This is a genomic window from Streptomyces sp. NPDC008150, from assembly GCF_042956945.1.
In the GTDB taxonomy this organism is placed as follows: domain Bacteria; phylum Actinomycetota; class Actinomycetes; order Streptomycetales; family Streptomycetaceae; genus Streptomyces.
Window position 1 is genome coordinate 1 of the sequence record NZ_JBIBHJ010000004.1, and the last position, 115,071, is coordinate 115,071.

A 115,071-nucleotide genomic window follows, 5' to 3' on the forward strand; every position below is an offset into this window, starting at 1 on the left:
CTTCCCTTCGGTGTTTCCGACTCTATCAGATCTTTTCGATCCGATTTCCTCGGTGCTTTCCAGGTTCTCGCTTTCGCGTTTCCCTTTCCGGCGGTTCCGACTTTATCAGAGGTTTTGGGGCGGCCTTACCGGCCATCCGTATTTCTGATTGATCGGGATGCGCTCTCCGGATTCGATGATCCGGGAGCCGATAGATTTTCACCTTCGCCGGTACGGGATGTCGTCCCGCTTCCAGGCAACTGTTCTAACCTACCTCCCCGCATGGCCCGTGTCAACGGTTCCTGCGGGGGCGATGAGGAGATTAGCAGCTTCGCGGGGTGCCACGCACATCAGGCCGCCGTGGGCACCGCGGCGCTGCGCTCGAACTCCTCGACGTCGCCGGTGTCGCCCGCCCGGACCGCCCTGCCGCCGAGGGCGAACACGTAGGTGAGGAAGCCGAGTTCGGCCAGGACACCGATGCCGATGCGCGCCCAGGTGGGCAGGCCCGAGGGGGTCACGAAGCCCTCGATGCAGCCGGAGACGAAGAGGACCAGGGCGAGGCCGATGGCCATGCCGACCGCGGCCCGTCCCTCCTCGGCGAGTGCCGCGCGCCTGGTGCGGGGGCCCGGGTCGATCACCGTCCAGCCGAGGCGGAGCCCCGTGCCCGCGGCCACGAAGACCGCGGTCAGTTCGAGCAGGCCGTGCGGGAGGACCAGCCCCAGGAAGGTGTCCAGACGCCCCGCCGACGACATGAGGCCGGCGCCGACGCCGAGGTTCAGCATGTTCTCGAAGAGGATCCACAGGACCGGGAGCCCCAGGAAGACGCCGAGAACCAGGCACATCGCCGCGGCCTCCGCGTTGTTCGTCCACACCTGCGCGGCGAAGGCGGCCGCCTGGTGGCTGGAGTAGTAGGTCTCGTACTCGCCGCCGGGGCGCGTGAGTTGACGCAGTTCGCTCTGGGCGCCGATGGCTGCCTGGACCTCGGGGTGGGTGCCTATCCACCAGCCGAGGAGCACCGAGACGGCCGTGGAGACGAGTGCCGTGGGCACCCACCAGCGGCGGGCGCGGTAGACGGCGGCGGGAAAGCCCTGGGTGAGGAAGCGGACCACGTCGCGCCACGAGGCCCGGCGGGTGCCGGCGACGGTGCTGCGGGCGCGTGCCACGAGTTGGCTGAGGCGGCCGGTGAGCTGGGGGTCCGGGGCGCTGGACCGGATCACCGAGAGGTGCGTGGCGGTGCGCTGGTAGAGCGCCACCAGCTCGTCGGCCTCCACGCCCGTGAGACGGCGCCTGCGGCGGAGCAGGGCGTCCAGACGGTCCCATTCGGCGCGGTGGGCGGAGACGAAGACGTCCAGGTCCATCGGGTCTGCCTGCTCCCTCGGCTGCTCGTCGGCGGCACTTCGCCCGCTGATCGTTGAGGTCAGCTTGTCGTACTGCGGCGCGATGCGTGCTCAGCTTGGCAGACTGGCCGTCCACGGGGCGGGCGCAGGGGAAGGGCGGCGGGCGTGAGCGGGCTGGTTACGGGTGAGGCGGTGGCGCTGGAGTTGCTTCCGGCGCGGTTGCCCAGCAGGGCGTTGGCGGTGCTGCTGGACCTGGTCGTGACGGTGTTCGCGTACCTGTTGGTGACGCTGCTGCTGGTGCTGTCGACGAGTTCGCTCGACGAGGCTGCGCAGGCGGCACTGGCGGTCGCCGCGTTCCTCTTGGTGCTCGTCGGCGGGCCGATCGCGGTGGAGACGCTCAGCCACGGGCGTTCGCTCGGGAAGCTGGCCTGCGGACTGCGAGTGGTGCGGGACGACGGGGGGCCGATCCGGTTCCGGCACGCGCTGGTGCGCGGGGCGATCGGGGTGGTCGAGATCGTGATGACGTTCGGGGTCGTCGCCTGCATCGCGTCGCTCGTGTCGGCCCGCGGGCGGCGGCTCGGTGACGTGTTCGCCGGCACGCTGGTCGTGCGGGAGCGGATTCCCGTGCCGCACAACGCCTTCGTGCCGCCTCCGCCGCCGTGGCTCGCGGGGCGGTTCGCGGAGCTCGACCTGTCGGCCGTGCCGGACGGGCTGTGGCTCGCGGTACGTCAGTACCTGACGCGCATGGGGCAGCTCGACCCGCAGGTCGGCCAGGGCATGGCGCAGCGGCTCGCGGCCGATGTCGCGGCGCGTACCGGGGCACCCGCCCCCCACGGGATTCCGCCCGCGGCCTACCTGGCGGCCGTGCTCCAGGAACGGCAGGCGCGAGAGGTGCGGCGGGCCCGGGGTGCGGTTGCGGGATTCGCCCCCGGTGGGGCGGTCCCGTACGGGGTGCCGGGGGCCGGGTTCGGTGCGCCGCCGCCCTCGGCCGGGTCCGCGCGGCCCAAGGTCGCGGGGCCCGCTCCTGCCGTGCCGCCCGCCGCTCCCGTCGAGGCGTGGGACGCGCCGACCCCGGCCGCGGACGGGGAGAACCGGCCGCGCACCGGGTTCGCGCCGCCCGCCTGACGAGGGCCGGGCCGCTTCCGTGCCGCGCGCCGTGGGCGCTCACGCGAAGACGGACGGCGGTGACTCCAGGTCCTCCAGCTCGATCCCCGGGGCCGCGAGGACCACGTCCCCGGCCAGGTGCACGGTGTGCACCTCACCGGTGTCCAGGGCCGTGACCCGGTATTCGTCCACGGGCAGGGGGCCGCTGTCGGTGGCGTGTGCTTCTGTCTTCACCAGGGCCCAGGACTGGTCCACGGTGATCGGCGCGAGCACCGGACCGGTCAGGGCGACGAGGCGGACGCGGGTCGCGGACCCGGAGGGGGTGAGGCGCAGCAGCCGTGCGGTGGCGACGAGGAACGCGGGGGACGTACCGGTGAAGGCGTGGGCCGGAGTGTTGCCCTCGGCCGCCTCGGTGCCGGAGGGGTCGGTGCGGACCCAGGTGACGCCGTCGAGGGCGGCACCGCGCACCTGCCAGCCCCCGGCGAGGAGTTCGAGGCGGAGCGGGCGGCCCAGTTCGTCGAGGGTCAGGTCGACCGAGCCGCTGTCGTCGCCCGCGGGAGTGGTCAGGCGGGAGACATAGCGCCAGCCGGACGGGCCGGGGGCGCACTGGAAGTGTTCGTCGGCGAGGGGGGTGTGGTCGTGCGGGTCGTGGAGCGAATAGCGGCCGCGGGGCATGAGGGTCCTGGGGCTTGACGGGGTGATCGCCGGGCGGTTCGCCGGGCGGTCCTCGTCCGACGGGGGCGCGTGCGGAAAGCGGCAGGCCCCCGGCACGGGGGTGCGGGGGCCTGCCGTCTGCGACCGGTCGCGGTGAGCGCGCCGGTACGGGCGCGCGCTCACCGCTCGTTCGCCGGCGTACCGCACGGGTGCGGCACGCCGGCGGTGACTCAGTAGCGGTAGTGGTCGGACTTGTACGGGCCCTCGACCTCGACGCCGATGTACGACGCCTGCTCCGGGCGCAGCGTCGTCAGCTTGACGCCGAGGGCGTCGAGGTGGAGGCGGGCGACCTTCTCGTCGAGGTGCTTGGGCAGCACGTAGACGCCGATCGGGTACTCGTCGGGCTTGGTGAACAGCTCGATCTGGGCCAGGGTCTGGTCCGCGAACGAGTTGGACATGACGAACGAGGGGTGGCCGGTGGCGTTGCCCAGGTTCAGCAGGCGGCCCTCGGACAGCACGATGATGACCTTGCCGTCGGGGAACTTCCAGGTGTGGACCTGGGGCTTGACCTCGTCCTTGACGATGCCGGGGATCTTCGCGAGGCCGGCCATGTCGATCTCGTTGTCGAAGTGGCCGATGTTGCCCACGATGGCCTGGTGCTTCATCTTGGCCATGTCGGCGGCCATGATGATGTCCTTGTTGCCGGTCGTGGTGACGAAGATGTCGGCCTTGTCGACGACCTCGTCGAGCGTGGTGACCTGGTAGCCGTCCATGGCCGCCTGGAGCGCGCAGATCGGGTCGATCTCGGTGATGATCACGCGGGCGCCCTGGCCGCGCAGCGACTCCGCGCAGCCCTTGCCGACGTCGCCGTAGCCGCAGACGACGGCGGTCTTGCCGCCGATGAGGGTGTCCGTGGCGCGGTTGATGCCGTCGACCAGGGAGTGGCGGCAGCCGTACTTGTTGTCGAACTTCGACTTGGTCACCGCGTCGTTCACGTTGATCGCGGGGAACAGCAGGTCGCCGTCGCGCTGCATCTCGTAAAGGCGGTGGACGCCGGTCGTGGTCTCCTCGGTCACGCCGCGGATCTCCGAGGCGAGCTGGGTCCACTTCTGCGAGCCGTCGGTGATGGTGCGGTTCAGCAGTTCGAGGATGACGCGGTGCTCGTCCGACTCGGCGGTGTCGACCGAGGGGACCTTGCCGTCCTTCTCGTACTCGACGCCCTTGTGGACGAGGAGGGTGGCGTCACCACCGTCGTCGAGGATCATGTTCGGGCCGCCGGTGGGGGTGTTCGGCCAGGTCAGCGCCTGCTCCGTGCACCACCAGTACTCCTCCAGCGTCTCGCCCTTCCAGGCGAAGACGGGGACGCCCTGCGGGTTGTCGGGGGTGCCGTTCGGGCCGACGGCGATCGCGGCGGCGGCGTGGTCCTGCGTGGAGAAGATGTTGCAGGACGCCCAGCGGACCTCGGCGCCGAGGGCGACCAGGGTCTCGATGAGCACGGCGGTCTGCACGGTCATGTGCAGGGAGCCGGTGACGCGGGCGCCGGCCAGCGGCTGCGCGGCGGCGTACTCCTTGCGGATCGACATCAGGCCGGGCATCTCGTGCTCGGCCAGCGTGATCTCCTTGCGGCCGAAGTCGGCCAGGGAGAGATCGGCGACCTTGAAGTCCTGTCGGTTGTCGACAGTCGTCATTACGGGCTGCTCCTCGGGTTGCGGATCGAGGTCGTTCGGGCTGGTCTGCGCGGCGGCGGGCAGGTCGGTGCCCGGTGGGGCACGAAGAGGGCACACGGATGCCCGGGGCGCACGCAGCGCAGTCCGTCGGAGGCCCTCTCTCCCTCGGCCGGTCCGCTGGGGACCGCCCGACCGCCATCAGCAGCGACGTCTGGCTCCGAACCAAGCTACACCGGAGGACCCGGCGGCCCCCAGTCCGCGTCCGTCCTGGGCGCGGACCGGGCGCCCGTGCGCCGGGGTCCCGGCGTGCGGCCGGCGGCCCGCCGCGGCGGCTCAGTGCCCGGGGGTCTCCAGCGGCGGGCCGCCCGGGGTGGCGTCGCGGTCGGCGCCGCGGGCGGCCTCGGTGTCGCTGTAGATGTCGGGTTCGAGGTAGATCACGCGGGCGATCGGCACGGCGGCGCGGATGCGGGCCTCGGCGGCGTTGATGGCGTCGGCGACCTTGGCGGCGCTGTCGTCGTGCCGCACGCCGATCTTGGCGGCGACCAGCAGTTCCTCGGGGCCCAGGTGCAGGGTGCGCATGTGGATGACGCGGGTGACGGCCTCGTCGTCGACCAGCGCGGCCGTGATCCGGTCGAGCTGGTCGGGACCGGCGGACTCGCCGAGCAGGAGCGACTTCGTCTCCGCGGCGAGGACGAGGGCGATGGCGACGAGCAGGACACCGATGCAGACGGTGCCGATGCCGTCCCAGACGCCGTCGCCGGTGATCAGGGCGATGCCGACGCCCGCGAGGGCGAGGACGAGACCGATCAGGGCGCCGAAGTCCTCGAGGAGCACGACGGGCAGTTCGGGCGCCTTCGCGCGGCGGATGAACTGCGCCCAGGACAGCCCGCCGCGCTGGCCGCCGGCCTCCTTGATGGCCGTGCGGAAGGAGAAGCCCTCGGCGAGGATCGCGAAGACCAGGACGCCGACCGGCCAGTACCAGTGCTCCACGGCGTGGGGGTGCTGGATCTTCTCGTAGCCCTCGTAGATGGCGAACATGCCGCCGACGGAGAACAGCACGATGGAGACGAGGAAGGCGTAGATGTAGCGCTCGCGGCCGTAGCCGAACGGGTGCTCGGGGGTCGCGTCGCGCTGGGCCCGCTTGCCGCCGATCAGCAGCAGGAACTGGTTGCCCGAGTCCGCGAGCGAGTGCACGCCCTCCGCGAGCATCGACGAGGAGCCGCTGAACGCGAACGCCACGAACTTCGATACCGCGATAGCGAGGTTGGCGCCGAGTGCCGCCACGATCGCCTTGGTGCCGCCTGACGCGCTCATCTGGTCGCGTTGTCCCTTCGTACGCCCATCGAGGGCCCTCCGTGCGCCGCCGGGCGCCGTGCCGGTTGGCACGCAGGCACCGCGACGGCGGTCTTTGCCCGCCCTTTGCCGGTGGGCCATTGTTGCAGCACGCCCGGACGACGGTGCGTCAGGTCTCCGTTGCGGTCCTCGCGCTCAGGCGACGACCGTGGCGCGGAAGACCGTTCCCGCGCCGGACACCCGGGCCGTCTCGCCCGCCGGCACGAAGACGGAACGGCCCGGCGTCAGCTCCTCCTGCCCCACGAGAACCGTTCCAGCCGTGCACAGCAGGATCTGCGGCGCGGGGCGGGTCAGGTCGTGGGCGGCGCCGCCGCCGGACACCACGTAGCGGGAGAGGCGGAACTCGTCGATGGGTGCCTCGTACAGCTCCTCGCCGTCGGCGGATGCCTCCGGGCGCAGCACGCCGGGCTCGCTCGGCTCGAAGCGCACGACGCGCAGGAGTTCGGGCACGTCCACGTGCTTAGGGGTCAGGCCGCAGCGCAGGACGTTGTCGGAGGTGGCCATGATCTCGACGCCGAGTCCGTCGAGGTAGGCGTGCGGGACGCCGGCGCCGAGGAACAGCGCCTCCCCGGGCTGGAGCCGGACGTGGTTGAGGAGCATCGCGGCGATGACACCCGGGTCGCCGGGGTAGTGGCGGGCGATGTCGGCGTACGGGGTGTACTCACCGCCGAGGCGCTCGCAGGCGGCGGCGGTCTCGGCGACCGTCGCGGCCATCTCCGCGCGGTCGGCGCTCAGTACGGCGGTCAGGACCTCGCGCAGGGCGGCGTCCGCCGGGTGCGCGCGCAGCACGTCGGCGTAGGGCGCGAGGGCGGCCACGCCGAGCCCGTCGAGGAGTCCGGCGGTGCGCAGCGGGTCGCGGAAGCCGCACAGGCCGTCGAACTCGGTGAGCGCGCAGATCATCTCGGGCTTGTGGTTGGCGTCCCGGTAGTTGCGGTCCGGGGCGTCCAGCGGCACCCCGCGGCGCTCCTCGTCGGCGTAGCCCTCGCGGGCCTGGTCCAGGTCGGGGTGGACCTGGAGGGAGAGGGGCGCGGCGGCGGCGAGGAGCTTGAGCAGGAAGGGCAGCCGGGGGCCGAACTTCTCGACGGTCGCCTCGCCGAGTTCGCCCTTCGGGTCGGCGTCGATCACCTCGACGAGGGTGCCGCGGCCGGTGCGGGACGGGGCGCCGGGGTGGGCTCCCATCCACATCTCGGCCTGCGGTTCGCCGGTCGGTTCGGCGCCGGTCAGCGTGGGGATCGCGGTGACCGATCCCCACGCGTAGGGGCGCACCGTGTTGTCGAGGACGTCCATGCTGTCGTGCTGCTCCTTCGGATGGTCCGCCGGGTGCGGACGGGCGGCGGGTGCCGTGCGCCCGGCCGTCGGGCCCGGACGGGCCGGACCGGGCGCGGCCGGACGGGTGTCCGGCATGGTCAGGCCGTCGAGGCGACCGCCAGGTAGACGGCGGCGAAGTCCGTGACGGCGATCAGGTCCGCGAGGGTCTCCAGGTCGCCGCCGGCCTCGGGTTCCAGCTCGCTGACGGGGGTCTCGTGGCCGAGGGCCAGGTCGCGGGCGGCCGGGGCCGCGGTGAGGCCGCCGAGCGGGCGGTCGCGCAGCAGCACCACGCGGGCGTGCAGGGCGGCCGGTTCGTCGACGCGGTCGCGGAAGAAGTCCTCGGGGTCGGAGGCCGCCGCGAGCGAGCCGGCGAGCAGGGCCTCGTGCGCGGTGAGCGCCTCCGGCAGTTCGGCGACCAGCGCGGGACGTCCGGCGAGGTCGGCCAGGGCCGCGGCGAACCGGCGGCCGGCCGGCCCGGCGGAGACGCCCTCGGTCCAGATCACCGGCAGCGCGTCGGCCAGCTCCACGGCGAGGGTCTTGGCCGGGTTGCCGTACGTGACGACGGCGGGGCCGCAGCGTCCGGCGACGTGGTCGAGGCGGTCGGCGACCTTCTCGACGGCCTCCGGCGGCGCGGCCACCAGCCCGATCCGGTCGAGCAGCACCAGCAGCGGGGTGAGCAGCGCCCACAGCGCGCCCGGCGCGGAAGCGGTCGGCGGCAGGTCCTGTTCGTACGCGGCGGTCGCCATCGGTACGCACAGGCCGCGGGAGCCGTCGAGGGCGTCCGCGAGCGGGGTGCGGGCGGGCGCCACGGCGACGACGGTGCAGCCGCGCCGGTACGCCTGCTCGGCGAGCAGCGACAGGCCCGGCTCGGTGCCGTCGGGGGTGGCGATGAGGAGCAGGTCCACGGAACCGGCCCAGCCCGGCAGTTCCCAGCGCAGGGCGCCGGGTGCCGGGGCGACGCCGGCGGGTGCGAGGCGGACGACGGGGCTGGTGGCGCCCGCGAGCGTGCCGAGCAGGTCGGCGGTGTGCGCGGCGGCGGCGCCGGGCCCCGCGATGAGCACGGCGCGCGGGCGGCCGTCCGGCTTGAGGTCGCCCAGGCCCGCCTCGGCGGCGTACCGGGCGGCCGTGCGGACGCGGGCGCCCGCCTCGGCGGCGCCGCGGAGCAGTCCCCGGCGGTCGGCCGCGGTCAGCGCCTCGGGGGTGTCGAGCAGCGATTCGTCGAGCATGGGGCGGCAGCCTCCGGGGTCGCGCCGGCCGGTCGGGTCAGGCGGGGCGGCGGGCCTCGTCGATGAGCAGGACGGGGATGCCGTCGCGGACCGGGTAGGCCAGACCGCAGTCCTGGCCGGTGCAGACCAGCTCGGTCGCGTCGTCCTTGACGTCCTCCTCGAGGGGGGCGTGGCAGGCCGGGCAGGCGAGGATCTCCAGGAGGCCGGCGTCGAGCGGCATGGGGTGTCCCTTCGGGGCGGTGCGCGGCTCGTGCCGAGCCTGGGTGTCGGTGGGGCGGCCGGTCCGCCGTCCACGGGGGACGGAGATCGGCCCGGTCAGCGTACCGCCGTACGGGAACGGGGTGACGGGGTCGGGTGGCCCCGGGGCGGCGGCGGCTTCCCGGGGCCGCGGCCGGACGTGCCGCGGGGCGGCCGGTCCGAGGACCGGCCGCCCCGCGTGCGCCGCGTCGGCGCGCCGTCAGCCCTTGATGATCGCCAGGACCTCGTCGCGCACCTTCGCCACGGTCGCCTCGTCCCGTGCCTCGGCGTTCAGGCGCAGCAGCGGCTCGGTGTTGGAGGGGCGGACGTTGAACCACCAGTCGGCGGCGGTGACGGTGAGGCCGTCGAGCTCGTCGAGCTCCACGCCCTCGCGGCCCTCGTAGGCGCTCTTGAGGGCGGCGAGGCGGCCGGCCTGGTCGTCGACCGTGGAGTTGATCTCGCCGGAGCTGGGATACCGGTCGTACTGCGCGACCAGCTCGGACAGCGTGCCGTCCTGACCGCCGAGGGCGGCGAGGACGTGCAGGGCGGCGAGCATGCCCGTGTCGGCGTTCCAGAAGTCCTTGAAGTAGTAGTGCGCCGAGTGCTCGCCGCCGAAGATCGCGCCGGTCCGCGCCATCTCGCCCTTGATGAACGAGTGGCCGACGCGGGTGCGCACCGGGGTGCCGCCGTTCTCCCGCACGACCTCCGGGACGGACCACGACGTGATCAGGTTGTGGATGACGGTGCCGTGCCCGTCGTTCTTCGCCAGTTCGCGCGAGGCCACCAGGGCGGCGACCGCCGACGGGGAGACCGGGTCGCCGTTCTCGTCGACGACGAAGCAGCGGTCGGCGTCGCCGTCGAAGGCGATGCCGATGTCGGCGCCCTCGTCGCGCACGCGCTGCTGGAGGTCCACGATGTTGGCGGGGTCGAGGGGGTTGGCCTCGTGGTTGGGGAAGGTGCCGTCCAGCTCGAAGTACATCGGGACGACGTCGAGGGGCAGGCCCGCGAGGACGGTGGGGACGGTGTGACCGCCCATGCCGTTGCCCGCGTCGACGACGACCTTCAGGTGCCGGATCGACGTCAGGTCGACGAGGGAGCGCAGGTGGGCCGCGTAGTCCTCCAGCGTGTCGCGCTGGGTGATCGTGCCCGTCGTGGCGGCGGGCTCCGGGGCGCCGGAGTCGCTCCACCGCTCGACGAGCTCGCGGATCTCCGCGAGGCCGGTGTCCTGGCCGACCGGGGCGGCGCCGGGCCGGCACATCTTGATGCCGTTGTACTTCGCCGGGTTGTGCGAGGCGGTGAACATCGCGCCCGCGAGGTTCAGCGCACCGGAGGCGTAGTAGAGCTGGTCGGTCGAGCAGAGCCCGATCTCCGTCACGTCGGCGCCCTGTGCCGCCGCGCCGCGCGCGAAGGCCCGCGACAGGCCCGGCGACGAGGGGCGCATGTCGTGCCCGGTCACGATCGCGGGAGCGCCGGTCACCCGGACGAAGGCGGCGCCGAAAAGTTCGGCGAGCGTCTCGTCCCACTGGTCCGGAACCACCCCGCGCACGTCGTACGCCTTCACGAGCTGTGACAGATCAGCGGCCACGGCCAACCTTCCTGAGCGTCCTGTCGGTCACGTCAAAACTACCCGCACCCGCCGGTCGCGCGCCGTGCGGGCGGTCCGTGGGGACCTGGCGTGCCGTGGTCCGTGTGCCCCGGCGGACGCGGGGGAACCGCCCGGCGGGGCACGGGCGCGGGGCGACCGGCGGCCGGGGTGGCGGGGAGTGGTTCGGTGAACGCGCCTGCCGCATCGTCAACAGGCGGGCGCGGAGCGTCAGTTGTCGGGCGAGCGGAGCACCCGGAGGTGGCCGCGGCGGGCGACCTCCATGGGGTCGGCACCGCGGGCGCCGCCCGCGGGCCGCTCCGGCGGGCGGGCCGCCTCGCGCACGGCGTTGGCGAGCGCTTCGAGATCGTCGCCGCTGGGGCGGGCGGGCGCCGAACCGTCGAGCAGCCGGACGACCTCCCAGCCTCGCGGGGCGGTGAGGCGCTCGGAGTGCTCGGCGCACAGGTCGTAGCAGTGGGGTTCGGCGTAGGTGGCGAGCGGGCCGAGGACCGCGGTCGAGTCGGCGTAGACGTACGTCAGCGTCGCTACGGCGGGACGGCCGCAAGCGGTGCGCGAACAGCGACGTACAGGGCTCACGACGTTGGACGGTACCGCACTCTTGAACGGGCCGCGACGACTCTCCCCCGGCCCACCTGCCCGTGTCGTCCTCCGAAGGGCCCCTCGGCTCCCCGCGGGCACACACCACCGACCTGCACGAACGTCATATTCCGGGCGCGCGGACGGCGTTGCGCCGGGTGACCGGTCGTCACAAACCGCAGCAAAAGCACGCTTACGGCAGTGCCGGCCGACCGGAGCCCGTCGGACCGGGCCGGCCGCGTTTCCACCGGGAAACGCAGTCGCGCGACACGCCGGGGCGGCGGTCCGGGCGCCCGTCCGGGGCCGGACCGCCGGCGTCGCGCGAAAAGGGCGGCACGGGGCGTACGGGGACTACTCTGCAGCGGTGATGGAGAACCCCGTACCGCCCCCCGCAGCAGACCCGGGGCCCCGCCGCCGCGACCGGCACGGCCGGGGCATGCGCGGGCCGATCGCCCCGCCCCAGGTGCCGCTCGCGGCAAGCCGGTCCGAGGCGTTCGCCGATCTGGTGCAGGACTCCGTGGAGCGGCTGGAGCGGCGCTGGCCGCAGCTCGCCGACGTCGACTTCCTCGTCCTCGAAGTGCCCCGTACGGACGTGCCCGGCCAGGCCTGGAACGACGAGGCGGTGCCGCTGGGCGGTGCCGTGCCGGCCGCGGACGGGAAGGCGGCCCAGGTGATCGTGTACCGGCGCCCGGTGGAGATCCGCACCAAGGCGCGCGACGAGCGGGCGGTGCTCGTGCACGAGGTGGTCGTCGAGCAGGTCGCCGAGCTGCTGGGACTGACCCCGGAGACCGTCGACCCGCGCTACGGCGAGGACTGACGCGGCCGCCGTGGCCCCTCCCGCGCCGGTGCGGGACGGGTCGCGGCGGCCGCGCGGGACGCCTACTTCTGGAGCACCGACAGGTCCTCGTCCGCCTCGGGCACCGCGACGGTCCCCCGGTCGTCGGGGAGCGTCTGGATCGTGAAGCCCGGCACGCCGCCCTCCGTCGCCGCCAGTGTGCGCGCCGCGTACACCTTGCCGCCGGAGACCGTCTCGACCGTGAGCGCGTAGGTGCCCTTCAGGCCGCTCGGGACCGGCGGCGCGACGTCCTGCGTGGTGCCGGCCCTGACGCTGTACGTCTTCGACACGGCCGTGCCGCCGCCGCTGCCGGCCGACGCGGTGACCCGGACCCGGGCGGCGGCGTCGGGCGCGGTGAGCGACAGGGTGGAGCCCTTGGAGCTGTTGTCGGCGGCGGTGGCGCGGGCGCCGACCTCCGCCGTCGCCGGGATGAACGCCGTCTCCTTCTGGTCGCCCTTGCCGCGCGTCACGCGCAGGGCGGCCACCACCGGCGCCGACTGTCCGGTGGGCGTCAGCAGCAGCGAGCCGGCCTCGCCGCGGGTGACGTCGCCGAGGTCGACGGCGGTGGTCATGCCCGCCTTGACGTGCAGCGTCTCGTGTCCGGCTGGCGTGATGGCACCCGACGCGGAGGCCAGGCGCACCTTCAGGTCGGCGTCGGCGTCACCGTTCGTGAACGCGACCAGCCGCACCGAGGTGGCGTCCTTCGGGATGCCCGGCATGACCAGGCTGCCCGCGGGGTCGGCGGCGGCCTGGAGCCAGTCGCCGCCCAGGTTGTCGTCGACGTCCTGCACGGCGGCGCCGACGCGGCCGCTGCGGACGGTGACGTGCACCGTGAGGTCGGTCTGCTTCTCGTCGGTGAGCGTCGACAGCAGGATCGGCTCGCTGGAGTGCCCGGGGACCGTGATGCCCTCCCCCACCGCCGACTTGACGGTGCCGTCCTTGCCGTAGAGGTCGATGTCGACGACGGCCGCCGAGTCGTCCGGGTTGGTCAGGTGGACGTAGTCCGTGCGGTCGGCGGAGGTGCTCGCGCCGGGGAACCAGAACTCGGTGTCCGGCGCGGTGCACGCGACGCCCTGGAGCCCGCGGCCGTCACCGGCCGCGATCTCGGTGGTCTCCTGCACGGTCCAGCCGGGCGCGAACTTGCCGTCGGCGGTGCCGACCAGGGCCGGGGTGTCCGCACCGGAGGCGTCGCCGACCGCGGGCGTGCCGGGTGCCTTCGGCGTGACGACGGGCTTGGACCCCTTCTTCGCGTCCTTCTTGCCCGTGGTCGCGTCGTCGGTCTCGGTGGTCGCCGACGCGAGCGTCGCCGTGCCGCTGCCCGCGGTGCCGTCCGTGACCGGCGTGTACGACGTGTACGACGTCTCCGCGAGGTCGGAGATGCTCGGCGAGGGGCACAGCAGGCTGGAGCGCTCCACCGGGAGCCGGGCCGCCGTCGCCGCGGTGTCCGCGCCGGAGGCGGCGGGCGTGGTGAGCGTGGCGAACCCGGTGACCGCGGCGAGCGCGGCCGTGCCGGCGAACAGGGACAGGGTCGTGCGCTTCACTGCTGGCTCCCGTCGGGGCGCTCACTGCCGGTGCCGTGGTGGGGCTGCCGCGCCGGGTCGTAGGGCGCGTCGTAACCGGGCTGCCCCTGCTGGTGGTTCGGGTCGTAGGCGCCCTGCTGGTGCTGCTGGTCGGGGTCGTACGGCGCCTCGTAGCCGGGCCGGTTCGGGTCGCCGTAGCCGTAGGGGTCGTACTGGCCGCCCTGGTACGGGTCCGCCCCGTAGCCCGGGTCGTAGCCGCCCGGCGGGTACTGCTGCTGGTCGGCTGTGTACTGCTGGGCCTGCTGCGCCTGCTGGTAGTCGTGCCCGGCGGTGTCCTGGTACTGGTCGCCGTAGCCGTACTCGGCGTTCGCGTACTCGGGGGCCTCCCAGTCGGCGTAGGACTGCTGGTGCGGGACGGCGGGCGCGGCGTCCGGGGCGTGCCCGTCCGCGTCCGGGGCGTCCCGCGGCCCGTAGCCGTCCTGGTCCTCGTACCCGTCGTACCCGTCGTGGCGGCCGGGGCCGTCCGGGTCGTCGGTGCCGTCGGACTCCGCGTCCGCCTCCGCCTGGGCGCGCAGCCGGCGCGCGCGCCGGCCCTCGCCCTCGACGGGCTCGGCGGACACGGTCTCCTCCTCCGGCAGGTCGTCGTCGACGACCCGGCGGCGGCCGGGCAGCGCCATGACGACGAGGACCAGCGCGAGGGCGCCCTGCGCCCACAGCCAGGCGGTGTGGCCGATCGGGTCGTCGAAGGCGACGTCCAGCCGGCCGCCGGAGGCGGGGAGTTCGAAGCCCTGCGCCCAGCCGTCGACCGTGGTGCGGGTCAGCGGCTTTCCGTCCAGGGTGGCCGTCCAGCCCGGGTCCGCCGAGTCCGCGAGGCGCAGGACGCGGCCCTCCGCGCCGGCCGGGACGGTGGTGTGGATGTCGACCGGTCCGGCCGCGACGGCCTGCGGGTCGCCCTTGGGCGGCACCACGGTGGCGCGCGAGACCTGCTGGTCGACGCGCCAGAGGGCGTTGCCGTTCTGCTCGCTGAGCCGGCTCAGGCCGGGGGTGGCGTCCAGGACGCGGCTGACGTCGTGCGGAGCGCCCTTGTGTACGAGGACGTAGCGCACGGCGAACCCGCCGAGCTGGTCGGCCTGGTCGGCACCGGAGCCGGCGACGAGGTTGGCGACGACCTTGTCGAGCTTCGCGTTCTCCCCGTCGGAGGCGGCGGCCTCCGCGTCGCCGAGGCGGGCGCCGGAGCCGCGCACCAGGGTGTAGCCGACGCGGGCGGTGGTGTCGGTGTCGAGGACGAGGGTGCGAGCCTGGTCGCGGGTGCCGCTCTCCTCGGCGACGAACGCGGGCACCTGCACCGGGTCGCGCCGTTCCAGCGGTCCGTCGGCACCGGCGGCCATCCAGCCCAGGGCGGCGACCAGCGGCCCCGCGAACGAGGCGAGGGCGATCAGCGCGGCGACCGGCTGGCGCCAGCCGAAGCTCTGCTCGGCCACCCGGAAGCGGGCCCCGTCGGCGCCGAGCAGGGCGGCCGACAGCAGGGCGAGTCCGTACACGAGGGTGGCGGGACCGGCCCACGTGGAGCGGTTGGACAGCACCGCGAAGACGAGACCGACCAGGGCGACCGCCCAGGCCGTGCCGACGGCGGCGCGGCGCTCGGAGCGCAGCAGGGCCGCGAGGGCGGCCAGCACGACGCCGAACAGCAGCACGCCGCTGAGCGTCCCGGTGCCGCCGGGGCTCATGCCGAGCAGGTCGACGGCGGACGCCGAGCCGGAGCCGTACTTCAGGCCGGCCTCCTCGAAGAAGCCGAACGGCAGCAGCGTCAGCGACCAGGGGGCGAGCACCAGGAGCGGGGTGCCGAGCTGGGCGAGCAGCCGCAGCCCCTGCGCCCGCAGCCCCGCGCGACGGCGCACGACGAGGAGCGCGAGGCCGAGGACGAGGGCGATCGGCCACACGATGGGCGTGAACGCGGTGGTGACCGTCAGAAGCAGGGCGTACGCCCATGTGGCACGCCAACTGCCGCGTGCGCCGCTGGAGTTGGCGAGGCCCGAGGAGGCGATCGCGGCGCGGGCGATGAGCGGGAGCAGGGCGGCGAGGACGGCGGTGCCGATCCGCCCGCCCGCCAGCGCGCCCGTGGCGGCCGGCAGGAAGGCGTAGGCGACGGCGGCCCAGGCGCGCAGCAGCCGCGACTCGACGAGCGGCCGGGACGCGAAGTAGGCGGTGAAGCCGGCCAGCGGCACCGAGCAGACCAGCAGCACCATGACGGCGAGGCCGGTCGAGCCGAACAGCGCGGACGACAGCATCGCGACGATCGCGAGGTACGGGGGCGCGGAGGCGGTGCCGCCCGCGCCGACCGCGTGCCAGGAGTCGAGGTAGCGCGACCACAGGGCGCCGGAGGTGCCGGGGGCGGGCAGCAGCGCGCCGCCGGAGAGGGCGCCGCTGCCGAGCAGGTCGCGGCACGCGATCAGCGAGACGAACAGCAGGACCAGGAACAGCACCGGGCCGGGCTTGCGCGCGACGCGCTTGAGGCGGGCGAACTGCTCGATCTCCAGGAAGTCGGCGTCGTCGCCGCCGGGTCCGGACTCCAGGGCGCTGCCGTGCCGTCCGGCCGCGGCGGCCTCGGGGTCGGAGCCGCCGAACAGGTTGCCCGCGGCCTGCTCCAGGGTGGCCCGCACGGTCGCGCCGGGCGGCGGGAACAGCGGGCGCATTTCGGTCTTGTCGAGCTGGGACCGGCCTCTCCGGCGCCGTCCGGCGAGGATGCGGCCGGGCCGCAGCAGGGTGCCGACGAGTCCGCGGATCTCGTCCACGGCCTGTCCGGGCACCTTGCCGACGAGGTACGCGACGGTGCGCAGCAGGGTGCCGACCACCAGGCGCAGCAGCACCCAGGGCAGCACGGCGGTACGGGAGTTGACGAGGAGGGTGTAGACCGCGCCGGCCTTGTCGACCTTGTGCGGGGAGGCGGTGGTGCGGCCCACGCAGTCGACGTCGCGGCGTTCGCGGGAGGACGCCTCGGCGTGCCGGACGACGGCGTCGGGCGCGACGAGGACGCGGTGTCCGGCGCCGTGCGCGCGCCAGCACAGGTCGACGTCGTCGCGCATCAGCGGCAGCCGGCGGTCGAAGCCGCCCAACTCCTCGAAGACGTCGCGCCGTACGAGCATGCCCGCGGTGGACACGGACAGGACGGGGCGCACCTGGTCGTGCTGGCCCTGGTCCTGTTCGCGGCGGTCGAGGCCCGTCCAGCGGCGCCCGGAGTGGGCGATGGTGACGCCGACCTCCAGGAGCTGACGGCGGTCGTACCAGCCGCGCAGCTTCGGTCCGACGACGGCGACCTCACGGCCCAGCTCCGCCTCGTTGTCGACGACGCGCAGCAGTTGGGCCAGGGCGTCGGGCTCGGGGGCGCAGTCGTCGTGCAGCAGCCACAGCCACTGCACGGGCTCCCCGTACGGCAGTTCAGGCATGTCGTACGCGTCGTCGCGCCAGGTCCGGGTGACCGGGTCCCAGCCGCTGGGCCGCTTCAGGTACGGCAGTTCGTCGGGGGTCAGGACGGGCGCGGTGCGCTCGGCCTCCTCGACGGCCTGCCCGAACCCGGTACGGCGGGCCAGGTGCAGGACGCGCTCGGCGCCGAGCGCGTCGGTGACCAACTGTGCGGAGGCGTCCGCGCTGCCGGTGTCGGCGGCCATGACGTACTGCGCGGGACGCTCCTGGCCGAGCAGCCCGGCGAGGGCGTCGGGCAACCAGCGGGCGCCGTCGTGGGTGACGAGCACCGCCGTCACCACGTGGCGCGGCGACTCCGGCGGACGGCTCGGATCGAACTCCGCCGTGGCAGCGACGTCTTGATGGGCTGTCGTGTGGCTGTGCACGGACATCGAGGTACGGGCCCCGGTTCGGTGGACTGCGGTGGACGCGCGTGCCCCGAGGGGGCGGTGCGTCTCGGACGAGCAGCCACACTATCGGCTGGGCAGCACGGCGGCCCGCCGCCTGTGGACAACCCACGCGCGACGGGCCGTTCGTGCCGTATTGCCCCGGGTGCGGCACCCCCGCGGCCCGTCCGGCGGTCGTTCCGGAGGTGCCGCGCGGTGCGGCGGGCCGGGCCCGCTGCGGTCCGCCTCAGATGGCGGCCTTCTTCAGGCGGCGGCGCTCACGCTCGGACAGACCGCCCCAGATTCCGAAGCGTTCGTCGTTGGCGAGGGCGTACTCCAGGCATTCGGAACGGACTTCGCAGGCGAGGCAGACCTTCTTGGCCTCGCGGGTGGAACCGCCCTTCTCGGGAAAGAAGGACTCGGGGTCGGTCTGGGCGCACAGCGCGCGCTCCTGCCAGCCGAGTTCCTCGTCCGCGTCGTCGACCAGCAGTTGCTGCACCAGCTCGGTCATGTGCGCCCCTCGTCTGTCTTTTCGCGTCCCCGTGATGTAGCCGTTACCGAATGTCGGCTGAACGACACGAGTGAAATTACAAGTGTGCTGATCCGGGCGAGTCAAGCCGAGATCTGCTATTGGGCCCCTTATTCACTCTGCGGAACCAAGGGCCTGCGGAAAGTGTTCAAATCGGCATAAACCTTGACAGCCGAGTGTGGCTCCGCGGGCCTCCGCCCCGTGCGGAACCTGTGCGGGTTCACGCGAGGAAGGACGTCCCGGAACTCGGTCTCGTTCCGGAACGCGCGCCGAAAGCGAAACGGATCACAGTCGGATCACGGAATCGCCGGGTGGCGCGCGCCCCCGGTGTGCGCCATGTGTCCCGGTCAACACATGAGCAAACCTTTCGCCGAGGAGATGAACCGGATGAGGTGAACCGGGTCCCACATTTCGGGCGTCGAGTTGACAGTCGAGGTGTGAGCCGGTGTCCTTGTGGGCATGCTCGCGAACTTGGCCATCACCTCGACCCGCACCGCCGGGTCCCTCGGTGCTGCCCGTGCTCGCTGTAGCTGTTGCTGTTGCGGCTGTTGAGCCACCGCGCTCCGGCCGACTCCGGGTCCACCGCGACCCGGGCTGTTCCCTCCGCCCCACCCAGGGCACCTTCCGCGCTCGCGACCCGGGCCGATCGACGCGACCCCCAGCCAGCCCCCATCCGGCAAGGAACCCCCGCACTCCGATGAACAGCGACAGCGATCTCCAGATCGCCGGCGACATCCTCGAAGTCCCCCACCTCCTCCAGCCCCCGCGCGAACACCCGGCCACCGTGGCCGAGTTCGCCGGCCTCGCACGCTCCATCGCCGCCGACCGCTCCCAGTGGGAGCACCTCGTGCGCTACGACGCCACCAGCCGCTGGTACCACCGGCTGAGCACCGGCCCCGGCTACGAGGTGTGGCTGCTGTCCTGGGTCCCCGGGCAGGGCAGCGGGCGCCACGACCACGGCCCGTCCTCCGGTGTGCTGACCGTCCTCGACGGCACCCTGACCGAGCGCACGTCGCGCGGTACGCGCGCGCTGGCGCCGGGCGCCCAGCGGGTGTTCGCCCCCGGCTACGCGCACGCCGTGGAGAACGACACCCTGGAGCCCGCCGTCAGCCTGCACGTCTACTTCCCGGGACTCACCGAGATGCCGATGCACTCCGCCCGGTGCGCCGCGGCCGCGCCCGGCACGACGGCGGACGCACCGGGCGCCGTGCCCGCCTGACCGCCCTCCCGGAGAGGTCCCGCCGCACGTCCGCGCGAGCGCGGCGGGCCCCGGCACCGCCTGCCGGACCGTCGTGCGGGCCTGCCAGACTGGGCCCATGCGCATTGTGGTTCTGGCTGGCGGCATCGGTGGGGCGCGGTTCCTGCGCGGGCTGAAGGAGGCCGCGCCGGACGCGGACATCACGGTCGTCGGCAACACCGGGGACGACATCCATCTGTTCGGGCTGAAGGTCTGTCCGGACCTGGACACCGTGATGTACACGCTCGGCGGCGGCATCAACGAGGAGCAGGGCTGGGGGCGGGCGGACGAGACCTTCCACCTCAAGGAGGAGCTCGGCGCGTACGGCGTGGGCCCCGACTGGTTCGGGCTCGGAGACCGGGACTTCGCGACCCACATCGTGCGGACGCAGATGATGGGCGCCGGTTACCCGCTCAGCGCGGTGACCGAGGCGCTGTGCGACCGCTGGCGGCCGGGAGTGCGGCTGCTGCCCATGACCGACGACCGCGTCGAGACGCACGTGGCCGTCGACATCGACGGCGAGCGCAAGGCGATCCACTTCCAGGAGTACTGGGTACGGCTGCGCGCGTCCGTGCCGGCCGAGGCCGTCGTGCCGGTCGGCGCGGAGCAGTCGAAGCCGGCGCCCGGCGTCCTGGAGGCGATCGGCGCGGCGGACGTCATCCTGTTCCCGCCGTCGAACCCGGTGGTGTCGGTCGGCACGATCCTGGCGGTGCCCGGCATCCGCGAGGCGATCGCCGCCGCGGGCGTCCCCGTGGTGGGCCTCTCCCCGATCGTCGGGGACGCGCCCGTGCGCGGGATGGCCGACAAGGTGCTGGCCGCGGTCGGCGTCGAGTCCACGGCCGCCGCGGTCGCCGAGCACTACGGCCCGGGGCTGCTGGACGGCTGGCTCGTCGACACCGTCGACGCGGGTTCCGTGGCGCGGGTCGAGGCGGCGGGCGTCCGCTGCCGGGCCGTGCCGCTGATGATGACCGACCTCGAAGCCACCGCGCGGATGGCGCGCGAGGCGCTGGCGCTGGCCGAGGAGGTGCGGGCGGCTTGAACGGGGACCGGGGACAGGGCGCGGGCCCGGCGGACGGCACGCCCGCCTACCGGGCGTGGGCGCCCGGCGGGCTGCCCGAGGTGCGGAGCGGCGACGACCTCGCCAAGCTGATCGCCGCCGCCGAACCGGCGCTCGCCGACGGTGACGTCCTCCTCGTCACCTCGAAGATCGTGTCCAAGGCGGAGGGCCGGATCGTCGAGGCCGTCGACCGGGAGGCCGCCATCGACGCCGAGACGGTGCGGGTGGTGGCGCGGCGCGGCGCGCTCAGGATCGTCGAGAACCGGCAGGGCCTGGTCATGGCCGCCGCCGGGGTCGACGCCTCCAACACCCCCGCCGGGACGGTGCTGCTGCTGCCCGAGGATCCGGACGCGTCCGCGCGGGCGGTGCGGGACGGGCTGCGGGACCTGCTCGGCGTGGACGTCGGCGTCGTCGTCACCGACACGTTCGGGCGGCCCTGGCGCGCGGGTCTCACGGACGTCGCGATCGGCGCCGCCGGGGTCCGCGTCCTGGACGACCTGCGCGGCGGCACCGACGCATACGGCAACCCGCTCGCCGCGACCGTCGTGGCCACCGCCGACGAACTGGCCGCCGCGGGCGACCTGGTGAAGGGCAAGGCGGCCGGGCGGCCGGTCGCCGTCGTGCGCGGGCTGCCACACGTGGTGGACCCGGAGCACCCCGGCGGCGCCCGCGCCCTGGTGCGCGAGGCGCGCGACGACATGTTCCGGCTCGGCACCTCGGAGGCCGTGCGGGAGGCGCTGTCCCTGCGGCGCACCGTGCGGGAGTTCACCGACGAGCCGGTCGACCCGGGTTCGGTACGGCGCGCGGTGGCCGCGGCGGTGACCGCGCCCGCCCCGCACCACACCACACCGTGGCGGTTCGTGCTCCTGGAGTCCGCGGCGGCGCGCACCCGGCTGCTCGACGCGATGCGGGACGCCTGGATCGCGGACCTGCGGCGCGACGGCAAGAGCGAGGAGTCGGTGGCCAAGCGGGTGCGCCGCGGGGACGTGCTGCGCAACGCGCCCTACCTGGTGGTGCCGTGCCTGGTCATGGACGGCTCGCACACCTACGGCGACGCCCGGCGCGACGCCGCCGAGCGGGAGATGTTCGTGGTCGCGGCGGGCGCGGGCGTGCAGAACCTGCTGGTCGCGCTGGCCGGCGAGCGGCTCGGCTCGGCGTGGGTGTCGTCCACGATGTTCTGCCGGGACGTGGTGCGCGCGACGCTGGACCTGCCGGAGCACTGGGACCCGATGGGGGCGGTCGCGGTCGGCCACCCGGCGGGCCCCGCGCGGCCCCGGCCGGAGCGGGACGCGGAGGCGTTCGTCGAGGTGCGCTGACGGGGCGGGCCCCGGGACGGGATCCGAGCGCCTACCCTCGTAGGCACGCCCGTCCCTTCCGTCCGTCTTCTCCCGTACCTCCGCTTCCGCTCCCCCGCACCCCAGGACTCTCCCGTGGCAGGACGCTTCGCTCCCCGGCCCCCGCGCGCGAACCCGCGCGACGGGCGGCCCGGCGCGGTGCCCGCGCACGGTGTCCCGGCCGTCCCGGCGCAGTCCACGGGACCCGCGCGGGTACGGACCTACGCGCCGGACGGCCCCCTCGACCTGGGCCTGGTCCTGGGGCCGCTGCGGCGCGGGCCCGGCGACCCGACGTTCCGCGCGCTGCCCGACGGGTCGGTGTGGCGCACCGCCCGCACGCCCGCCGGGCCGGGCACGCTGCGGGTCGCGGCGCACGGCGGCGCGGTGCGCGGGCAGGCGTGGGGGCCGGGCGCGGAGTGGCTGCTCGACCGGCTGCCGCGGCTGCTCGGCGCCGACGACGACCCGTCCCTGTTCGTGCCCCGGCACCGCCTGGTGGCGCTCGCCCGGCACCGGCGCCCGGGGCTGCGCCTGGTGAACACGGGCCTGGTGCTGGAGTCGCTGATCCCGTCGGTGCTGGAGCAGAAGGTCACGGCGGACGAGGCGTACCGGGCGTGGCGGCGGCTGGTGACGAGGTTCGGCGAGCCCGCCCCGGGACCGGCCCCCGAGCGGATGGCCGTGCTGCCCGCCCCGCGGACCTGGGCGCTGATCCCGTCGTGGGAGTGGCACCGGGCGGGCGTGGACGACAAGCGGGCCTCGACGATCCTGCGTGCGGTGCGGGTCGCCGCGCGGCTGGAGGAGGCGACGGCGATGGACCCCGAGCGGGCGCGGGCCCGGCTCGAAGTGGTGCCCGGCGTCGGACCGTGGACGTCGGCGGAGACCGTGCAGCGCAGTCACGGCGCCCCGGACGCGGTGACTGTCGGGGACCTGCACCTGCCGGGCATCGTCGGCTGGTCCCTGGCGGGCGACCGGGACGCCGACGACGCCGCCATGCTGGAACTGCTGGAGCCCTACGCGGGCCAGCGCCACCGCGCGGTCCGACTGATCCTCCTCGGCGGCGGCGCACCGCCCCGCCGGGCACCGAAGATGCCGAAGAGCGACATCGGCCGGTGGTGAGGGGCGGGTCGCGGGGGCAGGTTCCACGTCCCTCGCGATCACGCGGAACGGCGCACGCGGGACGGCACACGGGGGTCGCGGATCCGCCGGTCGTGCCCGGTCCGCCAACTACCCGGCGTCGCCGACCGGTTGACGGCCCGGTCGCACCCGCCGGAGCCGCGCGAGGCGGCGGCACGGGCCGGTGGCGGAACCGCGCCCCCCAACGCCCCCACTCCGCACGCCGGTTGGGACGGCCCGGCCGGTGTCCGACGCCCACGGCGGTCGCACGCACCGGACGGGGCGGAGGGGACGGGCGGACCGCTTCTCCTCAACCACCGCGCACCGCAGGTACGTTGACGCGGGCCACCCGGCCGCCCGCCGGCGCCGGGTGCGGCCCGCCACCGCCGAGCCGCTCAGCCAACTCCGGCGCACAGCAGGGCCATTGGGCACACACTCCGCACCACCGCCCGCCGGACACCGCGCGTTCGGGCGGAGCCGTCAGCCGTCAGCCGTCACTCGTCCGACGAGAACCGCACCGCCCCCGCCGGGATGCGCGCGTCGCACCACACCCGTACGCCCTCGCGGAGTTCGTTGTCGGCGCCGACCACCGCACCGTCGCCGATCACCGTTCCGGTCAGCACGGAGCGTTCGCCGACGCGGGCGCGGGCGCCGATCAGGGAGTCGGTGATGACGGCGCCCGGTTCGATGACCGCGCCGGGCAGGATCGTGCTGCCGAAGACCCGCGCGCCCTCCGCGACGAACGCCCCCTCGCCCACCACCGTGCCGCCGGTCAGCTTCGCGTCGGCCGCCACCGTCGCCGTGGGCAGCACCAGCCGGTCGCCGCACCGCCCCGGGACCGCGGGCGAGGGTGCCCGGCCCAGCACCAGGTCGGCGCTGCCGCGCACGAACGCGGCGGGGGTGCCGAGGTCGAGCCAGTACGTGGAGTCCACCAGGCCCTGGAGGTGGGCGCCGGCCGCCAGCAGTTCGGGGAAGGTCTCGCGCTCGACGGAGACCGGGCGCCCCGCCGGGATGGTGTCGATCACGGATCTGCGGAAGACGTACGCGCCCGCGTTGATCTGGTCGGTGACGATCTCCTCGGGCGACTGCGGCTTCTCCAGGAACGCGGTGACGCGTCCGGTGGGGTCGGTGGGGACCAGTCCGTACGCGCGCGGGTCGGTGACCCGCGTCAGGTGCAGGGAGATGTCCGCGCCGGAGGTGTCGTGCGTGCGCACCAGGGCGCCGATGTCCAGGCCGGTCAGGATGTCCCCGTTGAAGACGAGGACCGGCTCCTCCGGGCCCGAGTGCAGGTGGGCCGCCGCGTTGCGGATGGCGCCGCCGGTGCCGAGGGGTTCCTCCTCGGTGACGTACTCCAGGTGGAGGCCGAGCGCGGAGCCGTCGCCGAAGTACGGCTCGAAGACCTCGGCGAGGTACGAGGTGGCGAGCACGATGTGCTCGACGCCCGCCGCGCGCGCCCGTGCGAGCTGGTGCGTGAGGAACGGCACGCCGGCCGCCCGGACCATGGGCTTGGGGGTGTGCACCGTGAGCGGTCGCAGCCGGGTGCCTTTGCCGCCGACCAGGAGGATCGCTTCTGTCACCTGTCGTCTCTGCTTCCTGCCGGGACCGGCCGAACTGCTATTCGGCCGGCCAGTGTATGCAGACCGTTCTCCAGCGCCCTCGACGACCGTGCGGTGTCCCTGCCGTGTCCCGCCCATGCCCCCGACGGTGACCGTGATCCCGGGCCGGCGGCCCCGTTCAGCGCCCCTGGTAGTACGCGGCGGTGGAACGGGCGGTTCCGAGCTTGCCGTAGAGCTGCCGCCCGGGGCACTCCGTGAGGAAGCCGTCCCGGTGGCCGGAGATCACGTTCAGTCGCACATTCTTGCCTTTTCGGTAGAGATTGCCACCGCCCGACCGCAGATATGTTTTGCCCTTCGGATTGCCCCCGTACAGGCCGATCTTCCAGGCGACCAAACGGGCGATCGCGCGGACCGCCGCGGCGGGCGGCTTGCTGTTGCCGAAGGTGCCGAGCACGGCGATCCCGGTGCTGTTGGAGTTGAAGCCGAGGGTGTGGGCACCCATGACGGGCTTGGTCACACCGCCGGCCCGGCCCTCGTAGATCGTGCCGCACTTGTCGACGACGAAGTTGTAGCCGATGTCCCGCCAGCCCATGCTCTTCACGTGGTAGCTGTAAATACTGCGGATGACTGACGGGGCCTGGGAGCAGCGGTACGTGTTGCCCGTGGCGGTGTGGTGCACGAAGGCCGCCTTGACCGTCTTCGTGTAACCGAACTTCTTCTCCCGCAGCTTCTCGTTCGCCCCCCAGCCGCGCCGTGTGACGATGCGCGGGCGCGGCCCGATGTGCGGCTTCACCCGCTGCTCGTCGGTCAGTTGGCCGGCCCGCACGGTCAGCAGTTCCGCTTCGGTGGCCGCCCGGTCGAGGGCGCCGATCTCGGTGGCGCCCAGCGCGGCGACGTCGGAGTTGGCGGCCGAGGCGGCGCTCGTCGCGGCGTCCAGGGCTCCGGCGGGCAGCGCACCGGTGTCCGGGGCACCGGCGGGCGGCGCCTCCACGGGCGTCCCGTCGGCCCGGTCGCCCGGGGCGGTCCGCGGGACGGACGGGTCGCGGCCGGGGTCGACGAGTGCGAGGCGCAGGCCGGTCGGGAGGGTGACGGTCCCGTCGGCCGCCGTACGGGGCCGGGCGCCGTCGCCGTGCTCGCCGTCCGCGGCCGCCTCGTCGGCGCCGGCCGCGCGGACACGCACCTCGACGCCGTCCGAGTCGCCCACCCACAGCGGGGCGGTGGCGCCCCGGACACGGGCCGACCCGCCCTCGGCGGTGCCGGGGTCGGCGCCGTGCTCGGAGTTGTGCGTCTCCAGGTCCTGCCAGCCGGACCAGGCACCGCTCGCGGCGGTACGGGTGCGGACCTGGACCCGGCCGAGGAGTTCCGTGCGGGGGCTGTCCCAGACGACACCGAGGAGGGAGAAGTGGCGTACGTCCCGTGCGGGCAGGCCCTGTTCGGGGGCGGTGCCGAGGACCCTGTCACGGGTGAGCGGGACGAGGGGAACCGACCGGGTGCCCGGCTCCGCGGCCTGCTCGGCGGTCGTGGCCGCTCCCGCGACGGGGCCCCGCCCGGAGGCGGTCGCCGCGGCGGCGGGCAGGGTCGTCGGAAGGGCGAGTGCGGCCGCGCTCGCGACAACGATCGAGGTAGCAAGAAATCCACGCATGTCAACGATCTTGGACATAGTCACATAAATATGTCCATCGGGGAACTGACGGGCCGTCGGCCCCCGTTCCCCCGAACCGGTGGCCCCGCCGCGCCGGGCGCGCCCCGGCCCCCGCGTACGCTTGCGCGGGTGAACGCCACCGACCGCACCCCTGCCGACCTGCTGGGTTCCGCGCTCGCCGCGGACCCCGGCCGCCCCCTGGTGACCTTCTACGACGACGCCACGGGCGAACGTGTCGAACTGTCCGTCGCCACCTTCGCCAATTGGGTGGCCAAGACCGCCAACCTGCTCCAGGGCGAGCTGTCCGCCGAGCCCGGCGACCGTGTCGCGCTGCTGCTGCCCGCGCACTGGCAGACGGCGGTGTGGCTGCTCGCCTGTTCCTCGGTGGGGGTGATCGCGGACGTCGGCGGCGACCCCGGCGCGGCGGACCTGGTGGTGAGCGGTCCGGACACCCTGGACGCCGCCCGCGCCTGTACCGGCGAACGTGTCGCGCTCGCGCTGCGGCCGCTCGGCGGCCGGTTCCCCACCGCGCCGGACGGCTTCGCCGACTACGCGGTGGAGGTGCCCGGCCAGGGCGACCGCTTCGCGCCGTTCGCGCCCGTCGATCCGACGGAACCCGCGCTGGTGGTGGCCGGCGCCCGGTACACGGGCGCCGAGGTGGTCGAACGCGCGCTCGCCGACGCGCCCGGCCTGGACCTGACGGGCCCCGGCTCCCGGCTGCTGTCCGGTCTCCCGTACGACACGTGGGAGGGGCTGAGCGCCGGGTTGTACGCGCCGCTGGCGACCGGCGGCTCCGTGGTGCTGTGCCGCCACCCCGAGCAACTGCCGGCCGAGGCACTGGCGAAGCGCATCGAGACGGAACGGGTCACGGCGACGGCCCGCTGACCTGACGGGGCCTGCCGCCGCGCGCATGCCCGCGGCAGGCCCGACCCCGCCCGCGCACAGGCGAGTTCGGGCACCCCCGGCCCACGCCGGCCCGCCCGCCGGTCCCACCGCGGCCCCCGGCCGACGCCACCGCGCCGAGGGCCGCCCCGGCGCTCAGGGCCGAGGCGCCTCCCGGGGACCGCCCGCCCCGGTCGGCGGGGTCCTCGTCATCCGTCCAACCCCCGTGGCGCCGGCCTCAGTTCAGCCGATCGAGTCCCGCCCACGGTCCGCCCCGACCGGTGAGGCCGACGCCCCCACCCGGCGCCGCGACAGCCGGGCACCCAACCACCGGGCCACCGGCGGCCGTTCATTGCCGTGACGTCCGGCCCGCAGCCCACCCGGCACCACGGCGGAACGACACCCAACCCCCGTACCCCCGAAGCCCGTTCGGCCGATCGCGACCCGGCCGTACCCGGCCCCGGCACCGCACCTCCCCGTCGCAGCCGAACTCCGGCGCGGTCCACCGGAGTTCGGAGTCCCGGCACCCCGGTGCCCCGCGCCCGCCGAGCAGAGGCCGACCGCCGGCGCCCCGGAGCCCGTCGCGCGCACCGGCGGCGGCGAGGGCGCCCCTCGCCCCTTCCCGTCGCCCTCACCCGTTCGGCCCAGCTCAGGGCACCCCGCCCCGTGTGTTCGGGCCATGGTCGTAGGACAGCACGAGGACGTTCGTCGCCAGGAGGGGTGGAACCAGACGTGACCGACACCGCAGGCACGCCCTCCGGAGCGGCGGACGGGGACGGCGACGGTCCCGCGGCCGTGGGTCCCGGGCTGGGCGCGTCGGCCTCCGGGCGCGGCCTCGCGCGGCGGCGCAGGCGGCGCTGGGTGCGGTGGACGTCCCTGGGGGTCGCCGTGGTGGTGCTCGGCGCGGCCGGGGCGGGCTGGGCGGTCTACGAGCACCTGAGCGGGAACATCACCCCGGACGAGGCCGCCGCGAGGGAACTCGCGCGCTACGAGAAGGAACGGCCCACCACTCTGGTCAAGGGCGCGCAGAACATCCTGCTGATCGGTTCGGACTCCCGCTCCGGCGCCGGGAACCGGAAGTACGGGCGGGACTCGGGCACCGAGCGCTCGGACACCACGATCCTGCTGCACCTGTCGGCGGACCGGCGCACCGCGACCGCCGTCTCGCTGCCCCGCGACCTGATGGTGAACGTGCCCCGCTGCCTGCGGCCCGACGGCACGCGCACCGGGCCGACGTTCGCGATGTTCAACTCCGCGTTCGAGGTGGGCGGTTCGGCCTGCACGATCCGTACGGTCGAGAAGCTGACGGACGTGCGGATCGACCACCACGTGGTGGTCGACTTCCGCGGGTTCAAGCAGATGGTCGACGCCGTGGACGGCGTGCGGATCTGCCTGCGCGAGCCGATCCACGACAAGGCCGCCAAGCTGCGGCTGCCCGCCGGCCGGGTCACCCTCGACGGGGAGCAGGCGCTCGGGTACGTGCGGGCCCGCAAGACGCTCGGCGACGGCAGCGACACCGAACGGATGGACCGCCAGCAGCAGTTCCTCGGCGCGCTCGTCAACAAGGTGCGCGGCAACGACGTGCTGCTCAACCCGGCGAAGCTCTACCCGGTGCTGGACGCGGCCACCTCGTCGCTGACGACCGACCCGGGTCTGGCGAGTCTGCGCGGCCTGTACGACCTGGTACGCGGGCTGCGGCACATCCCCACGAACGGGGTGCGGTTCCTGACCGTGCCCCGCGAGGCGTACGTCTACGACGCCAACCGCGACCAGCTCGTGCAGCCCGAGGCGCGGAAGCTGTTCGGGCGACTGCGCGCGGACCGGCCGGTCGTGGTCGTCGACGCGTCGGAGCACGACGGGCGGGGCGGCCCGGGGAACGAGCACCCGTACGGGGGCGGCGCGGGCTCCGCGTACGGGCAGCCGTTCGACGCGGATGCCTCTCCGGCGCCCACGTTCCGCGGCAATACGGCCGCCCAGGACGCCTGTAAGTAAAGCAATCCCCAAGGCACCGAACCTTCGTCCACGGTAATGCGGCGGATTGCCCCGGTGTGCGGACGTGGAATTTGTCACCGGGCGTCGCCCGCTGCCGAACTGGGCGGATAGTGTGAGCGATCCGGTGCATCAGGCCGCAAGGTCAGTCCCGCGGCCGTGCACTGTGTGACCGAGACCCGAGCGCCTCTTGAGGGGGAAGGCGCCGCGTGGCCCCGACGGAGGACTCAGACAACCGTGGACGCGCAAGGCCGTGGCCGGGCGGACAACATCGACCCGGCGGACCAGTGGGTGCTCAACCCGAGCACCGGCGAATACGAACTGCGACTGGCTCCTTCCGCTCCGCGGTCGCCGGTCCCCGGGCCGCGCAGAGCGGCGCCCGGCGCACACGGCGACGCGGTCGACGACCGCGCCCCGGGGCGAGGCCGTACGCAGGTGCCGGGACGCGAGCGCCGTGACACCACCACCCCGGGCGGCGACGTGCCGGGTCCCCGCAGACGCCGCGGCGCGCCCGAGGAGCCGCCGCCGGGAAGGCGGGGCCGCAGACCCGTCAAGAAGAAGTCGCGCGCCAAGAAGATCGTGCTGTGGACCGGCGGTTCGATGGCGTTCGTCGTGCTGGTGACGGCGGGCGGCGGCTACCTCTACCTGAAGCACCTCAACGACAACATCACGTCCGTCTCCGACGACGGCGCGAGCACCGGTGGCTTCAGCAAGGACAAGGCCATCAACATCCTGGTGATCGGCACGGACAAGCGCACCGGCTCCGGCAACGAGGGCTACGGCGACTCCGGCAGCGTCGGCCACGCGGACACCACGATCCTGCTGCACGTCTCCAAGGACCGTTCCAACGCGACCGCGTTGAGCATCCCGCGCGACCTGATCACGGACGTGCCGGACTGCCCGACCGAGCAGGCCGACGGCTCGTCGAAGGTGATCCCGGGCGCGGACGGCGTCCGGTTCAACACCAGCCTCGGGCAGGACGGCCGCACGCCGAGCTGCACCATGCGCACCGTGACCGAGCTGACCGGGGTGACCCCGGACGACTTCATGGTGGCCGACTTCAACGCGGTCAAGACCCTGACCACGGCGGTCGGCGGTGTCGATGTGTGCCTCGGCAAGGACATCGACGACGCGGACTCGCACCTGAAGCTGAAGAAGGGCATGCAGCACATCCAGGGCGAGACGGCCCTCGCGTTCGTGCGCACCCGCCACTCGGTGGGCTTCGGCGGCGACTTGAGCCGCATCCAGCTCCAACAGCAGTTCCTCAGCGCCCTGATGCGCAAGCTGAAGTCCAACTCCACGCTCACCAGCCCAACCAAGATGGTCAAGCTGGCCGAGGCGGGGACCAAGGCCCTGACCGTCGACGACAAGATCGACAGCATCGGGAAGCTGAAGGACCTCGGCATGGAGCTGGGCAAGCTCAACGTCAAGAACCTGACGTTCACCACGGTCCCGGTGGTGGACAACCCGGCCGAGAAGACCCCGGTGACGGTCGTGCTCAACCAGACGACCGCTCCCCAGGTCTTCCAGATGATCCAGGACGACGTCTCGTTCTCGGAGGTCGCGAAGAAGAAGGCGGCGGCGAAGGACGCCGCGGCGGACCGGCTCAAGGGCACCAAGTCGGCGGCGTCCGACGTGCGGGTGCGGCTCCTCAACGGCGGCGCCCCCGGCGGTTCCGCCTCGGAGACCCTCACCTGGCTCCAGAACGACAAGGGCGTGCTCAAGTCGGAGAACGCCGGCAACGCGGACGCGCCGCTGAGCAAGACCACCCTGGAGTACGCGCCCGACCAGGCCGACCAGGCCCGCGAACTGGCCTCCCTCATGGGCCTGTCCGGATCGGCGCTGAAGCCCGGCAAGAGTGTGATCAACTCCCAGGGGCTTCCCGCGATGACGCTGACCCTCGGCAAGGACTTCAAGGGCGCCGGCGTCTCGCTCACCACCCCGACAAAGGCGCCGGAAGGGGTGCAGAAGTCCACGGCCGACAAGGTCGAGTGCGCCAAGTGAGCATCCCTTCGGGCCCGTCGTGCGTCAAACAGACGTATTGACGGGCCCGTTGCGGGCAACAGGGGGCGCAGGGGTGGGAGGGACCGGTAGTGACACACAGCGGTGTTCAGGGGGAGGTACCCGCCGTCGAGGGCACGATGCCCCTGGCGCGGCAGGGCCGGAGCGGAGCGTCCGGTGACAGCCGCGGCGGGACGTCGGACGGCGGGCGGCGGGCGGGCGGACGCGGCGGACGCGGCGGCAAGGACGACGGAAGGGGTCCGCGCAGGCGCATGCCCACGGACCCGCGACGGCGCAGACGCCGTGTGCTGCGCTGGTCGGCGACCGTCCTGGCGGTGCTGATACTTGGGACCGCCGGCGCGGGCTACCTCTACTACCAGCGGCTGAACGGCGATCTCCGCAAGGACGACCTCAACATCGGCGACTCGAAGGACCGGGCCGCCAAGCCCAAGGCCAACGCGGCGGGACAGACCCCGCTGAACATCCTGCTGATCGGCTCCGACGCCCGGGACTCCAAGGAGAACCAGGACCTCGGCGGCGCGAAGGACACGTACAACACCGCTCCGCGCGCGGACGTGCAGATGCTGCTGCACGTGTCGGCGGACCGCACCAACATGTCGGTGGTGAGCATGCCGCGCGACACCCTCCTCGACATCCCGAAGTGCACCGACCCGGACACCGGCACGGAGTACGCGGCGAAGACCTACACGATCGCCAACGACTCACTGGGCCGCGGCGGTCCGGGCTGCACGGTGGCCACGTGGGAGAAGCTCACCGACATCCACATCGACCACTTCATCATGGTCGACTTCGCCGGTGTGGTGTCGATGGCGGACGCCATCGGCGGCGTCCCGGTGTGCGTGGACAAGAACATCTACTCCCACACCTCCCAGGGCCACGGCTCCGGCCTGAAGCTGAAGGCGGGCACCACCTCGGTCAAGGGCAAGCAGGCCCTCCAGTGGCTGCGCACCCGCTACGGCTTCGAGGACGACACCGACATCGCCCGCACCAAGGCGCAGCACCAGTACATGAACTCGATGGTGCGCCAGCTGCGCGCCAACGCGACGCTCAGCAACCCCAACAGGCTGCGCCAGCTCGCCGAGACGGCCGTGAAGGCACTGACCGTCGACAAGGGCCTCGGCTCGCCGAAGAAGCTCTACGACCTCAGCCTCGACCTGAAGAAGGTCCCCACCTCGCGCATCTCGATGACGACGATGCCGTGGGAGTACGCGCCCGACGGCAACCGCGTGGTGCCGAAGCCGGAGGACGCCGCGAAGCTGTTCCGGCTGGTGCGCCAGGACATCGCGCTGGACGGCAAGGACAAGAAGAAGGCCGCCTCGGACAAGCCGGCCGACCCGGCCGCCGCGGACGACGAGATCGCGGTGCGGGTCGTCAACGGCACCCTTACGGAGGCGAAGGGCGCCGTCCAGGGCCGGGCGGCGGCGGTCGCCGGCCTGCTCACCGGCAAGGGCTTCACCAAGGCCGTCGCGGACACCTCCCCCGCCGTCAGCGAGGACACCACGGTGGTCCGCTACCCGAGCGCGGACCTGGAGGGCGACGCCCGCGCGGTCGCGAAGGCGCTGGGCATCGGGACGGACGCGGTGAAGAAGTCGGCGGACGTCTCCGGGGTCACCCTGGTCGTGGGCGCCGACTGGCGCGACGGCACGAAGTACACCGCCGCGGACGAGGACGACACGACACCGGACTCGGCGGACCTGCTCAACGGCGCGAAGAAGGCCTGCATGCAGGTCGACCCGGCCTACACCTGGTAGCCCGCGACGACGCCGACGCGATGCGGGCCGCCCTCAACAGGGCGGCCCGCACGGGGTGTTTGGACATTCCGGGACGGACTGACGGCCCGTCAGTTCTTCAGAGCGCCGCGGCGCCCGTGTTCGCGTCCGTGCCCGGGTCGCTCGACAGCACCGCCGGCCGGCGGGACGCGATGACGCGGCGGGCCAGGGACTTGGGGCTGGTCAGGAAGCCCCATCCCCAGCACATGTGCATGGTGGCGAGGGCGACCGGGACGCGCAGCCGGGCCTTCGGGCCCAGGCCCTTGCCGGCCGGCAGCGAGCCGAGCACGATCGCGGCGAGGTAGCCGGCGGGGACGACGAACGCCCACGGCGTCAGCGCGGCGCCCACCACGATTCCCGCGGCGATCGCGACGACCGCGGCCGGCGGGGCCAGGTAGCGCAGGTTGATCGAGCCGGCGTGGTAGCGGGCCACCACGTGACGCCAACGCCCGTAGTCCTTGTACTGCTTGGCCAGCGCGCGCACGCTCGGGCGCGGCCGGTAGGACACCCGCAGATCGGGCGAGAACCAGATCAGGCCGCCCGCCTCGCGGATGCGGAAGTTCAGCTCCCAGTCCTGGGCGCGGATGAACTCGACGTTGTAGCCGCCCTGTTGCTCCAGCGCCTCGCGCCGGAACACCCCGAGGTACACGGTGTCCGCCGGGCCGGCCTCGCCGCCGGTGTGGAACGAGGCGTTGCCCACGCCGATCTTCGACGTCATCGCGGCGGCGACCGCGCGCTCCCAGTCGTTCTCGCCCTCGGCGTGCATGATGCCGCCGACGTTCTGCGCGCCGGTCTCCGCGAGGAGCCGCACGGCGGTCGCGATGTAGTTCGGCGAGAGGATGCCGTGCCCGTCGACGCGGACGACGACCGGATGGCGCGAGGCCCCGATCGCCGCGTTCAGCGCGGCGGGTGTGCGGCCGGTGGGATTCGGCACGGTGTGGACGCGCGGGTCCTCCCGGACGAGCTCGGCGGCGATCTCGTCCGTACGGTCCGTGGACGGACCCAGGGCGATCACGACCTCCGTCTCGCCGGCGTACTCCTGCGCGAGGATCGCTTGGACGGCTCCGCGCAGATGCCGTTCCTCGTTGAGGACGGGCATGATCACAGAAACGGCGGGGAGCTGCACGTCGGGATTGGCGTTCATCGGTGCTCACGTTACCGCGAACGGGGGACACCGGTGCGCGGCGCGGGGTCGGCGTACCGGGCAGCAGATCGTATGGGCCTACCGTGCTCACGGTCCCCACGTACGGCCCTCGCGGAGGTGTCCTGCCCATGCCCACCCCACCGCCCCGGTCCTCCCCCTCGCGGCCCCCGCGCCGCCCCCGGCCGGCCGGCGCACGCCCGGCCGCGGCCCGCGCGCCCCGTCCGGCGGCACGGCCGAGGAGACCGCGCTGGGTGATGCGGGCGGCGACGACCCTGTCCGTGGCGGTGCTCGCCTCGGCCGGGATCGGGCACTCGGTCATGACCAGCCTCGACGCGAAGATCGCCCGGGTCGACCCGTTCAAGGACATGAAGAACCGGCCCCGCGCGGGCCACGGCATGAACGTCCTGCTCGTCGGGACCGACGGCCGCGACAAGATCACCCCGGCCGAGCGGCAGCGGTACCGGCTGGGCGGCGCCCCCTGCCACTGCACGGACACGATCATGATCGTGCACATCTCGCAGGACCGCGGCCGGGCGAGCGTGGTCAGCCTCCCGCGCGACTCGTACGCGGAGCTGCCCGCCCACGTCGACGAGAACACCGGCCGCCGGCACGAGCCGCACCCGGTGAAGATCAACGCGGCGTACGCGGAGGGCGGCCCGCAGCTCACGGTGCGTACCGTCGAGAACATGACCCACGTGAAGATCGACCACTACATGGAGGTCGACTTCACCAGCTTCATGCGCACCGTGGACGTGCTGGGCGGGGTGCGCATCTGCACGGCCGCGCCGATGAAGGACTCGTACACCGGGCTCGACCTGCCGGCCGGCTCCCACCGGCTCTCCGGCGGGCAGGCGCTCCAGTACGTACGGTCGCGGCACGTCGACGGGGCGTCCGACCTCGGGCGGATGAAGCGCCAGCAGCGGTTCCTGGCGGCGCTGATCGAGCGGGCCACCTCCTCCGGCGTGCTGCTGAACCCCCTGCGCTTTCGCGACGTGACGCGGGCCGTGCTCGGCTCGGTGCGCGCGGACAAGGGGTTCGGCACCGACGAACTGCTCGAACTGGGGCGGGCGATGCGGAACTTCTCGCCGTCCTCCTCGGAGTTCACCACCGTGCCGATCGGGCAGATGGGCTTCGCCGTCAAGGGCATCGGATCGACCCTGAAGTGGGACGCGGCCAAGTCGGCGAAGCTGTTCCAGAAGCTGCGCGACGACAGACCGCTCGCCGTGCGCCACGCGCGCTCCACCGCCGTGACCGTCGCGGTGCCGCCGGAGCAGATCCGGGTCCAGGTGGAGAACGGCACGCCCCTCTCCGGCCTCGGCACCCGGGTGGACGCCCAGCTCGCGGCCACCGGGTTCCTCACGTCGGCCCGGCCGCTCGCCGCGAGCGACCGGGCGGTGCGGCGCACGGTCGTCGCGTACGACCCGCGCTGGGACCGTTCCGCGCGGTCGCTCGCGGCGGCCCTGCCGGGCAGCGAACTGCGCGCGGTGCCCGGACAGGGGCCGGTCCTGAAGGTGATCGCCGGGACGGACTTCAAGAAGGTCCGCAAGGTGCGGGCGGAGGAGTCCGAGACCGGGGTGATGACGGGCGACGAGGCCGTCTGCGCCCGTACCTGAGCCGGACGGCCCGCGGGTCGTCGCCCCCGTCAGTCCAGGTGCCCCTCGGCCGCGCGGCGCTCGCGAAGTTCCATGATCGCGCGGCGCCGGGCGAGGCGGTGCGTGCGGCGGATCTGCGCCTCCTGGTTGCGGCGCTTGTCCTGCTCCGTCTCGGGCAGCACCGGCGGTACGACACGGGGCTTGCCGTCGGCGTCGACGGCGGCGAACACCAGGTACGCGGAGCCGACCTGGGTGGGCGGGGCCGACTCGTTCCAGCGTTCGGCCAGCACCCGCACGCCGACCTCCATCGAGGTCCGGCCGGTCCAGTTGACCTGTGCCTTCACATGGACGAGGTCGCCGACGCGGACCGGTTCGAGGAAGGCCATCTCGTCCATGGACGCGGTGACGGCGGGGCCGCCGGAGTGCCGGCCGGCGACGGCGCCGGCCGCGTCGTCGACGAGCTTCATGATCACGCCGCCGTGCACGGAGCCGAGGAGATTGGTGTCCGCGTTGGTCATGATGTGGCTGAGGGTGGTCCGGGAGGCCGAGACCGGCTTGCCCTCGGGCTCGGCATGGGCCTGATCGGCCTGATCTGTCATGACGTCCACCTTATGCGCCGCTGACACGCCGCCTCTTTTTGTGTCAGCTTCGCAACAGCACAGCCCCTATTTCACGGCGACCCTTGTACCGGGCACAGCCGGGCACTGCACACTGGGCCACATGAACGATTGGCCCGATGGATGGTCCGACGACGGCCGCGGCGGCCGGTACGGGCGCGGCAGCTCCAGTGCCGACCCCGAGGGTGCCCGCGTCATGCCGCAGGTGGGCCGCGGCCCCGGCGCGCGTCCGGGCCAGGCGCCGCCGCCGCAGTACGGCGGCGGTGTCCCGCAGCAGCCCTCGTACGTGGACGGCCAGGGCCACGGCGGCCAGGACCCGTACGGGGACGGCGCCGGGTACGACAGCGGCTACAACACGGGCCAGGTCTACGGCGGCGGCCACCAGGGCGGCGGCCCGCCCGGGTACGGCGACGGCACCGCGGCCCGGCCGCGGCCGAACTGGCGGCGGCGCGTCAAGTGGACCGTGATCACGCTGGTGACCGTGCTGGTCGTCACGTCCGTGGCCACGTACTTCTGGGCCGACTCCAAGCTGAACCGCGAGGTCGACCTGTCGAAGGTGATCGACCGCCCCGACGCGGGCGACGGCACCAACTACCTGATCGTCGGCTCCGACAGCCGGGCCGGGCTGACCGCCGCGCAGAAGAAGGCGCTGCACACCGGTTCCGCCGAGGGCAAGCGCACCGACTCGATGATGATCCTGCACGTCGGCGGCAACGGCGACTCGCTCATCTCGCTGCCGCGCGACTCCGACGTGGAGATCCCCTCGTACAAGGGCTCCACGTCCGGCAAGACCTACCCGGACACCGGCCGGCACACCAAGCTGAACGCCGCGTACGCGGAGGACGGCCCGACGCTGCTGGTGCGGACCGTCGAGTACAACACCGGTCTGCACATCGACCACTACGTGGAGATCGGCTTCAACGGCTTCGCGAGCATCGTGGACGCGGTCGGCGGCGTCACCATCGACATCGACAAGGGGTTCAAGGACTCGTACTCGGGCGCGAACTTCAAGGCGGGCAAGCAGACGCTGAACGGCGAGGAGGCCCTCGCCTTCGTCCGTACCCGGCACGCGTTCGCCGCGAGCGACCTGGAGCGCACGAAGAACCAGCAGAAGTTCCTCGCCGCGCTGGCCCACCAGGTGGCCACCCCGTCGACCGTCCTGAACCCGTTCAAGCTCTACCCGACGCTGGGCGCGGGCCTGGACAGCCTGATCGTCGACAAGGACATGGGCCTGTACGACCTGGCCAGGATGTTCTGGGCGATGAAGGGCGTCAACAGCGGCGACGGCGTCTCGATGAACATGCCGATCTCGGGCAACGCCGCCGACGGCAACCTCCAGTGGGACACCGCGAAGGTGAAGACCCTGGTGAACGAGCTGAACCACGACCAGAAGATCACGGTCTCGGGAAGCTGACCCCGGCGCCCCGCACCACCTCACGGCACGGCAGCACCGCAGCACCGCAACGAGGACGGCCCCCGGCGACACGTCGCCGGGGGCCGTCCTCGTAAGCGGGAGAGTGCCAGTACTCCCGCCCGGTCCTGCGGGGGCTACGGGAGGTTGCGGGCCATGACGATCCGCTGGACCTGGTTGGTGCCCTCGTAGATCTGCGTGATCTTCGCGTCGCGCATCATGCGCTCCACCGGGTAGTCGCGCGTGTAGCCGTAGCCGCCGAGGAGCTGGACGGCGTCGACGGTGACCTCCATGGCGACGTCGGAGGCGAAGCACTTGGCGGCGGCGCCCTGGAAGGTGAGGTCTCCCTCTCCGCCCCCGGCGGCGACGCGCTCGGACTTGGCCGCCGCCGCGTAGGTGAGCTGGCGGGCGGCCTCGATCTTCATCGCCATGTCGGCCAGCATGAACTGCACGCCCTGGAAGTCGCCGATCGGCTTACCGAACTGCTTGCGCTCCTGCACGTAGCCCTTCGCGTAGTCCAGGGCGCCCTGCGCGATGCCGAGGGCCTGGGCCGCGATGGTGATGCGGGTGTGGTCCAGGGTCTTCATCGCGGTGGCGAAGCCGGTGCCCTCGGCGCCGATCATCCGGTCGGCCGGGATGCGGACGTTGTCGAAGTAGACCTCGCGGGTCGGCGAGCCCTTGATGCCGAGCTTCTTCTCGGGGGCGCCGAAGGAGACGCCCTCGTCCGACTTCTCGACGACGAACGCCGAGATGCCCTTGGAGCGCTTGGTGGGGTCGGTGACGGCCATCACCGTGTAGTACTCGGAGACGCCCGCGTTGGTGATCCAGCGCTTCACGCCGTTGAGGACCCAGAAGTCGCCGTCGCGGACCGCCTTCGTCTTCATGCCGGCCGCGTCGGAGCCCGCGTCCGGCTCGGAGAGGCAGTACGAGAACATCGCGTCGCCCTTGGCCAGCGGGCCCAGGTACTTCTTCTTCAGCTCCTCGGAGCCGGAGAGGATGACGGGCAGCGAGCCCAGCTTGTTCACCGCCGGGATCAGGGACGACGACGCGCAGACCCGCGCCACCTCCTCGATCACGATGACCGTGGCGAGCGCGTCGGCACCGCTGCCGCCGTACGCCTCGGGGACGTGCACGGCCGCCAGGTCGTTCGCGACCAGCGCGTCGAGCGCCTCCTGCGGGAAGCGCGCCTCCTCGTCCACGGCGGCGGCGTGCGGCGCGATCTTCGCCTCGGCCAGCGCGCGGACCGCGTCACGGAGCATGTCGTGCTCCTCCGACGGGCGGTACAGGTCGAAATCAGCCGATCCGGCCAAGGTCTCTCACGCTCCAATGACACTGTGCTGCTGGCTGCTGCTGCTAACTACCGTTAAGTAACCTGAATTTTAGGGGTCCCGCGCGCACGGCGGATACGTGAGCTTGGCGACAGCGGGGAAATGCCCGCCGATTGCCGTGTCCACGCCCCCGATATGCTCGGCCCGCGCACCGCACGATGTACACCCCCGGCACGTCAGGAGCATCCATGGCCCTCAAGATCACCGTGATCGGCATCGGCTATCTCGGCGCCACGCACGCGGCGGCCATGGCCGAGCTCGGCTTCGAGGTGCTGGCCCTGGACGTCGTGCCCGAGAAGATCGAGATGAGCCGGCGCGGCGAGGCCCCGATGTACGAGCCGGGCCTGGAGGACCTGCTGCGCCGGCACGCCGAGGGCATCGAGGGCTCCACCGGGCGGCTGCGCTTCACCATGGACTGGGCCGAGGCGGCGGCACACGGCGACGTCCACTTCGTCTGCGTGAACACCCCGCAGAAGCACGGCGAGTACGCGTGCGACATGTCGTACGTCGACTCCGCGATCAGCTCCCTTGCCCCGCACCTGACCGGGCCCGCGCTCGTCGTCGGCAAGTCGACCGTGCCGGTCGGCTCCGCGGACCGCCTGGCCCGGCTCGTCGCCGAGCTCTCGCCCGCGGGCGACGCCGTCGAGCTGGCCTGGAACCCCGAGTTCCTGCGGGAGGGCTTCGCCGTCGACGACACGCTGCACCCCGACCGGATCGTGGTCGGCGTGCGCAGCGAGCGGGCGGAGCACCTGCTGCGCGAGGTGTACGCGACGCCGATCGCCGAGGGCACGCCCTTCGTGGCCACCGACTTCCCGACCGCCGAGCTGGTGAAGACCGCCGCGAACTCCTTCCTCGCCACCAAGATCTCGTTCATCAACGCGATGGCGGAGGTCTGCGAGGCGGCCGACGGCGACGTGGCGAAGCTGGCCGAGGCCATCGGCTACGACGACCGCATCGGCGCCAAGTTCCTGCGGGCCGGCATCGGCTTCGGCGGTGGCTGCCTGCCCAAGGACATCCGCGCGTTCATGGCCCGCGCGGGCGAGCTGGGCGCGGACCAGGCGCTGACGTTCCTGCGCGAGATCGACTCGATCAACATGCGCCAGCGCGGCCAGATGGTGGCGCTGACGCGCGAGGCGCTCGGCGGCGGCTCGTTCCTGGGCAAGCGGGTCGCCGTGCTCGGCGCCACCTTCAAGCCCGACTCGGACGACGTGCGCGACTCCCCCGCCCTCAACGTGGCCGGCCAGATACACCTCCAGGGCGGCCAGGTCACCGTGTACGACCCCAAGGGCATGGAGAACGCCCGCAGGGTCTTCCCGACGCTGGGCTACGCCCCGACCGCCCTGGACGCCGTGCGCGGCGCCGACGTCGTGCTGCACCTGACCGAGTGGCGCGAGTTCCGCGAGCTGGACCCGGCGGTGCTCGGCGAGGTCGCGACGACCCGGCTGGTCCTCGACGGACGCAACGCGCTCGACCCGGCGATCTGGCGCAAGGCGGGTTGGACGTACCGGGCGATGGGCCGCCCGACGGCCTGAGAAACACCCCCGGCTCGGGGACGGCCCGGCCTGAGACACACCCCCGGCCCGGGGACGGCCCGGGGCGCCTCCCGCCCCGGTCACGGCGACCGAGACGACGCAGGGGCCCGGCCGACGCGTCCACCGCCCGTCCCGGGCGGCACGGGTGCGGCACGGGCCGCCGTGCCGGCGGGGCCGCACGCGGGACCACGCCGACTCGTCCGTACGCGTGTGACCGCGCCCCGCCTGCGCCGCAGGCCCTGCGGCCTGAGACACACCCCCGGCTCGGGCCGCCGGGGGCACGGAGACGGTGGCGGACCCCGCCCGGCAGGGCGACCGCAGCGGCGGGGCCCGGGGCGTCTCCGCCCCGGTCACGGCGACCGAGACGGCGCAGGGGGCCCGGCCGACGCGTCCACCGCCCGTCCCGGGCGGCACGGGCCGCCGTGCCGGCGGGGCCGCACGCGGGACCGCGCCGACTCGTCCGTACGCGGGAGACCGCGCCCCGCCCGCGCCGCAGGCCCTGCGGGCCGAGCCGCGACCGCTCAAGGCGCCTCCGCCGCCGGGCCGGACGGCCAGCGCAACTGCCGGGCGACTCCAAGACAGGGCCCACCGCCCGACCAGCCCCGACGCGCGACCCCGCCTGGCGGTCCGGCGCGGCCCCGGTCGTAGCGGCGGGCCCGGGGCTGTGGCGGACGCCGGGCGTGGGTGTGACCCGGTGCGGCAACCGCGGGGTCGACGTGTTCGCCCCGGTGTCGCCGGGCATGAGTCGTGTCGTCGTACCCTGCCGCTGCGGATCTCCGTCCCGGCCCGGGGCGGCCGCCCGGTACCCACGCCCGAGAGGTTCTCCATGGCACCCGTCGCACGTCTGCGTTCCGTCGTCCTCGACTGTCCCGATCCGCGCGCCCTCGCGGACTTCTACGCCCAGGTCGGCGGCGGTACCCCCGAGCCCGAGGACGACGACTGGGTGGCGCTGCGGCTGGCCGGGGGCACCCGGCTGGCGTTCCAGCGGGCGGCCGGGTACCAGCCGCCGCAGTGGCCGAATGCCGACCACGACTCGCAGCAGCTCCACCTGGACTTCGACGCGGGGAGCACGTGGGCGGACATGGACGCGGCGCACGAGCGGGTGCTCGCGCTGGGCGCCGTCGTCCTCGACGCCGGCGACCCGGCGAAGCAGGACTTCCGGGTGTACGCCGACCCGGCGGGCCACCCGTTCTGCCTGTGCCGCATCGACGAGGGCTGACACCCGGCGCGGCGGCGCGCGGCGACGGGGCTACCCCTCGCCCCGCGCCGCCTCGATCACCTCGTCCAGCGTGTCCCGCGAGCGGAGCAGGTCGGCGATCGTCCGGTCGATGCGCTCGCGCTCGGCGGTGAGGTCCGAGACCAGCTTCGGGGTGGCGCGCCCGGACGGGCCGCCGTCCTCGTCCCGCATGCAGGGCAGCAACTGCGCGATCTTGCTGCTGCACAGGCCCGCCGCGTACAACTCCTGGATGCGGACGACCCGTTCGACGGCGGCGTCCGGGTAGTCGCGGTGGCCGCCCGGGGTGCGGTCGGCGGCCAGCAGGCCCTGGGTCTCGTAGTAGCGCAGCGACCGTTCGCTCACGCCGGTGCGCCGGGCCAGTTCGCCGATACGCATGGGTTGTCCGCCTCCCGTTCCTCAACCCCGTTGCCGCAACGGGGACTTGAACCTGACATCAGTGTCAACTTCTACCGTGCGTCCATGACGCAGACAACAGGTTCCGCGCGAGTGCGGACGCACCCCGTCCCCGCCGACGCCTTCGCGCCCGCCCGGCTCGGCCCCGTGGACCTCCCCAACCGGTTCCTGATGGCGCCGCTGACCCGCAACCGCGCCGCCGCCGACGGCACCCCCGGCGCGCTGATGGCGGAGTACTACGCCCAGCGCGCGGGCGCCGGCCTGATCATCGGCGAGGCGGCGACACCCAGCGCCGTCGGGCAGACCTACCCGGACATCGCCGCGATCCACCGGCCGGAGCACGTCGCCGGCTGGCGGGGCGTCACCGGGGCGGTGCGCGCGGCGGGCGGGCGGATGTTCCTCCAGCTCCAGCACGGCGGCCGGGTGGGGCATCCGGCGACCAGCGGTCTGACGCCGGTGGCGCCGTCCCCGGTCGCCCTGCCCGAGACGATCTTCACGCCCGGCGGGCACCGGCCGTCCGTCGTCCCGCGGGAGATGACGGCCGCCGACATCCGCACCACCGTCGAGGACTTCGCGCAGGCGGCCCGCAACGCGCGCGCCGCCGGGTTCGAGGGAGTGGAGGTGCACGCGGCGAACGGGCACCTGCTGCACCAGTTCCTGGCCGCCAACACCAACCTCCGTACCGACGGCTGGGGCGGTCCGCCCGCCGCGCGCGTGCGGTTCGCGGCGGAGGTCACCGAGGCGGTGGCCGCGGCGATCGGCCCGGAGCGCACGGGGCTGCGGATCTCCCCCGGTTCGACCGTCAACGGGGCCGACGAGCAGGGGCAGACGCGGGAGATCTACGAGGCGCTCACCGCGCGCCTGGCGGGACTGGGGCTCGCCTACCTGCACATCGTGCGCGCGGAGCCGGAGACGGAACTGTTCCGGCGGCTGCGGGCGGCCTGGCCGGGCACGCTGGTCGCCAATCCGCTGCTCGGGGAGATCACCACGGCGGCCGTCGGCGACGCCACCGCGCGCGTCCTGGCGGCGGGCGCCGACCTGGTGGCCCTCGGGCGGCCGTTCCTCGCCAACCCCGACCTGGTCCCCCGGCTGCGCGCGGGGGCACCGCTGAACCCGATGCGGGAGCGCTACTTCATGTACGTGGGCGGGGCCGACGGCTACACCGACTATCCGGCCCTGGACGGCACGGCCGCGGCGTGAACGACCCGGGGGCACGCGCGTGCGGGGGCGCCGCGGGGGAGCGCCCGGGTACGCGCGTACCGGGCGCCGGGCCCCCGCCCGGGACCGGACCGGCGGCTCCGGGCCGCCGGCCGTCCTCGCCGTCCTCGGCGGTCCTCAGCCGTCCAGCGACGCGAGCGTCGCGTTCGACGGGCCCCGGCTCGCCTTCACGTCGCGGGCCACGTCCTCCGCCGCGCCCAGCACGCGTACCGCGTTCTGCCAGGTCAGCTTGGCGAGGTCGGTGCGGGACCAGCCGCGGTCGAGCAGTTCCGCGATCAGGTTCGGGTAGCCGGAGACGTCGCGCAGGCCCTCGGGGGTGAAGGCCGTGCCGTCGTAGTCGCCGCCGATGCCGAGGTGGTCGACGCCCGCGACCTCGCGCATGTGGTCGAGGTGGTCGGCGACCGTGGAGACGGTGGCGACGGGGCGCGGGTTGTTCTCCTCGAAGGCGCGGTGCACCTGCATCGCCTCGGCGGTGGTGTCGAGGTGGTGGAAGCCCCGCGTGCGCATGTTGTCGTCGGCGGCGGCCGTCCAGTCCACGGCTGCCTGGAGGACGAACTTCGGCACGAACGTCACCATCGCCATGCCGCCGTTGACGGGCAGCCGCTCCAGGACGTCGTCCGGGATGTTGCGGGGGTGGTCGCAGACCGCGCGCGCGGACGAGTGCGAGAAGATCACCGGCGCGACGGAGGTGTCGAGCGCGTCCCGCATGGTCGTCGCCGCCACGTGCGAGAGGTCGACGAGCATGCCCTCGCGGTTCATCTCGCGCACGACCTCGCGGCCGAACGCGGAGAGACCGCCGACGGACGGCTCGTCCGTGGCGGAGTCGGCCCACGCGACGTTGTCGTTGTGGGTGAGCGTCATGTAGCGCACGCCCAGCGCGTACAGCGCGCGCAGGGTGGCCAGCGAGTCGGCGATGGAGTGGCCGCCCTCGGCGCCCATCAGGGAGGCGATGCGGCCCTCGGCGCGGGCGGCCTCCATGTCGGCGGCGGTCAGCGCGGCCCGCAGGTCCTTGGGGTAGCGGGCGAGCAACTGCCGTACGCAGTCGATCTGTTCGAGGGTGGCCGGGACCGCGTCGGGCAGGTCCGAGCGCACGTACACCGACCAGTACTGCGCGCCGACGCCGCCCTCGCGCAGCCGCGGCAGGTCGGTGTGCAGGTGCGCGTGCTGGTCGGCGGCGATGTCGCGGGCGTCGAGGTCGTAGCGGACCTGTTCGCGCAGTGCCCACGGCAGGTCGTTGTGGCCGTCGACGACGGGGAACTCGCGCAGCAGTTCACGGGCCCGGTCGAGCGATGCGGGCGATGTCATGGCGGTCACTTCCCGAAGCCGAAGCCGGAGCCGGAGCCCGACGCCACCTTGGACCGCAGCCGGCGGCCCTTCTCGGTGGCCTGGTCGTTCAGCTCCTGCTGGAACGCGGTCATCCTCTCCTGGAGTTCCGCGTCGTGCGCGGCGAGGATGCGGACCGCGAGCAGCCCGGCGTTGCGGGCGCCGGCGACGGAGACCGTGGCGACGGGCACACCGGCCGGCATCTGCACGATCGACAGCAGGGAGTCCATGCCGTCCAGGTACTTCAGCGGCACGGGCACGCCGATCACCGGCAGCGGCGTGACAGAGGCGAGCATGCCGGGCAGGTGGGCGGCGCCCCCGGCCCCGGCGACGATCGCCTTCAGACCGCGCCCGGCGGCCTCCTCGCCGTACGCGATCATCTCGTGGGGCATGCGGTGCGCGGAGACGACGTCGACCTCGAAGGCGACACCGAACTCGTCGAGGGCCTTCGCGGCGCCCTCCATGACGGGCCAGTCGGAGTCGGAGCCCATCACGATGCCAACTGCGGGTGCGGTCATTCCGTGATCGTCCCTCGGAGGTAGCCGGCGGCGTGACGGGCGCGCTCCAGCACGTCGTCGAGGTCGTCGCCGTAGGTGTTGACGTGGCCGACCTTGCGGCCGGGCTTCACGTCCTTGCCGTACATGTGGATCTTCAGCTTCGGGTCGCGCGCCATGCAGTGCAGGTACGCGGAGTACATGTCCGGGAAGTCGCCGCCGAGGACGTTGGCCATGACCGTCCAGCGGGCGCGGGGGCGCGGGTCGCCGAGCGGCAGGTCCAGGACGGCCCGCACGTGGTTGGCGAACTGCGAGGTGATCGCGCCGTCCTGGGTCCAGTGGCCGGAGTTGTGCGGACGCATCGCCAGTTCGTTGACGAGGATGCGGCCGTCGCGGGTCTCGAACAGCTCGACCGCGAGGTGTCCGACGACGCCGAGCTCACCGGCGATGCTCAGGGCCAGCCGCTCGGCGGCCAGCGCGAGGTCCTCGTCGAGGCCGGGCGCGGGGGCGATCACGGTGTCGCAGACGCCGTCGACCTGCTGGGACTCCACCACCGGGTAGGCGACGGCCTGCCCGTGCGGGGAGCGCACGACGTTCGCCGCCAGCTCGCGCACGAAGTCGACCTTCTCCTCCGCGAGGACGGGCACGCCCGCGCGGAACGGCTCGGCCGCCTCGGCCTCGGAGCGCACGACCCACACGCCCTTGCCGTCGTAGCCGCCGCGCACCGTCTTGAGGACGACGGGGAAGCCGTCACCGCCGTCCACCGCGCCCTCGGCCGCGAACGCGGCGACGTCCGCCGGGTCCGCCACCAGCCGGTGCCGCGGGCAGGGGACGCCGATCGCGGTGAGCCTGGCCCGCATGACGCCCTTGTCCTGGGCGTGCACGAGCGCGTCGGGTCCGGGGCGCACGGGGATGCCGTCCGCCTCCAGGACCCGCAGGTGCTCGGTGGGGACCTGCTCGTGATCGAAGGTGATCACGTCGCAGCCCTTCGCGAAGGCGCGCAGGGTGTCGAGGTCGCGGTAGTCGCCGACGACGACGTCGCCCACCACCTGCGCCGCGGAGTCCTGCGGAGTGTCACTGAGGAGCTTGAACCTGATGCCGAGCGGGATGCCTGCCTCGTGGGTCATACGAGCGAGCTGGCCACCGCCGACCATGCCGACTACCGGGAACGTCACGCCACCAGGGTATCCGGCGCGCCACGGTGGCCCGATCCGGTGCCTCGGCGGACCGCCGCGGCGGTACCGGAACCGGTCGCGGCACCCGCTCCGGCGACCGTTTCGATGCCTCTTGCCGTTCTTTTCCCCGCCTCTTACCGATGCGCCGCGCACTGGTCGCGCCGACCGGGGGCAGGAGCGGAAGAGGGGTGGTTAGCATGGCTGGGTCGACCGCGCACGGCGTCGGCGAGGACCGCATCCGACAGACGGGGGCCCGCACCACCATGGGAGATGGTTCCGCAGGGCTCCGTCCGTCCCCGCCGCCCGCGGGCGGCCCGGTACGGCGGCGCCTGGACCGGCTGGTCCGCGAGGTCGTCAAGTTCGGCGCGGTGGGCGGGGCGGGGCTGCTGGTCAACCTCGTCGTGTTCAACCTGGTACGGCACGCGACGGGCCTCCAGGTGGTCCGCGCGAGCGTCGTGGCGACGGTCGTGGCGATCGTCTTCAACTACGTCGGCTTCCGCTACTTCGCCTACCGCGACGCCGACAAGGGCGGTCGCACCCGCGAACTGACCCTGTTCCTGCTGTTCAGCCTCGTCGGCCTGGTGATCGAGAACGGCTTCCTGTACGCGGCCACGTACTGGTTCGGCTGGGACAGCCCGCTGCAGAGCAACGTGTTCAAGTTCCTCGGGATCGGCATCGCGACCCTGTTCCGCTTCTGGTCGTACCGCACCTGGGTGTTCCGGGCGCTTCCCGCGCGGGAGGCGGTGACCGGCGCCGCGCCGTTCCTGGAGGCGGAGCCGGCGCACCCGCGCCCCGCGTCCCGGGTGGGCTGACCCCCCGGGCCCGTCCGGCCGTTCAGCGGACCGTGCGGCCCTCGTCCTCGTCGTCCACGGGCGGCCGCTTCACGGGCGGCGTGCGGGACAGGAACAGGCCGAAGACCGGCGGATGGACCTGGAGCATCTCCAGGCGTCCCCCGTCGGCCTCCGCGAGGTCGCGGGCGACGGCGAGGCCGATGCCGGTGGAGTTGCGGCCGCTGATCGCCCGCTCGAAGATCCGCGCCCCCAGCTCGGCGGGCACCCCGGGCCCCTCGTCCGTGACCTCGACGACGGACTGGTTGCCGGTGGTGCGGGTGCGCAGCGCGACCGTGCCGCCGCCGTGCATCAGGGAGTTCTCGATCAGCGCGGCCAGCACCTGCGCGACGGCGCCCGGCGTGCCGACCGCCTGGAGGTGCCGCTTGCCGGAGCTGACGATCGCGCGGCCCGAACTGCGGTACGCGGGGCGCCACTCGGCGAGCTGCTGCTGGATGACCTCGTCGAGGTCGAAGGTGACGGCCGAACCGGTGCGCGGGTCGCGGGAGTTGGTCAGCAGCCGCTCGACGACGTCGGTGAGCCGTTCCACCTGCGTCAGGGCGATCGTCGCCTCGTCCTTCACCGTGTCCGGATCGTCGGTGAGGGTGATCTCCTCGAGTCGCATGGACAGCGCGGTGAGCGGGGTGCGCAGCTGGTGCGAGGCGTCGGCGGCGAGCCGGCGCTCGGCGGTGAGCATGCGGGCGATGCGTTCGGCGGAGGCGTCCAGCACGTCGGCGACCCGGTCCAGCTCGGGCACCCCGTAGCGCTTGTGCCGGGGCCGCGGGTCGCCCGAGCCGAGGCGCTCGGCGGTCTCCGCGAGGTCGGTCAGCGGGGAGGACAGCCGGTTGGCCTGGCGGATCGCGAGGGCGACGGCGGCGATCACGGCGAGCAGCGCGACCGCCCCGATGATCAGCAGGGTGCGGCCGACCTCGCGGGTGACGGAGGAGCGGGGTTCCTCGACGGTGACCGTCTCGCCCCGCTCACCGGTGGCGGTGGAGCGGATGACCTCGCCGTCGGGCGGTGTGCCGACGCCCACGGCGGGCCGGCCCGGGACGCGGATCACGGCGTACCGCTCGTCGGTGACCTGGGCCCGCAGCGCCTCGGCGTCGACGGTCTCGTCGCCGAGCAGTCTGCTGTCGACGATGCTGGCGAGCCGCAGCGCCTCGGAGTCGACGCGTTCCTGGGCGCTGTTGCTGATGGTCCGGGTCTCGACGATGACCAGGGAGACGCCGAAGACGGCGATCACGACGAGCACCACGGCGAGCGTGGACTGGATCAGTCGGCGGCGCATGTCCTCTTACCCACAGGAGCGCCCGCGGCTCGCACGGGCACTCGGCCAGGAACCCCGCGGGGCTCAGCTCTCCCGTACGGGAGGGGGCGGACCCGTGCGGACCCGCCCCTCCCCGCCGGGCTCAGCTCTTCTCGAAGCGGAAGCCCACGCCGCGCACGGTCGCGATGTAGCGGGGGTTGGCCGCGTCGTCGCCGAGCTTCTTGCGCAGCCAGGAGATGTGCATGTCCAGGGTCTTGGTCGACGACCACCACGTGGTGTCCCAGACCTCGCGCATGAGCTGGTCGCGGGTGACGACCCGGCCGGCGTCGCGCACGAGGACCCGCAGCAGGTCGAACTCCTTGGCGGTGAGCTGGAGTTCCTCGTCGCCCATCCAGGCGCGGTGCGACTCGACGTCGATGCGGACGCCGTGCGTGGCCGGCTGCTGCTGGGGCTCGGTGGCGCCGCGCCGCAGCAGGGCCCGTACGCGCGCGAGGAGTTCGGCGAGACGGAAGGGCTTGGTGACGTAGTCGTCGGCGCCCGCGTCGAGGCCGACCACGGTGTCCACCTCGTCGGCCCGCGCGGTCAGGATGAGGATGGGGATGGTGTGCCCGTCGGCACGCAGCCGCCGGGCGACCTCCAGGCCGTCCATGCCGGGCAGACCCAGGTCCAGTACGACCAGGTCGACACCGCCCTGCATTCCGGCGTCGAGCGCGGTGGGTCCGTCCTCACGCACCTCGACCTCGTAGCCTTCCCGGCGCAGTGCGCGGGCCAGCGGCTCCGAGATGGACGCGTCGTCCTCGGCGAGCAGTACACGGGTCATGGGGTGATGGTAGTCCGCCCCGGACGGGCCCCGAGGTGTGATCACCGTCGGCAGTTCTTACCTTGCGGCGCGTGTCCGCCCCGCGGGCGGAGTGCGCGCGCACCGGCCGCCCCGCGCCCGGCCCGGGGCCCCCGCCGCGGCCGGGAATTCGCGATCGCGACCACTTTGGTACGGACCAGGGGGTGCGGGATGTCATCCTGGTGAGCACCTTCGACGGGCCCCCGGCGGTTCCCTCCGCACCTGTGAACCATGTCTCAAGTCCTTCCATATCGGGGCGTCTCGTGTCGTAAGGTGTGGGAACGCCTGTAGCACCCAAGGACCCTTGGCGGCAGTCGACGCCGAGGGCCTCTTCGTGTGCGGGAGCCGGTCCCCATAACCGGCTCCGCAATGCAACGACCTGTGGCCGGGCCCCGCGCGCATCGAAGCGCCGCGGGGCGTGGATCCCGGCGGTCGCCGTCCTCGCCCCGTCCCCCCGGGGCGCACTCCCCTGGCGTGGGGTGGACTGCCCCGCCGGTGCCGGCTCCCCCCACCGGGCGCGCACCCGTCTGCGCGGCGCGTCCCGACCAGCAAGGAACGACCATGGCGACCAGCCTGACGAAGGAAGCGGTCACCCCGGGCTCCCCGGGCACCGGCAAGACCTTCTTCGGCCACCCCCGCGGCCTGGCCACCCTCTTCATGACCGAGATGTGGGAGCGCTTCTCCTACTACGGCATGAGGGCGCTGCTTCCCCTGTACCTGGTGGCGCCGGAGGGCCTGCACCTCAACGCGGCCACCGCGACGGCGATCTACTCGGTCTACCTGTCGCTCGTGTACCTGCTCGCCATGCCGGGCGGCTGGTTCGCCGACCGCGTGCTCGGCCCCCGCAAGACGGTGGCCGTGGCCTCCGGCATCATCATGCTCGGCCACCTGACGCTGGCACTGCCGAGCTCCGGCACGTTCTACGCGGGCCTCGGCCTGGTCGCGATAGGTTCCGGCCTGCTGAAGGCCAACATCTCGACGATGGTCGGCCACCTCTACGACGGCCCGGACGACCCGCGCCGCGACGGCGGCTTCACGCTGTTCTACGTCGGCATCAACCTGGGCGCGTTCATAGCGCCCCTGGTGATCGGCACGGTCGGCGAGAACGTCAACTGGCACCTGGGCTTCATGCTCGCCGCCGCCGGCATGGCGATCGGCCTGGTCCAGTTCCTGTTCGGCACGCGGCACCTGAGCCCGCGCTCGAACGACGTGCCCATGCCGCTGTCCTCGCGGGAGAAGTCGGCCACGCTGCGCAAGTCCGCGATGTGGGCCCTGGTCGCGCTGGTCTTCTACGCGATCGTCGGCTTCTCGGGCACCTACACGCTCAACTGGTTGCTGGTCCCGATCACCCTGCTCGGCCTGATCATCCCGGTCATGGTCATCGTGCGCATAAAGCGCGACAGGGAGCTGGACCGCGAGGACCAGTCGAAGATGAGCGCCTACATCTGGTTCTTCGTGGCCGCGGCCGTCTTCTGGATGATCTACGACCAGGGCGGCTCGACCATGTCGATCTTCGCCGAGGAGTCGGCGAAGAACACCGTCTTCGGCTGGGACTTCCCGGTCTCCTGGTACCAGTCGGTCAACCCCGTCATGATCATGGCGCTCGCCCCGGTGTTCGCCTGGCTGTGGCTGGCGCTCGCCCGGCGCGGCAAGGAGCCGAGCACGGCCGTGAAGTTCGCGATGGGCCTGGTGCTCGTGGGCGCCTCGTTCTTCCTGTTCCTCGCCCCCCTGGCGATCGCCGGCGGCGGTCACAAGGCGGCGGCGATGTGGCTGGTCGCGATCTACTTCGTGCAGACCGTGGGTGAGCTGACGCTCTCGCCGGTCGGCCTGTCGGTCACCACCAAGATGGCGCCCGCGAAGTACGCCTCGCAGATGATGGGCATCTGGTTCCTGGCCGTCACCGCGGGCGACGCGACCACCGGTTTGCTGTCGCTGGCGGGCGTCGACCTGAACACCAGGGGCATCGTCACGCTGGAGGCGGTCCTCGCCGTCATCGCCGGCGTCGCGGTGTGGATGTACCGCAAGAAGGTCAAGGTCCTCATGGGCGACGTGCGCTGACGCACCGCGCCGGCACCCGGCGACAGCAACGGCCGGAGGGCCACCACCCGTACGACGGGCGGTGGCCCTCCGGCCGTTCCCCGTGGCCGACGGCCACGCGGCGGGACGGCCGGCGACCGGTGCGGACGCGCCTGTACGGGCGCGTGAGGGAGCGCGGGAGGCCGAGACCGGGTGACGTGCGCGAAGGCTCCGGAAGGACGGGAGACGCGGCCACGGGGCCGCCCCCGGGCACGCGAAAGGTCCGGGCGTGGAACGGCCCGGACCTTCAGGCGTCGTACGGGAGGCGGGGTGCCGTCGGCTACGCCGGTGCGCCCAGTTCCGCCCAGACGGTCTTGCCCGCGACGCCGGGGGTGCGGACGACCCCCCAGTCGAGGCACAGCCGCTGCACGATGAACATGCCGTGGCCGCCGGGGCGCCCGGCGCGGTGCGGGGTGCGCGGGGCGGGCTGGCCGGCGCCCCGGTCGGCGACCTCGACGCGGATCACCTTGTTGTCGCAGGAGATCAGCAGCTCGTCGGGGCCCTCGGCGTGCAGGCACGCGTTGGTGACGAGTTCGGAGACGACGAGCAGGACGTCCTCGGCGGCGGCGCGGCGGTCGGCGGTCTCGGCGGGCAGCCAGCCCCAGGCGTACAGGGCCTGCCGGCTGAAGTCGCGCGCCAGCGGCACGACGCCGCTCTCGCCCTCGAAGCTCAGTCTGCGTACCTGACGGCCGGTGGAGGAAGCGGCCGTACCCGCCTCGGACGGGCCGGCCGCGGGCTCGGATGCCTCGGACGCACCTGCGCCGCTCGGCTCCGGGCCACGGTCGCCCGGCGAGTAAGGCCGGGTGGTGCTCATCAGCGCTTCACCTCACCGATTCGCCGTTTCACAGTCAAAAGTCACTACAGGGGTACTGGGGCGGCGGGCCGCCCGGGTCGTCGGGGCCGCCGCGGCGGACGACTCGCACAGCTTGTCTCCTGCCCGAGCGAACCGGGGGAACACCCTCTGGTTCGGCACGAATGGCGGGACTCCCGGAAAACGCCGGTCGGGGACCGTCGCGCGGGGTGCACGCACCGCCCGCGCGGGCGAGGGGTCAGCCGTTCTCGTCGGCAAGGGCGTCCTCAAGGGTCTCGTGGACGGTGAAGACCGCCTCGGCCCCGGTGATCTCGAAGACCCGGGCCACCACGGGCAGCATGCCCGCCAGGTGGACCGCGCCTCCGGCGGCCTCCGCCTTCAGGCGCGCGCCGAGAAGGACGTTGAGCCCCGTGGAGTCGCAGAACTCCAGCCGGGAGCAGTCCACGACAAGGCGCTTGCGCCCCTTGGCGAGGCATTCGTCGAGCGGCTCTCGCAACAGGTCGGCGGTGTGGTGATCCAGCTCACCCGCCGGTGTGACGACGGCGGTGGAACCCTCTTGCCGTACCTCCACCAGAAGCCGGCCCGACTGTGCGCTGCCGACTGTCCCGCGGTCCATGCCGACTCTCTCTCCCGACGTCGTGGCTGCTGACTGACGCCCTCGAACCCTACGCCTTCCCTCCACGCTTCAACACCCGAACAACCGTACAGAAACGGACATTTGGGCACAGAAGGAACTTGCGGTGGGCTCAGGAAAGCAGGTAGGGCTAGTAAGGACACGTACTCGACACGGCCGGCTTTGGAGGCGCCGCACACCGCAGTGCACGAATTGGCTTCGGCAGCCATATGCCGAGAACGATGGAGGACATCATGTCACCCCGGCTCGACGCATCGCATACCCAGAGGGCGACGTCGACACCCCCTCCGGAACATCTGGATCCCATCGCACAGCACGACGTACGTCCCGAACAGGACGACGTCCTCGCCGGACTTCCGGACATTCCGCCGTACGACGAGGTGGGCGCGGTCGACGCGCGTGCCCTCTCCAAGACCCTCTTCGAGCGTCTCGAGTCGCTGGCCGAAGGCACCTACGAGTACTCGTACGTGCGCAACACGCTCGTCGAACTGAACCTGGCGCTGGTCAAGTTCGCCGCCTCCCGGTTCCGCTCCCGCAGCGAGCCGATGGAGGACATCATCCAGGTCGGCACCATCGGCCTGATCAAGGCGATCGACCGCTTCGAGCTCAGCCGCGGCGTCGAGTTCCCCACTTTCGCGATGCCCACCATCATCGGTGAGATCAAGCGCTTCTTCCGCGACACCTCCTGGTCCGTGCGCGTGCCGCGCCGCCTCCAGGAACTCCGGCTCGAACTGGCCAAGGCCGGCGACGAGCTGGCCCAGCAGCTCGACCGCGCCCCCACGGTGGCCGAGCTGGCCGCACGCCTCGGCATCACGAACGAGGAGGTCGTCGAGGGCATGGCGGCCTCGAACGCGTACACCGCGTCGTCGCTGGACGCCCAGCCCGAGGAGGACGACTCCGAGGGCGCGCTCGCCGACCGCATCGGCTACGAGGACCACGGGCTCGAAGGCATCGAGTACGTCGAGTCGCTGAAGCCGCTGATCGCGGGGCTCCCGTCCCGCGAGCGCACCATCCTGTCGCTGCGCTTCGTCGCCAACATGACACAGTCGGAGATAGGCGAGGAGCTCGGCATCTCGCAGATGCACGTGTCGCGGCTGCTGTCCCGGACGCTGGTGCGGCTGCGCAGGGGCCTGACCGTGGTGGAGTGACGGACGCCGCCCGGTCCCGACGGCCCGGACGGACGCCCCGGCACGAGGCGCGCGAAGGCGCCCGGCTGCCGGGGCATTTCCGTGTCCGGGCCCGCCGCGGGGCGCCCCCGCGCGTCAGACCACGCGCGTGCCGCGCCGCCACACGCCCGCGACCAGCGGCACGCCCGGCCGGTAGGCCAGGTGGACGTGGCTCGGCGCGTCCAGCAGCGTCAGGTCCGCGAGGGCGCCCGGAGCCAGCCGTCCCACGTCCTCGCGCCGCAGCGCCGCCGCCCCGCCCGCGGTGGCCGCCCACACCGCCTCGTCGGGCGTCATCCCCATGTCCCGCACCGCGAGGGCGACGCAGAACGGCATCGACGAGGTGTAGGACGAGCCCGGGTTGCAGTCGGTGGACAGGGCGACCGTCGCGCCCGCGTCCAGCAGCCGCCGCGCGTCGGGCCACCGCGCCCGGGTCGAGAACTCCGCGCCGGGCAACAGGGTCGCCACCGTACGGCTGTTGGCGAGGGCGTCGACGTCCTCGTCCGTGAGGTGGGTGCAGTGGTCGGCACTCGCCGCGTCCAGTTCCACGGCCAGCCGCACACCCGGGCCGTACGTCAACTGGTTGGCGTGCACGCGCAGTTGGAGCCCCCTGGCGCGGCCGGCGGTGAGCACGGCGCGTGCCTGGTCGCCGTCGAAGGCGCCCTTCTCGCAGAACACGTCGATCCAACGGGCGTACGGGGCACAGGAGTCGAGCATCTCGCCGGTGACGAGGGCGACGTAGCCGGCCGGGTCGTCGGCGAACTCCGGGGCGACGACGTGCGCGCCGAGATAGGTCACCTCGTCGGTGTGGGCCGCCGCGACGCGCAGGGCGCGGGTCTCGTCCGCGACGGTCAGGCCGTAGCCGGACTTCGTCTCCATGGTGGTGGTGCCCTGGCGCAGCGCCTCCGCGAGGTGCCGGGCCACGTTCGCGGACAGTTCCTCGTCGGTCGCGGCGCGGGTGGCGGCGACCGTGGTGCGGATGCCGCCGGCGCTGTAGGCGCGGCCCGACATCCGGGCGTTGAACTCCTCGGTGCGGTCGCCCGCGAAGACCAGGTGGGAGTGCGAGTCGACGAAACCGGGGAGCACGGTCCGGCCGCCCGCGTCGACCCGGTGGTCGGCGGCGGGCGCCTCGCCCGACGCGCCGGTCCACACGACGCGTTCGCCGTCCACGACGACGGCCGCGTCCCGGACCAGTCCGAGGGGTGAACCGTCGCCGAGGGAGGGGTCGTTGGTGACGAGTGTGGCGATGTTCGTGATGACGGTGCTGCTCATGGCGTCCTCGTGGGCAGGGATGGCGGCGGATCGGGCGGGCGCGGGCGCGGTCAGCCGCGCAGGGCGGCCACCGCGTCCGCGAGGGCGGCGGGCACGTCCGGGACCAGGGTGTGCGCCCCGTCCCGCACAATGTGCCGCCCGCCCACGACCGTGTGCCGGACGTCGGCGGCCGTCGCCGCGAACACGGCGGTCTCGGCGCCGAGCCGGGGCACCGGGCCCGCGGTCCTGACCGAGTCCAGCGCGACGGTCGTGAGGTCGGCGAGGGCGCCCTCCTCCAGGGTGCCCGCGTCGTCCCAGCCGAGCGCGGCGTGGCCGTCGGCGGTGGCGGCGCGCAGCAGCGCGGCGGCCGTCCAGTGGCCGCGGGTGCGGGTACGCAGGCGCTCGTTCAGTTCCAGCGCCCGTGCCTCCTCCAGCAGGTCGACGACGGCGTGGCTGTCCGAGCCGAGGCTGAGCGGGGAACCGGCCCGCTGGAGGGCGACGGCCGGTCCGATGCCGTCGGCGAGGTCGCGCTCGGTGGTGGGGCACATGCAGGTGCCGGTGCCGGTGGAGCCGAGCAGCGCGATGTCGTCGTCGGTGAGGTGCGTGTTGTGCACGCCGGTGGTGCGCGGACCGAGGACGCCGTGGTCGGCGAGGAGCCGGGCGGGGGTGCGGCCGTGGGCGGCGAGGCAGGCCTCGTTCTCGGCGGTCTGCTCCGACAGGTGCACGTGCAGCGGCGCCCGGCGTTCCCGCGCCCAGGCGGCGACGGTCCCCAACTGGTCGGCGGGCACCGCCCGTACGGAGTGCACGGCCGCGCCGATCCGCGCGTGGTCCCGTTCCTTGAGGAGGGCGGCGCGTTCCGCCCAGGCCTCGGCGGTGGTGTCGCAGAAGCGGAGCTGGTGCTTGTCGGGCCGGTGCCCGAAGCCGGAGGAGAGATAGGCGGTGTCGAGGAGGGTGATCCGGATGCCGGCCTCCGCGGCGGCGGCGATCAGCGCCTCGCCCATCGCGTTGGGCTCGTCGTAGGGGACCCCGCCGGGCGCGTGGTGCACGTAGTGGAACTCGCCGACGGCGGTGATCCCGGCGAGCGCCATCTCCGCGTACACCGCGCGGGCCAGCGCGTGGTAGCTGTCGGGGGTCAGCCGGTCGGCGACGGAGTACATGGTCTCGCGCCAGGTCCAGAAGGTGCCGGAGCCGACCTGGACCTTGCCGCGCAGGGCGCGGTGGAAGGCGTGGCTGTGGGCGTTGGCGAGGCCGGGCAGGGTCAGGCCGCGCAGTGCCTCCGCGCCCGGCGGCGGGGTGTCCACCTCGGTGCGGACGGCGGCGATCCGGCCGTCGCGCACGTCGAGGGCGACGCCCGGCTCGACGTGCGTGCCGAGCCAGGCGTGTTCGAGCCAGAACGTCCGGTTCACTTGCAGGCCAGCCCTTCGAGTGCGTCGGCGAGCGCGGTCACCCCGGCCAGGCAGTCGTCCTCGGCCGCGTGTTCGGCCGGGGAGTGCGAGACGCCCGTCGGATTGCGCACGAACAGCATGGCGGTCGGCACGCTCCCGGAGAGGATTCCGGCGTCGTGTCCGGCGCCGGTCCCGAGGACGGGCACCCGCAGTTCGGCGTCCCGCCCGGTGCCGAGCAGCCGGCGCAGTTCGTCGCGCAGCGCGTGGTCGAACTCGACGACGGGCGTGAAGGACTCCCGCACGACCTCCAGGTCGACGCCGTGCGCGGTGGCGTACGTCCGGGCCTCGTCCTCGATCGCGGTGACCACGGCGTCGAGGGTGGCGCCGCCCTCGGCGCGCGAGTCGAGCCAGCCGCGGACCAGGGAGGGCACGGCGTTGACGCCGTTGGGCTCGACGGAGATCTTGCCGAACGTGGCCACCGCGCCCGCGAGCCGGGCCTCGCGGCGGGCGGCGAGCACGGTCTCGGCGTACGGCAGCATCGGGTCGTGCCGGTCGACGAGGCGGGTGGTGCCGGCGTGGTTGGCCTCGCCGCGGAAGTCGAACCGCCAGCGTCCGTGCGGCCAGATGGCGCCGGCAACGCCGACCGGGTCGCCGCTCAGGTCGAGGGCGCGGCCCTGCTCGACGTGGAGTTCGACGAACGCGTCGACGCGGGCGAGGCGTTCGGGGTCGGGGCCGATGGTGTCCGGGTCGTACCCGGCGGCCTCCATGGCGCGGGGCAGGGTGGTGCCCGCGGCGTCGGTCAGGCGGTGCGCGTCCTCGACGGTGAGCTTCCCCGCGGTCAGCCGGGAGCCGACGCAGGCGAGGCCGAAGCGCGCGCCCTCCTCGTCGCCGAAGTTCACCACCGCGAGCGGGCGGGTGAACGTGACGCCGCGGGCGAGCAGTTCGTCCAGGGCGGCGAACGACGAGACGACGCCGAGCGGTCCGTCGAAGGCGCCGCCGTCGGGCACCGAGTCCAGGTGCGAGCCGGTGACGACCGCGCCGCCCGCCTCCGGGTCCCCGAGCCAGGCCCACTGGTTGCCGTTGCGGTCGACCTCCAGGGCCAGGCCCCGGGCGGCGGCCTGCGCGGCGAACCAGGCGCGGCAGTCGGCGTCCGCGCCGGTCCAGGCGAACCGGCGGTAGCCGCCGGACCCGGCGTGCCGCCCGATCGCCAGCAGCTCGCGCCACATGGCCTGGAACGGGGCGCCCGGGGTGGGGGACGCCCCGGGGGCGCCGGTGCCGGCGCCCCCGGCGGACGGCGGCGTCGTCACGCGTTCGCCCCCTCGGCGCCCTCGGCGGTCTCGGCGCCCTCGCGCATCGGCACCCGCACCCCGCGCTCCTCGGCCACCGTCTCGGCGCTGTCGTACCCGGCGTCGACGTGCCGGATGACGCCCATGCCGGGGTCGTTGGTGAGCACGCGGCGGATCTTCTCCCCGGCCAGCGGCGTGCCGTCGGCGACGGTGACCTGGCCGGCGTGGATCGAGCGGCCCATGCCGACACCGCCGCCGTGGTGGATCGACACCCAGGAGGCGCCGGAGGCCACGTTCACCATGGCGTTCAGCAGCGGCCAGTCGGCGATGGCGTCGGAGCCGTCGAGCATCGCCTCGGTCTCCCGGTAGGGGGAGGCGACGGAGCCGCAGTCGAGGTGGTCGCGGCCGATGACCAGCGGTGCCTGGAGTTCGCCGCTCGCCACCATGTCGTTGAAGCGCTCGCCGGCCCGGTCGCGTTCGCCGTAGCCGAGCCAGCAGATGCGGGCGGGCAGCCCCTGGAAGTGCACGCGCTCACCGGCGAGCTTGATCCAGCGGGCCAGCGACTCGTTCTCCGGGAAGAGGTCGAGGATGGCGCGGTCGGTGGCGGCGATGTCGCGCGGGTCGCCGGACAGGGCCGCCCAGCGGAAGGGGCCCTTGCCCTCGCAGAACAGCGGCCGGATGTACGCGGGGACGAACCCGGGGAAGGCGAACGCCCGGCTGTAGCCCGCGAGTTGGGCCTCGCCGCGGATCGAGTTGCCGTAGTCGAAGACCTCGGCGCCCGCGTCCATGAAGCCGACCATGGCCTCCACGTGCCGGGCCATGGACTCCCGGGCGCGGGTGGTGAACCCGGCCGGGTCCTTCGCGGCGCTGTCGGCCATGTCGTCGAAGTCGACGCCCACGGGCAGGTAGGCCAGCGGGTCGTGGGCCGAGGTCTGGTCGGTGACGATGTCGATCGGGGCGCCCATCGCGAGCAGTTGCGGCACCACCTCGGCGGCGTTGCCGAGCACGCCGATGGAGAGCGGGCGGCGGGCGTCGCGGGCCTCGACGGCGAGCTGGAGGGCGTGGTCGAGCGAGTCGGCGCGCACGTCGAGGTAGCGGTGCTCGATGCGGCGGTCGATGGCGCGCGGGTCGCAGTCGACGCAGAGGACGACGCCGTCGTTCATGGTCACGGCGAGCGGCTGCGCGCCGCCCATGCCGCCGAGGCCGGCGGTCAGGGTGATCGTCCCGGCGAGGGTGCCGCCGAACTTCTTCGCGGCGACGGCGGCGAACGTCTCGTAGGTGCCCTGGAGGATGCCCTGGGTGCCGATGTAGATCCACGAACCGGCCGTCATCTGCCCGTACATGGTGAGTCCGAGGGACTCCAGGCGGCGGAACTCCTCCCAGTTGGCCCAGTCGCCGACGAGGTTGGAGTTGGCGATGAGGACGCGCGGCGCCCACTCGTGGGTCTGCATCACGCCGACGGGACGGCCCGACTGGACGAGCATCGTCTCGTCCTGCTTGAGGGTGCGCAGGGTGCGGACCATGGCGTCGAAGGAGCGCCAGTCGCGGGCCGCCTTGCCGGTGCCGCCGTAGACGACGAGCTTGTCGGGGTGCTCGGCAACCTCGGGGTCGAGGTTGTTCTGCAGCATCCGCAGGGCGGCTTCCTGCTGCCAGCCGAGGGCGCTCAGTTCCGTGCCGCGCGGTGCCCGGACGGGGCGGGGTCCTGACATGGTCTGCCTCCTGGCGGATCGCTCCCGGTGGATCATTCCTACGGTTATTCACATCCTTCCTGGATGAATAGATCTAGTCAACAGACACTTCCCGCCCGGCGGGGCGGGGGCGGCGGCCGCGAGGGCGCGCCGCGGCGGGGGAACGGCCGACGGACACCGGGAGGGGGAGGGCTGCGGGGGGGTGCGCGGGGGCGTGCGGGAGAGCCCCGCACCACCGCTCGCGCGACCGCGCGCCCTTGACGGGCGCGTGCGCGAAGAGGGTCCAACTGGCGTCAAATCCAGCCAAGTTGACCTACCCTAGCCGGTCGTCGCATCTTCCGGAGGAAAATGCCAGATCCCTCACCGCCACCGCACACGATGCGTAGTTTCGCTGTCACTCAGCCGAAACCCCATGGGCGGAAGGGGAAGCACGGTGCCCGGAATCGACGAGTCCCTGCTGGAAGCCATGCGGCTGCCCGGCGCACGGGGCGCTGCCCTGGTCGACTGGACGAGCGGCCTGGCACTGGGCACCGTCGGCGACGCACCGGGCGGCGACCACGAGACGAGCGCGGTCGAGGCCGCCGAACTGGCCAGGATGGCCACCGAGAACCAGGCCTTCGTGCCGGAGGAGGACGACGAGGCACCGGACGGCGAACCGCCGGTCGTGGACCTGATCATCAGCAACCGCGACAGCCACCACCTGCTGCGGTTCGTGCAGACGCCGTTCCACAGCAGTGTGTTCTTGCACCTGTGGCTGGCCCGCGAGGAGGGCAATCTGGCGCTGGCGAGAATCCGGCTGGGCGAGATGGCCGGACGGCTGGTGCTGGGATGACCGTGACGAGGACACCGCCACCGCCACCGCCCCGCCTGCCCGTGCGGGACCGGGCGACCGCCGAGGACCGCAACTGGGGCGGCGTCTCCCCGATGCTGAGCAGGCTCGCGGACGAACGCGCCACCGGCGTCCTGGTCCGCGAGCGCGGCACGCTCTACCTCTCCGAGGGCCGGGTGATCCACGCGGAGAGCCCGTCGGCCCCCGGGCTCGACGTCCTGCTCACCGCGCACGGCACGGTCGACGTCGCGGTCTGGCGCCAGGCGGTGGACCGCGCCGACGACCACCGCGGGGTCGGCCCGCTGCTCGTCGACGGGGGGCAGGTCGCCCGGGGCGCCCTGGAGCTGTGCCACCTCGGCGCCCTCTACGACGCCGCGTACTTCGCGCTCGCCCCCAGCTCCACCCCGGGCCGCTTCCGCTACGGGGCGGCGCACTGGCTCGGCTCGGACCGGCCCGTGCCGGTGTCCGCGCTGGAGCGGGAGACCGTGCGCCGCCGGGACCTGCTGCACCGCATCTGGCCCGACCAGGAGACGGACACCGCGCCCCTGCTGCGCGCCGAACCGGTCGCGCCCCCGGCGCTCAACGCGCGCCGCCGGGCCGTGCTGGCCCAGGTGGACGGCGAGCGCACGGCGACGGACATCGCCCGCCGGCTGGGCCGCCAGGCCTTCCACACGCTGGTGGACGTACGGCGGCTCGCGGCGGCGGGCTTCGTCGCCCCGCTGCCCCGGCCGTCCCTCGCCGAGACCGTGCCGGCCGCGGCCCGCTCCCGGGCCGACGACCCCGACATCACGCTGCTGAAGAGGCTCAGGGATGCGCTGGAGGCCCTTTGAGTGGCAGCGACCTCGCGCCGAAAGGAGGGAGCCGATGGCCGCCGAGCCGCTCGTCCTGGACGAACTGCGCAGGCTGAGGGCCCGGGTGCCGCAGCTGACCGGCGCCCTCGCGGCAGGCGTCGACGGTCTGGTGCTCGCCCAGGACACCCCGGGCGTCGAACCGGAGAACGTGGCCGCGCTCACCGCGACCGCCCTCGGGGTCGCCGTCCGCATGGCCGACGCGACCGGGCAGGGCGACTTCCGCGAACTGCTCGTGCGCGGCATGTACGGCTACGTCGCCACGTACGCGGCGGGCAGCTCGGCGGTGCTGACGGTGTTCGCGCGGGACCGGGTCAACGTGGGCCGTCTCCACCTGGAGGGCCGGCGCGCCGGAGCCCGGATCGGCGAACTCGTCGACGCCGAACTGGCCCGCTCCCCGGGTCCGCTGCCGGCCGCGCTGCCCGCGCCGCCCCAGCCACCGCTGCCGGGGCCACCGCCGGGCACCGGCCCGGTGCCCGGCCCGCCGCCGGTGCCGGGGCCGCCGTCCCGGCCGGCCGCCGGACCGCCCCCCACGTCGGCGGCCCCGGGCGAACCGCCCGCGCCGGCCGCCCCCGCACGCACACGCACCGCGCGCACTCCTCGCACGACACCCACCAACGCGCGCTCCACCACCGAAAGTTGAGAGGACCTCACCCATGGCCAACACCGAAACCACCCTCAAGGAATGCCTCGCCGCCATCGAGGGCGCGACGGGTGTCGCGCTCGTCGACTACACCAGTGGCATGGCGCTGGGCACCCTGGGCGGTACCAAGGGCTTCGACCTGAACGTCGCCGCCGCGGGCAACACCGACGTGGTCCGCGCGAAGATGCGCACCATGGAGCACCTCGGCCTGAAGGCCCAGATCGAGGACATCCTCATCACGCTGTCCGACCAGTACCACCTGATCCGCCTGATCAGCGGGCGCGGCGGCAACGGCCTCTTCCTCTACCTGGTGCTCGACGCCAAGCGCTCCAACCTGGCGATGGCCCGCCACCAGCTGCGCCGGATCGAGGAGGACCTGGAGGTGTGACGACGCCACCGGGCAACCGGAGTCACGGGGCCCGCGAGGCCCGCTAGACCATCGCGGCGGTGCGGCGCCGGGCCCCTCCGGGGGACGCGTCGCCCGCCGCGATGCCCGTCGTGCGGTACGCCTTGACCGGCTTCCCGGCGGGCCGGCCGCCGTGCGCGTCGAGCCAGTCGACCCGCACCCACAGCAGGGCCTCGTCGGCGCGTTCGCGCCTGCCGAGCCAGGCGGCCTTCAGCCGCAGTCCCCAGCCGGCCCCGGCGAGCAGCATGCCGCCCGCGGCCGGCAGCGCGAACGAGCTGCCCAGCGCGACGACGAAGGCGAGCAGCAGCCACCAGCGGTGTCCGCGGCGCCAGTTGCGCACGCTCACGGCCCGGTCCTGGAGCACGTCGTGCTTGCCGGCCCGCACGGCCGGACGGATGCGCGCGGTGTAGCGCCTGCGGCGCGCGTACGCCGTGACGGCGGTCGCGACGAGGAACAGCACGGCCCCGGCCATGACCCCGATCCGCCGCCCGGTCAGCCCCGGCACGAGGACGCCGACGCCCGCCGCGAAGACCCCGAACCACCACGTCGGCGCGGCTCCCGCCCGCACGACGACCGCAACCCGGGCCAGTCCCTGTCCTCGGCGTACCCCGTGTCCTGCGCGCGCCACGGCGCCCTCCCGTCTTCCCGTCCCACGTCCGAATCCCCGGCGGGCACGCACGCTAGCGGGACAAGCTGAGACGAGTCTGAAAATACGAGCGGGACGGCGGACGGCCGCCCGCGGGAGCACGGACCGCGCCGCCGCGGTCCTACTCCACGAACAGTCCGCGCGCGGCGGCCCGCGCGTCGAACTCCTCCAGCCGGGCCTGCGCGTCGGGCAGGTCGTCGCACATCGCCTCCAGCAGGACGCGGCCGAGCAGCATCGGCGCGCACGCGGTGTCGAAGGCGAGGCCCGTGCCGACCGCGGCGGGCAGCAGCACGTCCGAGTGGCGGGCGACCGGGGCGAACGCCGAGTCGGCGACGGTGACGACGGACAGCCCGGCCTCCCGGGCGTACGCGAGGGTGTCGACCACCTCGCGCGGGTGCCGGGGCAGGGCGAAGCACAGCAGCGCGGTGGCGCCGGCCCGGACGGCGCCGTCGATCCGGTCCTGGACCATCGTGCCGCCCTCGTGCAGCAGCCGGACGTCGGGATGGACCTTGGCGGCGAAGTACGCGAAGCCGTACGCCTGGGAGGCGGCGGCCCGCAGCCCCAGCACGGGCAGCGGGCGGCTGGCGGCGAGGACCCGCCCGGCCCGGCGCACGGGACGCGGGTCGGCGAGCAGCTCCGCGAGGTGCCGCAGGTTCTCGATCTCCGCCTCGACGGCCTGCTGGTACTCGTTGGGGGAACCGGCGCCCGCGGGCTGCCCGGCGGGCGCGACCTCGCGCAGGTGGCGGCGCAGCGCCGGGTAGCCGTCGAAGCCGAGGGCGACCGCGAACCGGGTGACCGACGGCTGGCTGACCCCGGCGAGTTCGGCCAGCTCGACGCTGGACAGGAACGGCACGTCGACGGCGCGCCGCACCATGCTGTGCGCGATGCGGCGCTGCGTCGGCGTCAGGCGGTGCCCCTCGAAGAGCGCCTGGAGCCGCGTCGCCGGGCTGTCGGCCCCGCTCATGTCCGGCTCCCCCGTGTCGTCCCGCTCCCCCACGTCCCGCTCCCCATTCCCGCTCCCCGTCGGCCGTTCGTCCCGGGACAATCTATTCAGCCCGCACGGACTCTGCATGCCGCCATACACGAACAGGGGTCCTCCCCGAGCGGGAAAAGGGGGGTTTTCCCCAGTGCCGCCGGGGCCCGCGGCTCTCTACCGTGGTGCCCATGACGGGAATGGACGCGCACGGCACCGACCTCAAGAAGGACCTCGACGCCACGTTGCGGGCGCGCGGGGAGCTGGGCGAGGAGTACGAGTCCGCGCTGGTCGACTCCTTCCTGGAGAAGGTGGAGCAGCGCATCGACAGCACGATCGACCGACGGGTGCGCAGGCAGCTCGCCGAGCAGCAGATGGCGACGGCCCGGGGCGCCAGGTCGCCGCGGGCCACCGACTCCTTCGGCGAGCGGTTCGGCTTCGGCATCGTCTCGCTGGTGCTCGCGATCCCGCTCTCCGCGATCGGCGCCGGCACGGCACACCTGCCGGGGCTGCTGGTGAGCTGGGCGGGCATCGTCGGCGTCAACGTCGTCCAGGCCGCCCGCGGCAACCCCGGGCTCTTCGGTGGCCGGCGCCGCGACCGGGGCAGTGCCCGCACCGACGACGACTGGCAGGACTGACCGCCGGGCGGACGGGCGGGCGGTGACCCGTCCGGCCGTCGGGACCCCGGCACAGCGCGACGGCGCGCCCGGTGAGCTCGGGCGCGCCGTCGGACGTATGCGCGGGGACCGCCGCACCCCCGTATTCGGGGGGCGGGACGACGGCGGTCCCCGCGAGGGACGCGGGCCGGGTCAGGGCCGGGCTTGCGCGTCCGTGGCGTCCATGGAGGTCCGGGAGCCGCTCCGGAGGTCCGTGACGCCGTTTGGCCGTCGGCCGGGGCGGGGAGCCGCTCCCGCCCTGCCGACACCCACTAATCTGCCGCACTCGTGTTAAGCCGGTGCTGCGCGGACGTGACGCCCTCGTACCACTTCCGCGAAGTCCCGCACCGGGCCGACCTCGCAGATCACAGCGGGTGCGCCCGTCGCCACCCCCGGTTCACCGGGTGTTTCCCGGGCACCGCCGCCGGACACGGCGAAGGGGCGCCCCCGACGGGGAGCGCCCCTCCTGCGTGCGGCCGGCTCAGCCCGCGTTGTCCGAGAGGAAGGCCAGGAGGTCCTGGCGGGTGATCACTCCGGTGGGCTTGCCGTCCACCAGGACCACGGCCGCGTCCCGGCCTTCGAGCACGGACATCATCCGCGCCACCGGTTCACCCGAACCGACGACGGGCAGCGGCGGCGACATGTGCTTCTCGATCGGGTCCTCGGACCCGGCCCGGTCGGCGAACAGGGCGTGCAGCAGCACGCGTTCGTCCACGGCACCGATCACCTCGGGCGCCATCACGTCGGGGTGGCCCGCGCCCTTGGACACCACGGGCATCTGCGAGACGCCGAACTCCCGGAGCACCTCGATCGCCGCGCCGACCGTCTCGGTGGGGTGCATGTGCACGAAGTGCGGGATGGTGCCGCCCTCCTTCTGCTTCAGCACGTCCCCGGCGGTGGGCTCGGTCGCGGTCTCCTCGCTGAAGCCGTGCTGGCCGATCCACTCGTCGTTGAAGATCTTGCTCAGGTAGCCGCGCCCGCTGTCGGGCAGCAGGATCACCACGACGTCGTCCTCGCCGAGCCGCTCCGCGACGCGCAGGCCGGCCACGACCGCCATGCCGCAGGAGCCACCGACGAGCAGCCCCTCCTCCTTGGCGAGGCGCCGGGTCATCTGGAAGGAGTCCTTGTCGGACACGGCGACGATCTCGTCGGCGACCGTGCGGTCGTAGGCGGTGGGCCAGAAGTCCTCGCCCACGCCCTCGACCAGGTACGGGCGCCCGGAGCCGCCGGAGTAGACGGAGCCCTCCGGGTCGGCGCCGACGACCTGGACGCGGCCGTCGCTGACGTCCTTCAGGTAGCGGCCGGTGCCGGAGATGGTGCCGCCGGTGCCGACGCCCGCCACGAAGTGGGTGATCCGCCCCTCCGTCTGGTCCCACAGTTCGGGGCCGGTGGAGTGATAGTGCGAGAGCGGGTTGTTCGGGTTCGAGTACTGGTCGGGCTTCCAGGCGTCCGGCGTCTCGCGGACCAGCCGGTCCGAGACGTTGTAGTAGGAGTCCGGGTGCTCGGGGGCGACGGCCGTGGGGCACACGACGACGTCGGCACCGTACGCGCGCAGGACGTTGATCTTGTCCGTGGACACCTTGTCCGGGCACACGAAGATGCAGTGGTAGCCCTTCTGCTGCGCCACGATGGCGAGGCCGACGCCGGTGTTGCCGCTGGTCGGCTCGATGATCGTGCCGCCGGGGCGGAGCTCGCCGCTCTCCTCGGCGGCCTCGATCATGCGCAGGGCGATGCGGTCCTTCACGGAACCGCCGGGGTTGAAGTACTCCACCTTGACCAGCACCGTCGCCCGGATGCCGGCGGTGACGCTGTTGAGCCTCACCAGCGGGGTGTTGCCGACGAGGCTGATCATGGAGTCGTGGAATCGCACCGTTGTCTCCGGTCGCTGCGGGAAAAGTGATCGGGATGTTCCCGCCACCCTACGGCCCGCCACCTGCGTTCACTCCCCGTTGAGATTGGCCGACGGTCTGTACGGGGCAAGGAGTGGGTGTACGGGCTACGAGGAGGTGGCGGCGACGCATGACGAGCATGTCGAGGGCGAGGGTGGCCCGCCGGATCGCGGCCGGCGCGGCCTACGGCGGTGGCGGGATCGGCCTGGTGGGCGCGGCCGCCGTGGGTGTGCTGCTGGCCGAGATGCAGATGGCGAAACGCTCGGTGGGCAACGGCGGTGGAGGCGGCGGTGGCAGCGGCGGCGGCAGGCGCGTGCCGAGCGCCGACGGCCGGTACGGACAGGTGTACGACGTTCCCGGTGAACCGGCCCTGCGGCTGACCATGCTCGGGGACTCCACGGCCGCCGGCCAGGGCGTCCACCGGGCGGGCCAGACGCCGGGCGCGCTGCTGGCGTCGGGGCTGGCGGCGGTCGCGGAACGGCCGGTGGAGTTCCGCAACGTGGCGCTGCCGGGCGCCCGCTCGGACGACCTGGACCGGCAGGTCCCGCTGGCCCTGGCGGATCCGGCCGGGGTGCCGGACGTCTGCGTGATCATGATCGGCGCGAACGACGTGACGCACCGGATGCCGGCCACCCGGTCGGTCAGGCACCTGTCCTCCGCGGTCAGACGGCTGCGCACGGCGGGCGCGGAGGTCGTCGTCGGCACGTGTCCCGACCTGGGCACGATCGAGCCGGTGCAGCAGCCGCTGCGGTACCTGGCCCGCCGGGTCTCGCGGCAGCTCGCGGCGGCGCAGACGATCGGGGCGGTCGAGCAGGGCGGGCGCACGGTGTCGCTCGGCGACCTGCTGGGCCCGGAGTTCGAGGCGAACCCGCGCGAGCTGTTCGGCCCGGACCACTACCACCCCTCGGCCGAGGGCTACGCCACGGCGGCGATGGCGGTGCTGCCGACGGTGTGCGCGGCCCTCGGGCTGTGGCCCGCCGACGAGGAGCGCCCGGACGCGGCGCGCGACGAGGGCTTCCTGCCGGTGGCGAAGGCCGCCGCCCAGGCCGCCTCGGAGGCGGGCACCGAGGTCACGGCGGCGATGCCGACGGGTCCGCGGGGCCCGTGGGCCCTGCTCAAGCGGCGCCGCAGGCGGCGGGTGGCGGCCACGGACCCGGTGACGAGCCACGCGCCGTCGGCGCCCCGCCGGTGACCGGGGCCGGGGGCCCGCCGGGCGGCCGGGTACCGCCTAGGGGCGCCGCGCCGAACAAAGCAAGCGCTTAGAAAAATGCGGTCGGGGTCACACGGCTCCCCCGGTGACCCCGACCGTACGTGCGGGTAATTTCGCAGGGAGTCCCAGTCCACCCGCCCGCCCCGTACGTACGCCAATGGAGCCGTGATGCCCGAAGCCGTCATCGTCTCGACCGCCCGCTCGCCCATCGGCCGCGCCTTCAAGGGCTCCCTGAAGGACCTGCGCCCGGACGACCTCGCCGCCACGATCATCCAGGCCGCCCTCGCCAAGGTCCCCGAGCTGGACCCCAGGGACATCGACGACCTGATGCTGGGCTGCGGCCTGCCCGGCGGCGAGCAGGGCAACAACCTCGGCCGGATCGTGGCCGTGCAGATGGGCATGGACCACCTGCCCGGCTGTACCGTCACGCGCTACTGCTCCTCGTCGCTCCAGACCTCGCGGATGGCGCTGCACGCCATCAAGGCGGGCGAGGGCGACGTCTTCATCTCGGCAGGCGTCGAGACCGTCTCCCGCTTCACCAAGGGGAACTCCGACAGCCTGCCGGACACCCGCAACCCGCTGTTCGCGGACGCCGAGGCGCGCACCGCCGCGGTCGCCGGGACCGAGGGCTCGAACTGGCACGACCCGCGCGAGGACGGCCTGGTGCCCGACCCGTACATCGCGATGGGGCAGACCGCCGAGAACCTGGCCCGCTGGAAGGGCGTCACCCGGCAGGACATGGACGAGTTCGGCGTCCGCTCGCAGAACCTCGCCGAGGAGGCCATCAAGAACGGCTTCTGGCAGCGCGAGATCACCCCCGTCACGCTGCCCGACGGCACGGTCGTCAGCGCCGACGACGGCCCGCGTCCGGGCGTCACCCTGGAGGGCGTCTCCGGCCTCAAGCCGGTCTTCCGCCCCGACGGCCTGGTGACCGCCGGCAACTGCTGCCCGCTCAACGACGGCGCCGCGGCCGTGGTCGTCATGTCCGACACGAAGGCCCGCGAACTGGGCCTGACGCCGCTCGCCCGCATCGTGTCCACCGGCGTCTCCGGCCTGTCCCCCGAGATCATGGGCCTGGGCCCGGTCGAGGCGTCGAAGCAGGCGCTGCGCCGCGCCGGGCTCTCGATCGGCGACATCGACCTCGTCGAGATCAACGAGGCCTTCGCGGCCCAGGTGATCCCCTCCTACCGCGAACTCGGCATCGACCTGGACCGCCTCAACGTCAACGGCGGCGCCATCGCGGTGGGTCACCCCTTCGGGATGACGGGCGCGCGCATCACCGGCACGCTGATCAACTCCCTCCAGTGGCACGACAAGCAGTTCGGCCTGGAGACCATGTGCGTCGGCGGCGGCCAGGGCATGGCCATGGTCGTCGAGCGCCTGAGCTGAGCGAACGCACCGCCCGCCGCCCAGGCCCCGACCGCCGCTCCGGAAGCTTTCGGTAGCCGCGCGGGTGCGGCGGGTGAGGCGCAGGCCCGGGGTCCGGCCGTCCGCCGGACCCCGGGCCGATTCGTGATCCAATCTCCCCCAGGATGTGACCTATCTCCCCCCTGGGGCCGAATTACCCAGGCCAGCGCGGTTTCACCACCCCCCACCCCCTGGGTGCGGGGCACAAAGACCTGTCCGTTTCGTGACGTTGCGCACTGACAGACACCCCCTCTTCCCAGCACGCTGATATAGGAAGTCGGGGGTCGACTTTGAACCGGGAGTACGTCAGTGAGCGCCATGCCGATCGCCCTGCTGGTCACCACGGCCGCCACCGGCGCCGTGGGCGTCGCCGTCCTGCGCACCCTCATGGTGCTGCGCCGCCAGGTGACCGCCCTGCACACCAAACTCGCCGAAGGACGCGCCGCCACCCTGCGCGCGCTCGTCCCGGCCGCCCGCAACGCCGACGCCGACCGGATACGCGCGGCCGTCACCGAGGCGCTGGCCGAGGAACGCGAGCGCGAACTCGCCGAGGCGCGGGCCTTCTGGGCCGCGCAGGAAGTGCGGGACGCCTCCGACGCGCCCTCCCTGCTGGGCCTGTCCGAGTCCGCGGAGTACGACCCGTTCGTGCCGCGCCAGGCCGACCTCGTGGGCCTGGAGCCGGTGGCCGAGACCGGCACGGAGACCGAGGACTCGCCCGAGCTGGCCGCCGCCCGCCGCCGGCACCCCTCCCACCCGGACTTCGTCCCCGCCCAGTCCACGGGCGCCCCGGGCGTCAACGACCACGAGCGCACGGTCGCCTGCCTGGAGGAGCTGGCCTCCTCCCGCGTCGAGCTGGCCGACGTCAGGCCGGGCCCGCTGGGCACCCTCGACGTCTACCTGTTCGCCGACGGTACGACCCTGTGCATGACCCCCGGCCACCACGAGACCGCGGAGCGGCTCGCGGCGGCCCTGCGGGAGGGCGAGACCCCGTTCCTGCTCGGCGGTTCCGGTGTCTCGGGCGCGTACAGCCTGACCTTCACCTGCGGCGACGAGCACGTGTACATCCTGGCGGACCGCGTCATAGCGTCCCTCTGAGCCGGAGCCGCCGACGCGGGCGCGCGGCACGGCGGTCGGCCGTCCGCGCCGTCCGCCCTCGGGCGTCCGCCCGCCGTACGGCCGTTGCCGGCACCGCGGTCGGACGCGCGACGGGGGCGGCTACGGAGGCCGCGGGATCAGATCCCGGCGCGCTTCTGCGCCGCCTGCACCAGTTCGACCGCCTCCGCGACCTCGGCGTCGTCGGTCAGGACGAGCGCGAGGTCGTGCGCGGCGACGGTGATCTGGTCGGCGGCGGCGAACATGCCCGCGTCGGGCATCTCGCGCGGCTCCGCCCGGGGGTCCTCCCTGAGCTGCGCCCGCCGCGCGAACTCCCTGGCCAGACCCAGCGCCTCGGGGGCACCCCCGCGTTGCAGGCGGCTCTGCGGCGCCGCGCGCAGGCGGTCGGCGAACTGGTCCACGGCACGCGTCAGCGGCGTTGTATCAACCACGCCGCGAGACTACGCGCCGTACCGGGACTGTTGCCAACGTCCGGGCGGTCGGGCACGGTGACCTGAAGGACCGGCTCACACCCCATGCGTCCGGAGGCGCCGATGTCCCAAGTGTTCTTTCCGGAGACCCACCGCAACCTGCTGGCTCGCATCCCCCACTGCACCGGTCGTGAAGTGTCCGACTGGCTGCGCACCGTCGACGAAGGCCCCGCCCTCTTCCGCTTCGAGGAGAAGGTGAGCTGGCTCCGCGGCGAGTACGACCTCGCCTACGGACACGCCAAGGCCATCGTCCACGAGTACGACCTGAGGAGGGCGGCCCGCAAACTCCTGTGACCGCGGGCGGCCGCCGCGACGGAACAGACCCCCGACAGCACGGACGGCACGGACAGCACGAACGACAGTCACCGCACGACGAGGGGCCCCGGGAGATCCCGGGGCCCCTGCCTGTGACCGTCGTGCGACCGGCCGCTAGTCGTTGCTGTTGAGGATGGCGATGATTCGCAGGAACTCCATGTAGATCCACACCAGCGTCAGCGTGAGCCCGAAGGCCGCCAGCCACGACTCCTCGCGCGGCGCCCCGTAGGCGATGCCGTCCTCGACCTGCTTGAAGTCCAGGGCCAGGAAGCACGCGCCGAGCAGGATGCCGACGACGCCGAAGAAGATGCCGAGCGGGCCGCTGCGGAAGCCGAGACCGTCACCGCCGCCGAACACGGCGAACAGCAGGTTCACCGCCATCAGCAGCACGAAGCCGAGCGCCGCCGCCATCACGAAGCCGTAGAAGCGGCGGTTGACCCGGATCCAGCCGGCCCGGTAGGCGATCAGCACACCGGCGAAGACCGCCATCGTGCCGATCACGGCCTGCATGGCCGCACCGCTGGCGATGCGGTTGTCGACGACGCTGGAGACGACGCCGAGGAAGACGCCTTCCAGTGCCGCGTACGACAGGATCAGCGCGGGCGCGGGCCTGCGCTTGAAGGACTGCACGAAGCCCAGCACCATCGCGACGAGGCCGGCGCCGATCGCGATGCCGTACGAGCGGTTGATGTTGGCGTCGTCCACGGGAAGCAGCGCCCAGGCGAGGGCGGCCGTGACGACGAGCAGGCCGAGCGTCATGCCAGTGCGCGCGACGACGTCGTCCATCGTCATGCGCCCGGTGGTGGCCGGCGCCTGCGGGGGCGCGCCCTGCTGCACGCCCTGCTGGGCGTACGGGTTCTGCGCGTAGGGGTTCTGCGCGTACGGGTTGCCCTGCGCGTACGGGTTGCCCTGGGTGCCGACTGCGGGGCCCCCGGCCTGCGGCGCGGTGTTGAAGCCCGCGTAGCCGTTGTCGCGGCTGAACCCCCGTCGCGAGAAGACCGGGTTTCTGCTCCTCATTTCACTCCTCCATGGCCACCTTGCGCGGCCTTGGCTCAAGAGTAATGGAAAGGCAAAAGAAGGATCCTACTGCTTGGGGAGGATCTTTCCCCGCCGTGGTGGGCAACACGCTACGCGGAACCGTGATTCCCGGCCCGGGAGCAGCCGTTTCATGACCAACCCGGTACACGGCCGGGATCCGCCGCCGACCGGGCGGGGACGCCCCGCACCCCCCGGCCGGGCCCTCCCGCACGTCGGGCGGCCGCGCCGGGGCGCGTCACCTCCGCGTCACCGGCCGCACCTTCGGCGGTCCCGGCGATGTCAGTGGTGCCCCCTACGGTGGGAGCCATGTCCTACTCGCCGCAGGCACCCGGCCGGACCCTCGACCCCGACAACCTCGACGACCTGAACACCCGCATCCGGCACCTCATGTCCGAGCCCGCCGGGGAGCGGCGCGCGGAGGAGTACCGGCGGTTGTTGTGGCTGTGGGCGGAGCGGTCGCGGTCCGAGGTGGTAGAGGCGGCGTGAGGCGGGTAGTGCGACGCAAGGAGGGGGTACCGATGAACGGCTCACCGAGCTCACGGCTCGACACACTCGCCGCGACGGTCGAACACGTCGTGGCCCGCCACGGCGGCTTGCTCTGCGTGACGCTCACCCGCGGCCTGGACGCCGAGGAGGTCCTCGCGCGTCTCGGCGCGGACCCGGCGCGGGCGTCTCGCGGCGGGGTCGTGCCGCCGCCCGACGGCGGTTCGGTCCTGCGGGCGGCGTCGCTGGCGGGCTGGACCCTGTGCGTGGAGAGATACGCCCCGCACGGACACGCGCCGGACGCCCTGGGCGAACTGTCGCGCGGCACCGAGACGTTCAGCGTCGACGTGCTCGACCCGCGGGACCGTGCGACGCCGGTGGTCGGTCACCGGGTGGACGGACGGCTGACGGAGCAGTTCGAACCGGGACGCCCGCACACTCTGCACACGGCCGGCCGGCCCGCCCTGTGGGAGGCATGCGAACGCCGGGCCGCGGCACACCCGGACCGGAGCCCCGCGGTGGTCGCGGTGCTGGCCGCGCTGGACCTGGCGGAAGTCCCTCTGGTGGCCCAACACCCGTTGCGCACAGCGCAGTTGCCCCGACGCGTCCGGTCCGTCGACCGCACCTCCGAGGGCCTGCCGCCCGCCCACCCGGCGCCGCGGACGCGCACCGGCCCGGGCCACGCCCCGGCGGCCCCGCCGCAGCCGCACTTCGCACCGCCGGCGACCGAGCGCCGGGCAGGCTGACAGGAGGGGGGCGAAACGGTCGGAAAAGATCGAACAAGGTCATACGGGGGCGGATGTGCCCGGAACCGGACTTGAACCGGTACGCCCGCGAGGGGCAGCGAGGTTTAAGCTCGCCGTGTCTGCATTCCACCATCCGGGCGCCGTGGGCTCCGCGACAAGGCTTTGACCCTATCGGGGTGCGTCCCCCGAACATCGGCCGGGCGGACCGATGTTGTCTTATTTTATTGATTCCTGAGGGTGCATCAGCCACAAGAACGCGCCGTCAGCACTTGCCAACAGCCTGGCGCGCGCGACGTCCCCGCGCACCGGAATTGACGGAATTTCACCGTCCGAACACCTCGACCCGCGCCGGCGTCGCACGGATGCCCCTCTCGGGGGTCCGTGTCATCCCCAGGTAGGACATCGCACCGCGCGGTCCGACCGAAGGCTGTCCCCACAACCGACAGGGCGGGTGACTACACCGCCCCGCACTGCGGCGACCATGGGACATGACGTCCCCGGCCCCACCCCCGTCCCGACAGGAGCACCACCCGTGACCACCACATCAACCGCCGGTCCGACCACCGCCGTGGCCGCACGCGCCGCGGAGCTGTCGAAGATCTACGGGCAGGGCGATACCCAGGTGGTCGCTCTGGACAGGGTCTCCGTCGACTTCCGGGCCGCCGAGTTCACCGCGATCATGGGCCCCTCCGGATCGGGCAAGTCCACGCTGATGCACTGCGTGGCCGGTCTCGACACGTTCTCCTCCGGTTCCGTGCGCATCGGCGACACCGAGCTGGGGTCGCTGAAGGACAAGCAGCTCACCAAGCTGCGCCGGGACAAGATCGGCTTCATCTTCCAGGCGTTCAACCTGCTGCCGACCCTCACGGCCCTGGAGAACATCACGCTCCCCATGGACATCGCGGGCCGCAAGCCCGACAAGGAGTGGCTGGACCGCGTCATCACGATGATCGGCCTCTCCGACCGCCTCGACCACCGGCCCTCGCAGCTCTCCGGCGGTCAGCAGCAGCGCGTCGCCGTGGCCCGCGCCCTGGCGTCCCGACCGGAGATCATCTTCGGTGACGAGCCGACCGGCAACCTCGACTCCCGGGCCGGCGCCGAGGTGCTGGGCTTCCTGCGCAACTCCGTGCAGGAACTGGGCCAGACCGTGGTGATGGTCACCCACGACCCGGTGGCCGCCGCCTACGCGGACCGCGTGGTCTTCCTCGCCGACGGCCGCATCGTCGACGAACTGCGCGACCCCACCGCCGACGTGGTGCTGGACCGCATGAAGCAGTTCGACGCCAAGGGACGCGTGAGCTGACCGGGGCACCGCCCTCCCGCCCGGCGGCGCCCGCCGCCGCCCGGTCCGCGCACGCCGCCGCCCCGGCCGTCGCGTCCGCTCCCGCGCCTTCTCCCGCCGACCCCCTCCTGGACTGAGACCCCCATGTTCCGCACCGCCCTGCGCAACGTCCTCGCGCACAAGGCCAGACTCCTGATGACCGTCCTAGCCGTGATGCTCGGCGTGGCGTTCGTGTCCGGGACCCTGGTGTTCACCAACACCCTCTCCAACGCCTTCCAGAACAGCTCGGCGAAGGGCTTCGACCACGTCGACGTCGCCGTCCAGCCGGTCGACCGCAAGGCCTCCGGCGACGATGTCGGCAAGGACCCCGAGCTGACCCAGGCCGACTACGACAAGGCCGCCGCGGTGCCGGGCGCCGCCTCCGCGATCGGTGTGCTCAACGGCTTCACCGCCGTCGCCGACAAGGACGGCAAGCTGATAGGCGGCGGCTTCCAGTCGCAGGGCGGCAACTACTGGGGCACCAAGGACGCCCGGTACCCGCTCGCCTCCGGCTCCGCCCCGCACGGCACCGGCGAGGTCGCCCTCGACTCCGAGACCGCGAAGAAGGCCGGCTACAAGGTCGGCGACACCGTCCGGCTGTCCGTCGACGGGCCGGTGCTGACGCCGAGGATCAGCGGCATCTTCACCACGGACGACGGCAACGTCTCGGCGGGCGGCAGCCTCGCGCTGTTCGACACCGCCACCGCGCAGCAGCTCTTCGACCACAAGGGCACGTACGACGAGATCGACGTGACGGCCAAGGCCGGCACCTCGCAGGGCGCGCTCAAGACGCAGCTCGACAAGGCGCTGCCCGCGGGTGTCGCGAAGACGACCACCGCGCGGAAGCTCGCCGACGACCAGGCCGACCGGATCGCCTCGTCGATGAGCGGCCTCAAGTCCGGCCTGCTGGTCTTCGCCGGCATCGCCCTGTTCGTCGGCACGTTCATCATCGCCAACACGTTCACGATGCTGGTCGCCCAGCGCACCCGGGAGCTCGCGCTGCTGCGCGCCGTCGGCGCCTCGCGCCGCCAGGTCACCCGGTCGGTGCTGATCGAGGCGTTCGTCGTCGGCACGATCGCCGCCGTGGTCGGCCTGGTCGTCGGCATCGGCATCGGCGCCGGGCTGCGCGCCGTGATCGGGTCGCTGGGGGCCACGCTGCCCGACGGGCCGCTGGTCGTCTCCCCGGGCACGGTCCTCGCCGCGCTCGGCGTCGGCATCGTCATCACCATGCTGGCCGCCTGGCTGCCCGGCCGCCGGGCCGCAAAGATCCCGCCGGTCGCCGCGATGAGCAGCATTCACGCGCAGGCGACGGGACGTTCGCTCGTGGTGCGCAACACGATCGGCGCGCTGTTCAGCGCCGCCGGTGTGGCCGTCGTGCTGGGCGCGACCACGATGAGCGGCACGTCCGGCAAGGGCCCGATGGGGCTCGGCGCGGTGCTGCTCGTGATCGGTGTCTTCGTGCTGACGCCGCTGCTGTCCCGTCCGCTGATCGCCGCGACGGCACCGCTGCTGCGCGGCTTCGGCGTGGCCGGGAAGCTGGCCCGGCAGAACTCGGTGCGCAACCCGCGCCGCACCGCCGCCACCGCGTCCGCGCTGATGATCGGGCTCACCCTCATCACCGGCATGACGGTCGCCGCCGGCAGCCTCCAGCACTCCATCGACAAGATGGCCGCCGACGCCATCAGCGCCGACTACATCGTCTCCCTGGCCAACGGCAACCCGCTCTCCACGGACGTCGACAAGAAGCTGAAGGGCACCGAGGGCGTCACCGCCACCACGCCGCTGCGCAACGCGCCCTCCCGCATCGACGGCGACACCGAGTACCTCACGGGCGTCGACGCGGCGACCATCGGCAAGCTGACGCACCTCACCGTGCAGGACGGTGGCTTCGACGTCGGCGGCACGAACATCGTCGTGGACGACGACCTCGCCAAGCTCCACCACTGGACCGCCGGTTCGACCCTCACCGTGCACTACGAGGACGGCAAGGCGCAGCGGCTGACCGTCGCGGGCGTCTACGAGGGCGACGCGCTGATGCGCGGCATCATCATGGACGTCACGACGCTCTCCCCGCACCAGGCACACCCGGCGGACGGCCAGGTCATGCTGACGATGTCGGGCGGCGCGTCCGAGGCGAACAAGGACCGTCTGGTGGCCGCCCTCGGCGACAACCCGGCGATCCAGATCCAGGACAAGCAGGACATCTCCAACGGCATCGCGCAGGTCTTCACGCTGCTGCTGAACATGCTCTACGGGCTGCTCGCGATGGCGGTGATCGTCGCCGTGCTCGGTGTCGTCAACACCCTCGCGATGTCGGTCTTCGAGCGTCAGCAGGAGATCGGCATGCTGCGCGCGATCGGCCTCGACCGCACCGGCATCAAGCGGATGGTCCGCCTGGAGTCCCTCGTCATCTCGCTGTTCGGCGGGGTGCTCGGCATCGGTCTCGGCATCTTCTTCGGCTGGGCGGCAGGCCAGTTGCTGGGCACCGCGATGCCGACGTACGAGATGGTGCTGCCCTGGGGCCGCATGGTCGTGTTCCTGGTGCTGGCCGGTGTGGTGGGCGTGGTCGCCGCGCTGTGGCCGGCCCGGCGCGCGGCCCGGCTGAACATGCTGGCGGCCATCAAGTCGGAGTAGCGGCCGGGCCGTTGCCCGACGCCGCGCACACCAACGGGCCCCGCCCTCCCCGACACCGGGGAGGGCGGGGCCCGTTGGTGTGCGCGGTACCCGCGCGGCGGCGTCAGTTCCAGTCGCGGGCCCGCAGCGGCAGGCCGCTCGCGCCGGAGTCCGGGGTGCGCACCGCGAGCACCTGGTTGACCCCGATGCGGTTGCGCTCGAAGGCGAGGGCGGAGGCCGCCATGTACAGGCGCCAGACGCGGGCCCGGCCGGGGCTCGTGAGCCGCGTCGCGCGCGGCCAGTCGGACTCCAGGTTGGCGACCCACGAGCGCAGCGTCAGGGCGTAGTGCTCGCGCAGCGCCTCGACGTCGCGCACCTCGAACCCGGCGCGCTCCAACTGGGCGACGGTGGTGCCGATCGGGGCGAGCTCGCCGTCCGGGAAGACGTACGCGTCGATGAACCGGTCGACGTGGTAGGCCTTCTCGTCGCGCAGCGGGCGCCGGGCGATCTGGTGGTTGAGCAGCCGGCCGCCGGGGCGCAGCAGCGTGAAGAGGTCCTGCGCGTACTCCAAGTACCGTTCGGCGCCCACGTGTTCGGCCATGCCGATCGAGGAGATCGCGTCGTAGGGGCCGTCGGCGACGTCGCGGTAGTCCTGGACGCGGATCTCGACCCGGTCGGTGAGACCCTCCTCGGCGACGCGCTTGCGGGCGTAGGCCGCCTGTTCCTGGGAGAGGGTGATGCCGACGACGCTCACGCCGTGCTCACGGGCCGCGTGGATCGCCATCGAGCCCCAGCCGCAGCCGACGTCCAGGAGGCGCTGACCGGGCGTCAGGGCGAGCTTGCGGCAGACCAGTTCGAGCTTGTCGCGCTGGGCGTCCTCCAGGGTGCCGCCGGGGCTCTGCCAGTAGGCGCAGGAGTACACCATGGACGGGCCGAGGACGAGTTCGTAGAAGTCGTTGCCGACGTCGTAGTGGTGGCTGATGGCCTTCTTGTCGGTGCGCCGGGTGTGCAGGTGGCCGCGGGGTCTGCGCATCTCCTCGCGGGGCGGGGCCGGCGGGAGCGGGGAGCCGGCCAGTTTGACCAGGCCGCGGAAGGCCGAGCGGACCTCGGGACTGCGGACCGCCTCGAACAGACCGCGCTCGTCCTCGCCGCGTTCCCAGATCAGGCCGGAGAGCAGGTCGAGCGCCTCGTAGAGGTCGCCCTCGATCCCCAGGTCGCCGGAGACCCAGGCCCGCGCGAGACCCAGCTCGCCGGGCTTCCACAACAGCCTGCGCAGCGCACGCCTGTTGCGTACGACCAGGACCGGCGCGTCCGGGGGCCCCGCCTGCGAACCGTCCCAGGCGCGGATGCGCACCGGGAGTGGTGCTCCCAGCAACTGTTCGAGAAGGCTTGTGAGCCGCAGCGCGGCGTCGGTCATGGTGACACCTCCGTGACGAGCGTGATGGACGTTCGCGGACAGTCCAACACCACGTAAACATCCAGGAGGCCCCCGCGCAGTCCCGCCGTCGCGTTACGACTGGGCAAAATACCTGTACGGAGCACGTATCGCGATCACCCGTCGCCCGGCGTGTCCGCGGGCGCCCCCGGGCACGCCGAAGGGGCCGCCCGCACCACGGATGGCGGGCGGCCCCCTCGGGTCGCGCTGGGTCACTCGGGCCGTGCGGCCGCTCCGGCGGCGTTCCCGGCCGGGGCGGTGTGGCGCCGGGCCGGGAGGCGGTGTGCCGGGCCGGGGCCCGGCGGCACCGGAGCGGGGGTCAGGAGGCCTTGGCCTCTTCGGCCTTGGGGCGCTCGTCGGTCTTCGGCGCCTCGGCGGACTTCGGGGCGGCGGCGACCGGCGCGGGCTTGGCGGCCTCGTAGAACTCCTCGCGGGGGTTCTCCATGGCGCCGAGCGAGACGACCTCGCGCTTGAGGAACATCGCGAGCGTCCAGTCGGCGAAGACGCGCACCTTGCGGTTGTACGTCGGCATCGCCAGACCGTGGTAGGCGCGGTGCATGTACCAGGCGAGACGGCCCTTGAGCTTGATCTTCATCTTGCCCATGACGATCATCGCGACGCCCTTGTGCAGGCCGAGACCCGCGACGGCGCCCTTGTTCGCGTGGCTGTAGTCCTTCTGCGGGAAGCCCCGCATGCCGGAGACCACGTTGTCGCCGAGGACCTTCGCCTGGCGCAGCGCGTGCTGGGCGTTCGGCGGGCACCAGGCGTTCTCGTTGCCGGCCTTGCGGCCCACGAGGTCCGGAACCTGCGCGTTGTCGCCGGCGGCCCAGATGTAGTCCGTGCCCTGCACCTGGAGGGTGGTCTGCGTGTCCACGTGGCCGCGCGGGCCGAGCGGCAGACCGAAGCGCGAGAGGACCGGGTTCGGCTTGACGCCGGCCGTCCACACGATGGTGTTGGAGTCGACCTCCAGGCCGTTCTTCAGCACCACGTGACCGTCGACGCAGGAGTCCATGGACGTCGAGAGGTAGACCTCGACACCGCGGCTCTCCAGGTGCGCCTTGCCGTACTGGCCCAGCTTCGGGCCGACCTCGGGGAGGATCTTGTCGGCGGCGTCGACCAGGACGAACCGCATGTCCTCGCGGGAGACGTTGGTGTAGTACTTGGCCGCGTCGCGGGCCATGTCCTCGACCTCGCCGATGGTCTCCGCGCCGGCGAAACCGCCGCCGATGAAGACGAAGGTGAGCGCCTTGCGGCGGATCTCCTCGTCCGTCGTGGAGTCGGCCTTGTCGAGCTGTTCGAGGACGTGGTTGCGCAGGCCGATGGCCTCCTCGATGCCCTTCATGCCGATGCCCTGCTCGGCGAGACCGGGGATCGGGAAGGTGCGGGAGACCGCGCCCATCGCGATGACGAGGTAGTCGAAGGGCAGCTCGTACGCCTCGCCGACCAGCGGCGCGACCGTGGCGACCTTGCGGTCCTGGTCGATGGTCGTGACCCGGCCGGTGAGGACCTCCGCCTTCGGCAGCACGCGTCGCAGAGGTACGACGACGTGCCGCGGGGAGATGCTGCCGGCAGCTGCTTCGGGGAGGAAGGGCTGGTAGGTCATGTACGAGCGGGGGTCGACGACCGTGACGGTCGCTTCCCCGTAGCGCATCTTCTTGAGAATGCGTCGAGCTGCGTACAGGCCTACGTACCCACCGCCTACTACGAGGATCCTGGGACGCTCCGTGGTGCTCATGGCATCGAGTATCCACCCGCCCCAGGGGGGTACCTCGTGCGCCCCTTCACAAGCTTTTGCATGCCCTGTGCTACACTCCGCCGCCCACGTGACGCAGGTCATGTCGCGAGGAGGGAACCCGGCGGGCCCGTTGACCGTTGTCAACCGCGCCTGAGCTGCTCGTCCTGCCCGTTCGGCCCTCTCCGTAGCGCTCGCGCGACACCCGCGCGAAACCTCTCCGTCACGCTCGGCCGAGCGTCCCCGGTGGCCGCCTGAGCCCCGAATCCGCCCCGAACGGCCCCCTGCCGGCCGACCGGTCCCCCGACCGGGCCGAATTCCTTGTGAAGAACTTCACGAAGTTTTCCGACGGAGTGTCGCCGGAGGGTGTTCCGACCCCCTCCAGGACCGCTCATACGTTATCCGACCTGCTCAGGCGTGGAACAGGGCCGAAGGTCCCGGAGTGCGCATCCATACCGTGCGCGCGGCCGGCACGGGGTGCCGCGGAGCGGTCCGCGGCACCCCGTGCCGGCCCGGCTGCCGGGCCGTCAGGTCGTCGGGGAGCCGAGGGAGTCGGGACGTCAGGCCAGCGACCAGGCGATGCCGTCCAGGATGTCGTGCTCGCTCACGACGACCTCCTCCGCGTCCGTCCGCTCCATGATCGCGAGCAGGACCAGCGCACCGGCCCCGATCACGTCGACGCGGCCCGGGTGCATCGACGGGACGGCCGCGCGCTCGGCGTGCGTGGAGCGCAGCAGCCACTCGGTGATCTCCCGGACCCGGGCCCGGGAGACCCGCGAGTGGTGGATGGCGGCGCTGTCGTACGCGGGCAGTTCCTGCGCGATCGCCGAGAGGGTCGTCACCGAACCGGCGAGGCCGACCAGGGTGCGCGCCTCGGCCAGCGGCACCGTGCGCGCCGCCTCGTCGAGGGCGGCCTCGATGTCGGCGCGGATCGCGGCGACCTGCTCGTGGGTCGGCGGATCGGTGACCGCGCCGTCCACCACGAGGTGCCGCTCGGTCATCCGTACGCAGCCGACGTCGACGGAGCGCGCGGCCCGCACGTGGTCGTCGCCGACGACGAACTCGGTCGACCCGCCGCCGATGTCCACGACGAGGAAGGGGCGGGCGAGGCCGTCGGCGCCGGTCAGTTCCCGGGTGGCGCCGGTGAAGGAGAACTCGGCCTCCTGGTCGCCGCTGATCACCTCGGGCTCCACGCCGAGGATGTCGAGCACGCCCCGCACGAAATCGTCGCGGTTCTCGGCGTCCCGCGAGGCGGACGTCGCCACGAACCGCAGCCGCTCGGCCCCGAGTTCCTTGATCACGGCGGCGTACTCGCGGCACGCGGCGAAGGTCCGCTCCAGCGCCTCCGGCGCGAGCCGCCCCGTGCGGTCGACGCCCTGGCCGAGCCGGACGATGGTCATCCGGCGGTCCAAGTCGACGAGTTCACCGGTCGCCGGGTCCGCGTCGGCGACGAGGAGCCGGATGGAGTTCGTACCGCAGTCGACGGCGGCGACCCTGGTCACTTCGCGTCCTCCTCGGGGGAACCGTCCCGGCCGGACGGTGTCACGCACGCGCCCTTGCGCCACCACTCGGGCAGCATCGCGAGCGCCTCGTCGCCGAGCGGGTTCACGCCGGGGCCCGCGGCCAGGGAGTGCGCCACGAGCACGTGCAGGCACTTCACGCGGTCCGGCATGCCGCCGGCGCTCGGGAAGCCCGACAGCACCTCGATCTCGTCGCGGCGCCGGACGTAGTCCTCGTGCGCGGCGCGGTAGGCGGCGGCCAGCTCGGGGTCCTCGGCGAGCCGGGCGGTCATCTCCTTCATCACGCCGTTGGCCTCCAGCGTGCCGATCGCCGATGCGGCCTTGGGGCACGTCAGGTAGTACAGCGTCGGGAAGGGCGTGCCGTCGGGCAGGCGGGGGGCCGTCTCCACCACGTCGGGCTGCCCGCACGGGCACCGGTGCGCGATGGCGCGCAGCCCGCGCGGGGGGCGCCCGAGCTGCTGCCGGAACGCCTCGACGTCCGCGTCGGTGGGTTCGGTGCGCTCGGTGGGCGGCGGGGGCGTTTGCATGCGGTGCGTCTTGTCTCTCGTCGTCACTTCGGTGGTGGTCGGCCGCCGGTGGCCGCGGGTGCGGTGCGGGCGGCGGCCGGTCAGCGGGCGGAGGCGTCGGACTTGTCGACGCCGTCCCAGACGTTCGCGTACCAGGGGCGGGCGGCGGCGCCCCGCTCGGCGCGCGACTGCTTCGCCGTGCCCGGCGCGGTCATGATGTAGCCGGTCTCGCCCGGCAGCACGTAGTGCAGGCGCAGCCGGATCTGCTGCTCCGCGTACGCGTCGTCCTGCCAGCGGGCCTTCAGGTCGCGCAGCTGCTCGACCCGCTGCCGGGCGTCGGCGCGCTGGCGTTCCAGGTCGGAGATCTCCGCGCGCTGCGAGACGAACTGCCGCATCGGGTAGGCGAGCGCCACGATCAGCGAGCACAGGACGAGCGCGAGGAGCGCCGCCCGCCCGGTGAGCCGTGAACGGCGGGCCTGCCGCCGGGTCTGGGAACGGTAGACCCGGGCCGCGGTCTGCTCGCCGAGCAGCCTGATCCTGGTCGTGGTGGAGAACCGGTCCCGGTCCTTCACGGCCATGAGTCCGCCTCCCGCGTGGCTTGCCTGGCTTGCTTCCGTGCTTGTACGTGCGTACGTCCCCGCACACGGTACGGGACCGAGTACGGGGACGTACGTACGACGGGCGGAGCCGGGCAAGCCCCGGGCGGGCCCGGCTCGCGCCGGGCCGGCTCCGGGCGGGTCAGCCCTTGAAGCGCGGGAAGGCCGAACGGCCCGCGTACACCGCGGCGTCGTCGAGGATCTCCTCGATGCGCAGCAGCTGGTTGTACTTGGCGACGCGCTCGGAACGGGCCGGGGCGCCGGTCTTGATCTGGCCGCAGTTGGTGGCGACGGCGAGGTCGGCGATCGTGACGTCCTCGGTCTCGCCGGAGCGGTGCGACATCATGCACTTGAAGCCGCTGCGCTGGGCGAGCTCGACGGCGTCGAGGGTCTCGGTCAGCGAACCGATCTGGTTGACCTTGACGAGCAGCGCGTTGGCCGCGCCCTCCTCGATGCCGCGGGCCAGGCGCTCCGGGTTGGTGACGAACAGGTCGTCGCCCACGAGCTGGACCTTCTCGCCGAGCTTGTCGGTGATGACCTTCCAGCCGGCCCAGTCGTCCTCGAACAGCGGGTCCTCGATGGAGACGAGCGGGTACGCCGCGACGAGCTCCTCGTAGTACTCCGTCATCTCGGCGGCGGAGCGCTCCTTGCCCTCGAACGTGTACTTGCCGTCCTTGTAGAACTCGGAGGCGGCGACGTCGAGTGCCAGGGCGATCTGCTCACCGGGGACGTAACCGGCCTGCTTGACGGCCTCGAGGATGAGGTCGAGGGCGTCGCGGTTCGAGCCGAGGTTCGGGGCGAAGCCGCCCTCGTCGCCGAGGCCGGTGGACAGGCCCTTCGACTTCAGGACGGACTTGAGGGTGTGGTAGACCTCCGTGCCCCAGCGCAGCGCCTCGGAGAAGGACTCCGCGCCGATCGGGGCGATCATGAACTCCTGGATGTCGACGTTCGAGTCGGCGTGCGACCCGCCGTTCAGGATGTTCATCATCGGCACCGGCAGCAGGTGCGCGTTCGGGCCGCCCAGGTAGCGGAAGAGCGGGAGGTCGCTGGCCTCGGACGCGGCGTGCGCGACGGCGAGCGAGACGCCGAGGATGGCGTTGGCGCCCAGCGAGCCCTTGTTGTCGGTGGCGTCCAAGTCGAACATCGCCTGGTCGATCAGGCGCTGCTCGGTGGCGTCGTAGCCGACGAGCTCCGGGCCGATCTGCTCGATGACGGCGAGGACGGCCTTCTCGACACCCTTGCCCTGGTAGCGGTTGGGGTCACCGTCGCGGAGCTCGATGGCCTCGAAGGCACCGGTGGAGGCACCGGACGGAACGGCGGCACGGCCGGTGCTGCCGTCGTCGAGGCCGACCTCGACCTCGACCGTGGGGTTGCCTCGGGAGTCCAGGATTTCCCGGGCTACGACGACGTCGATGGACGGCACGAGCATCTCCTTCGTGGATGTGACGCTTGAGTGTGCGGGGCGCTCGGCGCTTGGCCTCGCGACTAGAGCCTAACCGTCCCCGGGGCTTCGGCCAGCCGACCGACCGCCCCGTGGACGGACTGACGGTACACATTGTTCATGGACGGAACAAAGGGGGGATGGAAAACGCGGAACTTCGCGGGGGCGCGTGGGCGACGGGACGGGGCGCGCGCGGTGACATTCCCTCACCCCCGGCGCTCCGGCCCCGTTTGATTCCGCTCGCGCGCGGGCGCGGGTGCGCGCGTGTCTTCCGGACAGCAAAATCCCCGCCCGGGTGCGTACGGGGGAACACGCACCCGGGCGGGGAGCCCGTGGGGACGGGGGGAAGGTCCTCACGTTCGCCCCAGGGTGCGGGACGAGCGTGTGAGGACGCTGTGGTTCTGCCGTGTACCGGGCGGCGGCCGCGCTCGCGGGGCGCGACGGTGGGGCGTCGCGGCCCGGCGGCCGTCGGCCGGCCGCCCGGTTCACCTCACGCGGAGCCCGTCGGGGACGAACTGCCGCGGGTGACCGCCTACTTGAGGTGGAGCTGCTGGCCCGGGTAGATCACGTCGGCGTTGTCGACGATGTCCTTGTTGAGCTTGAACACCTTCTTCCAGCCGCCGTTCACGTGGTGCTTCTGGGCGATGGAGCTGAGGGTGTCCCCCTTGACGACCTTGTACTCGCCGTCACCCTTCTTGACCTTCTTGCCGGTGGTCGTGGTGACGGTCGGGCGGTCCTGCGAGCGGGAGGCCTGCGTGTCGCCCGAGCGCTCCGAGGTGCCGGTGGCGGTGCTGCCGGAGGACGACGACGAGGACGACGACGAGCCGCCCGACGACGAGGAGGAGCCCGAGGACGACGACGAGCCGCTGGAGGCGGCGGCGCCGTCGTAGGAGGCGCCGGTCAGGCCGGTGCCGCAGGTCGGCCAGGCACCCTTGCCCTGGGCCGCGAGGACCTTCTCGGCGACGGCGATCTGCTGCGCCTTGCTGGCACCGCTGGCGACGGACGCGTACTGCGTACCGCCGTAGGCGGCCCAGGTGGAGGCCGAGAACTGCAGGCCGCCGTAGTAACCGTTGCCGGTGTTGATCGACCAGTTGCCGCCCGACTCGCACGAGGCGACGGTGTCCCACTGGGACTCGGTGGCGGCGGAGGCGTTGCCGGCGGCCATCAGCGGCGCGGCGACGGCGACACCGGCGACGCCGGCGATGGCGACGGCACGGGTGGCCTTGGACGGGCGACGGTGCTTGCCCTTGCTGGAAAGCAGCATGGAGAGATCCCCTCACCGACGCCTGCGAGGTGAGCTGTCGGGTTCGGGCCGGTTGAGTTGCCCGGCCACGCGTCCCCGTCCGTGGTGCGACGACGACGCGCGGCTTCACCCCAAGCCGTCCCCGGCGGTCTCGACTCGCGTCTCAACTGCCGGGTACGGCACTTACCTTGGGTCCCCCGCTCCTGCCTACGGCGCTTGCGCGACGACTGTTCCCGGGGGGCCGCTGGCAGGATTCGGCGTTGCGGCGACCGGGGCCCGCGTTGGCGAGCGGTGATGACCGTAGACATGCGATCCGGGGAATTTCAAAGACGATCAGGGCTTCTGAGACTCATCCCACACTTTCACCAAAAGGGACATTAGACCGCGAACCGTGACGCGAACTCCCGTTGGTTTTCGCCCGATTAGCTACTGAGATCAAGGGTCTGACCGGGAACGATGCGGTCCGGGTCGGAGCCGATCTCCTTCTTGTTCGCGGAGTACAGCGCGGCCCACCCGCCCTTGACGTCAAGGGAGTCGGCGATGGACTCGATGCTGTCCCCGGCGCGCACGGTGTAGGTGTCGCCCAGCGCGGCGCGCGTGTCCCCGGCGCCGCGCGAGGCGTGACGGCCCGCCGAGGCGTCCCGGGCGGCCGCCTTGGTGGCCGTGGCGGCCTCGTTCGCGCTGCCGCCGCGGTGGCGCCCGACGCTCGTGTCGACGAGCGCGGAGCTGCCCGAATCGCGCGCCGCCGCATAGGCATTGGCCAGTTCGTCCGAATTGTCGGCACTGTCGTCGCCGCTCGACGTCACTCCCGTACCGCCCGGGACGGCGTGCCCGCCGACCGCCCGGCCGGCCGACAGCGAGTCGGGGGTCGACGCGGAGGGCGTGGAGCCGCCGAGCGGGGACGAGGGCGTCCGGGACGGCGTGGACGAGGAGGCCGAGGGCGACCCCGAGGGCGTCGTGGTCCCGGACGGGGAGTCGGTCGAACCGTCCGCGGCGGAGGGGTCGGTGGACGCCGAGGGGTCCGCGGTGTCCGAGGAGCCGTCCGAGGGCACGATCCCGTCCAGCGGCCCCGAGCCGTCCGCGCCGGAGGAGCCCGCGGAGTCGCTCGCGCCGGAGGAGCCCGGCGAACTCGTCGACCCCGTCGAGTCCTTCGTGCCCGATCCGTCCGAACTGTCCGTGTCGCCCGTGGCCGTCGAGCCCGCCGCGTCGTCGGTCGACGTACCGCTCGTGGTGCTCGTGGCGCCGGTCTGCTTCGTCAGCCCGGACAGCGGTCCGCACGCGGGCCACGCGGTGGGGCCGCGGTCGGCGAGGATCTTCTCGGCCACGGCTATCTGCTGGGCGCGCGTGGCCTCGTCGGCGCTGCCGGCGTAGTCGAGACCGCCGTAGTTCTCCCAGTCGTCCTGCGTCAACTGGAGCCCGCCGTAGTACCCGTTGCCCGGGTCGGAGGCCCATTCGCCGCCGCTCTCGCACTCGGCGACCCGGTCCCAGGTGACGCCCGCGGTGGTCGCGGACGTCTGGGTGGCGGCGCTCGCCCCGGTCGCCGCGAACAGCGGAAGGGCTACGGCGGAGCCGGTCACTCCGGCCACGACAAGGATGGCCGGAGCCTGACGGGGCCGACGGTGACGACCGTTCCCGGAGAGCATGCGGAGACCTTTCGCGAGACAGCGTTGGCCGGCGGGCCGGACGGACCGGGTACCGCGCCGATTCGTGAAGTTATAGGCAGGCCATCACTTGTCACAAGTTCATGCCGCGAGGATCACATGAAGGTCACATAGTTGAGGGAGTGTCACTTCCGGTCGGACGGGGCTCCCGGGGCCGCCGGGGTGAACTCCACCGGGAGGGTGCGCAGTCCGCGCATGATGAGCCCCCCGCGCCACCTCAACTCCTCGCGTTCCACGCCCAGTCGCAGGTCGGGGAGGCGGGTGAGCAGCGTGGCGAGAGCGAACTGCCCCTCCAGCCGGGCCAGCGGGGCGCCCACGCAGTAGTGGATTCCGTGCCCGTACCCGAGGTGCTGGTTGTCGCGCCGGGAGAGATCCAGCACATCCGGGTCGCGGAACCGCTCCGGGTCGCGGTCGGCCGCGGCCAGCACCACCAGGACGGGGTCGCCGGCCCCGATTCGCTGCCCGCCCATGGTCAGTTCCTCCGTCGCGAACCGCCAGGTGGCCAGCTCCACCGGACCGTCGAACCGCAGGAGTTCCTCGACGCCCGTCGCCAGCAGGTCCCGCTCGCCCCGGGCGAGGGAGGCCTGGAGCCGCTCGCGCTGCTCCGGGTGGTCCAGCAGGGCGAGCGTGCCGTTGCCGATGAGGTTCACCGTCGTCTCGAACCCGGCGAACAGCAGGATGAACGCCATCGCCGCCGCCTCGTTCTCCGTGAGGTGCTCGCCCTCGTCGGAGGCGCGGATCAGCGCGGAGATGAGGTCCTCGCCCGGTGCCGGCTCGGCGGGCAGCGCCTCGCGCTTGCGGTGGATCAGCTCGGCGAGGTAGCCGCGCATCTTCTTCACCGACCGCGCGACCCCGCCGCGCGGTCCGCCGCCGTGGCGGATCATCATGCCCGCCCAGTCCCGGAAGTCGTCCTGGTCCTCGCGGGGGACGCCGAGCAGGTCGCAGATGGCGTAGATGGGGAGCGGGAACGCGAAGTCGTGGATGAGGTCGGCGCTCCCCCGCTCCGCGAAGGCGTCGATGAGCCGGTCCGTCAGCTCCTGCACGCGGGGCGCGAACTCCGCCACGCGCCGGGGCGTGAACGCCTTCGACACCAGTCGTCTGAGCCGCGTGTGGTCCGGCGGGTCGATGTTGAGCAGATGCGTCATCAGGTCGGCCTTGCGTTCGCCGGGGATGCCGGTCTTCCCCCGGGCGTTCGCCGGCTCGTCGTGGTGGGCCGGGTTCTTCGACAGCCGCTGGTCGGCGAGGACCGCCTTCGCGTCCGCGTACCGGGTGACGAGCCACGCCTCGACACCGCTGGGCAGCCGCGTGCGGTGCACGGGCGCGTGCTCGCGCAGCCAGGCGTAGGCGGGGTACGGGTCGGTGGCGAACCCCCAGGTGAACAGCTCCGGTGCGGGGGCGGAGGGCTGGGGGGCGGAGGGTGCGGGGGCCGCCGGGGTCCCGGGCCGGTCGCTCACTTTCGCCGCGCCTGTTCTTCCGTGAGGCGGACGGCGTCGCGGTACGCGCGGGCCGCCGCCCGCAGGGCCGCCTCCGGATCCACCCCGTCCGCCTCGGCCCGCACCGCGAGCGCCAGCAGGTCGTACCCGGGGCCGTCGCCCGCCGGCAGCGGCACGTCCAGGCCCGCGGCGCGCACCCGGGACGACAGCTTCGCCGCGAGGGCCAGGGCGGGCTGGCCCACGGGGACGCCCTCGGTGACCGACAGGCGCCCCTTCTCCACCGCCTTGGTGCGCAGCCAGGTCTCCCTGACCTCCTCGGGGGTGCGCGCCGTCCCGTCGCCGAAGACGTGCGGGTGGCGGTGGATCAGCTTCGTGACGATGCCGGCCGCGACGTCGTCCACGGAGAAGGGGGCCTCCGGGTCGTCCTCGGCGATGCGGCTGTGGAAGACGACCTGGAGCAGGACGTCCCCCAGTTCCTCGCGCAGTTCGTCCCGGTCGCCGTCCTCGATCGCCTCGACCAGTTCGTACGCCTCCTCCAGGGCGTACTTCGCCAGGCCCTTGTGCGTCTGCCGCGAGGACCACGGGCAGGCGAGGCGGATGCGGTCCATCACCTGGACGAGGTCCAGGAGGCGGGCACCGGGCAGGTCGTAGGAGGCGGGGAGCAGTTCCAGTTCGGGCATCGCGACCCGGCCCGAACCGGCCAGCCGGGCCAGTCCGTCGGTGAGCGCCGGCTCGCCCTCGCCGGCCGCCACGACCACCACGGTCCGGCCGCCCGCGCAGGCGTCCACCAGTTCCGCGGCGGACGGCGAGGCGCCGTCCACCGTCAGCCCGGCCTCGCGCAGGTACGGCAGCTGGGGGTGGGCGCCGTCCGCGCACACGATCCGGTCGGCCGTGCGCAGGGTCTGCCACGCGGGCCACGACAGCAGTCCGGGGGCGACGCGGTGGCTGGTGGTGAGCAGGACGACACGGCCGGGACCTGCGGCGTCGTCCGGTGCCCGGTCCGGGTCGGGGGTGGGCTCGAAGCTGGTTGCGTTCACCCACCGAACGTAACCCACCCCGCTCACCGGCCCCGCCCGTTGTCCACAGGCGGGGGTGCGCGGTGTGATCGTACGAAGGTCCGGCTGTCCGCTACGCGGCTTCCCGGGTGGCGCTCGCCTCGCGCACCCACGGGGTGGCCGCATCGGTGCGGCTGCTCTTCTGCACGTCCCAGGCGCCGTAGCGCGGGTTCAGGTCGACGTGGAGTTCCTTGGAGGCGGCGGACAGCGCCTTCCAGAAGGCGGGTTGGCTGGTCTCGGTGTTGAGGCTCTTGGCGAGCTTCTGGGCCTCGACCTGGACGCGCAGGTTCTCGTCGAGCCGCGCGGGCGCCACCCCGTACTGCTGGAGCCACGTGGTCCGCAGCGCCTTCGCGCCGCCGACCTCCCGCTCCAGTCCCGCCTTCATCTGCTGGACCTCGTTGCGCGAGACGCTCACGCCCGCGTCCTGGGCGGCGCGGTGCAGGACCCGGTCGAGCACCATGCCGTGCAGGGTGTCCCGGGTGAGGCTGCCCGTCTTGGCGACGGCCTGTTCGTACTGGGCCTCGTCGGGCACCGCGGCACGCTGTGCCGCGCGTACCTCGTTCACCCGCTCGTCGAGCTGCGCGACGGTGATCCGCTGCCCGCCGACGACGGCCGCGGCACCGGGGTGCGTGTCGCCCCCGCAGGCGGTGAGGAGCGGGGCCGCGGCGACGAGGGCGGCGGACAGGAGGAGCGCGGTGCGACGGCGGCGGTGCAAGGAAACCTCCCGAGGAGATTGTGCGGCGGTGCACAAAGTCTTGCGGTGATCGATGTTAGGCAGTGGCCCAGGTCTGGCCAACCCATTCGACCAACGATTCACGGGGACTTCGGGCACCGCCGCGCGCGGGGAAGTCGGTCACGGGCGTCAGCCGCGCACCTGGCCCAGCCACTGGAGCGTGCGCCGGATGTCGGCGGCGAGGGGGTGGCCGGGGCCGTTGAGGCGCTCCACGTCCAGCAGCAGCCGCCCGAGGGTCTCGTGCGCGGCGTTGCGGTCGCCGAGGGCGAGCAGCAGGTGGCCGATGCGGCGGCGGACGTCGTGGGCGAGCGCGGGGTCGCCGGAGACGTACTGGTTCTCGTAGTACGGCAGCAGCGCGCGGTACTCGGCGAGCGCCGCCGCCGGTTCCCCGAGCTGTTCGAGGCACTGCGCCGCCTCGTAGCGGAAGCGCAGGGACTGCGGGTCGGCGCGGCCCGCCTCGGCCGCCCGCTGGTCGGCGAGGCGGCGCAGTTCCGGCAGCGCGCGCCGGTACTGGCCGTCGTCCATCAGCGTCGCCGCGTACTGCTTGCGCAGCGTGCGGACCACCGGGGAGTGCTCGCCGTGCTGTTCGGCGGCGACGGGCAGGATCGTGCCGAGGATGTCGACGGCCTGGGTGATGCGGCCCTCGCCGAGCAGCCGCTTCACCTCGTCGACGGCCGCGGCCACGTCCTGCCGGTCCGCCACGGCCGCGACGGGGGCGGGCTGCGGTGCGGGCGTGCGCGCGCGGTCCGGCCACGGGGCGTGCGGGCGCAGGAAGGGGCGCGTGGGGTCGAGGGGCGCGCCGGTGGGCGTCCCGCGCGCGGGCAGCAGGGGCGTGAGGCTCTCGTACACCTCCTGCGCCGAACCGGGCCGGTGCTGGGGGTCCTTGGCGAGCAGCCGCAGCACCAGCGCCTCCAGCGGCTCGGGCACCTCGGGACGCAGCCGGCGCACCGGCAGGGGCGGCTCGTACAGGTGCCGGTGCAGCACGCCCAGGGCGGTGGCGCCCGCGAACGGCACCTCGCCGCTGAGCAGTTCGTGCAGCAGCACGCCCAGCGCGTACAGGTCGGTGTACGGGCCCACCGCGCCGCCCATCGCCTGCTCCGGCGCCATGTACGCGGGCGAGCCGATCGGCGAACCGGTGTGCGTGAGACGGGTGGTGTCCGTGTCCATCACGGAGGCGACGCCGAGGTCGAGCACCGTGATCGTGCCGTCCTGCTTCACCATCAGGTTCCGCGGCTTGAGGTCGCGGTGGACGATCGGCACCGCGTGCACGGCGCTCAGCACGGCGCAGAGCTGCGCGGCGACCGCGACCGCCCACGGCCACGGGTACGGGTCGTGCTCGGCGAGGTGGTCCGAGAGGTCCGCGCCGTCGACGTACTGCATGACGAGGAAGAGCTCGTCGCCGTCGCTGCCCGCGTCGTGCACGGTGACCAGGCCCGGGTGGTCGACCTGCGCGGTCACCCGGCACTCGCGCACGAAGCGGCGGCGCAGTTCGTCCGCCTCCTGGCCCGCGACCCGGTCGGGGCGCAGCAGCTTCACCGCCACGCGGCGGTCAAGGCGCTTGTCGTACGCCGTCCAGACCTGGCCCATGCCGCCCTGACCGAGGAGCGTGGACAGTTCGTAGCGCTCGGCGACGACCCGTCCCGCCCGCCCGGTCGTGACGGTCATCTGCCGCTCCCGGAACCGCCGTTGGAGCCGTTGGCACCGTTCGGGCCGTCCGGGCCGCCGTCGGGGCGGCCCTCGTGACGGCGCAGGTAGTCGCTGAGTTCGTCCAGTTCGGCGCGCACCTGGTCCAGGCGCGCGGGCTCGGGCCGGCGGGGCGCCGGTGCGGACCGCGGCACCGACGAGTACGGGGCCTGGCCATAGGCCGGCGGCGGGGTGAGCGGTGCGGCGACGGGCGGCGGCGGGGTGTGCGACGGCGCGCCGTGCGGTGGCGGCGGGGCCGTGTACGGGGCCGCTCCGCCCTGCGGGTAGCCGTACGCCGGGCCCGGGGCCCAGGCGGCGTACCGGAGTTGCTGGAAGTGCCGGACGTCGGCGGCGAGGTAGTACGCGATCCCGGCCAGGAGCGCGCCGAGGAGCAGGCACAGGCCCGTGTAGCCGCCGGGGGTGTGTATCTCGTCGCCCGGCTCGGCGGCGATCAGGACCACGCTGAGCACGTCCGCCGCCAGGACCGCCACGAACAGGCCCCAGTCCAGGGACTTGCGGGTCACGATCGCCAGCCGCAGCATCATCCCCCAGGCCAGGAAACCGATGCTGAGCACGGAGATCGCCACGAACAGCACCCGGAGGAGGATCAGCCATGCCACCGGGGGCGGCTGCTTCACCGGCTGCGCGGGACCGTGGCCGTGCATGGCTGCTCCTGATGCCTGAGGGGGCTTGCCGACCGACCGGCGCCCCGGTGCGGCAACGCCGTTGGTTCGAATGTCGCTTCGAGCGTATAGGCCGACACCCGGCGGCGGTCCCGGGTTGTACCGAACCGTTGTCGTACTGATCACCGCGTACGACGCCGCAGGTGCCGGCGGGTACGGACGGACGCCCGCCTTCCGCCCGCCGGCCCGGCCGACCGCCGCCCGCGCGGGGTCACCCGGGAGGGACCGTGCCGTTGGTGAGGCCGTCGTACATGCCGCGCACGAGCTGCTCGCCGAGCCGGGCGGCGCCGCGCAGCGCCCGCTCGAACTCGTCGAGCGCGGCGAACCGCGCGCCGTAGCGCCGCTGTTCGTCGAGCGGCAGCCGGGGAAGTTGCAGCCGGCGCACGTCGAGCCGGGTCGCCGTCGACGCGTAGCTGCTGGCCCGGCGGTTGTTGGCGGTGCCGCGCAGGAAGCCGGCGAGGAACCACGGGTCGAGCAGTGTCGGGTCGGGGCGCAGCAGCACGAGGTTGCGTCCCAGGACGGCGCCCGCGGTCGTCTCGTCGACCACCCGCGCGACGGAGCCGCCGCCGAGCACCGGCAGCACGACGTCGCCCGGCGCGGTGACGACGGCCTCCTCGTCGCTCTCCGGCAGCGACCCGGTGGGCCCGGTGCCGGCGGCGACGTCCTGGTCGGTGAGCACCGGCAGGCGCGCGTGGCCGCCGGTGCCGCCGGTGCGCAGCGACAGGGCGCCGCCGCGCGCGAGTTCGCCCACGGTGGTCGGCGGCCGGGGCGCGGGGGCACCCGCCGGCCCGGCGGGCGTCGGGGCGAGGTCGCCGGCCAGCCGCAGGGTCGCATCGAGGCGTTCGCGGACCGCGGTGAGCGTCTCGGCGCCGTCGGTGGCCGACACGGGCGGCAGATGGCGGGGCGGGGCGAGGTCCACGTCGTCGTCGAGGAGGTCGATGACGGGCACCGACCGTGCCAGGCCCGGCAGTTCGTCGAGGTGTCCGGGGCCGTCGAAGGCGTGCCACGCGTCCAGCACGGCGTCCCGCACTCCACGCCAGTCGGGCCCGCCGCGCCCGTCCGCCGCGAACCGGCCGGTGTCCACGAGCAGCAACTCGGGCTGCGCGGAGGGTTTTCCGGGCCTGCGCAGCACCCACAGGTGCAGCGGGATGCTGTGCGGCGGCGCCGCGCCCGGCGGCAGGGCGACCACCGCGCGCAGCGCGCCCCGCCGCAGCAGGTCGGCGCGGATGCGGCGGCCGGAGCGCCGGGACGCGGCGGCCGGCGGCATCAGGACCACGGCGGTGCCGCCGTCGGCGAGCCGGGCGAGCGCGTGCTGCACCCAGGCCAGCTCCGACTCGGTGCGGGCCGGGAAGCCGTACTCCCAGCGCGGGTCGTAGGCGAGTTCGTCGTGCCCCCATTCCCGTTCGTTGAACGGCGGGTGGCACAGCACCGCGTCGGCGCGCAGCCCCGGGTGGGCGTCGGCGCGCAGCGAGTCGCCCGCGGCGGCGCGCACGCGGGCGGCGGGGGCGTGCAGGGCGAGCCGGAGCGCGGTGAGCGCGGCCAGGTCGGGCGCGGCGTCCTGGGCGTACAGCTCCCGGCCGCCGTCGCGCCGGGGGTCCGGGGCGACGGCGGCGAGCAGGGCGCCGGTGCCGCAGGCCGGGTCGAGCGCGGTGCGGGCCGGGCCGGCCAGGTCGGCCATGAGGCGGGCGAGTTCGGCGGGGGTCAGCGTGTACTGGCGGGGGTTGGCGTCGAGGTGCCGGGCGAGGAGGAACTCGAAGGTCTGCCGGGCGCCGAGTTCGGCGGCCAGCTCGACCACGCCGCGCAACAGCGGTGCGGCGGGCAGCAGTTCGGGCCCCGCGGGGGTGCGGACGGCGGGGGCGGCGGGCGCGGCGGGCGACCGCGGCGGGGCGGCGGCGTCCGGTGCGCCCGCGGCGCGCCCGCGGCCGGTGCCGGCGGTCGGGCCGAAGCGCGGCGCGAGCACCTGCTCCAGCGCGCCGGGCAGCATCGCAGCGAGCCGTTCGTCGGAGCCGGCCCCCACGTCCAGCCACACCGTGGGGCGGTCGTGGACGAGCAGCAGCACGCACCCGGCGTGCACGAGGGCCGCGACGGGCCCCGAGGGGTGACCGGCGACCTGCTGCCAGACGCGTTCGCGCAGCGGCACCTCGGCGAGCTTGCCCTGGCGGCGCAGCCAGATCTCGACCTCGGCGAGGGCGAAGGCGGGGCTGGTCTCGGTGCCGCCGACCGGTTTGGGGAAGTCGGCGTGGCGGCGGCGCCAGTTGCTGACGGCGGCCCGCCCGACGCCGGCGAGCCGGGCGATCCCGGCGGCGGTCACCTCAGTCGCGTTGTCCCGCACCCGCCCGCTCCCCTCGTCCCCCGTCGACCACGTCGACGCGTGCCGTGATCATAGCGGCGCGGGCGGGACCCATCGCTTCACAGGCGTGTACTCAAAGAAATCCATGAACGCTGTTGACTCGGTTCACGGAAATTGGTGTCATGGACGCACACCGAGGGCCGGCCGGGCGGGAACGGGGGTTCCGCCCGGCCGGCCCTCGGCACCTCCCGACAGGCACACGCCGACAGGCACGCGCCTCAGCCCGCGCGGAAGCGGGCGGGCGCCTCGGTCGGGTTGCCGCCGGTGGGGAGCTTCTGGCCGGGGCAGGTCGCCAGGACCTTCTTCATCGCGGCCTTCTCGGCGGAGGTCACCCACAGCCCGTACTTCTTCTTCACCGCGACCTGCCCGGCGACGTACGTGCAGCGGTACTCCTTGTTGGGCGGCACCCACGTCGCGGTGTCGCCGTCGCCCTTGCCGCGGTTGGTCCCGGCGTCGACGGCGAGCAGGTTGAGCGGGTCGTTGGCCAGCGCTATGCGCTTGCTCGCGTCCCACTTCTGGGCGCCCTTCTGCCAGGCGTCCGACAGGGCCACGAGGTGGTCGATGTCCACGTCGCTGTTGCCGCGGGTGTAGTTGACGTCCTTGCCCGTGTAGGGGTCCGGGTCGAGTTCGCCCGAGGACACCTTGCACTTGCCGTCGGTGAACTTCACGTCCTTCAGGTCCCGCTTGAGGATGTCGTCGCGGGTGTCACACGAGTTCGAGTCGGTGTCGGCCCACGCGGTGCCGAACCGGTCGCGGTCGTAACCGGTCTTCGGGGCACGCCCCTTGACGGTCAGCGCGTCCGCCGCCGACATCGCGGCGCCGCCGCCCCCGGTGCTGCCCGAACCGCCCGCCGTCGAGCCGTCGGCCCCCGACGCCCCGACCCCGTCCGGTGTCTCGACCCTGCACCCCGCGACCGCCAACACCATCACGGTCGCGGCCACGGCCGCCCCGCCCCTCAGACGCCTCACGGTGTGCCCTCCCCTTGCCCTGCCCGCCGACCGGCTCCGTACCGGCCCGTCGCGCGGACGGCTACCCGCTGCGCCTGCACGTTAACGCCAGGGCGGCCCGGACCGTTCGGGAGCAAAGGTGCATACGGAACAGGCCGGGCGTAGCGTTGAACGCGAGAATTCAGGAGGGAGTTCCGCATGGGCATCTTCGACCGGTTCAAGAGCCAGGCGCAGGACAAGGGCAAGGCGGTGTCCGACGACGCCGAGAAGCGGGTCAACGACAAGACCGGCGGCAAGTACGAGAAGCAGGTCGACCAGGCGCAGCAGCAGGCGGAGAAGCGGTTCGGAATGGGCGGGGACAAGCCGGACCAGCACTGACCGGGCTGCCCGGCAGGCGCCAAGTCCCCTGCCGGGCACGCCCGTTGGTCACTGCGTCAGCGCCGCCTGACCGCGGGTCTCGACCAGCAGTACGTGTTCGACCGCCCGCACCAGCACCTCCTTGACGGAGTCGCGGTGCCGTACGTCGCACAGCAGCACGGGCACGTCGGGGCCCAGCGTCAGCGCCCTGCGCACCGTCTCGGCGGGATAGGCGCGGGCGCCGTCGAAGCAGTTCACGGCGACGACGAACGGCAGGCCGCGCCGCTCGAAGTAGTCGACCGCGGGGAACGAGGCGTCGAGGCGCCGGGTGTCCGCGAGGACCACCGCGCACAGCGCGCCCGCGGACAACTCGTCCCACATGAACCAGAAGCGGTCCTGCCCCGGGGTGCCGAAGAGGAACAGCGCCAGGCGCTCGTGGATGGTGATCCGGCCGAAGTCCATGGCGACCGTGGTGAGCGCCTTGCGTTCGACTCCCGACAGGTCGTCCACCCCCACGCCGGACTCGGTGAGCGTCTCCTCCGTGTGGAACGGGGTGATCTCACTGACCGTCGACACCAGCGTGGTCTTGCCCGCGCCGAAACCGCCGGCGACGAGGATCTTCGCCGACTCCGGCAGGTCGTCGCCCGGAGCGGCGCGGCCGCCGTGCTGAAGCACCTTTGACATTGCGGGCATGCCCTTTCACTCTTCGTTCCGTGCCTGGCGCGGGAGTTGCCCCGGGGCGGCGGCTCACAGCGCGCGGAGTCCTTCGAGTACTTCCTTGACGAGCCGTACGTTCGGCCGCCCGCCCGGTTCGGGCGGCTGGCGCACGCGGATGGCCCGCGCCTCCAGGAGGTCGCCCAGCAGGACGCGGACGACTCCGACCGGAAGGTTCATGCGGGCCGCCACCTCCCCCACCGGCCGCGGGGTGCGGCACAGCGCGAGGATGGCACGGTGCTCGGGCTGCATCTCCACCAGGTGCTGGAGGGAGTCGACCGAGGCGACCACGAAGGCCACCAGGTCGAACCAGTAGCCCTGGTTGCGGGTGCGCCCGCGCACCATGGCGTAGGGGCGGACGACCGGCCCGGCCGCGTCGTCCACCCACTCCGCCGAGGTCACGCCCCGCTCCCGGCTCCCGGTACGGGTTCGCCGCGGGAGTCGACGGACAGGTGGTGGCCCAGGCGCTTGACCAGCATCGCCATCTCGTAGGCCACGACGCCGATGTCGGCGCCCTGCCGGGTCAGCGCGGTCAGGCAGGAGTTCTCGCCGGCGGAGCACACGAAGAGGAAGCCGGCCTCCATCTCCACCATCGTCTGGAGCACCGCGCCGCCGCCGAAGTGCCGTCCGGCGCCCTTGGCCAGGCTGTGGAAGCCGGACGCCACGGCGGACAGCCGTTCCGCCTCGTCGCGCTGGAGCTCGGCGGAGGCGCCGAGCAGGAGACCGTCCGTCGACAGGAGGACCGCGTGGCCGATCTCCGGGACGTTGCGGCACATGTCGCTGAGCAGCCAGTCGAGACTGGAGCCCGTGTCGGGTGCGCTGGCCTGCGTCATCGTCAACCTTGCTTTCTGGGGGAAAGGTGGACATCGCTGCCGCCCGTGCCGCGGTCGCCGCCGGGGGTGCGGCCACCGCCGTCGTCCGGCTCGGCGTACTGCCCGACCCTGGCGCGGGCGGCACCCGCCTGGAGGGCCGACATCATCGAACGGACCCGTTCGGGCCGGTCGGCGGGGTTCTGGGGCTCCGGGACGGGCACCCGCCGGCCGCCGGGCGGCCGGGACTCGGGGTACGGGCTGGTCCCGCCGTAGGAGGGGCCCTCCGCGTACCCGCCGGTGCCGCCGTACGGCAGCCCCTCCGGGTAGGGACGCACGCCCGGGACCGCGCCCCGGCCCGCGGCGCCCGTCGCGCCGGTCGGGCCAGTCGCGCCGGGGCCCGCCGGGTCCTGGGTGCGGGCACCGCCGCCCCAGCCGATCCCGCCCACGTAACCGTGCTGGTCCTGACCGGAGTTGTCCCAGTCCATGAGCTGCCCGCGGGCCGCCGCGGCGGCCTCGTTCGCCATCTCGTTGGCGAGGCTCGCCTGCGGGACCCGGCGCGGCAGGCCGTCGATCGTGTCGCCCTCCGGGAACCCGGCCGGCGGGCCGGCGGGTGCCGGGGCCCGGCCGGGGACCGGGGCGGAACCCGTCGCGGGCCGCCCGGACCCGGTGGCGGGCCGGGCGGGGTCGACGCCCCGCATGCCCGACCAGGCGGGAACGTCCGTCGGGGACGCCGGCCGCCGGGCGAGCGGGCCGACGTAGGGCTGCCGGGCACCGGTGCCACCGCGCGGCGGACCGCCGGGGTTGCCCTCGCCGAGCGGCCGGCCGCCCGGGTTCCCCGGGTGGTGGCCGCCGGGGAGCCGGCCGCCGAGACCCTGGGCGTTGCGCCCGGCGCCCGAACCGGCCGTGACGGAACCGGCCGTGACCGGACCGGCGCCGCGCGCGCCTCCCGCCGGCCGGGCCGCCGCCCCGCGGGCGTCGCCCTGCCGCGGCACGCCCCGGCCCGCTCCCGCACGGCCCGCTTCCGCCGGGCCCGGTTCGGCCTGCGCCGACCCGGCCTGTCCGGCCTGTCCCGCGCCCGCCTCCCCCGTCGCGCCCCCGGGCGGCAGCGCGCCGCCGGGGGCGCCGAGGGCGGCGGGGTCGCGCTCCAGCAGTTCCTCGGGGATCAGCACGACCGCGCTGACACCCCCGTACGGAGACCTGCGCAGCGTGACCTCGATGCCGTGGCGCTGGGCGAGCCGGCCGACCGTGACCAGGCCCAGGCGCGTGCTGTCCAGGGTGCTGACCTCCAGTGCGGAGGCGAGACGCTCGTTGGCCGCCGCGAGTTCCTCCGGGGGCATGCCGAGGCCGCGGTCGTCGATCTCGACGACGAGGCCGGTGGCGGCGGTGCCGGCGGCGACCCGCACCTCGCTGTCCGCGGAGGAGAACACCTCGGCGTTCTCGATGAGTTCGGCGAGCAGATGGATGACGTCGGCCGCCGCGCGCCCCTGGATGCCGATGTCCGGCACCGGCATCACCACGACGCGCGCGTACTGCTCGGTCTCCGCGATGCCGCCCCGCACCACGTCCACCACCGGGACCGGATGGCGCCAGAACCGGCCGGGGGACGCCCCGGACACGATGAGCAGGCCCTCGGCGTAGCGGCGCATACGGGTGGCGAGCTGGTCGAGTTCGAAGAGGCGGTCGAGGGTGCGGGCGTCCTCCTCGTGGCGTTCCATGTCGTCGAGCATGCTGAGCTGACGGTGGATCAGCACCTGGCTGCGCCGGGCGAGGTTCACGAAGAGCTGGCTGATGCCCTCGTGCAACCGCACGTCTTCGCGGGCGAGTTCGACGGCCGTGGCCTGAAGGGCGTCGAAGGCGGCGCCCAGTTCGGCCATCTCCCGGTTGACGAACTCCTGGCGGGTCATGCCCGCCTCCACGTCGACCGCCTCGCCGCGCCTCAACCGGCCTACCACGTCGCGCAGTTGGTCCTCGGTGAGGTTGCGGGAGGCGCTGCGCAGCCGGCCGATGTCACCGATCAGGGAGCGGGTCATGCGCACCGACATGACGATGGAGACGACCAGTGCGGTCAGGCCCAGCAGACCGGCGAGGATCAGTTCCACGAAGGCCCGGCGGGCCGGCGGGCCGGTGCGGGTGAACACGAGGGAGATGTCGTCGAGGGCGATGGTGCTCGACGCCTTCTCCTCGGCGTCGAAGGCGGCGCGCCACTCGTCGATGGTGAACGGCAGCTTCCGCGCGTCCGGCCCGGCCGCGATGATCCGGTCCTCCAGCGCGGCGACCCGTGCCGTCGCCCCGCCGGGCGCCGCCAGCTTGAGGAAGGGGGCGCGCTGGGGTGCGGGGAGCCGTGCGACGGCCTGGGCGTTGAGCAGCCGCTGGGCGCCGACGTCCTGGACGAGGACCTGGTAGTCGGCGGCGCCCAGCCGGCGGCCCGGGGTCGCGGCGGCGGCCGATATCAGCGCGTCCTCCTGGGAGAGGATGTCGCCGGCGGGGACCTGCGTGTAGAGGGCCTGGCCGAAGTCCTGGGCGTCCTGGTCGGGCAGGATCGTCATGCGCCGCAGCGCCTCGGCGATGCTGTTGTTGATGTTCGTGTACGCCGTGAGGACGTCGGCCTTGGACGACTTGTGGGCGTCCACGCCCTGCCGGATCGCGGTGAGGGAGCCCAGCGCCTTGACAGCGTTGTCGACGCCGGCGCGCACGGTCCCGTTCTCGGCGCGGCGGACGTCGCCGTCCTTCGTCTCCTTCAGGAACGCGGCCACCGCCTTGTCGGAGACCGCGCGGGTGCGCTGCAGACCCGCGGTGTCGGCGCCCGGGGCGACGGTCTCGACCGTCGCGTCCCGGCGCTCGTCCTCCAGGGCGATCACCGCGCGTCCCAGCGGTGCGGCGAGGTGGTTGCCGATGACGTCCACGTGGTTCAGGGTCAGCGCGTTGCCGAGGGAGAGGTCGGCCGCGTAGGCGCACAGCGCGGCCAGGGACACCAGGGGAAGGAGAAGCAAAGCGGTGAACTTGCGGCGGATTGACCAGCCTTGACGCTTCATTTGTGGGGGCCCGTCGAAGATTGCGTGGCGCACAGCTGCCGACGATGAATAGGGACGTGTGCTGCGACGCGAGGCGTCCGCGTCCGCCCGGGGGGCCGCTCGGGAGGGCTCCGGGACTGAGGGACGACAACCAGGTCCAGCCGTACGGGTCGCGGGCCGCACGGTGTGATCTCCACGTCATGATCACGATAAGCAGGGCGCGTGGAGGCCCGGTTAAAGTTCGACTACGTGTTTGTTAACTGCATGTTTCCTGACGGGGCGCCGGTTTGACGCGCCGTCACCTGCCGCCGCACCGGCGGGCCGTTGACGTGCGGTGCAGCGGCGGGACGGCACGGGACGGCCCCCGCCGCGGGACATGACGGCCCGTCGGGAACGGCGACGGGCCGGGAGAGCACGCCGCCGCGTGTGCTGTCCCGGCCCGCCCATGGCCGTCGGGCCCCGCTCTCAGGAACCCAGCACCGACGCCAGGAACTCCCCGACCCAGCCCAGCAGTTCGCGCCCGACCAGCGGGCGGCCGCCGACACGGGCCGTCTTCGGGCGGGGCACCAGGACCTGGTGGGCGGTCTGCTTGATGACCGAGCCCGGGTACAGGCGCTTGAGCCGCAGCTCCTGCGACTCGCGCAACTCCACCGGCGCGAAGCGGATGTTGCTGCCCTGGAGCACGATCTCGCCGACCGCGCAGCCGCGCGCCAGCATCCGCAGGCCGGCCACGAGCAGCAGGTTCTCCACCGGCTCGGGCAACGGGCCGTAACGGTCGGTGAGTTCCTCGCGCACCGCCTTGATGTCGTCCTCCGTGGTGGCGGAGGCGATCGCCCGGTACGCCTGGAGACGCAGCCGCTCGCCCGGCGCGTACTCGTGCGGGACGTGCGCGTCGACGGGCAGCTCGATCTTGACCTCCAGCGGCGCCTCCTCCTCGGCGCCCCCGTCCTCCAGCTGCCGCCGGTAGTCCGCGACGGCCTCGCCCACCATGCGGACGTACAGGTCGAAGCCGACGCCCGCGATGTGGCCGGACTGCTCGCCGCCGAGGAGGTTGCCCGCGCCGCGGATCTCCAGGTCCTTCATGGCCACGTACATGCCCGCGCCCATCTCGGTGTGCTGGGCGATGGTGGCGAGGCGCTCGTGCGCGGTCTCCGTGAGCGGCTTCTCCGGCGGGTACAGGAAGTACGCGTAGCCGCGCTCCCGGCCGCGGCCGACGCGGCCGCGCAGCTGGTGGAGCTGGGAGAGGCCGAAGTTGTCGCCGCGCTCGACGATCAGGGTGTTCGCGTTGGAGATGTCGATGCCGGACTCGACGATCGTCGTGGAGACCAGGACGTCGAACCGCTTCTCCCAGAAGTCCACCACGACCTGTTCCAGGGCCTGTTCGGACATCTGGCCGTGCGCGGTGGCGATGCGCGCCTCGGGCACGATCTCCCGCAGCCGGGCGGCCGCCCGGTCGATGGACTCGACCCGGTTGTGGATGTAGAAGACCTGGCCCTCGCGCAGCAGTTCGCGGCGCACAGCGGCACCGATCTGCCGCTGCTCGTACGGGCCGACGAAGGTGAGCACCGGGTGGCGCTCCTCCGGCGGGGTGGTGATCGTCGACATCTCGCGGATGCCGGTGACCGCCATCTCCAGGGTGCGCGGGATCGGGGTCGCGGACATCGTCAGCACGTCGACGTTGGCGCGCAGCTTCTTCAGCTGCTCCTTGTGCTCGACGCCGAAGCGCTGCTCCTCGTCGACCACGACCAGGCCGAGGTCCTTGAACTTCGTCTCGGACGCGAACAGCCGGTGCGTGCCGATGACGACGTCGACCGAGCCCTCCCGCAGCCCCTCCAGCACGGCCTTCGCCTCGGCGTCGGTCTGGAACCGGGACAGCGCCTTCACGGTGACCGGGAACTGCGCGTACCGCTCGCTGAACGTCCCGAAGTGCTGCTGCACCAGCAGCGTGGTCGGCACCAGGACCGCGACCTGCTTGCCGTCCTGGACCGCCTTGAACGCGGCGCGCACCGCGATCTCCGTCTTGCCGTAGCCGACGTCGCCGCAGATCAGCCGGTCCATCGGGACCGACTTCTCCATGTCGTCCTTGACCTCGGCGATGGTGGTGAGCTGGTCGGGCGTCTCCGCGTACGGGAAGGCGTCCTCCAGCTCGCGCTGCCAGGGGGTGTCGCCGCCGAAGGCGTGGCCGGGCGCGGCCATGCGGGCCGAGTACAGCTTGATGAGGTCGGCGGCGATCTCCTTGACCGCCTTCTTCGCGCGCGCCTTCGTCTTCGTCCAGTCGGCGCCGCCGAGCCGGTGCATGGTCGGCGCCTCGCCGCCGACGTACTTGGTGATCTGCTCCAGCTGGTCGGTGGGGATGTAGAGGCGGTCGCCGGGCTGGCCGCGCTTGGCGGGCGCGTACTCCACGACCAGGTACTCGCGCGTGGCGCCCTGCACCGTGCGCTGCACCATCTCCACGTAGCGGCCCACGCCGTGCTGCTCGTGGACGATGTAGTCGCCCGCCTCCAGGGTGAGCGGGTCGATGCTCTTGCGGCGGCGGGCGGGCATCCGGGCGCCCTCGCGGCCGGACGCCTTCTGGCCGGACAGGTCGGTCTCGGTGAGCACCGCCAGGCGCAGCGCCGGGTCGACGAAGCCGTGGTCGATCGAGCCCGTCGCGACGTGCACGACGGCGGGCTCGATGCCGGTGAGGTCGATGTCGAGGCGGGCCGCGACGCCCTCGCCGCCGAGCACCTCCACGGTCCGGGCGGCGGGGCCCTGCGCCTCGGTGACGAAGACGGTGCGCCAGCCGTCGGCCAGCCAGCCCTTGGTGTCGGCGAGCGCCTTCGCGGTGTCGCCCCGGTAGGTCTCGGTGGCGTGCATGCCCAGCTTGAGGGTGTCGGCCTCCTCCAGGACGTCGTCCGCGGCGAACGGCGACACCGACCACCACAGCATCCCCAGCTCGCGGGCCCGTTCCCGGACGTCCGCGATGGACCACAGGGAGGCGGCGCCGACGTCGATCGGCGCGTCCCCGCCGCCCGCGGTCGCCGCCCAGGACGCCTGGAGGAACTCCTGGGAGGTGGCCACCAGGTCGGCCGCACGGGTGCGCACCCGCTCCGGGTCGCACACGACGGCCATCGCGCCCTTGGGCAGCACGTCGAGCAGCAGTTCCATCTCGTCGACGAGGACGGGCGCGAGGGACTCCATGCCCTCGACCGCGATACCCTCGGCGATCTTGCCCAGCAGTTCGCCCAGCTCGGGGTGGGCCTCGGCGAGGGCGGCGGCGCGCCCCTTCACGTCGTCGGTGAGCAGCAGCTCGCGGCAGGGGGGCGCCCACAGGCCGTGCTCGGCGACCTCGAGGGAGCGCTGGTCGGCGACCTTGAAGTAGCGGATCTCCTCGATGTCGTCGCCCCAGAACTCCACCCGCAGGGGGTGTTCCTCGGTGGGCGGGAAGACGTCGAGGATGCCGCCGCGCACGGCGAACTCGCCGCGCTTCTCGACCAGTTCGACCCGGGAGTACGCGGCAGCCGCGAGCGCTGCGACGATGTCCGCCAGGTCGGCGCTCTGCCCCTGCCGCAGGGCGACGGGCTCCAGGTCCCCGAGCCCCTTGACCTGGGGCTGGAGCACGGACCGCACGGGGGCGACGACGACGGAGACGGGACCGGTGTCCGGGTCGTCGGCGGTGGGGTGGGCCAGGCGGCGCAGGACGGCGAGACGGCGGCCGACGGTGTCGCTGCGGGGGCTGAGCCGCTCGTGCGGCAGCGTCTCCCACGAGGGGAACTCGGCGACGCCCTCTGCGGGCAGCAGCGTGCGCAGGGCGGCGGCCAGGTCCTCGGCCTCGCGCCCGGTCGCGGTCACCGCGAGCACCGGACGGCCCGCCTCGCGGGCCAGCGCGGCGACGGCGAAGGGCCGGGCGGCCGGCGGCCCCACCAGGTCGACGTGCATGCGGTTGCCGTCGACGGCTGCCGTGACGGCTTCCGCGAGGGCGGGGTCCTTGACGACGGCGTCGAGCAGACCGTGCAGGCTCATGGAGGGGCTTTCCGTCCTGGGGGGTGGGCAACACGCATGGCCCGACACGCGCTGCGGGCCGGGGGTACCTCCAGCGTACGACGCCGGGGCCCCGGCCGCCGGAGCCTGTGGACAACGCCGGGCCCACCCCACGGACGAGCGGCCCCCGCGCGCACCGGGGGCGGACGGCACCGACCCCCACACGACGCGTCCGGTACGACGCCTGCCCACAGGGCGTGGACACGACCGACCGCCGGCCGGACACGGACACGGACACGGCAGGGCGTACGGACGGCGAGCCGCCCCCAGCGCCACCACCGACAGCACCCGCCCGTCGCTGCTGGCCGGAACGGCACAGACGCGGAACCGGACGCGACAGCCGACGCCCACAGGACAGCGAGCACCCCGCGCCCCACCACCCCAAGACGAGCCGCCCCCAGCGCCACCACCGACAGCACCCGCCCGTCGCCACCAAACCCGAGCGGCACAGACCCGGAACCGGACACAACAGCCGACGCCCACAGGGCCGCAGGCGCCCCGCGCCCCACCACCCCAAGGCGAGCCGCCCCCAGCGCCACCGCCGACAGCACGCGGAACCGGACGCGACAGCCGACGCCCACAGGACAGCGAGCGCCCCACGCCCCACCACCCCAAGGCGAGCCGCCCCCAGCACCACCACCGACAGCACCCGCCCGTCGCCACCGAACCCGAGCGGCGCAGACCCGGAACCGGACGCGACAGCCGACGCCCACAGGGCCACAGCCTCCGCCTCCGCCGGGCGCAGCCAGGCAGGGCTGCCGCGCCCCCTGCCGGGCCGCACGCGCGAAACGGCGCCGGGTGCCGGCGGGACCCCCGTCCCCGCCGGCACCCGGCGCCGTGCTCGTGTCCCGGCCGTCGCCGCTACTCGGTGGCGATCGCTCCCAGGACGTTCATCCGGCCCGCCCGGAACGCCGGGACCAGGGCGGCGAACAGGCCCACGAAGGCCGACCCGACGAAGACGGAGATGATCGTCGGCCAGGGGATCTCCAGGACGTTCAGGCCCTCCAGCGCGAGCAGTTGCTGCGCGGTGGCGCCCCAGCCCATGCCGAGCCCGAGGCCCAGGAGCGCGCCGAACAGGGCGATGACGACCGACTCCAGGCGGATCATGCGCCGGAGCTGGCGGCGGGAGAGTCCGATGGCGCGCATCAGGCCGATCTCCCGGGTGCGCTCGACCACCGACAGCGCCAGGGTGTTCACGACGCCCAGCACCGCGACGATGATCGCGAGGGCCAGCAGGCCGTAGATCAGGTTGAGGAGCTGGCCGATCTGGTCCTTCAGCGCCTGCTTGTAGTCGGTCTGGTCGCGGACCGTGTACTGCGGGTAGTCGTGCAGGGCGGACTTCAGGGCCGTGTACGCGGCGTCCTGGCCGCCGTCCTTCGCCGAGGCGAAGACCAGGGCGTCGAGCGGCATGTTGGCGGCGGAGACGTACTTCGACGCGGTCGCGATCGAGGTGTACATCGCGCCCTTGTCGACGAGCCCCTCGTCACTGGTGATGGCGCGGACCGTCAGGGTGGCCGTGGAGCCGTCCTTGTAGTCCGCCCTCACCTTCGAGCCGACGGTGATGTGGTGCTTCTTCGCGTAGTCCTCGAAGACGGACATCGAGTCGGTCCGGTAGGCGTCCGTCAGCTTGCCGGCGACCGTCTCGACGCGCAGGTCCTCGGCGTACGTCGGGTCGGCGGCGGTCAGCTCCTCCTTCGCGGTGGTCCCGTCGGGCAGGGTCAGCGACGCGTCGAGGTCCCGGTACTCGGTGACCCGCTCCAGGCCCGGCGTCGCCTTCACGGCCCGGACCGCCTGCGGGGTCATCAGCTGCCCGCTGTCGGACTGGATGATGAAGTCGGTGCCGACGGTCTTGTCGAGCTGGTCGGTGGCCGAGGCCACCATCGACGAGCCGACCACCGACAGGCAGGCGACGAGCGCCAGGCCGATCATGAGGGCGGCGCCGGTGGCGCCGGTGCGGCGCGGGTTGCGCAGCGCGTTGCGCTCGGCGAGCCGGCCGACCGGGCCGAAGATCCGCAGTACGAGCGCTCCGAGGACCCGGACCACGACGGAGGCGAGCAGCGGGCCGACGACGATGAACCCGATCAGGGTCAGCACGATGCCGGGGCCGAGCCAGAGCGAACCCTCGGTCGCCTTGGTGGAACCGGCGGCCTGGAAGAGGAAGAACGTGCCGGCGGCCGTCAGGACGGTGCCGAGCACGGCCCGTATCCGTCCGGCGCGGGCGTCGGCGGGGGCGCCGGCGTCGCGCAGCGCGGCCATCGGCGAGATCTTGCCGGCCCGGCGGGCGGGCAGGTAGGCGGCGAGCACGGTGACGATGACGCCGAGCGCGACGCCGGCCACCGGTGTCGACCAGGCGACCGTGAGGTCGTCCGTCGAGAGGTGCATGCCCATGGAGCCCATGAGCTTCATCAGGCCGACCGCGATGCCGACTCCCGCACCGACACCGAGGACCGACCCGAACACGCCCAGCAGCAGCGCCTCGACGAGCACCGAGCGGTTGACCTGGCGGCGCGAGGAGCCGATGGCGCGCAGCAGTCCGATCTCACGGGTGCGCTGGGCGACCAGCATCGAGAAGGTGTTGATGATCAGGAAGATGCCGACGAGGAACGCGATCCCGGCGAAGCCGAGCATGGCGTACTTCATGACGTCCAGGAAGCTCTTGAGGTCGTCCTGGTTGGCGTCGGAGACCTCCTTGGCGGTCTGCACCTGGAAGCCGGTGCCGATCTTCGCCGCGACGTCCTTCTTCAGCACCGCGTCGGTGACACCGGCCGCCGCGTTGACGTTGATGTTGGTGTAGACGCCGGACCGGCCGACGAGGGTGCTCTGCGCGGTCGGGGTGTCCAGGTAGAAGATCGCGGCACCGGGGTTGGTGACCGTGAACTCCGCGATCCCGGAGATCTTCGCGGTGTGGGTGCCCACCGCGCTGATCACGCCGATCTCGTCGCCGAGCTTCAGGTGGTGCTTGTCCGCGGTGTCCTCGTCGACCATGATCTGGCCGGCTCCGTGCGGCGCCGCACCGGTGGTGATCTTCATGGTGCGCGAGTCGTTGGTGTTCCAGCTGCCGACGATGGTGGGCCCGCCGCTGGTCGGCGAGAGGCTGTCCTTGTCGGCGTCGACGACGGTCACCGAGGTGGAGAACACCGTCCCCTCGGCCGACTTGACGCCGTCCGCCTGCCGCACCCGGTTCAGCACGGAGGCGGCCATGACCGGCGGCTTGCCGTTGCCCGAGGTGGTCTCGCCGGTGCTGGAGGCGCCCTTGGGGCTGACGGTGACGTCGGCGGAGGTGGCGGCGAACAGCTTGTCGAACGTCGTGTTCATCGTGTCGGTGAACACGAGCGTGCCGCACACGAACGCCACCGACAGCAGCACCGCGACCGCGGACAGGGCCATGCGCCCCTTGTGGGCCAGGACGTTGCGCAGGGAGGTCTTCAGGACACTCATGACGTGCGCCCCCGGGCGTCGAAGTCCTTCATCCGGTCGAGCACCTGCTCGGCGGTCGGCTGGCGCATCTCGTCCACGATCCGGCCGTCCGCCAGGTAGAGCACGCGGTCCGCGTGGCCGGCGGCCACCGGGTCGTGGGTGACGATGACGATGGTCTGGCCGAGCTCGTCCACGGAACGGCGCAGGAAGCCCAGCACCTCGGCGCCGGCCCGCGAGTCCAGGTTGCCGGTCGGCTCGTCGCCGAAGATGATCTCGGGCCGGGCCGCCAACGCCCGTGCCACGGCGACGCGTTGCTGCTGGCCGCCGGACAGTTCGGTGGGCCGGTGCCTGAGCCGGTCCGCGAGACCGACGGTGCGCACCACCTGGTCCAGCCAGGCGCGGTCGGGCTTGCGGCCCGCGATGTCCATGGGGAGCGTGATGTTCTCCAGGGCGTTCAGGGTGGGCAGCAGGTTGAACGCCTGGAAGATGAAGCCGATCCGGTCGCGCCGCAGCCGGGTCAGCTTCTTGTCCTTGAGACCGGTGATCTCGGTCTCGTCGAGGAAGATGCGCCCCTCGGTGACGGTGTCGAGGCCGGCCAGGCAGTGCATCAGGGTCGACTTGCCGGAGCCGGAGGGGCCCATGATCGCGGTGAAGCGGCCCCGTTCGATGTCCACGTCCACGTGGTCGAGCGCGACGACCCGGGTCTCTCCCGATCCGTACGCCTTCACGACCTGCCGCGCCCGAGCGGCAACGGCCGTACGTCCCTCGGTTCCCCCGTGCCGGGGAATGGTCACAGCCGATGTCACGGTATGTCTCCTATGCAGGTGATGAAGGTGCTCTGGGTACGGACCGAGCGGTGGACCCCCGTGGGGTCCGGTGGTGGTCCGGGGCGGGCCCGGCTCTGCGGTACAGCAATGAGTCTGGCGATCGCGGGAGGCCGGCGCGCTGGTGCGCGGCACCGTCTTTCCCCGGGGGAAAACCCCACCACCGGAGGTTCGGCGAGCCGCACCCCCCAGGCGTAAAGCCAGGTTAAGGACGGCCTGCGCCGCGCTCCTCCTCCGCCGGGACGAACCCTCCCCGAGCCGTCGGCGGGAGATACCCCTAGGGGTGTCGACCCCGGGGTGGACACCGTCTCGGGGTCGGCTCCACCCGACGGTGCAGTGGTCCGTCCACCCCGGCGGCGCACCGGCGGCGGCCTCCGGCCCGTGGACGCCCCCTGGGCTGCGGGGCAGCCGAATGCGAAGCTGATACGGGGGAGTTGGATGTAGGTGGAAGGAGATCCGTGGGCGACCCGGTGGGGAGCGCGGCCGGGCAACCGGCCGGCGAGGACGGCGGGAGCCGGAAGGGCACGGGCCGGCGGGGCACCCCCGGAGCGGCCCCCGGCGCGGACGGGTCCGGCGGACCGGGCGGCGGCGCCGGGGCGGGCGGCGCGCGTGCCGCGCACGGGCGGCGCGGGCCGGTGGTCGCGGCGCTGATGCTCTCGATGGCGCTGCCCGCCCTCGACTCGACCGCCGTGTCGACGGCGGTGCCGCAAGTGGTCGCGGACCTCGGCGGGTTCTCCGTCTTCTCCTGGCTGTTCTCCGGCTATCTGCTGGCGGTCACGGTCACGCTGCCGGTCTACGGCAAGCTCTCCGACACCGTCGGCCGCAAGCCGGTGCTGATCGCGGGGGCCGTGCTGTTCCTGGCCGGGTCGCTGCTGTGCGCGCTGGCCTGGAACATGGGGTCGCTGATCGCCTTCCGGGTCGTGCAGGGGCTCGGCGGCGGCGCGCTCCAGGGGACGGTGCAGACCGTCGCCGCGGACCTGTACCCGCTGAGGGAACGACCCAGGATCCAGGCGAAGTTGTCGACGGTGTGGGCGACGTCGTCGGTGGCGGGACCGGCCCTGGGCGGCCTGCTCGCGACGTACGCGGACTGGCGCTGGATCTTCCTCGTCAACCTGCCCGTCGGCGCGGTGGCGTTGTGGCTCATCGGCCGCCATCTGCACGAGCCCGTACGGGAGTCGGGGGCGAGGCTGGGGCGCGTCGACTGGCCGGGCGCGCTCGCCGTGTTCGCGTGCGGCGGTGTCCTGCTGACGGCCCTGGTGCAGGGCGGGGTCGCCTGGCCCTGGCTGTCGGGCCCCTCGGCCGCCCTGTTCGGCACGGGCCTCGCCCTGGCCGCGCTCGTGGTGGTGGTCGAACGGCGGGCCGCGGAACCGATCGTCCCGGGCTGGGTGTGGCGGCGGCGCACGATCGCCGCCGTCAACCTGTCCCTCGGCGCGCTCGGGCTGCTCATGGTGGCGCCGACGGTCTTCCTGCCCACGTACGCGCAGTCGGTGCTCGGGCTGAGCCCGGTCGCCGCCGGGTTCGTGCTGTCCGTCTGGACGCTGAGCTGGCCGGTGTCGGCGGCCCTGAGCCAGCACCTGTACCGGCGGATCGGCTTCCGCGACACGGCACTTGTCGGCATCGGCACCGCCGCGCTGATCCTGCTCGCGTTCCCGTTCCTGCCCTACCCGGGAGCCGCCTGGCAGCCGATGCTGCTGATGCTGCTGCTCGGCGCGGCCCTCGGGATCTTCCAGCTCCCGCTGATCGTGGGCGTCCAGTCGACGGTGGGCTGGGCCGAGCGCGGCACGGCGACCGCGTCGGTGCTGTTCTGCCGCCAGACCGGGCAGACGGTCGGCGCCGCGGTGTTCGGCGCGATCGCCAACGGGGTGCTCGCCGCGCGGCTGGGCGGCGCGGGCGACCTGGACTCCGTCACCCGGTCGCTGAACGCGGGGGTGACGTCCGCGGCGACCAGGAGGGCGGTCGCGGACGCCGTGCACGCGGTCTACCTGGGTGCGGCCGTCGCGGCGGCGGTGGCCTTCGTGACGCTGCTGCTCCTGGCTCCGCGCCGCTTCGCCGTGCTCAAGGAGTAGCAGGCGTACGGGAGTTGGCAGGCGCGGGAGGAGACGCGGACGTGGCGGGGCCGGACGGGTCGTGGTCCGCGGTGGCCCGGAAGCACTCCCGGGCGCCGTCCGCCGCGGGCCGGAAACAGGCGCGGACGACCGTGCCGGGGTGGGTCACGCTCATGACCGTGTGGACGTAGGTGTCCGCCTGGGCCTGGTCCCCGACGCGGGCGGAGTGCCCCGGCCCGCCCTCTCCGGCCGCCGTCACCTCGACCCGGTCCCCGATCCGCGCCCCCCACATCCGTGCCCAACTGGTGCCGCACACCGCGCTGTAGCGCAACTGGACGGTGGCGCCGGTGGCGGTGCGGTGCTCGGCGAGGGTGTCCGGCTCGGCGGCGCACCCGGTGGTCACCGGGTCCTCGCCCTCGCAGGCCGCCGCACGGCAGAGCGGTCCGGCGGCCCGGGGGACGGCTGCGGACACCGACGGCGGCGCGGTGCCGTCGCGGTGCGCGAGGAGCAGCAGCACCGGCACCAGGACGGCGACCAGGACGGCGCACCCGGCGACGAGGACGGCGGGGCCCAACACGCCCCGGTGGCGCGGCCGTCGGGCCGCCGGGGACACGCCGCCCGGCGTCGCGCCCTCCCCGCCGGCCGGTACCGCGGCGGGCGCGGGCTCCGGTACGGGCGGGGCCGCCACCGGGTCCGCGGCCGGGCCGGGACGCGGCGCCGCCTCCTTCGCGCGCCCGCCCCACTCCGCCTCCGCCATCTCCCACAGCGCCAGGCACCTGCCGTCCGGTTCCCCCGCGAGGCGGCACAGCGCCTGGACGGCCGCGCGCGGCGGGAGGGTCCTGCCGTTGAGATAGCGCTCCCACGACGACTTGCTGAACGCGGTCGCCGCCGCGAGGCCGGCCAGGCTCAGGCCGGTGCGCTGCCTCAACTCCCGCAGGACGGCGACGAGTCGGACGCCCTCGCGGGACAACTCGGGCCGGGTCACCCCCGCAGCGCCTTCCAGGTGTGCGGTCCGACCATGCCGTCGACGTCGAGCCCGGACCGCTTCTGGAAGGCCTTGACCGCGCGTTGCGTGAGCGGCCCGAACATCCCGTCGATGCCGCCCGGGGAGATGCCCGCCCGGCGTAACAGGCACTGCGCCTCGGCGACTTCGGGCCCGGCGTCGCCGTAGCCCAGTTCCGCGTCCCGGGTGCGGCTGATGCCCGCGTACCAGAGGCCCCCGGTGCGCTCGGTCCGGCAGGTGTACGCGGGCGGCGCCGAGGAGGAGGCGGAACCGGGCGCGGCGACGGGGGTGACGGCCACCTCGCCGCGCGTGTCGAGCCGCAGGGCGACGAACACCGCCGAGGAGACGGCGACGACCAGGGCCGCCACCCCCGACACGACGGCGAGGCGCAGCAGCCGCCGGTGGGCCGGGGAGTCCAGGGCGTCCGGGGGCGGCACGGCCGGGGGCACCGCCGCGGGCAGGACGTCCGGCACGGCGGCGGGCCCGGCCGGCACGGCGTCCGCGGAGGGCTGTCCGCCGCCGGCCGCGACCTCGCGCAGGGCGAGCAGCCGCACCGCGTCGACGCCGCCGATCCGGGCCAGCGCCTCGACGGCCTCGACGGGCGGCAGCGACCTGCCGCCCAGGTACCGCTCCCAGGACTTCGCGCTGTACCCGGTCTTCGCCGCGAGCTGACGCGTGCTCAGTCCGCTGCGGTCCTTGAGGCGGCGCAGATGAACGATCAACTGCCGTGCACGCGGGTCGAGTTCGGCGGAAAGCGGCTTCCAGCGCGGCATGTTCCCCCCAGCGATGCGGTCACGACCGTGATCAGCGGCCCCCCGCTCGCGTCGCATTCTGCATGAGCACGCGACCCTCTGCCACACCGTCCCGCGACGCCGTCCGAGGCCCGGATGTCCCCGCAGGTCAGGGGGCGGCCCGTCCCGCGAAGTCGTCACTTGCGCCCCAGCCGTGGCCGCCCCGGGCCGTCCCCGGCACGTTGGGTGCCACGACCTGCTCGCCGGGCAGGCCGGGTGCCGGAACACGAACCGAAAGAGGAACGCATGCGACCGAACGCCATGGGCAGGACCATCGCCGGCCTCGCCGCCGTCGTCGGCCTCGCCGCCGGAAGCCTCGCGACCGCGGGCACCAGCTTCGCGGCCCCCGCCGAGGCTCCGCGGACGGCGACGAACGTACAGGCCGCCGCCGCGGCCACCTACTGGAACTTCGGCCTCACCGCGGCCGAGGCGAAGAACGTCCAGACCTGGCTGGCCGAGTACTGGTCCTACACCGACGGCGCCGACGGCCAGCTCGGCCCCGACAGCTGGAAGGCCTTCCAGCGCTGCCTGAAGACGTACTGGGGCTACACCGGCGCCATCGACGGCGACCCCGGCACCAACACCATCAAGGCGCTCCAGCGTCTGCTCGCCGCCGACTACGGCTACACCGGCGCCATCGACGGCGTCGCCGGCTCGGGCACGCAGGCCGCGTTCAAGCGCTTCGCCGCCTGACCGGACAACAGAACCACCGCGGTCCGTCCTCCCCGGGGAGAGGACGGGCCGCGGTGCCGCGTGCGGGCACCGGGAAGGTCAACTCCCCTGCTGCGACGGGACGTCGACCCCTCCGCGCCGCGTCGCCCTCATTCCGCCACGGCGCGTCCGGTGAGTGCGGACAGGCTGTCGCGGACGGTGTCCATCTGGGCGCGGACGTCGTCCCACGTCGCGCCGTGCTCGCGCAGCACCCGTTCGGTCTCGCGGGCGACGAGGTCCTCGCGGGCCCGTGCCTCCGCGATCAGCTCGACGGCCTTCGCGTCGGCCATCTCGTCGAGGCGGCGCACCGAGTTCGCGGCGGCGGCGAGGTCCCGCTTGGCCTGTGCCAGGGCGGCCTCGGCACGGGCGGCCGACTCGGACTGCCAGGCACTGAAGGCGGCCGCGCGCGCCTTCTCCTCGCGCTCGGCCTCCTCCCAGCGGCGGGCCTGTTCCGCCATCAGTTCGTCGGGCACCGCGGCCGTGCGCCGGCGCATCTCGCGCAGCGCCTCCAGTGCCTCGGTCCGCTCGGCCTTCACCTCGCGGCGGGCGGAGACCCGGATCGCGTCCGCCTCCTCGCGGGCGGCGACCAGCCGCTGCCGCGCGGACTCCTCGGCCTCCGCGCGCAGGGCGTCGGCGTGCGCCCGGGCGGCCTCCCGCGCCGCGGCGGCCCGCTCCCGCACCCCCTCCACGAGACGCTGCGCGGCCTCGCGCGCGCCGTCGGTCAGGGCGCGGGCCTCCTCCTGCGCGAGCCGGAAGACCTGCTGGGCGCGCTCGCCGAGCGTCTCGTAGGTCTGCGGGGCGAGGCGGGCCGCCCGGTGGCGCAGGTGCTGCGCCTGGTCCTCCATGTTCTTCGTGAGGACCGTCAGCCGCGCGGCCCGCTCCCACGCGGTGTCCCGCTGCCGCGAGAGGGACACCGCGTGGGCGTCGACCTGTTCGGGACGGTAGCCGCGGCCGCGTACGGCCGCGAAGCCGTGCGGCGGCGGTGACGCACTGCTGCTCATCCTTGATCTCCTCTCCGCCGGACCCACGCGCCATGACGCAACGAACGGAAGAACCCGAATGACGATCAAATGATGCGAAAGGCGACGAACCGTGATGAATGATTGTGCGCACATCTTGCTGGACCGGACAGAAGTGTTCATAACGCGACACTCCGCACACAGGTCACGCATCTCGGACGAACGGGACCGGAACGGGACACGCGGAAGGGGCTGTCCCCCGTCGTGACGACGACGGGGGACAGCCCCTTCCGCGGACGATTCAGACCCGGATCAGAGCAATCCGTCCCACATCTGTTCGAGCAGCACCGACCACCAGGTCTCCGGCGAACCGAGCGCGGGCGGGTCGAGCGAGGCGAGCTGCGCCTGGAAGTCGACCGTCCAGCGGCCCGCCTGCTCCTGGTTCAGCCCGAACCGCAGCCGCCACATCCGGCCGAGCAGCGCCAGGCAGCGCGCGAACTCGGGCAGCCCGGAGTTGACGAACTGCGGCGGTACGGACGTGCCGCCCGGCCCCGCCTCCACCGGCACCGCGACGATGTTCGCCGTGCCGTACTGCACGCAGAGCGCCTTGCCGAAGTCACTGCCCATCACCAGGTACGAGCCCGCGTCCGGGGACGGCTGCACGCCGCGCTCCTGGGCGAGTTCGGCGAGCGTGGGCACGGGCCGGCCGGGCTGGGCCT

At 73.4% G+C, this 115,071-nt stretch carries 94 protein-coding genes and 1 riboswitch (1 of these 95 only partly in view); of the genes, 34 read left to right on the forward strand and 60 right to left on the reverse strand.

Going from position 1 to position 115,071, the window contains the following annotated elements:
- Positions 1-329: 329 nt before the first annotated feature.
- Positions 330-1,337 (reverse strand): stage II sporulation protein M, encoded by a 1,008-nt coding sequence (locus ACFZA0_RS11780; protein ID WP_391014456.1) that lies wholly within the window; start codon positions 1,335-1,337, stop codon positions 330-332.
- A 144-nt stretch (positions 1,338-1,481) separates the two neighbouring features.
- On the opposite strand from ACFZA0_RS11780, the gene ACFZA0_RS11785 reads away from it, so the two are divergent.
- Positions 1,482-2,441: an RDD family protein gene (locus tag ACFZA0_RS11785; RefSeq protein WP_391014458.1), complete on the forward strand. Its 960-nt coding sequence runs from the start codon at positions 1,482-1,484 to the stop codon at positions 2,439-2,441.
- Positions 2,442-2,480: 39 nt separating this feature from the next.
- Here the strand turns inward: ACFZA0_RS11785 and ACFZA0_RS11790 are convergent, their stop codons facing one another.
- The 8 genes from ACFZA0_RS11790 to ACFZA0_RS11825 all read right to left on the reverse strand — a co-directional run bounded on the left by ACFZA0_RS11790 (position 2,481) and on the right by ACFZA0_RS11825 (position 11,044).
- Positions 2,481-3,095 carry a hypothetical protein gene (locus tag ACFZA0_RS11790; RefSeq protein WP_391014460.1) on the reverse strand — a complete coding sequence of 205 codons (615 nt, stop codon included), beginning with the start codon at positions 3,093-3,095 and terminating at the stop codon, positions 2,481-2,483.
- Between the two features lie 209 nt (positions 3,096-3,304).
- Positions 3,305-4,762, reverse strand: a complete 1,458-nt coding sequence (gene ahcY, locus ACFZA0_RS11795) for an adenosylhomocysteinase (protein ID WP_391014462.1) — start codon at positions 4,760-4,762, stop codon at positions 3,305-3,307.
- Between the two features lie 312 nt (positions 4,763-5,074).
- Positions 5,075-6,055 carry a cation diffusion facilitator family transporter gene (locus ACFZA0_RS11800; RefSeq protein WP_391014464.1) on the reverse strand — a complete coding sequence of 327 codons (981 nt, stop codon included), beginning with the start codon at positions 6,053-6,055 and terminating at the stop codon, positions 5,075-5,077.
- Between the two features lie 174 nt (positions 6,056-6,229).
- Positions 6,230-7,381, reverse strand: coding sequence for a mannose-6-phosphate isomerase, class I (manA, locus tag ACFZA0_RS11805; RefSeq protein ID WP_391014466.1), 1,152 nt, complete (start codon positions 7,379-7,381; stop codon positions 6,230-6,232).
- 119 nt (positions 7,382-7,500) lie between these two features.
- Positions 7,501-8,628 (reverse strand): SIS domain-containing protein, encoded by a 1,128-nt coding sequence (locus ACFZA0_RS11810; RefSeq protein WP_391014468.1) that lies wholly within the window; start codon positions 8,626-8,628, stop codon positions 7,501-7,503.
- A 37-nt stretch (positions 8,629-8,665) separates the two neighbouring features.
- Entirely contained in the window at positions 8,666-8,848 is a 183-nt protein-coding gene (locus ACFZA0_RS11815) for a Trm112 family protein (protein ID WP_391014470.1), read from the reverse strand.
- Positions 8,849-9,085: 237 nt separating this feature from the next.
- Positions 9,086-10,450 carry a phosphomannomutase/phosphoglucomutase gene (locus ACFZA0_RS11820; RefSeq protein WP_391014472.1) on the reverse strand — a complete coding sequence of 455 codons (1,365 nt, stop codon included), beginning with the start codon at positions 10,448-10,450 and terminating at the stop codon, positions 9,086-9,088.
- A 228-nt stretch (positions 10,451-10,678) separates the two neighbouring features.
- Positions 10,679-11,044: a DUF3499 family protein gene (locus ACFZA0_RS11825; RefSeq protein WP_391014474.1), complete on the reverse strand. Its 366-nt coding sequence runs from the start codon at positions 11,042-11,044 to the stop codon at positions 10,679-10,681.
- Between the two features lie 367 nt (positions 11,045-11,411).
- Between ACFZA0_RS11825 and ACFZA0_RS11830 the strand changes: the two genes are divergently transcribed.
- Complete coding sequence (locus ACFZA0_RS11830; RefSeq protein ID WP_391015332.1) at positions 11,412-11,861, forward strand: metallopeptidase family protein; 450 nt, start codon at positions 11,412-11,414, stop codon at positions 11,859-11,861.
- Positions 11,862-11,923: 62 nt separating this feature from the next.
- On the opposite strand, the gene ACFZA0_RS11835 is transcribed toward ACFZA0_RS11830, so the two are convergent.
- The 3 genes from ACFZA0_RS11835 to ACFZA0_RS11845 all read right to left on the reverse strand — a co-directional run bounded on the left by ACFZA0_RS11835 (position 11,924) and on the right by ACFZA0_RS11845 (position 17,755).
- Positions 11,924-13,420: a DUF5719 family protein gene (locus ACFZA0_RS11835; RefSeq protein WP_391014476.1), complete on the reverse strand. Its 1,497-nt coding sequence runs from the start codon at positions 13,418-13,420 to the stop codon at positions 11,924-11,926.
- The gene (locus ACFZA0_RS11840; protein ID WP_391014478.1) at positions 13,417-17,250 is read right to left on the reverse strand and encodes a glycosyltransferase; all 3,834 of its coding nucleotides are present in this window, start codon (positions 17,248-17,250) and stop codon (positions 13,417-13,419) included. Before ACFZA0_RS11840 ends, ACFZA0_RS11835 begins: the two co-directional genes overlap by 4 nt.
- Positions 17,251-17,491: 241 nt before the next feature.
- Positions 17,492-17,755 carry a WhiB family transcriptional regulator gene (locus tag ACFZA0_RS11845; RefSeq protein ID WP_010986447.1) on the reverse strand — a complete coding sequence of 88 codons (264 nt, stop codon included), beginning with the start codon at positions 17,753-17,755 and terminating at the stop codon, positions 17,492-17,494.
- Positions 17,756-18,470: 715 nt separating this feature from the next.
- On the opposite strand from ACFZA0_RS11845, the gene ACFZA0_RS11850 reads away from it, so the two are divergent.
- From ACFZA0_RS11850 to ACFZA0_RS11865, 4 genes are all read left to right on the forward strand, one after another.
- Positions 18,471-18,992, forward strand: a complete 522-nt coding sequence (locus ACFZA0_RS11850) for a cysteine dioxygenase (RefSeq protein WP_391014480.1) — start codon at positions 18,471-18,473, stop codon at positions 18,990-18,992.
- A gap of 97 nt (positions 18,993-19,089) precedes the next feature.
- Positions 19,090-20,049 carry a 2-phospho-L-lactate transferase gene (gene cofD / locus ACFZA0_RS11855; protein WP_391014482.1) on the forward strand — a complete coding sequence of 320 codons (960 nt, stop codon included), beginning with the start codon at positions 19,090-19,092 and terminating at the stop codon, positions 20,047-20,049.
- Positions 20,046-21,383: a coenzyme F420-0:L-glutamate ligase gene (locus tag ACFZA0_RS11860; protein WP_391014484.1), complete on the forward strand. Its 1,338-nt coding sequence runs from the start codon at positions 20,046-20,048 to the stop codon at positions 21,381-21,383. The genes cofD and ACFZA0_RS11860 overlap by 4 nt, the downstream gene beginning before the upstream one ends.
- Before the next feature lie 114 nt (positions 21,384-21,497).
- On the forward strand, positions 21,498-22,514 hold the full coding sequence (locus tag ACFZA0_RS11865) for a DNA-3-methyladenine glycosylase family protein (protein ID WP_391014486.1): 1,017 nt from the start codon (positions 21,498-21,500) through the stop codon (positions 22,512-22,514).
- A gap of 491 nt (positions 22,515-23,005) precedes the next feature.
- On the opposite strand, the gene ACFZA0_RS11870 is transcribed toward ACFZA0_RS11865, so the two are convergent.
- A complete protein-coding gene (locus tag ACFZA0_RS11870) occupies positions 23,006-24,088 on the reverse strand; it encodes a sugar phosphate nucleotidyltransferase (RefSeq protein ID WP_391014488.1) in 1,083 nt (360 codons plus the stop codon).
- A 157-nt stretch (positions 24,089-24,245) separates the two neighbouring features.
- Positions 24,246-25,727, reverse strand: coding sequence for an N-acetylmuramoyl-L-alanine amidase (locus ACFZA0_RS11875; protein ID WP_391014490.1), 1,482 nt, complete (start codon positions 25,725-25,727; stop codon positions 24,246-24,248).
- A 111-nt stretch (positions 25,728-25,838) separates the two neighbouring features.
- Here ACFZA0_RS11875 and ACFZA0_RS11880 point away from each other — a divergent pair, with 111 nt between their 5' ends.
- The 4 genes from ACFZA0_RS11880 (at position 25,839) to ACFZA0_RS11895 (ending at position 32,353) form a co-directional block, all read left to right on the forward strand.
- Positions 25,839-26,594 carry a TIGR03089 family protein gene (locus ACFZA0_RS11880; RefSeq protein WP_391014491.1) on the forward strand — a complete coding sequence of 252 codons (756 nt, stop codon included), beginning with the start codon at positions 25,839-25,841 and terminating at the stop codon, positions 26,592-26,594.
- Positions 26,595-27,323: 729 nt separating this feature from the next.
- Positions 27,324-28,583 (forward strand): LCP family protein, encoded by a 1,260-nt coding sequence (locus tag ACFZA0_RS11885; RefSeq protein ID WP_391014493.1) that lies wholly within the window; start codon positions 27,324-27,326, stop codon positions 28,581-28,583.
- A gap of 234 nt (positions 28,584-28,817) precedes the next feature.
- On the forward strand, positions 28,818-30,584 hold the full coding sequence (locus tag ACFZA0_RS11890) for an LCP family protein (protein WP_391014496.1): 1,767 nt from the start codon (positions 28,818-28,820) through the stop codon (positions 30,582-30,584).
- A gap of 137 nt (positions 30,585-30,721) precedes the next feature.
- A complete protein-coding gene (locus ACFZA0_RS11895) occupies positions 30,722-32,353 on the forward strand; it encodes an LCP family protein (RefSeq protein ID WP_391015334.1) in 1,632 nt (543 codons plus the stop codon).
- A gap of 97 nt (positions 32,354-32,450) precedes the next feature.
- Here the strand turns inward: ACFZA0_RS11895 and ACFZA0_RS11900 are convergent, their stop codons facing one another.
- Positions 32,451-33,515, reverse strand: a complete 1,065-nt coding sequence (locus tag ACFZA0_RS11900) for a glycosyltransferase (RefSeq protein ID WP_391014498.1) — start codon at positions 33,513-33,515, stop codon at positions 32,451-32,453.
- Positions 33,516-33,643: 128 nt separating this feature from the next.
- On the opposite strand from ACFZA0_RS11900, the gene ACFZA0_RS11905 reads away from it, so the two are divergent.
- The gene (locus tag ACFZA0_RS11905) at positions 33,644-35,128 is read left to right on the forward strand and encodes an LCP family protein (protein ID WP_391014500.1); all 1,485 of its coding nucleotides are present in this window, start codon (positions 33,644-33,646) and stop codon (positions 35,126-35,128) included.
- 29 nt (positions 35,129-35,157) lie between these two features.
- Here the strand turns inward: ACFZA0_RS11905 and ACFZA0_RS11910 are convergent, their stop codons facing one another.
- Entirely contained in the window at positions 35,158-35,706 is a 549-nt protein-coding gene (locus ACFZA0_RS11910; protein WP_391014502.1) for a hotdog domain-containing protein, read from the reverse strand.
- 121 nt (positions 35,707-35,827) lie between these two features.
- On the opposite strand from ACFZA0_RS11910, the gene ACFZA0_RS11915 reads away from it, so the two are divergent.
- Positions 35,828-37,138 carry an LCP family protein gene (locus tag ACFZA0_RS11915; RefSeq protein WP_391014504.1) on the forward strand — a complete coding sequence of 437 codons (1,311 nt, stop codon included), beginning with the start codon at positions 35,828-35,830 and terminating at the stop codon, positions 37,136-37,138.
- A gap of 134 nt (positions 37,139-37,272) precedes the next feature.
- Here ACFZA0_RS11915 and ACFZA0_RS11920 read toward each other — a convergent pair whose 3' ends face one another.
- Positions 37,273-38,445, reverse strand: a complete 1,173-nt coding sequence (locus tag ACFZA0_RS11920) for an acyl-CoA dehydrogenase family protein (protein WP_391014506.1) — start codon at positions 38,443-38,445, stop codon at positions 37,273-37,275.
- 206 nt (positions 38,446-38,651) lie between these two features.
- On the opposite strand from ACFZA0_RS11920, the gene ACFZA0_RS11925 reads away from it, so the two are divergent.
- Positions 38,652-39,995, forward strand: a complete 1,344-nt coding sequence (locus ACFZA0_RS11925) for a nucleotide sugar dehydrogenase (RefSeq protein WP_391014507.1) — start codon at positions 38,652-38,654, stop codon at positions 39,993-39,995.
- A gap of 826 nt (positions 39,996-40,821) precedes the next feature.
- A complete protein-coding gene (locus ACFZA0_RS11930; protein ID WP_391014509.1) occupies positions 40,822-41,214 on the forward strand; it encodes a VOC family protein in 393 nt (130 codons plus the stop codon).
- A 30-nt stretch (positions 41,215-41,244) separates the two neighbouring features.
- Here the strand turns inward: ACFZA0_RS11930 and ACFZA0_RS11935 are convergent, their stop codons facing one another.
- Positions 41,245-41,607: a MerR family transcriptional regulator gene (locus ACFZA0_RS11935; RefSeq protein ID WP_391014510.1), complete on the reverse strand. Its 363-nt coding sequence runs from the start codon at positions 41,605-41,607 to the stop codon at positions 41,245-41,247.
- Positions 41,608-41,691: 84 nt separating this feature from the next.
- On the opposite strand from ACFZA0_RS11935, the gene ACFZA0_RS11940 reads away from it, so the two are divergent.
- Positions 41,692-42,825: an alkene reductase gene (locus ACFZA0_RS11940; RefSeq protein WP_391014511.1), complete on the forward strand. Its 1,134-nt coding sequence runs from the start codon at positions 41,692-41,694 to the stop codon at positions 42,823-42,825.
- Positions 42,826-42,960: 135 nt separating this feature from the next.
- Here ACFZA0_RS11940 and ACFZA0_RS11945 read toward each other — a convergent pair whose 3' ends face one another.
- Genes ACFZA0_RS11945 through ACFZA0_RS11955 form a run of 3 tightly spaced genes read right to left on the reverse strand, consistent with a single transcriptional unit; the run spans position 42,961 to position 45,835 of the window.
- Entirely contained in the window at positions 42,961-44,148 is a 1,188-nt protein-coding gene (locus tag ACFZA0_RS11945) for a membrane dipeptidase (RefSeq protein WP_391014513.1), read from the reverse strand.
- 5 nt (positions 44,149-44,153) lie between these two features.
- On the reverse strand, positions 44,154-44,684 hold the full coding sequence (purE, locus tag ACFZA0_RS11950) for a 5-(carboxyamino)imidazole ribonucleotide mutase (RefSeq protein WP_391014514.1): 531 nt from the start codon (positions 44,682-44,684) through the stop codon (positions 44,154-44,156).
- Positions 44,681-45,835, reverse strand: a complete 1,155-nt coding sequence (locus ACFZA0_RS11955; RefSeq protein WP_391014516.1) for a 5-(carboxyamino)imidazole ribonucleotide synthase — start codon at positions 45,833-45,835, stop codon at positions 44,681-44,683. The genes purE and ACFZA0_RS11955 overlap by 4 nt, the downstream gene beginning before the upstream one ends.
- Positions 45,836-46,098: 263 nt before the next feature.
- Here ACFZA0_RS11955 and ACFZA0_RS11960 point away from each other — a divergent pair, with 263 nt between their 5' ends.
- A complete protein-coding gene (locus tag ACFZA0_RS11960; protein WP_391015336.1) occupies positions 46,099-46,647 on the forward strand; it encodes a GtrA family protein in 549 nt (182 codons plus the stop codon).
- Between the two features lie 22 nt (positions 46,648-46,669).
- On the opposite strand, the gene ACFZA0_RS11965 is transcribed toward ACFZA0_RS11960, so the two are convergent.
- Both ACFZA0_RS11965 and ACFZA0_RS11970 read right to left on the reverse strand, forming a co-directional pair.
- A complete protein-coding gene (locus ACFZA0_RS11965; RefSeq protein ID WP_391014518.1) occupies positions 46,670-47,953 on the reverse strand; it encodes an ATP-binding protein in 1,284 nt (427 codons plus the stop codon).
- Positions 47,954-48,074: 121 nt separating this feature from the next.
- Positions 48,075-48,752: a response regulator gene (locus ACFZA0_RS11970; RefSeq protein ID WP_391014519.1), complete on the reverse strand. Its 678-nt coding sequence runs from the start codon at positions 48,750-48,752 to the stop codon at positions 48,075-48,077.
- 579 nt (positions 48,753-49,331) lie between these two features.
- Between ACFZA0_RS11970 and ACFZA0_RS11975 the strand changes: the two genes are divergently transcribed.
- Positions 49,332-50,828 (forward strand): oligopeptide:H+ symporter, encoded by a 1,497-nt coding sequence (locus ACFZA0_RS11975; protein ID WP_391014521.1) that lies wholly within the window; start codon positions 49,332-49,334, stop codon positions 50,826-50,828.
- 298 nt (positions 50,829-51,126) lie between these two features.
- On the opposite strand, the gene ACFZA0_RS11980 is transcribed toward ACFZA0_RS11975, so the two are convergent.
- Positions 51,127-51,660, reverse strand: a complete 534-nt coding sequence (locus tag ACFZA0_RS11980; protein WP_391014522.1) for an ATP-binding protein — start codon at positions 51,658-51,660, stop codon at positions 51,127-51,129.
- 235 nt (positions 51,661-51,895) lie between these two features.
- Positions 51,896-52,273 (reverse strand): anti-sigma factor antagonist, encoded by a 378-nt coding sequence (locus tag ACFZA0_RS11985; protein WP_391014524.1) that lies wholly within the window; start codon positions 52,271-52,273, stop codon positions 51,896-51,898.
- 239 nt (positions 52,274-52,512) lie between these two features.
- On the opposite strand from ACFZA0_RS11985, the gene ACFZA0_RS11990 reads away from it, so the two are divergent.
- A complete protein-coding gene (locus ACFZA0_RS11990) occupies positions 52,513-53,439 on the forward strand; it encodes a SigB/SigF/SigG family RNA polymerase sigma factor (RefSeq protein WP_391014526.1) in 927 nt (308 codons plus the stop codon).
- Positions 53,440-53,553: 114 nt separating this feature from the next.
- On the opposite strand, the gene hutI is transcribed toward ACFZA0_RS11990, so the two are convergent.
- The 4 genes from hutI to hutU form a co-directional block, all read right to left on the reverse strand.
- Positions 53,554-54,726, reverse strand: coding sequence for an imidazolonepropionase (gene hutI / locus ACFZA0_RS11995; protein ID WP_391014528.1), 1,173 nt, complete (start codon positions 54,724-54,726; stop codon positions 53,554-53,556).
- 50 nt (positions 54,727-54,776) lie between these two features.
- Positions 54,777-56,111, reverse strand: coding sequence for a formimidoylglutamate deiminase (locus tag ACFZA0_RS12000; RefSeq protein ID WP_391014530.1), 1,335 nt, complete (start codon positions 56,109-56,111; stop codon positions 54,777-54,779).
- On the reverse strand, positions 56,108-57,316 hold the full coding sequence (locus ACFZA0_RS12005; protein ID WP_391015339.1) for an allantoate amidohydrolase: 1,209 nt from the start codon (positions 57,314-57,316) through the stop codon (positions 56,108-56,110). The genes ACFZA0_RS12000 and ACFZA0_RS12005 overlap by 4 nt, the downstream gene beginning before the upstream one ends.
- Before the next feature lie 77 nt (positions 57,317-57,393).
- The gene (gene hutU / locus ACFZA0_RS12010) at positions 57,394-59,085 is read right to left on the reverse strand and encodes a urocanate hydratase (RefSeq protein ID WP_391014532.1); all 1,692 of its coding nucleotides are present in this window, start codon (positions 59,083-59,085) and stop codon (positions 57,394-57,396) included.
- 412 nt (positions 59,086-59,497) lie between these two features.
- Between hutU and ACFZA0_RS12015 the strand changes: the two genes are divergently transcribed.
- The 4 genes from ACFZA0_RS12015 to ACFZA0_RS12030 are packed head-to-tail and all read left to right on the forward strand — an operon-like array spanning position 59,498 to position 61,772.
- Positions 59,498-59,896, forward strand: coding sequence for a hypothetical protein (locus tag ACFZA0_RS12015; RefSeq protein ID WP_391014533.1), 399 nt, complete (start codon positions 59,498-59,500; stop codon positions 59,894-59,896).
- Positions 59,893-60,723 (forward strand): transcriptional regulator, encoded by an 831-nt coding sequence (locus tag ACFZA0_RS12020; protein ID WP_391014535.1) that lies wholly within the window; start codon positions 59,893-59,895, stop codon positions 60,721-60,723. The genes ACFZA0_RS12015 and ACFZA0_RS12020 overlap by 4 nt, the downstream gene beginning before the upstream one ends.
- Positions 60,724-60,757: 34 nt before the next feature.
- Positions 60,758-61,384, forward strand: coding sequence for a roadblock/LC7 domain-containing protein (locus ACFZA0_RS12025; protein WP_391014536.1), 627 nt, complete (start codon positions 60,758-60,760; stop codon positions 61,382-61,384).
- A 13-nt stretch (positions 61,385-61,397) separates the two neighbouring features.
- Entirely contained in the window at positions 61,398-61,772 is a 375-nt protein-coding gene (locus tag ACFZA0_RS12030; protein ID WP_391014538.1) for a hypothetical protein, read from the forward strand.
- A 43-nt stretch (positions 61,773-61,815) separates the two neighbouring features.
- Here the strand turns inward: ACFZA0_RS12030 and ACFZA0_RS12035 are convergent, their stop codons facing one another.
- Both ACFZA0_RS12035 and ACFZA0_RS12040 read right to left on the reverse strand, forming a co-directional pair.
- The gene (locus ACFZA0_RS12035; protein WP_391014539.1) at positions 61,816-62,418 is read right to left on the reverse strand and encodes a hypothetical protein; all 603 of its coding nucleotides are present in this window, start codon (positions 62,416-62,418) and stop codon (positions 61,816-61,818) included.
- 139 nt (positions 62,419-62,557) lie between these two features.
- Positions 62,558-63,400 carry a MurR/RpiR family transcriptional regulator gene (locus tag ACFZA0_RS12040; RefSeq protein WP_391014540.1) on the reverse strand — a complete coding sequence of 281 codons (843 nt, stop codon included), beginning with the start codon at positions 63,398-63,400 and terminating at the stop codon, positions 62,558-62,560.
- Positions 63,401-63,600: 200 nt separating this feature from the next.
- On the opposite strand from ACFZA0_RS12040, the gene ACFZA0_RS12045 reads away from it, so the two are divergent.
- Positions 63,601-64,047: a hypothetical protein gene (locus ACFZA0_RS12045; protein WP_391014542.1), complete on the forward strand. Its 447-nt coding sequence runs from the start codon at positions 63,601-63,603 to the stop codon at positions 64,045-64,047.
- Positions 64,048-64,546: 499 nt separating this feature from the next.
- On the opposite strand, the gene ACFZA0_RS12050 is transcribed toward ACFZA0_RS12045, so the two are convergent.
- Positions 64,547-65,935, reverse strand: a complete 1,389-nt coding sequence (locus ACFZA0_RS12050) for a cystathionine beta-synthase (RefSeq protein ID WP_391014544.1) — start codon at positions 65,933-65,935, stop codon at positions 64,547-64,549.
- A gap of 149 nt (positions 65,936-66,084) precedes the next feature.
- Here ACFZA0_RS12050 and ACFZA0_RS12055 point away from each other — a divergent pair, with 149 nt between their 5' ends.
- From ACFZA0_RS12055 to ACFZA0_RS12065, 3 genes are all read left to right on the forward strand, one after another.
- Entirely contained in the window at positions 66,085-67,146 is a 1,062-nt protein-coding gene (locus ACFZA0_RS12055) for a GDSL-type esterase/lipase family protein (RefSeq protein WP_391014546.1), read from the forward strand.
- 186 nt (positions 67,147-67,332) lie between these two features.
- On the forward strand, positions 67,333-68,553 hold the full coding sequence (locus ACFZA0_RS12060; protein WP_391014548.1) for an acetyl-CoA C-acetyltransferase: 1,221 nt from the start codon (positions 67,333-67,335) through the stop codon (positions 68,551-68,553).
- A gap of 327 nt (positions 68,554-68,880) precedes the next feature.
- Positions 68,881-69,666, forward strand: a complete 786-nt coding sequence (locus ACFZA0_RS12065; protein ID WP_391014550.1) for a hypothetical protein — start codon at positions 68,881-68,883, stop codon at positions 69,664-69,666.
- Between the two features lie 137 nt (positions 69,667-69,803).
- Here ACFZA0_RS12065 and ACFZA0_RS12070 read toward each other — a convergent pair whose 3' ends face one another.
- Positions 69,804-70,115, reverse strand: a complete 312-nt coding sequence (locus ACFZA0_RS12070; RefSeq protein ID WP_391014551.1) for a hypothetical protein — start codon at positions 70,113-70,115, stop codon at positions 69,804-69,806.
- A gap of 102 nt (positions 70,116-70,217) precedes the next feature.
- Here ACFZA0_RS12070 and ACFZA0_RS12075 point away from each other — a divergent pair, with 102 nt between their 5' ends.
- On the forward strand, positions 70,218-70,448 hold the full coding sequence (locus ACFZA0_RS12075; protein ID WP_391014553.1) for a DUF4287 domain-containing protein: 231 nt from the start codon (positions 70,218-70,220) through the stop codon (positions 70,446-70,448).
- A 135-nt stretch (positions 70,449-70,583) separates the two neighbouring features.
- Here ACFZA0_RS12075 and ACFZA0_RS12080 read toward each other — a convergent pair whose 3' ends face one another.
- On the reverse strand, positions 70,584-71,486 hold the full coding sequence (locus ACFZA0_RS12080) for a Bax inhibitor-1/YccA family protein (RefSeq protein ID WP_391014554.1): 903 nt from the start codon (positions 71,484-71,486) through the stop codon (positions 70,584-70,586).
- A 327-nt stretch (positions 71,487-71,813) separates the two neighbouring features.
- On the opposite strand from ACFZA0_RS12080, the gene ACFZA0_RS12085 reads away from it, so the two are divergent.
- The 4 genes from ACFZA0_RS12085 to ACFZA0_RS12100 all read left to right on the forward strand — a co-directional run bounded on the left by ACFZA0_RS12085 (position 71,814) and on the right by ACFZA0_RS12100 (position 76,691).
- Complete coding sequence (locus ACFZA0_RS12085) at positions 71,814-71,993, forward strand: hypothetical protein (protein WP_391014556.1); 180 nt, start codon at positions 71,814-71,816, stop codon at positions 71,991-71,993.
- 32 nt (positions 71,994-72,025) lie between these two features.
- Entirely contained in the window at positions 72,026-72,736 is a 711-nt protein-coding gene (locus ACFZA0_RS12090) for a hypothetical protein (RefSeq protein ID WP_391014558.1), read from the forward strand.
- A gap of 532 nt (positions 72,737-73,268) precedes the next feature.
- The gene (locus ACFZA0_RS12095) at positions 73,269-74,039 is read left to right on the forward strand and encodes an ATP-binding cassette domain-containing protein (protein ID WP_391014560.1); all 771 of its coding nucleotides are present in this window, start codon (positions 73,269-73,271) and stop codon (positions 74,037-74,039) included.
- 123 nt (positions 74,040-74,162) lie between these two features.
- Complete coding sequence (locus ACFZA0_RS12100) at positions 74,163-76,691, forward strand: FtsX-like permease family protein (RefSeq protein ID WP_391014562.1); 2,529 nt, start codon at positions 74,163-74,165, stop codon at positions 76,689-76,691.
- Between the two features lie 103 nt (positions 76,692-76,794).
- Here ACFZA0_RS12100 and ACFZA0_RS12105 read toward each other — a convergent pair whose 3' ends face one another.
- The 15 genes from ACFZA0_RS12105 to ACFZA0_RS12175 all read right to left on the reverse strand — a co-directional run bounded on the left by ACFZA0_RS12105 (position 76,795) and on the right by ACFZA0_RS12175 (position 95,709).
- A complete protein-coding gene (locus ACFZA0_RS12105) occupies positions 76,795-78,087 on the reverse strand; it encodes a class I SAM-dependent methyltransferase (protein ID WP_391014564.1) in 1,293 nt (430 codons plus the stop codon).
- A gap of 337 nt (positions 78,088-78,424) precedes the next feature.
- Positions 78,425-79,840: an FAD-dependent oxidoreductase gene (locus ACFZA0_RS12110; RefSeq protein WP_391014566.1), complete on the reverse strand. Its 1,416-nt coding sequence runs from the start codon at positions 79,838-79,840 to the stop codon at positions 78,425-78,427.
- 557 nt (positions 79,841-80,397) lie between these two features.
- The gene (locus tag ACFZA0_RS12115; protein WP_391014568.1) at positions 80,398-81,339 is read right to left on the reverse strand and encodes an exopolyphosphatase; all 942 of its coding nucleotides are present in this window, start codon (positions 81,337-81,339) and stop codon (positions 80,398-80,400) included.
- A complete protein-coding gene (locus tag ACFZA0_RS12120) occupies positions 81,336-81,884 on the reverse strand; it encodes a DUF501 domain-containing protein (RefSeq protein WP_391014570.1) in 549 nt (182 codons plus the stop codon). The genes ACFZA0_RS12115 and ACFZA0_RS12120 overlap by 4 nt, the downstream gene beginning before the upstream one ends.
- A gap of 80 nt (positions 81,885-81,964) precedes the next feature.
- Positions 81,965-82,441, reverse strand: a complete 477-nt coding sequence (locus tag ACFZA0_RS12125) for a septum formation initiator family protein (RefSeq protein ID WP_391014572.1) — start codon at positions 82,439-82,441, stop codon at positions 81,965-81,967.
- A 160-nt stretch (positions 82,442-82,601) separates the two neighbouring features.
- Complete coding sequence (eno, locus tag ACFZA0_RS12130; protein ID WP_391014574.1) at positions 82,602-83,888, reverse strand: phosphopyruvate hydratase; 1,287 nt, start codon at positions 83,886-83,888, stop codon at positions 82,602-82,604.
- A 544-nt stretch (positions 83,889-84,432) separates the two neighbouring features.
- A complete protein-coding gene (locus tag ACFZA0_RS12135; protein ID WP_391014576.1) occupies positions 84,433-85,164 on the reverse strand; it encodes a transglycosylase family protein in 732 nt (243 codons plus the stop codon).
- Positions 85,165-85,168: 4 nt separating this feature from the next.
- Positions 85,169-85,368, reverse strand: a riboswitch (cyclic di-AMP (ydaO/yuaA leader).
- Positions 85,369-85,565: 197 nt separating this feature from the next.
- Complete coding sequence (locus tag ACFZA0_RS12140; RefSeq protein ID WP_391014578.1) at positions 85,566-86,729, reverse strand: transglycosylase family protein; 1,164 nt, start codon at positions 86,727-86,729, stop codon at positions 85,566-85,568.
- A 200-nt stretch (positions 86,730-86,929) separates the two neighbouring features.
- The gene (locus ACFZA0_RS12145) at positions 86,930-88,258 is read right to left on the reverse strand and encodes a cytochrome P450 (RefSeq protein ID WP_391014579.1); all 1,329 of its coding nucleotides are present in this window, start codon (positions 88,256-88,258) and stop codon (positions 86,930-86,932) included.
- Complete coding sequence (locus ACFZA0_RS12150) at positions 88,255-89,274, reverse strand: nucleoside triphosphate pyrophosphohydrolase (RefSeq protein ID WP_391014580.1); 1,020 nt, start codon at positions 89,272-89,274, stop codon at positions 88,255-88,257. The genes ACFZA0_RS12145 and ACFZA0_RS12150 overlap by 4 nt, the downstream gene beginning before the upstream one ends.
- 91 nt (positions 89,275-89,365) lie before the next feature.
- On the reverse strand, positions 89,366-90,007 hold the full coding sequence (locus ACFZA0_RS12155) for a SurA N-terminal domain-containing protein (protein ID WP_391014582.1): 642 nt from the start codon (positions 90,005-90,007) through the stop codon (positions 89,366-89,368).
- 147 nt (positions 90,008-90,154) lie between these two features.
- Positions 90,155-91,690 (reverse strand): protein kinase, encoded by a 1,536-nt coding sequence (locus ACFZA0_RS12160; protein ID WP_391014584.1) that lies wholly within the window; start codon positions 91,688-91,690, stop codon positions 90,155-90,157.
- Positions 91,687-92,373 carry a hypothetical protein gene (locus ACFZA0_RS12165; RefSeq protein WP_391014585.1) on the reverse strand — a complete coding sequence of 229 codons (687 nt, stop codon included), beginning with the start codon at positions 92,371-92,373 and terminating at the stop codon, positions 91,687-91,689. The genes ACFZA0_RS12160 and ACFZA0_RS12165 overlap by 4 nt, the downstream gene beginning before the upstream one ends.
- A gap of 229 nt (positions 92,374-92,602) precedes the next feature.
- Positions 92,603-94,723 carry an N-6 DNA methylase gene (locus tag ACFZA0_RS12170; RefSeq protein ID WP_391014587.1) on the reverse strand — a complete coding sequence of 707 codons (2,121 nt, stop codon included), beginning with the start codon at positions 94,721-94,723 and terminating at the stop codon, positions 92,603-92,605.
- 236 nt (positions 94,724-94,959) lie between these two features.
- Positions 94,960-95,709 (reverse strand): DUF1524 domain-containing protein, encoded by a 750-nt coding sequence (locus ACFZA0_RS12175; protein ID WP_391014589.1) that lies wholly within the window; start codon positions 95,707-95,709, stop codon positions 94,960-94,962.
- A gap of 177 nt (positions 95,710-95,886) precedes the next feature.
- On the opposite strand from ACFZA0_RS12175, the gene ACFZA0_RS12180 reads away from it, so the two are divergent.
- Complete coding sequence (locus ACFZA0_RS12180) at positions 95,887-96,066, forward strand: Rv0909 family putative TA system antitoxin (protein WP_391014591.1); 180 nt, start codon at positions 95,887-95,889, stop codon at positions 96,064-96,066.
- A gap of 48 nt (positions 96,067-96,114) precedes the next feature.
- On the opposite strand, the gene ACFZA0_RS12185 is transcribed toward ACFZA0_RS12180, so the two are convergent.
- From ACFZA0_RS12185 to ACFZA0_RS12215, 7 genes are all read right to left on the reverse strand, one after another.
- The gene (locus tag ACFZA0_RS12185) at positions 96,115-96,738 is read right to left on the reverse strand and encodes an ATP/GTP-binding protein (RefSeq protein WP_391014593.1); all 624 of its coding nucleotides are present in this window, start codon (positions 96,736-96,738) and stop codon (positions 96,115-96,117) included.
- A 54-nt stretch (positions 96,739-96,792) separates the two neighbouring features.
- Positions 96,793-97,161, reverse strand: a complete 369-nt coding sequence (locus ACFZA0_RS12190) for a DUF742 domain-containing protein (RefSeq protein ID WP_391014595.1) — start codon at positions 97,159-97,161, stop codon at positions 96,793-96,795.
- Positions 97,158-97,592 carry a roadblock/LC7 domain-containing protein gene (locus ACFZA0_RS12195; protein WP_391014596.1) on the reverse strand — a complete coding sequence of 145 codons (435 nt, stop codon included), beginning with the start codon at positions 97,590-97,592 and terminating at the stop codon, positions 97,158-97,160. Before ACFZA0_RS12195 ends, ACFZA0_RS12190 begins: the two co-directional genes overlap by 4 nt.
- A 2-nt stretch (positions 97,593-97,594) precedes the next feature.
- The gene (locus ACFZA0_RS12200) at positions 97,595-100,561 is read right to left on the reverse strand and encodes a nitrate- and nitrite sensing domain-containing protein (protein ID WP_391014598.1); all 2,967 of its coding nucleotides are present in this window, start codon (positions 100,559-100,561) and stop codon (positions 97,595-97,597) included.
- A gap of 486 nt (positions 100,562-101,047) precedes the next feature.
- A complete protein-coding gene (gene mfd, locus ACFZA0_RS12205) occupies positions 101,048-104,584 on the reverse strand; it encodes a transcription-repair coupling factor (protein WP_391014599.1) in 3,537 nt (1,178 codons plus the stop codon).
- An 879-nt stretch (positions 104,585-105,463) separates the two neighbouring features.
- On the reverse strand, positions 105,464-108,040 hold the full coding sequence (locus ACFZA0_RS12210; RefSeq protein WP_391014600.1) for an FtsX-like permease family protein: 2,577 nt from the start codon (positions 108,038-108,040) through the stop codon (positions 105,464-105,466).
- Positions 108,037-108,825, reverse strand: coding sequence for an ATP-binding cassette domain-containing protein (locus ACFZA0_RS12215; RefSeq protein WP_391014602.1), 789 nt, complete (start codon positions 108,823-108,825; stop codon positions 108,037-108,039). Before ACFZA0_RS12215 ends, ACFZA0_RS12210 begins: the two co-directional genes overlap by 4 nt.
- A 476-nt stretch (positions 108,826-109,301) precedes the next feature.
- Between ACFZA0_RS12215 and ACFZA0_RS12220 the strand changes: the two genes are divergently transcribed.
- Entirely contained in the window at positions 109,302-110,909 is a 1,608-nt protein-coding gene (locus tag ACFZA0_RS12220; protein WP_391014603.1) for an MFS transporter, read from the forward strand.
- Here the strand turns inward: ACFZA0_RS12220 and ACFZA0_RS12225 are convergent.
- Together ACFZA0_RS12225 and ACFZA0_RS12230 are read right to left on the reverse strand one after the other, a co-directional pair.
- Positions 110,899-111,873 carry a DUF2690 domain-containing protein gene (locus ACFZA0_RS12225; protein WP_391014605.1) on the reverse strand — a complete coding sequence of 325 codons (975 nt, stop codon included), beginning with the start codon at positions 111,871-111,873 and terminating at the stop codon, positions 110,899-110,901. The two genes, ACFZA0_RS12220 and ACFZA0_RS12225, sit on opposite strands and share 11 nt — an antisense overlap.
- The gene (locus tag ACFZA0_RS12230; protein ID WP_391014607.1) at positions 111,870-112,664 is read right to left on the reverse strand and encodes a peptidoglycan-binding protein; all 795 of its coding nucleotides are present in this window, start codon (positions 112,662-112,664) and stop codon (positions 111,870-111,872) included. Before ACFZA0_RS12230 ends, ACFZA0_RS12225 begins: the two co-directional genes overlap by 4 nt.
- A gap of 264 nt (positions 112,665-112,928) precedes the next feature.
- On the opposite strand from ACFZA0_RS12230, the gene ACFZA0_RS12235 reads away from it, so the two are divergent.
- On the forward strand, positions 112,929-113,375 hold the full coding sequence (locus ACFZA0_RS12235) for a peptidoglycan-binding protein (protein WP_391014609.1): 447 nt from the start codon (positions 112,929-112,931) through the stop codon (positions 113,373-113,375).
- Between the two features lie 128 nt (positions 113,376-113,503).
- Here ACFZA0_RS12235 and ACFZA0_RS12240 read toward each other — a convergent pair whose 3' ends face one another.
- Complete coding sequence (locus ACFZA0_RS12240) at positions 113,504-114,394, reverse strand: cellulose-binding protein (RefSeq protein WP_391014611.1); 891 nt, start codon at positions 114,392-114,394, stop codon at positions 113,504-113,506.
- Between the two features lie 270 nt (positions 114,395-114,664).
- Positions 114,665-115,071 carry the end of an SUKH-4 family immunity protein gene (locus ACFZA0_RS12245; RefSeq protein WP_391014613.1) on the reverse strand. It continues 2,056 nt past the right edge of the window, so 407 of the gene's 2,463 nt are visible here — the last part of the coding sequence; its start codon lies off the right edge, out of view; its stop codon occupies positions 114,665-114,667.

Bases quoted from the DNA above. Each gene is read 5' to 3' on its own strand.
- ACFZA0_RS11780 (WP_391014456.1), bottom strand. From the start codon at position 1,337: ATGGACCTGGACGTCTTCGTCTCCGCCCACCGCGCCGAATGGGACCGT.
- ACFZA0_RS11790 (WP_391014460.1), bottom strand. From the start codon at position 3,095: ATGCCCCGCGGCCGCTATTCGCTCCACGACCCGCACGACCACACCCCC.
- ahcY (WP_391014462.1), bottom strand. From the start codon at position 4,762: ATGACGACTGTCGACAACCGACAGGACTTCAAGGTCGCCGATCTCTCC.
- ACFZA0_RS11800 (WP_391014464.1), bottom strand. From the start codon at position 6,055: ATGAGCGCGTCAGGCGGCACCAAGGCGATCGTGGCGGCACTCGGCGCC.
- manA (WP_391014466.1), bottom strand. From the start codon at position 7,381: ATGGACGTCCTCGACAACACGGTGCGCCCCTACGCGTGGGGATCGGTC.
- ACFZA0_RS11810 (WP_391014468.1), bottom strand. From the start codon at position 8,628: ATGCTCGACGAATCGCTGCTCGACACCCCCGAGGCGCTGACCGCGGCC.
- ACFZA0_RS11815 (WP_391014470.1), bottom strand. From the start codon at position 8,848: ATGCCGCTCGACGCCGGCCTCCTGGAGATCCTCGCCTGCCCGGCCTGC.
- ACFZA0_RS11830 (WP_391015332.1), top strand. From the start codon at position 11,412: ATGGAGAACCCCGTACCGCCCCCCGCAGCAGACCCGGGGCCCCGCCGC.
- ACFZA0_RS11840 (WP_391014478.1), bottom strand. From the start codon at position 17,250: ATGTCCGTGCACAGCCACACGACAGCCCATCAAGACGTCGCTGCCACG.
- ACFZA0_RS11845 (WP_010986447.1), bottom strand. From the start codon at position 17,755: ATGACCGAGCTGGTGCAGCAACTGCTGGTCGACGACGCGGACGAGGAA.
- ACFZA0_RS11850 (WP_391014480.1), top strand. From the start codon at position 18,471: ATGAACAGCGACAGCGATCTCCAGATCGCCGGCGACATCCTCGAAGTC.
- cofD (WP_391014482.1), top strand. From the start codon at position 19,090: ATGCGCATTGTGGTTCTGGCTGGCGGCATCGGTGGGGCGCGGTTCCTG.
- ACFZA0_RS11875 (WP_391014490.1), bottom strand. From the start codon at position 25,727: ATGTCCAAGATCGTTGACATGCGTGGATTTCTTGCTACCTCGATCGTT.
- ACFZA0_RS11895 (WP_391015334.1), top strand. From the start codon at position 30,722: ATGCCCCTGGCGCGGCAGGGCCGGAGCGGAGCGTCCGGTGACAGCCGC.
- ACFZA0_RS11900 (WP_391014498.1), bottom strand. From the start codon at position 33,515: ATGAACGCCAATCCCGACGTGCAGCTCCCCGCCGTTTCTGTGATCATG.
- ACFZA0_RS11905 (WP_391014500.1), top strand. From the start codon at position 33,644: ATGCCCACCCCACCGCCCCGGTCCTCCCCCTCGCGGCCCCCGCGCCGC.
- ACFZA0_RS11910 (WP_391014502.1), bottom strand. From the start codon at position 35,706: ATGACAGATCAGGCCGATCAGGCCCATGCCGAGCCCGAGGGCAAGCCG.
- ACFZA0_RS11915 (WP_391014504.1), top strand. From the start codon at position 35,828: ATGAACGATTGGCCCGATGGATGGTCCGACGACGGCCGCGGCGGCCGG.
- ACFZA0_RS11925 (WP_391014507.1), top strand. From the start codon at position 38,652: ATGGCCCTCAAGATCACCGTGATCGGCATCGGCTATCTCGGCGCCACG.
- ACFZA0_RS11930 (WP_391014509.1), top strand. From the start codon at position 40,822: ATGGCACCCGTCGCACGTCTGCGTTCCGTCGTCCTCGACTGTCCCGAT.
- ACFZA0_RS11935 (WP_391014510.1), bottom strand. From the start codon at position 41,607: ATGCGTATCGGCGAACTGGCCCGGCGCACCGGCGTGAGCGAACGGTCG.
- ACFZA0_RS11940 (WP_391014511.1), top strand. From the start codon at position 41,692: ATGACGCAGACAACAGGTTCCGCGCGAGTGCGGACGCACCCCGTCCCC.
- ACFZA0_RS11945 (WP_391014513.1), bottom strand. From the start codon at position 44,148: ATGACATCGCCCGCATCGCTCGACCGGGCCCGTGAACTGCTGCGCGAG.
- purE (WP_391014514.1), bottom strand. From the start codon at position 44,684: ATGACCGCACCCGCAGTTGGCATCGTGATGGGCTCCGACTCCGACTGG.
- ACFZA0_RS11960 (WP_391015336.1), top strand. From the start codon at position 46,099: ATGGGAGATGGTTCCGCAGGGCTCCGTCCGTCCCCGCCGCCCGCGGGC.
- ACFZA0_RS11965 (WP_391014518.1), bottom strand. From the start codon at position 47,953: ATGCGCCGCCGACTGATCCAGTCCACGCTCGCCGTGGTGCTCGTCGTG.
- ACFZA0_RS11970 (WP_391014519.1), bottom strand. From the start codon at position 48,752: ATGACCCGTGTACTGCTCGCCGAGGACGACGCGTCCATCTCGGAGCCG.
- ACFZA0_RS11975 (WP_391014521.1), top strand. From the start codon at position 49,332: ATGGCGACCAGCCTGACGAAGGAAGCGGTCACCCCGGGCTCCCCGGGC.
- ACFZA0_RS11980 (WP_391014522.1), bottom strand. From the start codon at position 51,660: ATGAGCACCACCCGGCCTTACTCGCCGGGCGACCGTGGCCCGGAGCCG.
- ACFZA0_RS11985 (WP_391014524.1), bottom strand. From the start codon at position 52,273: ATGGACCGCGGGACAGTCGGCAGCGCACAGTCGGGCCGGCTTCTGGTG.
- ACFZA0_RS11990 (WP_391014526.1), top strand. From the start codon at position 52,513: ATGGAGGACATCATGTCACCCCGGCTCGACGCATCGCATACCCAGAGG.
- hutI (WP_391014528.1), bottom strand. From the start codon at position 54,726: ATGAGCAGCACCGTCATCACGAACATCGCCACACTCGTCACCAACGAC.
- ACFZA0_RS12005 (WP_391015339.1), bottom strand. From the start codon at position 57,316: ATGTGGCGCGAGCTGCTGGCGATCGGGCGGCACGCCGGGTCCGGCGGC.
- hutU (WP_391014532.1), bottom strand. From the start codon at position 59,085: ATGTCAGGACCCCGCCCCGTCCGGGCACCGCGCGGCACGGAACTGAGC.
- ACFZA0_RS12020 (WP_391014535.1), top strand. From the start codon at position 59,893: ATGACCGTGACGAGGACACCGCCACCGCCACCGCCCCGCCTGCCCGTG.
- ACFZA0_RS12025 (WP_391014536.1), top strand. From the start codon at position 60,758: ATGGCCGCCGAGCCGCTCGTCCTGGACGAACTGCGCAGGCTGAGGGCC.
- ACFZA0_RS12030 (WP_391014538.1), top strand. From the start codon at position 61,398: ATGGCCAACACCGAAACCACCCTCAAGGAATGCCTCGCCGCCATCGAG.
- ACFZA0_RS12040 (WP_391014540.1), bottom strand. From the start codon at position 63,400: ATGAGCGGGGCCGACAGCCCGGCGACGCGGCTCCAGGCGCTCTTCGAG.
- ACFZA0_RS12045 (WP_391014542.1), top strand. From the start codon at position 63,601: ATGACGGGAATGGACGCGCACGGCACCGACCTCAAGAAGGACCTCGAC.
- ACFZA0_RS12055 (WP_391014546.1), top strand. From the start codon at position 66,085: ATGACGAGCATGTCGAGGGCGAGGGTGGCCCGCCGGATCGCGGCCGGC.
- ACFZA0_RS12060 (WP_391014548.1), top strand. From the start codon at position 67,333: ATGCCCGAAGCCGTCATCGTCTCGACCGCCCGCTCGCCCATCGGCCGC.
- ACFZA0_RS12075 (WP_391014553.1), top strand. From the start codon at position 70,218: ATGTCCCAAGTGTTCTTTCCGGAGACCCACCGCAACCTGCTGGCTCGC.
- ACFZA0_RS12080 (WP_391014554.1), bottom strand. From the start codon at position 71,486: ATGAGGAGCAGAAACCCGGTCTTCTCGCGACGGGGGTTCAGCCGCGAC.
- ACFZA0_RS12085 (WP_391014556.1), top strand. From the start codon at position 71,814: ATGTCCTACTCGCCGCAGGCACCCGGCCGGACCCTCGACCCCGACAAC.
- ACFZA0_RS12090 (WP_391014558.1), top strand. From the start codon at position 72,026: ATGAACGGCTCACCGAGCTCACGGCTCGACACACTCGCCGCGACGGTC.
- ACFZA0_RS12100 (WP_391014562.1), top strand. From the start codon at position 74,163: ATGTTCCGCACCGCCCTGCGCAACGTCCTCGCGCACAAGGCCAGACTC.
- ACFZA0_RS12105 (WP_391014564.1), bottom strand. From the start codon at position 78,087: ATGACCGACGCCGCGCTGCGGCTCACAAGCCTTCTCGAACAGTTGCTG.
- ACFZA0_RS12110 (WP_391014566.1), bottom strand. From the start codon at position 79,840: ATGAGCACCACGGAGCGTCCCAGGATCCTCGTAGTAGGCGGTGGGTAC.
- ACFZA0_RS12120 (WP_391014570.1), bottom strand. From the start codon at position 81,884: ATGCAAACGCCCCCGCCGCCCACCGAGCGCACCGAACCCACCGACGCG.
- ACFZA0_RS12125 (WP_391014572.1), bottom strand. From the start codon at position 82,441: ATGGCCGTGAAGGACCGGGACCGGTTCTCCACCACGACCAGGATCAGG.
- eno (WP_391014574.1), bottom strand. From the start codon at position 83,888: ATGCTCGTGCCGTCCATCGACGTCGTCGTAGCCCGGGAAATCCTGGAC.
- ACFZA0_RS12135 (WP_391014576.1), bottom strand. From the start codon at position 85,164: ATGCTGCTTTCCAGCAAGGGCAAGCACCGTCGCCCGTCCAAGGCCACC.
- ACFZA0_RS12160 (WP_391014584.1), bottom strand. From the start codon at position 91,690: ATGACCGTCACGACCGGGCGGGCGGGACGGGTCGTCGCCGAGCGCTAC.
- ACFZA0_RS12165 (WP_391014585.1), bottom strand. From the start codon at position 92,373: ATGCACGGCCACGGTCCCGCGCAGCCGGTGAAGCAGCCGCCCCCGGTG.
- ACFZA0_RS12180 (WP_391014591.1), top strand. From the start codon at position 95,887: ATGGGCATCTTCGACCGGTTCAAGAGCCAGGCGCAGGACAAGGGCAAG.
- ACFZA0_RS12185 (WP_391014593.1), bottom strand. From the start codon at position 96,738: ATGCCCGCAATGTCAAAGGTGCTTCAGCACGGCGGCCGCGCCGCTCCG.
- ACFZA0_RS12195 (WP_391014596.1), bottom strand. From the start codon at position 97,592: ATGACGCAGGCCAGCGCACCCGACACGGGCTCCAGTCTCGACTGGCTG.
- mfd (WP_391014599.1), bottom strand. From the start codon at position 104,584: ATGAGCCTGCACGGTCTGCTCGACGCCGTCGTCAAGGACCCCGCCCTC.
- ACFZA0_RS12210 (WP_391014600.1), bottom strand. From the start codon at position 108,040: ATGAGTGTCCTGAAGACCTCCCTGCGCAACGTCCTGGCCCACAAGGGG.
- ACFZA0_RS12230 (WP_391014607.1), bottom strand. From the start codon at position 112,664: ATGCCGCGCTGGAAGCCGCTTTCCGCCGAACTCGACCCGCGTGCACGG.
- ACFZA0_RS12235 (WP_391014609.1), top strand. From the start codon at position 112,929: ATGCGACCGAACGCCATGGGCAGGACCATCGCCGGCCTCGCCGCCGTC.
- ACFZA0_RS12240 (WP_391014611.1), bottom strand. From the start codon at position 114,394: ATGAGCAGCAGTGCGTCACCGCCGCCGCACGGCTTCGCGGCCGTACGC.